This window comes from Xenorhabdus bakwenae (assembly GCF_030272115.1).
GTDB lineage: Bacteria > Pseudomonadota > Gammaproteobacteria > Enterobacterales > Enterobacteriaceae > Xenorhabdus > Xenorhabdus bakwenae.
Map to the genome: position 1 here is coordinate 1 of NZ_CP119194.1, position 115,343 is coordinate 115,343.

Here is a 115,343-nt window from a genome sequence, read left to right on the forward strand (position 1 = left end):
GTAGGGCGTACCATCCTTTCATATCTTAACGTCTTCCGAAGTCTATAAAACCCCAGTAAATCCGCAGTATTGGCCTTTTCCCCTTCTCCTGTAGTCTAGTAAGGTATGTTGAAATCTACGATCTTATAGGGGTATATTTAGGGGTACGTTCAGGTTCAATGAAATGAGATACCCCCATGAAGCTAACAGCCCGACAGGTGGACACTGCCAAGCCGAAAGAGAAACCCTACAAACTTGCCGATGGCGGCGGACTCTATCTATTGGTTAACCCGAATGGCTCTCGCTATTGGCGGTTAAAGTATCGGATCGCAGGCAAAGAAAAATTGCTCGCGTTGGGGGTATATCCTGAAATCTCCCTCGCAGAAGCAAGAGCCAAGAGAAATGATGCACGACGAAAGCTATCAGATGGCAATGACCCGATAGAGGAAAAAAGAGCTGAAAAGGCTGCTAAGGTGTTTGCGGTCAGCAATAGTTTTGAATCCGTCGCTATTGAGTGGCACGAATATAAACGCCCTAACTGGTCAAAAGGCTATGCCGAAGACATTCTGGAATATCTGAAAAAAGATATCTTCCCGTATATTGGTAAACGTGCCGTTACCGAGATTAAACCTGCTGAAATGCTGGCTGTGCTGCGAAAAATGGAGCAACGCGGTGTTTTGGATAAATTGAAAAAAACCAGGCAGGCGTGTCGGCAAATTTTCACCTACGCCGTTATTACCGGACGGGCAGAGTTCAATCCCGTTACTGATCTTGCCAGTGCACTCAAAGCGCCCAAACAAAAACACTTTCCACATCTTTTAGCTGACCAGATACCTGATTTTCTCATTGCATTAAGTGGTTATAGCGGCAGTCTGATGACGCAATCAGCGGCACGTATGCTGATGCTGACCGGAGTGCGCACCATCGAACTGAGAGAATCGGAATGGAGTGAATTCGATTTCGGTAATGATCTCTGGCAAATCCCTGCTGAACGAATGAAAATGCGCCGTCCCCACTGTGTTCCTCTATCACATCAGGTTAAAGCCCTTTTAATTAAGCTGCACGAAATCACAGGGCGTGGAAAATACGTTTTCCCCGGTCGTAGCGATGCAGGGAAGCCGATGAGTGAAGCTGCCATCAATCAGGTGATTAAGCGCATTGGTTATGATGGCAAGGCTACAGGCCACGGCTTCCACCATACCATGAGTACAATCCTGCATGAACAGGGCTATAACACAGCTTGGATCGAAACTCAGCTTGCTCATGTTGACAAGAACAGCATCCGGGGTACTTACAACCACGCGCAATATCTGGATGGTCGACGGGAAATGCTGCAATGGTATGCGGATCATATGGAGATGCTGGAACGAGGCAAAAATGTGCTGATCGGAAAATTTGGCAAAAGGGCGCAAAGAAGCGGTGATTTTTCATACTTTGTTGGCAGTGCCAGCAAAGTACGCTTTTTATACAGAATACCGATAAAAAGGTAGAAGTTCCTAAAAAAATAAATTCAACAAATTGGAAAAACAATTAACGCTGTTCATTTAATCTTGCTTTTTAAATAATCCGCCTGTCATCAAACAACGTCCACGATGAGCGCTCAAGGACTCGGTAACAGGAGAAAAAATATGACAATGACAGCGTCGAAGGAAAACCTTATTCGTTTGCCGGAAGTTCAACGCCGGACGGGTTATAGCAAAGCGTGGATCTACAAACTGATTAGAAATGGAGAATTCCCGAAACAAGTCAAACTCGGCTCTCGCTCAATTGCTTTTATTGAATCAGAAATTGATAACTGGATTGCGAAACGTATCGAGGAGTCACGAGCGGCATAACACATAAAAGAAAATGACATAAAAAACAACGCCCCAGTGTGCTGTCACACATCTGAGGCGTCTGACCAACAACCGTTATACGGAGTAACGATGATGGCTGATATACAGCATACCCAAACTCACCCTAAATTTACATCTTCAGATATCACTGATAGCCAAAAACCGCTCGACCTGATCCAGACGGTGAAAAGATCCGCCATGTGCCATTGGGAAAATCTGTTGCCTGCTTGTGGCATTGAAATTCCAGCAAAGGGTAAACATGGTGCCTGCCCTGTCTGCGGTGGCACTGACCGTTTCCACTTTATTGATCATCACCATCACGGCAATTGGCATTGCCGTGATGGTGATGATCCAAACTATGGTGATGGGCTGGATTTAGTGGCAAGAACTAAAGGGATTTCGATTACTGAGGCGGCAAAAATCGTTGCGGGTGCGCTGGCATTGCCTTTACCAAACCCCAAGCCAGCCAGAGAAACCATTCAAACCACGCAGTCAATTGCCGAAAAAGTAGTAGCACTGATGGCTCAAACTGTTGCTGGGCAATCTCCCTATCTAGCTGCAAAAGGGTTGGATTTTCCTAATCAGCGGTTATTGCTCAATAATTCGACTTTGTTGCCCATGGCAACACTGGATAAAAAAGTAACAGGTGCGCAGATTATCAAACCGGATGGAACGAAAAAGTTACTGTCTGGCAGCCAGAAAAAAGGTGCGTTTATTCCCGTTTCAGAGCTGGAAGATTATCCCAACACGGTGATCATTACCGAAGGTTATGCCACAGCTTTGACCGTTAGCCAGTTACATCAAGGATCGGCTCTGGCAGCGCTGGATGCAGGCAATTTGCTCTCTGTTGCTCAATCTGTTCGGGATCGCTGGCCTAACACGAAAATCATTATTGCAGCCGATAATGACTGGCACTCACTCGGTGAATTGGATAAGAACGGTAAACCCATAACAAATATTGGCAAGATCTCAGCAGAAAAAGCTGCACTTGCGGTTAATGGCTGGATTACGTTACCACCAACAGAACACAAGGCTGATTGGGATGATTATCGCCAGCGCCATGGCGTTGAGGTAGCAAAGCAGGCATTTGGTAAGGGGCTTTATCAACCGATATCAACCAAGAAAAAAGCAGCCATTCAGACCAATGATAGTGAATCTTCCAAGCTGACATTATGCCAGATGGGAGCCAGCCAGCGCGGAGAAGTCTTGCTGGCACGTTATGATGGTAATTTGGCACTGGATGGCGATTCGGAAGCTGTTCATCATTATGATGGTATTGTCTGGCGCCCGGTCAGTGACCGAGATTTAAAACGGGAAATGGTCTCCGCCTTTATGGAAGAGAAACTGCCGTACTCACCACACGGTATTAGTTCTGCTGTGGATGCGCTGAAATTACAGCTTCCCATGATGCAACCGCCAGAACGTCACTTAATTGGGTTCAGTAATGGGGTGTTTGACCTGAAAGCCTGCCAGTTCCGACCTCACCGTAAAGATGACTGGCTACTGCTGGCTAACAATGTTTCATTCAATTCCCCCGTTTCGGGGGAAACCTTGCAAGATAATGCACCACAGTTCTGGCGCTGGCTCAATCGGGCAACGGCCAACTGTGAGGACAAGTTTGATCGCGTACTGGCAGCCCTGTTTATGGTGTTAGCTAATCGCTACGACTGGCAGTTTTTTCTGGAAGTCACTGGTGCCGGAGGCAGTGGCAAAAGCATCTTTGCTGAAACCTGTTCAATGCTGGCAGGGAAAGGCAATACCGTTTCCGCCAGTATGGCGGCACTGGAAAACCCACGGGAACGGGCGCTGATTGTCGGTTATTCTCTGATTATCCTGCCAGACCAAACGCGCTATGTGGGCGATGGCTCTGGTATCAAGGCCATTACAGGCGGTGATGAAGTTGCCATTGACCCAAAGCATAAACAGCCCTACTCAACCCGAATTCCTGCTGTCGTGTTGGCGGTGAACAATAACGCCATGAGTTTCAGTGATCGCAGTGGTGGTGTGTCACGGCGTCGGGTGATTTTCAACTTTTCCGAAGTCGTGCCAGAAAATGAACGTGACCCACTTCTACGGGAGAAGATTGCAACAGAATTGCCTGTGATTATCCGGCATTTGCTGTATCGATTCGCTGTCCCACAAGCCGCAAGATGTTTACTGGCAGAGCAACAAAAATCAGAAGAAGCGCTGGATATCAAACGTGGCACCGATCCACTGGTTGATTTCTGCGGTTATCTGGTGGCTTCTCATGAAACTGACGGTTTGTTAATCGGTAATGCGGAGATTGTGCCGTTCAATCCCCGTAAGTATCTTTATCACGCCTACCTTGCTTATATGAAAGGCAATAACCTGAACAAACCCATTTCTGTAACCCGTTTTGGCATGGATATGCCGGGCGCACTGGCTGAGTACAGACAGCAATACCTGCGCAAGAAAAGCAAACACGGTATTCGTAGCAACCTGAGTTTGAATATCGACACAGCCATCGAGTGGCTGCCAAAACTGACAAGGGATAACCTGCCAGAAGAATAATTTTTTTCTTTATTGATGATAATTTTCAAAGAAATATAAAAAAGTGTTCACCACTATTCAATTTGTAATTTAAATCAGATATATCAATGTATTATAAGGTGAATAGTTATTTTTAAACTGTTCACAACTCTTCATCACTATTCACCTTTTTCTGATTTGAAGGTGAACGGTTGGTGAAGAGTCTGATTTCAAGTCGTCATCATTTAACAATATGAATTTAAATGAAAATATATAAAGGTGAACAGGGTGAACAGTTTTATGACTAATTCTTTAATAGGGTAGGCTGTGAAAATGTTTTTTCTGGCTGGCATCGTGTTTTTCAAAGTCTCTGGTTTGTCTGGTTAATGTATTAGCCGGACAAGCCAGAGAAGACAAGCGCAGCGCGTCAGTGTGATTTTAATTGGTTGTACTACGTGAAATTTAAACAAGGTAATTATCTGATTTAATTTAAGAAGAGAGATTTATCACAATTTCCCTCATGAGCTTTTATTCACGCTGGAATACATCAGCGATGCCGTTATATTCTGCTGCATTAATGTGCTAATAACATCTCCCTATCATTAATGAGGCAAGGAAAATGGATACACGCCCACGCTGCCAGTTCACTGAAGGCAGCATCACCCTACCGGAAGGTTATCAGGAACAGACGGTCAATATTATTATCGCGCCCAATGTTCCCGCATTGAATATCAGCCGCGACCAGTTAAATGAAGGAGAAGATTTATCTGGTTATATCATCCGCCAGAAAACGTTGTTGAAAAACGGTCTGCGAGACTGGCAACTCCTTGAAGAGCAGGAGACTGTATTAGGTGACAATCTACTGCATGGCTGCTTACTGCTTTCCCGTTATCGCCCTAAAAAAGGACAACAAGTTTATCAATATCAGGCCGTATTTCTGCGGGATGAAAAAAAGGTGCTGATTTTCACCCTATCATCACAGCAGGCTTTTACTGAATCACAACGGCAGTGGCTGGATGATTGTTTAAAAAGCTTTCAGTTTTAAGGAGAGAACATTATGCCAGAAGCGGCAAGGCTTGGGGATACGATAGGCCATTCCAGTGCAATGGCCGGATTGGTTGCAGGTACGATCATTGGTTCATTGATTTCAGCCGCAGGTGGAATTGCCGCCGGCTTTCTTTTTGTGGCCGGAGTAGCGGCTTCTTGTGTTGGGGTCGGTGTGTTGTTGATTGGTGCTTCTATTGCCGTGGGGATGGCGGCGGGAGCTTTAGGCGATATGGCGCGTGATGCCTGTGTGTCTGCGGGCGCTTCGTCACGAAGTCCCAGTGGAACCATTACCAGTGGTTCCACGAATGTGCTAATCAATAATAAACCGGCGGCCATCGCAACACGAAGTATCGTGGCTTGTAGCAAAGAAATCGGCCCCCGCCAGATGGCAGAAGGCTCTGATTCCGTCTTCATTAATGGATTACCTGCCTCACGGGTGGGTGATAAGACGACCTGTGATGCCGCAGTAATGACAGGTTCACCGAATGTGATTATTGGTGGAGGAACAGCCGCGACGGAAAATATCACACCGGAAGTGCCTAAATGGGCGTATACCGTTTCTGATTTAACCATGTTTGCGGCGGGGTTGACCAGCTTTGGGGGCGCGGCATTGAAAGGTCCCGGCGCATTGCAACAACTGTTCAGCAAAATACCCGGTGCCAGTAAAATCGGCAGAGTTGCCTGCCGTCTGGGTTGGCTTGGGGTAGCGTTGCCCGCGGTGGGTATTTTGACAAATCCGATTGAAGTGGTTGCCGGTCAAAAATTCCTGAACGATGACGATGAACTGGACTTCATTTTTGAAGCCGAATTCCCACTATACTGGCAACGTAGCTACCTGAGCCGTTATCAATACGAAAGCGTCTTGGGTCAGGGCTGGCATTTATTCTGGGAAAGCCAATTAACCCGTGTGGAAGAAGGTATGCTCTGGCGCAATTTGTCTGGTGATATCGTACCTTTCCCAGAAGTGCCGGAAGGTCATCGCTGTTTCTGTCCTGATGCCCAAAGCTGGTTGATACACACTGAAAACGGCGAATGGGAAATCCATGATGCAGGGGAATTGGTCTATCACTATGCTGCTTTCGATAATGCGGGTATCAGTCGGTTAAGTCACATTCGCGATAATGTCGGTAATGAACAGCGTTTCCATTACAACGACCAGCAACAGATGGTCAATATCACAGGTTGTGGCGGCATGAATCTGCACTGTGATTATGACGTTATAGAAATTAGTGACAAGGTTGTTTCCCGATTAACCACAGTCTGGCGGGCGCTGTATAACGGTCAGCGAGTTCGCCTCTGCCATTATCATTATGATGAGAATGCGCGTCTTGTTGGCATCAACCACCGCAGTGACCATTTTCAGCGCCAATTTGGTTGGACTGATCATGGCATCATGGCGTGGCATGTGGATAAACGCGGCCTGCGCTGTGATTATGAATGGGAACTGACCGAAGACGGGCTGTGGCGGGTCATCAGCCAAAAAACCAGTGAGGGTGCAGGTTATCGGCTGGATTATGATGATAAAAACCTGACCCGTACCGCGCACTGGCATGATGGCTCCCGCACTGTCTGGACGCTTAACGATGAATATCAAATTATTCACTGTGTTGACCGTAACGGTACTGAACACCATATTTTATGGGATGAATTCGGCCTGCCAACCGGGTACAAAGACGCCGAAGGCCATACCCGTCTGAGTGAATGGGATAAGCTGGGGCGTCTCCTGAGCCTGACTGATGGCAACGGTAATAAGACCCAATGGCAATACCAGAATGACACTGACAGACTGACCTTTATTTTCTGGCCGGATGGCACCGAAACCACACTGGATTATGATGAATTTGGGCGTTTGGTCAGTGAAACCTCACCGCTTAAGCAAACCTCCCGTTATCACTACAGTGGCAATACACTGCGGCCTTATCAGCGTATTGATGCCAAAGGTGGGGAAAGCCGTTTTATGTGGAACGGTCAGGGGCAGTTGATCCGCTATACCGATTGTTCCGGCCAAAGCAGTGACTGGCAGTATGACAATGAGAATCGACTGAGCCACTTTACCAATGCGCTGATGGAAACCGTCCGTTATAGCTATGATGACAACGGCCAGTTAGTGCGCGTGACCTATCCCGATGGTTCGACAGAGCAGATGGGGTGGGATAGTGCTAATCAGCTTACTTATCATCAACGTAATGAAAATGCCTCTCGTGCCTGGGAATATAACGCATTAGGGCAAATTGTCTGCACAACAGACCGCCTGCAACGGCAGGTTCGTTACCAATACAGTCCCGAAGGGCATCTGGTGCAGATTGAGAATGCCAATGGTGGCCGTTATCGGTTAAACCGTGATGCAGAAGGGCGCCTGATTGAGGAAATTCGCCCTGACGATACGTTAATCCATTATGAATACAATAACGTTGGCTTGTTGAGTGCTGAAAAGCGGATGGGGGATCGGGTATTCAGGCAACCTGTGCGTCCGGTTTATCTGCATTACGATGCGGCGGGTAACCTTATCAAAAGGGAAACTGATACCGACAGTTACCAGTATCAGTGGGATAACATGGGGCGATTGCTGGAAGCTGCCCGTATTCCTAATGCGGCAGGCAATCAACTGGGATTGCAGCCGAATACGATTGGTTTTGAATATGATGCGCTGGGGCGGGTGATTAGAGAGCAGAACGGCGAGGACGAGACCCGGTTCAGTTATGATGAAATGGATAACCTGACCGAACTGACGCTTCCACAGGGGGATACTCTGCGCTGGCTCTACTATGGTTCCGGTCACCTTAGCGCTATTCGCCATAATCAACAGATGATTACCGAGTTCGAGCGTGACAACCTGCATCGTGAAACCAGCCGGACACAAGGTAAACTATTCCAGTTCCGTGAATATGATCCGTTAGGCCGTCGCATCAGCCAATACAGTGTCAGAGATAAATCCGCATCCATCGGACAGGGCAAACCGTGGCGGGCATGGCATTATGACCGGCAGGATGATTTGTGCCTGATGGAAGATCATTACCGTGGTTGGGTGGAATACCTGTATGACTCTGAAAGTCGGCTGAAAAAAGTCACCAGCGTAGACAGCTTTGAAGAAATGCTGTGGTACGACCGTGCAGATAACCTGCTTGAACGTCCACAATCTATGATGGAAAAAGAGGCGGAAGAGAATAAACACCTGACTCCGCAGGGCGACAGGCTGACGCAGTGGAACCAATGGCATTATGAACATGATGCGCATGGCAATGTGATTTCTCGTGGAACAAGCACCAATAACAAGCAAAGCTATCGTTATGATGGTGATAATCGCCTGATTATCGCCGAAGGTAACGGTATGAAGGCCAACTATCATTATGATGCGCTGGGTCGGCGGATTCGCAAGGTAGTCACTACATGGCCGACAGGCACACTTCAGCAGGAACAAACGGATTTTGTCTGGCATGGCCTGAAATTGTTGCAGGAGCGTAACGTCAGTACGGGTAAAACCCAGACTTATTGCTATGAATCCCATGACAGCTACACGCCGCTAGCCTGCATTGTGACTAAAGGTTCGGTGTGTGATTATTTCTGGTATCACACTGATATCAACGGGGCGCCACTGGAAGTGACGGATAAAGCGGGCAAGATTGCGTGGTCAGGCAAATATGATGCTTTTGGTGCGGTCAACAGTATCACTGCCGCATTCTTTAGCGAACCAGAGCGCTCACCGAAAAATTTTGACCAAAACCTGCGTTTTGCTGGGCAATATTTTGACAAAGAGACCGGGCTGCACTTTAATACTTATCGGTATTATGCGCCGGAAATTGGGCGGTTTATAATGCCCGATCCTTTGGGGCTAAATGGGGGTCTGAATCCGTATGCATACGTCCATAATCCGGCGAACTGGATTGATCCGCTCGGATTAACGGGATGTCCTAATAGTATTAAATATGGCGAATTAGATCATTTAGGACGCCCTACAGGAGTTCATGCCACTTTAGATAAAGGTCATATTAATATGGGTACGCACGCTAGCCCCGATATACAGCCGCCAGGATTTATTACAGGAAAAGGTTCTAACAGAGCTAGGGGCCATTTGCTCGGACGACAATTAGGTGGTTCTGGTGATGATGTTAGGAACCTGGTTACTCTTCAACAAAGACCTGCTAATACTCCTGTCATGAGTGGAGTCGAAGGTAGAATAAGAAAAGCCTTAGAGCAAGGAGAAGTTGTTGAAATGAGTTCTATTCCTATTTATAAGGGACCATCCAGAATACCAGCAGGTATTACAATGAAAGCTGAAGGTTCAGGGGGCTTCTTTGAATATGTCACCGTTCTTAACCCTCCAGGAATATAAATAATGAGTATAGAGAGCTTAAAGAATCTATTGCCCTTACCCGTTCATCCTAATGAAAATGGTGAAGGTAAAACGTGGCCGTTAATAGATGAACAGTATTCTTTTCCTAAGGACTATATTGATTTTATAACCCAATATGGAACAGGTAGGATTGCTGATTTTATCACTATATTTAACCCATTTAGCGAAGATGATGATTTAAATTTTTTTAGGCAAAAAGTATGGATTATTGAAGATTTTCAGTCCCTTGTTGAATCTGATCCAGATTATTATCCGTTTATTCTTTATCCCGATATTAATGGATTGCTTCCTATGGGAGTTACAGATAACGGCGATTATATATTTTGGGTTGTATCGTCAGATAATAGTGACTTATGGAATGTCGCTATTATTGCGGCAAGGGCACCAGAAGTTGAATATAGGCAAGAAAATTTCATTGATTTTTTAGAAGGTGTTTTATCAAGAAACGTCAAATGCATGTCATTCCCTGATGGTTTTCCTTCTAAAAATATAGAATTTAGTAGCATTTAAAAATAAGCCGGAAAGATCCCCGTGATCTTTCCGGCTTTATTATTTTTATACTTAAAATAAATATTTTACAGAGTTGATCTTATATATTAAATATATAAATTAAAATCACAAAAATATAAAATAAATAAGAAGGTAAACAAAGGAATAATATAGAAAAATATAAAATTAATGGTAAATATATACATAGGCTATATTTTGGATATTTTATTCTGTTTTTTCTCTGAAACAGCAAAAAGCCGGAATCGCTTCCGGCCTGCTTCTTTCTTACCGTGGCGAATACCCATGATACGCCAGTGCCGACTGGAGCCGCCCTATCGCGGCCTTGATAACCCAGGCTTCTGTGTCATCAACCGCACAGGCCCGTATCTCTGCCCAGCTCAACCGTTTAACCAGTTGCGCCAGTGCCATTGCTTCGTCATGGCTCAGGTGCACTTCCTTTAGCTGCTCAATCCCTGCTCTCATGCTACTCCCCTCCCTTAAATGGTTTTGTAATCGCCAATGAGTTCGCGCATGCGGAGCTTGATATCACTGAGTTGCTCCTGCTGACGCAGGTACTGTTGCCTGATGGTGTGGGTGTTGTCACTGTCCGGTATCAGCACCAGACAACCATTCATCACTTTCACCGTTAAAGTACCGCCAATATCAAAGCCTGCGGCCTTAAGCCATTGACCTTTCAGGTGTATCGCAGGTGGTGCTTTAGCCTTGTCGTTTTGCGGCACGTATCCCACGGTGTAATAACGTTCTGTTTTCGCTGCTTTATTTACAGCGACTTCTGCCTTAGAATGCGTCTTAGCCATAATTAACTACCTCGCATAGTTGCTTGTGGTTAGCGGCTATATCGTGTTGCAACCACGGTAGAGCCGCATTAAATCAGGTCAGCCCAATAACCGTTTTGCCTGATGTTTTAAAATCATTGCATCCAGAACCGAGGTCACAGAGCGTCGTTCTTCCTCATCCATCTGTTTAACCGCTTCAAACTTGAGCTTAAGTTCGTCCTGCGGCTCCCGCTCACCCTCCTCAAATATCAGCCAGTCAGCCGAAACATTAAACGTAACAGCAATACGTTTAAGAATGTCTAAAGAGGGTTGAGCCTCACCAGATTCATAGCGGCGAACTTGTGTCAGATGTATCCCCACCTTGTCAGCCATCTGTGGCTGAGTTAGTCCTTGTTGCTTACGCAGTTGCAGAAAACGGGCAGAAAAGCTCATCCAGAATGTTCCTTTATCAGTCGTGATGGCTTCCATTATCTCCCCCTGTTCTGAATAGACTTGACTAAACAACCTTTATGGGACATATAATAGTATCTATATAGAGCATTGACAAGGATTTAAAAGGAACATTTTTATGGCCCGCATTCCCGAAGCCGAATTACAGCACCTGAAAGCCGCCGTCTCCTTAGTCGCCGTGGTGGAGCAACAGGGGCGACAGCTCTTTAAACGCGGCAAAGATTACGTACTGCTGTGCCCGTTCCATCAGGAGAAAACCCCGTCAATGGTTATCTCACCGGCAAAAAATCTCTATCACTGTTTTGGCTGTGACGCCGGCGGCTCAGTGCTGGACTGGGTGATGAAAACCGAAGGCTTAAGCCTGCGCCATGCCGTGGAACGCCTGCGCGGGGAACTGGGCGAGAATCCGGCAATGGCCCCGCTGGTCCAGCCGGATGAACCCGCCGTGCTGGCCGAAGATGAAGCCGGACGGCAGGCGCTGCTCAACCGGGTGGTTGAGTTCTACCACCACACGTTGCTGAACGCCCCCGAAGCCCTGGCTTATCTGGAAAAACGCCGGTTAAATCACCCGGAATTAGTCGCCTGTTTTAAACCGGGCTTTGCCAACCGCACCCTCGGCTACCGGCTGCCCGCCAGTAAATACAAGGCCGGTTCCGCTATCCGGGCCCGGTTAATGGCGGCGGGTATCCTGCGGGACAACGGGCATGAACACTTCAGAGGGTCATTAGTGATACCGGTTATCGACCGGCACGGCCAGATACGCGAAATCTATGGCCGTAAAATCGGTGAAGACCTGCGCAAAAGCACACCGTGGCATCTGTATCTGCCCGGGGCGCATAGCGGTGTCTGGAATGAACCGGCCATAGCCGCGTCAGCCTCGCTTATCCTGTGTGAATCATTAATCGATGCGATGTCATTCTGGGTAGCGGGTTACCGTAATGTCACCGCCGCCTACGGGGTGAACGGGTTTACTCCCGACCACTGGCAGGCACTGAAACAGCATCAGGTCAGACAGGTGCTGATTGCCTTCGATAATGACCCCGCCGGGAATGATGCCGCGGTAAAACTGGCCGCCGAACTGACTGCCGCCGGTATCACCGTGTTCCGGGTGGTGTTCCCCGAGGGCATGGATGCCAACGGCTATCTGTGTCAGGTCGCCGAGCCGGAACGGGCCTTCGGGTTGCTGCTGGACAGTGCCGTGCCGATGCAGGACGCGGCAGAGATACAGGCCACCACCGCAACAGAGCGGGCCGCACTGGCTAAACATCAGCCGGTTCCGGTGCCGGAAACAGTCAGCACATTAGCCGCCGGTATAGCGTCGTTGCCGTCAGTGCCGAATGTGGTCTGGGAAACCGGCGCTAACGGCGAGATATCCCTGACGCTGGGCACACAACAGTGGGGTATCCGGGGCCTGTCACAGGTGAAAGCCGGAGCGGCAGTGATGAAAGTGAATGTTCAGGTCGTTGATACTGACAGCGGCGTGATGTTCGCCGACAGCGTGGACATGATGAGCGCCCGCAGCCGGGGCGGGTATGCGCGGCTGGCCGCCACCGAACTCGGGCTGGCCGAAGGTGACCTGCGCCGGGCACTGGGGCAGGTGTTGCTGGTACTGGAACAGTGTCAACAGGCCGGCGTCAGTGAACAAACCGAAACCCCGCCGGTTCCCGAACTGAGTGAGGACCAGCGGGCTGCGGCGCTGGCGCTGCTGCAAGACCCGCAACTGAGTGAACGCATCACCGCTGACTTAGCCGCCTGTGGCGTGGTGGGCGAATCCACTAACCTGCTGGCCGGTTACTTAGCCGCCGTCAGTCGCAAGCTGGACCGTCCGCTGGCCGTGCTGATACAGAGCAGTTCGGCGGCAGGGAAAAGCAGCTTAATGGATGCGGTCCTCAATCTGATACCGGAAGAAGAACGGCTGCAATACAGCGCCATGACCGGCCAGAGTCTGTTCTATCTGGGGGAAACCAATCTCCAGCATAAAATCTTAGCCATTGCCGAAGAGGAAGGGGTGCGGCAGGCCGCCTATGCGCTTAAGCTGTTGCAAAGCGACGGCGAACTGACCATTGCCAGCACCGGTAAAGACGATGCCAGCGGTAATCTGGTCACCAAACAGTACACAGTGAAAGGACCGGTGATGCTGATGCTCACCACCACCGCAATAGATGTCGATGAAGAGCTGTTAAACCGCTGTCTGGTGCTGACGGTGAACGAATCGCGGGAACAGACCGAAGCTATCCACGCCTTGCAGCGCCATAAACAAACCCTCGAAGGCTTACTGGCAGAGAATGAAAAGGCGTATATCACCGAACTGCATCAAAACGCCCAGCGGCTGTTGCGCCCGCTCAATGTGGTTAACCCTCATGCCTCACAGTTAACGTTCATGAGCGATAAAACCCGCACCCGACGCGACCACATGAAATATCTCACCCTGATACAAAGTATCGCCCTGCTGCATCAGCACCAGCGGACGGTGAAGACCGCGGAACACCGGGGCAAACGGCTTGAATATATCGAAGTCACCAAAGAAGATATCCGCCTGGCGAACCGGCTGGCCCACGAGATATTAGGCCGTACGCTGGATGAGATGCCGCCCCAGACCCGAAAACTGTTGCTGCTGATACAGCAAATGGTGAAAGACACGGCGGCAGCGCAACAACGCCCGGTGAAAGATATCCGCTTTACCCGCCGGGATATCCGCAGTTATACCCACTGGAGTGACAGCCAGCTTAAACTCCACTGTCAGCGCCTGAGTGACATGGAATACCTGCTGACACACGGCGGCAGTCGCGGCCATCTGTTGCAATATGAACTGCTCTGGAATGGCGATAAAGCGGAAGAAGCCCACCTGTGCGGTCTGATTGAACCGGAAAATCAGGCTGCCAATAGTGTATATGACTCGTGCAAGTCTGGCCCGGATGAAGGCAAGTCGGGGTCAAGTCTGCCCCAAGTCAGGGCCAAGTCTGGTTCGCCAAAACCGGCGGCAAGCCGCAGTGACAAAGGGCTGAACGGTTCGCAAGTCGGGACAGCCTGAAAAGGACTGTTCCGGCCCCCTAAAAATCAGGCCGTCGTACCGTACTGCCCCTTCATCAACGAACCCGAAAGCCAGAAAGGAAAGTGTGAATATGACGGGTGCAAGTCTGGCTCAAATGAAGGCAAGTCAGGGTCAAGTCTGCCCCAAGTCGGGGTCAAGTCGGGTTCGCCAAAACCGGCTGCAAGCCGCAGTAGCAAAGGGCTGAATGACTCGCAAGTCTGGGCAGACAGAAAAGGACTGTTCCGGCCACCTAAGAATCAAGCCATCGTACCGTAGTGACGTATCACACACCGATAACACTAACCGCTGTTCCCTACAGGAAATCCATCATGTCATCACCCGTTAAACATCAATCCAACTCCCGCCCGCTGACCCTGCGCCAGCATCTGGACGCGTATCTGGATAACCTGCTGTTGCAGGGGGCGAGTCAAAAGAGCCAGTCCGCCCGTCATGAACGGCTGTCACCGTTCGTCAACTGGTGTGAGGAACAGGGCGTAATATCCGCGGCTCAGGTCACCGAACCGTTACTGGAAAACTGGCAGCAGCATCTGGCCCGGTACCGCAAAGCCAACGGTCAGCCCTACCCGCCGGACAGTCAGCGCCGACGCCTGCGCGCCTTACGCCTGTGGTTCGACTGGTTGCAGCAACAGCACGCTATCCCGGCCAGCCCGGCGGCAACACTGGCCTCGCCAGACAGAAAAAAAACGTCCCTCGGTGACGGAGACCCACGGTCAACCCGACGCCATCCCGGCCCGCTTCGCCACCTTACGCCAGCATCTGGCCGCCTGGCTGGAAGCCGTGCGGGGACAGGGCTTAAGCGAACGGACTCAGGAGTCCTATGAAGAGCGGCTGTTGCCGTTCATCAGCTGGTGTGAAGCCCGTGGAGTCATGACCGCACCGCAGGTCAGCCTGCCGTTGCTGGAAAGTTACCAGCGCTGGCTGAGAAGCCACCGCAAAGCGGACGGCCAGCCCTACACGCCGGGCAGTCAGCGGGACCGCCTGAGTGTCTTACGTCAGTGGTTCCGCTGGCTGCTGCAACGTCACCATATCCTGTATAACCCGGTGGACAGTCTGGTGTTACCGAAAGAAGAAAAACGGCTGCCGGCACAGGTAATGAATGAAGACGAAACCCACACGGTATTAGCCGCAACGGATATCAACACCCCAACCGGGCTGAGAAATCGCGCTATCCTTGAAGTACTGTGGAGTACCGGTATCCGGCGGATGGAAATAGCCAACCTGCTGTTAAGCGAGGTGGACTTCGGGCGCGGCGTGGTGCTGGTCAGACAGGGCAAAGGCCGTAAAGATAGGGTGGTGCCCATCGGCGAACAGGCGCTGCACTGGTTAAGCCGCTGGCTCAGCGTCCGGCCCGAGTTAACGCGGCGGGGTGACAGTGGACACCTGTTTATCACCAGGAAAGGCCGGGGACTGGCAAAGGGCACATTAACCTGGATAGCCGCCGACAGCATCCGTAAACAGGCGCAACTGACTAAACCGGGGGCCTGTCATCTGTTCCGCCACTCAATGGCAACCCAGATGCTGGAGAACGGCGCGGACACCCGGCACATCCAGGCGATACTGGGGCATGAGAAGCTGGAAACCACCCAAATCTATACCCGGGTGGCTATCGGTCACTTAAAGGAAGTGCATGAGCAGACCCACCCGGCAGAACGGCAGTCAAAGCAGGCAACGCCAGACGATAAGCAGGCGGAGAGTAACAAGCCGGACAGCCCGAAGCCGGTCTGAACGCGCTGTGTTGCCGGACAATCTTAATGTTAGCCGGTTCCCTGTGAGCGCGTGGGGTGCAGTGAAAGGCAGACCGCGCGCGTCCCTGCGCACGGACTGCCTCCCTACCATCGGCGTGCCCGGCGGTAAATGCCGGCCGCCCGGCGCTGAACTTCGGCGTTCTCTATAACAATCGTTGCCGGTCAGCCGCCATTCAACATAATGTGACATTAAGCGAAATGGGCCTGAACGGCCCACCACGCTTAACAAAACATTATGTCGGCGCCGCCCACCCACGGGCGCTGCGCGGTCACCTCAACCCCGGTGAGCGGCTGGCCGCCGGGTGGAGCCTCTTAGCCCCAGAGGCGCGCAAGGCTGACGCCTTCCGCTGTCAGCCGCAGTGCTAAAACCGGCCGCCGCAGTCGCCGCCGTCCCTGGCGGCTCCGGTGCTAACATCCGCCTTAAACCGTTGCCGGTCAGTCCGTCAGGGTCAACGGCCCTGAAGGCAGGCCAGCAAGCTGGCCGCGGTTTATTGCCCCCGCCCAACCCCGCTGCACTGGCTGCGTCCGGCTCGCAGTCGCAGGCTCCTTGCTCGTTCCCGTACTCGCCATCTCCGCCCCGTCCGCCCCCGCGGGCGGGGGCTCCCCGCTGAAAAGCTTCACCTGCGGGCCTCGCCGGCCCGCACCCGGCCAACCCGCGTCAGCGGCGCAGACAAGCTGCCCCGCCGCCACGGGTTATCGAGAAAACCCGGTTCTGGCAGGCAAAGCGGGCCGAAACCCGGCACTGACATCGGGGAAAAAGTGAGCTAAAATCGGCAAAGTGCCCGTCGGGGCGAGTTGATATGTTCTTTAACAGGGTGGGAAAAAGCGGTGAAGAAAAAGGCTGCTAAATCAGGGGGAAAGGTCCGCTCAATCGTATGATGGCGTCGGGATAGTGCCTAAGATCCTTTGGGGCTAAATGGGGGTCTGAATCCGTATGCATACGTCCATAATCCGGCGAACTGGATTGATCCGCTCGGATTAACGGGATGTCCTAATAGTATTAAATATGGCGAATTAGATCATTTAGGACGCCCTACAGGAGTTCATGCCACTTTAGATAAAGGTCATATTAATATGGGTACGCACGCTAGCCCCGATATACAGCCGCCAGGATTTATTACAGGAAAAGGTTCTAACAGAGCTAGGGGCCATTTGCTCGGACGACAATTAGGTGGTTCTGGTGATGATGTTAGGAACCTGGTTACTCTTCAACAAAGACCTGCTAATACTCCTGTCATGAGTGGAGTCGAAGGTAGAATAAGAAAAGCCTTAGAGCAAGGAGAAGTTGTTGAAATGAGTTCTATTCCTATTTATAAGGGACCATCCAGAATACCAGCAGGTATTACAATGAAAGCTGAAGGTTCAGGGGGCTTCTTTGAATATGTCACCGTTCTTAACCCTCCAGGAATATAAATAATGAGTATAGAGAGCTTAAAGAATCTATTGCCCTTACCCGTTCATCCTAATGAAAATGGTGAAGGTAAAACGTGGCCGTTAATAGATGAACAGTATTCTTTTCCTAAGGACTATATTGATTTTATAACCCAATATGGAACAGGTAGGATTGCTGATTTTATCACTATATTTAACCCATTTAGCGAAGATGATGATTTAAATTTTTTTAGGCAAAAAGTATGGATTATTGAAGATTTTCAGTCCCTTGTTGAATCTGATCCAGATTATTATCCGTTTATTCTTTATCCCGATATTAATGGATTGCTTCCTATGGGAGTTACAGATAACGGCGATTATATATTTTGGGTTGTATCGTCAGATAATAGTGACTTATGGAATGTCGCTATTATTGCGGCAAGGGCACCAGAAGTTGAATATAGGCAAGAAAATTTCATTGATTTTTTAGAAGGTGTTTTATCAAGAAACGTCAAATGCATGTCATTCCCTGATGGTTTTCCTTCTAAAAATATAGAATTTAGTAGCATTTAAAAATAAGCCGGAAAGATCCCCGTGATCTTTCCGGCTTTATTATTTTTATACTTAAAATAAATATTTTACAGAGTTGATCTTATATATTAAATATATAAATTAAAATCACAAAAATATAAAATAAATAAGAAGGTAAACAAAGGAATAATATAGAAAAATATAAAATTAATGGTAAATATATACATAGGCTATATTTTGGATATTTTATTCTGTTTTTTCTCTGAAACAGCAAAAAGCCGGAATCGCTTCCGGCCTGCTTCTTTCTTACCGTGGCGAATACCCATGATACGCCAGTGCCGACTGGAGCCGCCCTATCGCGGCCTTGATAACCCAGGCTTCTGTGTCATCAACCGCACAGGCCCGTATCTCTGCCCAGCTCAACCGTTTAACCAGTTGCGCCAGTGCCATTGCTTCGTCATGGCTCAGGTGCACTTCCTTTAGCTGCTCAATCCCTGCTCTCATGCTACTCCCCTCCCTTAAATGGTTTTGTAATCGCCAATGAGTTCGCGCATGCGGAGCTTGATATCACTGAGTTGCTCCTGCTGACGCAGGTACTGTTGCCTGATGGTGTGGGTGTTGTCACTGTCCGGTATCAGCACCAGACAACCATTCATCACTTTCACCGTTAAAGTACCGCCAATATCAAAGCCTGCGGCCTTAAGCCATTGACCTTTCAGGTGTATCGCAGGTGGTGCTTTAGCCTTGTCGTTTTGCGGCACGTATCCCACGGTGTAATAACGTTCTGTTTTCGCTGCTTTATTTACAGCGACTTCTGCCTTAGAATGCGTCTTAGCCATAATTAACTACCTCGCATAGTTGCTTGTGGTTAGCGGCTATATCGTGTTGCAACCACGGTAGAGCCGCATTAAATCAGGTCAGCCCAATAACCGTTTTGCCTGATGTTTTAAAATCATTGCATCCAGAACCGAGGTCACAGAGCGTCGTTCTTCCTCATCCATCTGTTTAACCGCTTCAAACTTGAGCTTAAGTTCGTCCTGCGGCTCCCGCTCACCCTCCTCAAATATCAGCCAGTCAGCCGAAACATTAAACGTAACAGCAATACGTTTAAGAATGTCTAAAGAGGGTTGAGCCTCACCAGATTCATAGCGGCGAACTTGTGTCAGATGTATCCCCACCTTGTCAGCCATCTGTGGCTGAGTTAGTCCTTGTTGCTTACGCAGTTGCAGAAAACGGGCAGAAAAGCTCATCCAGAATGTTCCTTTATCAGTCGTGATGGCTTCCATTATCTCCCCCTGTTCTGAATAGACTTGACTAAACAACCTTTATGGGACATATAATAGTATCTATATAGAGCATTGACAAGGATTTAAAAGGAACATTTTTATGGCCCGCATTCCCGAAGCCGAATTACAGCACCTGAAAGCCGCCGTCTCCTTAGTCGCCGTGGTGGAGCAACAGGGGCGACAGCTCTTTAAACGCGGCAAAGATTACGTACTGCTGTGCCCGTTCCATCAGGAGAAAACCCCGTCAATGGTTATCTCACCGGCAAAAAATCTCTATCACTGTTTTGGCTGTGACGCCGGCGGCTCAGTGCTGGACTGGGTGATGAAAACCGAAGGCTTAAGCCTGCGCCATGCCGTGGAACGCCTGCGCGGGGAACTGGGCGAGAATCCGGCAATGGCCCCGCTGGTCCAGCCGGATGAACCCGCCGTGCTGGCCGAAGATGAAGCCGGACGGCAGGCGCTGCTCAACCGGGTGGTTGAGTTCTACCACCACACGTTGCTGAACGCCCCCGAAGCCCTGGCTTATCTGGAAAAACGCCGGTTAAATCACCCGGAATTAGTCGCCTGTTTTAAACCGGGCTTTGCCAACCGCACCCTCGGCTACCGGCTGCCCGCCAGTAAATACAAGGCCGGTTCCGCTATCCGGGCCCGGTTAATGGCGGCGGGTATCCTGCGGGACAACGGGCATGAACACTTCAGAGGGTCATTAGTGATACCGGTTATCGACCGGCACGGCCAGATACGCGAAATCTATGGCCGTAAAATCGGTGAAGACCTGCGCAAAAGCACACCGTGGCATCTGTATCTGCCCGGGGCGCATAGCGGTGTCTGGAATGAACCGGCCATAGCCGCGTCAGCCTCGCTTATCCTGTGTGAATCATTAATCGATGCGATGTCATTCTGGGTAGCGGGTTACCGTAATGTCACCGCCGCCTACGGGGTGAACGGGTTTACTCCCGACCACTGGCAGGCACTGAAACAGCATCAGGTCAGACAGGTGCTGATTGCCTTCGATAATGACCCCGCCGGGAATGATGCCGCGGTAAAACTGGCCGCCGAACTGACTGCCGCCGGTATCACCGTGTTCCGGGTGGTGTTCCCCGAGGGCATGGATGCCAACGGCTATCTGTGTCAGGTCGCCGAGCCGGAACGGGCCTTCGGGTTGCTGCTGGACAGTGCCGTGCCGATGCAGGACGCGGCAGAGATACAGGCCACCACCGCAACAGAGCGGGCCGCACTGGCTAAACATCAGCCGGTTCCGGTGCCGGAAACAGTCAGCACATTAGCCGCCGGTATAGCGTCGTTGCCGTCAGTGCCGAATGTGGTCTGGGAAACCGGCGCTAACGGCGAGATATCCCTGACGCTGGGCACACAACAGTGGGGTATCCGGGGCCTGTCACAGGTGAAAGCCGGAGCGGCAGTGATGAAAGTGAATGTTCAGGTCGTTGATACTGACAGCGGCGTGATGTTCGCCGACAGCGTGGACATGATGAGCGCCCGCAGCCGGGGCGGGTATGCGCGGCTGGCCGCCACCGAACTCGGGCTGGCCGAAGGTGACCTGCGCCGGGCACTGGGGCAGGTGTTGCTGGTACTGGAACAGTGTCAACAGGCCGGCGTCAGTGAACAAACCGAAACCCCGCCGGTTCCCGAACTGAGTGAGGACCAGCGGGCTGCGGCGCTGGCGCTGCTGCAAGACCCGCAACTGAGTGAACGCATCACCGCTGACTTAGCCGCCTGTGGCGTGGTGGGCGAATCCACTAACCTGCTGGCCGGTTACTTAGCCGCCGTCAGTCGCAAGCTGGACCGTCCGCTGGCCGTGCTGATACAGAGCAGTTCGGCGGCAGGGAAAAGCAGCTTAATGGATGCGGTCCTCAATCTGATACCGGAAGAAGAACGGCTGCAATACAGCGCCATGACCGGCCAGAGTCTGTTCTATCTGGGGGAAACCAATCTCCAGCATAAAATCTTAGCCATTGCCGAAGAGGAAGGGGTGCGGCAGGCCGCCTATGCGCTTAAGCTGTTGCAAAGCGACGGCGAACTGACCATTGCCAGCACCGGTAAAGACGATGCCAGCGGTAATCTGGTCACCAAACAGTACACAGTGAAAGGACCGGTGATGCTGATGCTCACCACCACCGCAATAGATGTCGATGAAGAGCTGTTAAACCGCTGTCTGGTGCTGACGGTGAACGAATCGCGGGAACAGACCGAAGCTATCCACGCCTTGCAGCGCCATAAACAAACCCTCGAAGGCTTACTGGCAGAGAATGAAAAGGCGTATATCACCGAACTGCATCAAAACGCCCAGCGGCTGTTGCGCCCGCTCAATGTGGTTAACCCTCATGCCTCACAGTTAACGTTCATGAGCGATAAAACCCGCACCCGACGCGACCACATGAAATATCTCACCCTGATACAAAGTATCGCCCTGCTGCATCAGCACCAGCGGACGGTGAAGACCGCGGAACACCGGGGCAAACGGCTTGAATATATCGAAGTCACCAAAGAAGATATCCGCCTGGCGAACCGGCTGGCCCACGAGATATTAGGCCGTACGCTGGATGAGATGCCGCCCCAGACCCGAAAACTGTTGCTGCTGATACAGCAAATGGTGAAAGACACGGCGGCAGCGCAACAACGCCCGGTGAAAGATATCCGCTTTACCCGCCGGGATATCCGCAGTTATACCCACTGGAGTGACAGCCAGCTTAAACTCCACTGTCAGCGCCTGAGTGACATGGAATACCTGCTGACACACGGCGGCAGTCGCGGCCATCTGTTGCAATATGAACTGCTCTGGAATGGCGATAAAGCGGAAGAAGCCCACCTGTGCGGTCTGATTGAACCGGAAAATCAGGCTGCCAATAGTGTATATGACTCGTGCAAGTCTGGCCCGGATGAAGGCAAGTCGGGGTCAAGTCTGCCCCAAGTCAGGGCCAAGTCTGGTTCGCCAAAACCGGCGGCAAGCCGCAGTGACAAAGGGCTGAACGGTTCGCAAGTCGGGACAGCCTGAAAAGGACTGTTCCGGCCCCCTAAAAATCAGGCCGTCGTACCGTACTGCCCCTTCATCAACGAACCCGAAAGCCAGAAAGGAAAGTGTGAATATGACGGGTGCAAGTCTGGCTCAAATGAAGGCAAGTCAGGGTCAAGTCTGCCCCAAGTCGGGGTCAAGTCGGGTTCGCCAAAACCGGCTGCAAGCCGCAGTAGCAAAGGGCTGAATGACTCGCAAGTCTGGGCAGACAGAAAAGGACTGTTCCGGCCACCTAAGAATCAAGCCATCGTACCGTAGTGACGTATCACACACCGATAACACTAACCGCTGTTCCCTACAGGAAATCCATCATGTCATCACCCGTTAAACATCAATCCAACTCCCGCCCGCTGACCCTGCGCCAGCATCTGGACGCGTATCTGGATAACCTGCTGTTGCAGGGGGCGAGTCAAAAGAGCCAGTCCGCCCGTCATGAACGGCTGTCACCGTTCGTCAACTGGTGTGAGGAACAGGGCGTAATATCCGCGGCTCAGGTCACCGAACCGTTACTGGAAAACTGGCAGCAGCATCTGGCCCGGTACCGCAAAGCCAACGGTCAGCCCTACCCGCCGGACAGTCAGCGCCGACGCCTGCGCGCCTTACGCCTGTGGTTCGACTGGTTGCAGCAACAGCACGCTATCCCGGCCAGCCCGGCGGCAACACTGGCCTCGCCAGACAGAAAAAAACGTCCCTCGGTGACGGAGACCCACGGTCAACCCGACGCCATCCCGGCCCGCTTCGCCACCTTACGCCAGCATCTGGCCGCCTGGCTGGAAGCCGTGCGGGGACAGGGCTTAAGCGAACGGACTCAGGAGTCCTATGAAGAGCGGCTGTTGCCGTTCATCAGCTGGTGTGAAGCCCGTGGAGTCATGACCGCACCGCAGGTCAGCCTGCCGTTGCTGGAAAGTTACCAGCGCTGGCTGAGAAGCCACCGCAAAGCGGACGGCCAGCCCTACACGCCGGGCAGTCAGCGGGACCGCCTGAGTGTCTTACGTCAGTGGTTCCGCTGGCTGCTGCAACGTCACCATATCCTGTATAACCCGGTGGACAGTCTGGTGTTACCGAAAGAAGAAAAACGGCTGCCGGCACAGGTAATGAATGAAGACGAAACCCACACGGTATTAGCCGCAACGGATATCAACACCCCAACCGGGCTGAGAAATCGCGCTATCCTTGAAGTACTGTGGAGTACCGGTATCCGGCGGATGGAAATAGCCAACCTGCTGTTAAGCGAGGTGGACTTCGGGCGCGGCGTGGTGCTGGTCAGACAGGGCAAAGGCCGTAAAGATAGGGTGGTGCCCATCGGCGAACAGGCGCTGCACTGGTTAAGCCGCTGGCTCAGCGTCCGGCCCGAGTTAACGCGGCGGGGTGACAGTGGACACCTGTTTATCACCAGGAAAGGCCGGGGACTGGCAAAGGGCACATTAACCTGGATAGCCGCCGACAGCATCCGTAAACAGGCGCAACTGACTAAACCGGGGGCCTGTCATCTGTTCCGCCACTCAATGGCAACCCAGATGCTGGAGAACGGCGCGGACACCCGGCACATCCAGGCGATACTGGGGCATGAGAAGCTGGAAACCACCCAAATCTATACCCGGGTGGCTATCGGTCACTTAAAGGAAGTGCATGAGCAGACCCACCCGGCAGAACGGCAGTCAAAGCAGGCAACGCCAGACGATAAGCAGGCGGAGAGTAACAAGCCGGACAGCCCGAAGCCGGTCTGAACGCGCTGTGTTGCCGGACAATCTTAATGTTAGCCGGTTCCCTGTGAGCGCGTGGGGTGCAGTGAAAGGCAGACCGCGCGCGTCCCTGCGCACGGACTGCCTCCCTACCATCGGCGTGCCCGGCGGTAAATGCCGGCCGCCCGGCGCTGAACTTCGGCGTTCTCTATAACAATCGTTGCCGGTCAGCCGCCATTCAACATAATGTGACATTAAGCGAAATGGGCCTGAACGGCCCACCACGCTTAACAAAACATTATGTCGGCGCCGCCCACCCACGGGCGCTGCGCGGTCACCTCAACCCCGGTGAGCGGCTGGCCGCCGGGTGGAGCCTCTTAGCCCCAGAGGCGCGCAAGGCTGACGCCTTCCGCTGTCAGCCGCAGTGCTAAAACCGGCCGCCGCAGTCGCCGCCGTCCCTGGCGGCTCCGGTGCTAACATCCGCCTTAAACCGTTGCCGGTCAGTCCGTCAGGGTCAACGGCCCTGAAGGCAGGCCAGCAAGCTGGCCGCGGTTTATTGCCCCCGCCCAACCCCGCTGCACTGGCTGCGTCCGGCTCGCAGTCGCAGGCTCCTTGCTCGTTCCCGTACTCGCCATCTCCGCCCCGTCCGCCCCCGCGGGCGGGGGCTCCCCGCTGAAAAGCTTCACCTGCGGGCCTCGCCGGCCCGCACCCGGCCAACCCGCGTCAGCGGCGCAGACAAGCTGCCCCGCCGCCACGGGTTATCGAGAAAACCCGGTTCTGGCAGGCAAAGCGGGCCGAAACCCGGCACTGACATCGGGGAAAAAGTGAGCTAAAATCGGCAAAGTGCCCGTCGGGGCGAGTTGATATGTTCTTTAACAGGGTGGGAAAAAGCGGTGAAGAAAAAGGCTGCTAAATCAGGGGGAAAGGTCCGCTCAATCGTATGATGGCGTCGGGATAGTGCCTAAGACCCCATTGGGCTGGCGGGGGGCTTTAACCCGTATTCTTATGTGCATAATCCAGCGAATTTTGTTGACCCGTTCGGGCTGGAAAAATGTCCTAAATTTGGTTCAAGGAATGCGGCTTTTAGAGCAGCAAAAAGAGATGCGGGAATACCGATGAATCAACAGCCTGATAAAATATTTGATCCAAAAACTGGTTTTGAAAGTCAATATAGGCACGTTCGTATGACTGATTCAAATAATGAAACAATAATTGGAAATAATGGTAAACCAATATGGACAAAGGAATATCAATTCACAAAAGCTGATGGAACTAAGGTGATTATCCAAGATCATTCTGCGGGGCACTATTACCCCGATGGTGTAGGTAATCAAGGGCCTCATTTAAATGTAAGACCTATTGATAACATTCGAACTGGGAGTGTCCCAGGAACATTAGATCACTATAGTTTCTAGGAGATATCATATGTTTTGGAATGATCTTGATGGCACGATATTGCTTAATAAAGTATTTTCTAAACCTGTAGAAATATCAGACATAGATCTCTTTGATATAAAAATAGATCGTGAAGGGCCAACAGTAATAATAAGTTTTGACTTAATCGGAAAATTACCAGACAACCCACCTGCAAAATGGGTAAAAGGATATAACAAATGTAGGTGTGGTATAAACTGTGGTGGCGTTACATCTATTAATATTGAAGGCATTGCCGTTAACATGTTAGCAAAAATCGAGATAAAAAAAGAAAATGGTCATAATAAAGTAATAATTAATGGCTCTAATTTTCGGTTAAATCTGGAATGTATGCATATACAGTTTACGGGGCCTTCTGTATATATCAGTAAATAAACAAAAAAGCCGGAAAGATCCCGTGATCTTCCGGCTTTGTTCTTTTTTAGAACCGCTCAGTCCCTGCCCTTAGCGGCTTGTGTAGTCGCCAAGCAGTTCCCGCATCTTGAGCTTAATTTCACTGAGCTGATCTTGCTGGCGCTGGTACTGTTGCTTAATGGTGCGGGTCTCGTCACTGTCAGGGATCAACACCAGACAGCCATCCATAATCTTCACGGTCAGGGTACAGCCCTTATCAAACCCAGCCGCCTTAAGCCATTGGCCTTTAAGATGGATGGCAGGCGGGGCGTTGGCCTTGTCATTTTGCGGCACGTATCCCACGGTGTAATAACGTTCTGTTTTTGTCGCTTTATTTACTGCACGGTTTTGCCTAGAATGCGCCTTAGCCATGTTCAACTCCTATTAGTTGCTTGTGGTTAGCAGCGTGTTCGGGTGCCCGCCCGAATACGTTGCGTTAATCGTTTTTACTTCATCCTGGAAGACCAGCGTTCAGCTTCATATTTAATGATCATCCCTTCCAGCACTTCCTTTATCACCTGCCGCTGTTCCGGCTGCATGTTGCTGATAGCCTGAAACTGTAGAGCTAAATCGCTATCAGGTTGTAGCTCATCATCTTCAAATATCAGTGAATCTGTCGTCACTCGCAGTGTCTGCGCTATCTTCTTAACGGCCTCTAAAGACGGTAACGAAATCCCGCCCTCATAACGTTTTACCTGTGTGACATGAATGCCGATAGCATCCGCTAATGCCTGTTGTGATAAGCCTTTTTGCTTGCGCAGGGCGATGAGTCTGTTAGCAATACTCATTGAATTAAACCAGTCAGAGAAATTTGCCTTCATTCTATCCCCCAAAAAGTGCTTGCTTTATATTGGTATCCTATCGGATACTAAATAAAAGAGCAATGGAATCTTGACGCAATTTTAGGAAGGTCACTTTATGGCTCGCATTCCCGAAGCAGAATTACAGCACCTGAAAACCGCCGTCTCTTTAGTGGCTATTATTGAGCAGCAAGGACGGCAGTTGTTTAAGCGCGGCAAAGATATGACGGTGTTGTGCCCGTTCCATGAGGAGAAAACGCCCTCGATGGTGATTACACCGGCGAAAAATCTCTATCACTGCTTTGGCTGCGAGGCGGGCGGTTCAGTGCTGGACTGGGTCATGCAAACGGAAAATCTGAGCCTGCGTCATGCCGCCGAACGCTTAAAAGCCGTGCTGGGGCACAATCCGGCGGTTGAGCCGCTGGTGCAGCCGGAAGAGCTGGCCAATGATACGATCGGCCAACAGGGGTTGCTGTCACGGGTGGTTGAGTTTTATCACCATACCTTGCTGACTGCGCCGGAGGCTCAGGCGTATCTGTCCAGACGGCGGCTGAATCATCCTGAGCTGGTCAGTCAGTTTAAGCTGGGCTTTGCCAACCGCACGCTTGCTTACCGCCTGCCGCCCAGTAAATACAAGGCCGGAGCAGAGATCCGCCGCCGTCTGCAAGCAGTCGGTGTGCTGCGGGAGAACGGGCGGGAGCATCTGCGCGGTTCGCTGGTTGTGCCGGTGATGGGTACACAGGGGCAAATCCACGAACTGTACGGGCGCATGATCAGTGATGATCTGCGGGCATCAGTTGTTCGCCATCTGTACCTGCCGGGCGCACATCAAGGCGTCTGGAATGAAGCGGCGCTGGGTGCGTCCAAAACGCTTATCCTGTGTGAATCACTCATTGATGCGATGTCGTTCTGGGTGACGGGGCAGCGCAATGTCACGGCGGCCTATGGGGTGCATGGTGTGACCGCTGATCACTGGCAGGTCTTTGAACAGCACAACATTAAGCAGGTGCTGATCGCCTTTGATAATGATACCGCAGGCAATGATGCCGCGGTGAAACTGGCGTCAGCACTGGTTGCCAAGGGGATCACACCGCTGCGCGTGGTATTCCCGCCGGGCAGGGATGCCAATGAATATCTGTGTCAGATGGCCGAACCCGAAACCGCCTTTGCTCTGCTGATTGAGAGTGCTGTACCGATGCAGGAGGCGGCGGATATGGTGGCTCTAGAGCGCCAGACACCTGAGCCGGACACAGCACCCGAACCCGCTTCCCCTTTCGCCGCCGAACCGGCGCCCCGCGTGACGCCGAATGTGGTCTGTGAGTCGGGTGAGCATGGCGAGCTGCTCGTGTCAGTCGGCACACTGCAATGGTGTCTGCGCGGCATGGGATCAGTAAAGGCAGGTTCCGCTGCGATGAAACTCAATGCGCAGGTGCTGGACAGGCAAAGCGGTGTGTTGTTCGCGGATGGCGTTGATCTGATGAGCGGCCGTTCACGTCAGAGTTATGCACGACTGGCCGCCACTGAGCTGGGACTGGGCGAAGCGGATCTGCGGCGGGCGCTGGGGCAGGTGTTGCTGGCTGCTGAACAATGGCAACAGCAAGGCGGCAAGGTATCAGTGGTCAATGTGCCGACAATGAGTGACGCCGAACAAAAGGCAGCGCTGGCCTTGCTGCAAGATCCCTATCTGACTGCCCGTATTACCGCTGACTTAGCCGCCTGTGGTGTGGTTGGTGAGTCCACTAACTTACTGGCCGGCTTTTTGGCTGCCGTGAGCCGTAAACTGCCCAACCCCTTAGCCGTCCTGATCCAAAGCAGCAGCGCGGCCGGAAAATCCTCATTGATGGAGGCCGTACTGAACCTGATGCCGGAAGAAGATCGCACCCAGTACAGCGCCATGACCGGGCAAAGTCTGTTCTATCTGGGCGAAACCCATCTCCAGCACAAGATTTTAGCCATCGCGGAAGAAGAAGGCGTGCGGCAGGCGGCTTACGCACTCAAGCTGTTGCAGTCAGATGGCGAGCTGACAATGGCAAGTACAGGCAAGGATGAAGCCACGGGCAATCTGGTCACCAAAAGCTACACGGTGAAAGGCCCGGTGATGCTGATGTTAACGACGACCGCTATCGATGTGGACGAAGAACTGCTCAATCGCTGTCTGGTGCTGACGGTCAATGAATCCCGCGAACAGACCGAAGCCATCCATGCTTTACAGCGCCAGAAACAGACACTGGCAGGCTTATTGGCTGAAAACGAGCGCGACTATCTGACTCAGCTTCACCAGAACGCCCAGCGGCTGCTGAAACCCTTGAATGTGGTCAATCCGTATGCGTCGCAACTGACCTTTATGTCAGACAAAACCCGCACCCGCCGTGACCATATGAAATACCTGACGCTCATTCAGAGCATCGCGCTGCTGCATCAGTACCAGCGGGACATCAAAACGGCAGCGCACCGGGGGAAGACGTTGGAATATATCGAAGTGACGAAAGATGATATCCGGCTGGCGAATCAGCTCGCCCATGAAATCTTAGGCCGGACATTGGACGAGATGCCACCGCAGACACGCAAGCTGTTATTACTGATCCAGCAGATGGCGCACGGGATGGCATCGGACAGGCAGCAAACGCTGCGAGAGGTGCGTTTTACCCGGCGGGATATCCGCGACTTCACCCAATGGAGTGACAATCAGCTTAAGGTGCATTGTCAGCGACTGGCTGAGATGGAATACCTGCTGATCCACGGTGGCAGTCGCGGGCATCTGTTGCAATACGAACTGCTGTGGGATGGCGAGGGCGACAGCGCCCACTTAAGCGGTTTGATCGTGCCCGTATGATCACCGCAAGTTGGACTGAAAACAACGCAAGTTGCCCACAAGTTGGGTTCAAGTTGGTATCAAGTTGGGGCAGACAAAACCGCTATCAGACCGCAGCCAGACAGGGCAGACAGCGCGCAAGTTGGACAAACTCAAAAATCACTGTTCCGGCAACACATTAACATCGTCCCGTCATACCGTACTGCCGGATAGCTTCCATCACAAAAAGGACAATCCGCATGATAACTTCACACGACAACACCCTGATCACACTGCGCCAACAGCTTGAAGCGTGGTTCGACACGCTGCTGGCACAAGGCCGGGCTGACCGTACGCGGGAAACATACCGTAGTTACCTGCTGCCCTTTATCGACTGGTGCGAACAGCGTACGGTTCGTTACCCCGCACAGGTCACCCTGGTGTTACTGGAAAGCTGGCAGCGGTATCTGCGGGCTTACCGTAAAGCCGATGGTCAGCCTTACGGCAATAACGGTCAGCGGGAACGGCTGATCGCCCTGCGGCTGTGGTTCCGCTGGTTACTGCAACGCCATCACATCCTCTACAACCCGGCCGAGCAGATGGTGTTGCCGAAAGAAGAAAAGCGGCTGCCGGCGCAGATCCTGAGTGAACGGGAAACCACACAGGTGCTGGAGAGCCTTGACGATCAGGGTGTGCTGGGGTTCCGCAACCGGGTGATGCTGGAAATCCTCTGGAGCAGCGGCATCCGGCGTATGGAGCTGCGCCAGCTTCAGCGGGGCGACATCGACTTCGAACGTGGTGCGGTCGTGGTAAATCAGGGCAAAGGGAATAAAGATCGGGTTGTGCCTGTCGGTGAGCGGGCGCTGGGCTGGCTGAAACGCTATCTGGTCAACGTCAGGCCACAACTGGCCGCGCACTATGACAGCGGTTATCTGTTTATCTCGCAAAAGGGCAGGCCGCTGAGTCTGGGACACCTGACGCAAATCGCAGGCAAAGCCATCCGGCAGCAGGCACATCTGGACAAGCCGGGGGCGTGTCACCTGTTCCGGCACTCAATGGCCACGCAGATGCTGGATAACGGTGCCGATATCCGCCATATCCAGGCGATGCTGGGGCATGAAAAGCTGAATACAACACAAATCTATACCAAAGTGGCGATCAAACAGCTCAAGCAGGTACACAGCCGAACCCATCCGGCAGAGCGAGACTCTCAGGCCTTGCCGGATGCAGACAGCCAGACCGGACGCTCAGAGAACGGTTCAGACTGTGCCAGCGGAGAGCCAGACGCCAAACGGATACCGCAGCGCACCGGACAGCCTGAGCGTCCCCGTTAAGTTCGCTGGGTTCAGTGCAGGGGCAGACCGTGGCCGGACTGCCCGTTGGCCTCCGTGTTCGCGGGGGTACGTGGGCAATGGTCGGCCTGACCCCTGCCGCCCCCGTTCAGTCAGTGCAGGCCGCCCAAAGCCCACTCAACATAATGTTGGGGAATTATGCGAAACTCGCCGTTCAGCCACGTAGTCCCCCCCTGCGCCGGAGAGCGGCTCGCATCGCATAATACACATTATGTCTGGCGCCCCCGCTTATCGGCATCGCAAGGTGCACCGCACAAGGCTGCGCCTTCTGCTGTCAGCTTCTGAGCCGATCCCGGCCAAAGACCTGCGCCGACCCTGAGCACTGTGCCACGTTCCGGCAAAATCACGTCTTCTTTAGCTGCCTTGCGTTGTTCCGGCAAACTTCCCTGTAGGCAGGTCGGCCTGCGGCCTCCGCAAATTTACCTCCCCCGCCCCGACCCCGCAGCGACTTACTGCGCCCGGCTCGCAGTCGCTTCTCTCCTTGCTCGTTCCCGTGCTCGCCATCTCCGCCCCGTGCAGCCCCCGCAGGGGGCTTCCCTTGAGCAAGGCGCCTCCCACGAAACGGTGTCAAACCTGAGCCTCAGTGCCTGAGAGCGTCGCAATGCGCCGCTTGCGGGTTCTTTGCCACCCGCCCCCGCAGAACGGCCGCCCGCCGCCCGGCAAGCCGGGCCGCGTTCGCCCGTTGCCGAAAGTGAAAAACTGCACAAAATCAGGTTGATTACCCCATCAATCAGAAAAAGGGGCGCTATACTGCATAACGGCTTGCGGCGGTAGTCTGGCAAAAGTGCACCGGGGCAACATGGCAAAACAGCGCAAAAGTGCGTATCGGCGTTTTAAGTTCGTGGATGTGGGCTAAACGGGTAAAAAAGGTTCTTTAATAAGCTGATATTCAAAGAAAAAATCACGTAAAAAAGTACGACCGCACCGGAATCACTCCTAAGACCCCATTGGGCTGGCGGGGGGCTTTAACCCGTATTCTTATGTGCATAATCCAGCGAATTTTGTTGACCCGTTCGGGCTGGAAAAATGTCCTAAATTTGGTTCAAGGAATGCGGCTTTTAGAGCAGCAAAAAGAGATGCGGGAATACCGATGAATCAACAGCCTGATAAAATATTTGATCCAAAAACTGGTTTTGAAAGTCAATATAGGCACGTTCGTATGACTGATTCAAATAATGAAACAATAATTGGAAATAATGGTAAACCAATATGGACAAAGGAATATCAATTCACAAAAGCTGATGGAACTAAGGTGATTATCCAAGATCATTCTGCGGGGCACTATTACCCCGATGGTGTAGGTAATCAAGGGCCTCATTTAAATGTAAGACCTATTGATAACATTCGAACTGGGAGTGTCCCAGGAACATTAGATCACTATAGTTTCTAGGAGATATCATATGTTTTGGAATGATCTTGATGGCACGATATTGCTTAATAAAGTATTTTCTAAACCTGTAGAAATATCAGACATAGATCTCTTTGATATAAAAATAGATCGTGAAGGGCCAACAGTAATAATAAGTTTTGACTTAATCGGAAAATTACCAGACAACCCACCTGCAAAATGGGTAAAAGGATATAACAAATGTAGGTGTGGTATAAACTGTGGTGGCGTTACATCTATTAATATTGAAGGCATTGCCGTTAACATGTTAGCAAAAATCGAGATAAAAAAAGAAAATGGTCATAATAAAGTAATAATTAATGGCTCTAATTTTCGGTTAAATCTGGAATGTATGCATATACAGTTTACGGGGCCTTCTGTATATATCAGTAAATAAACAAAAAAGCCGGAAAGATCCCGTGATCTTCCGGCTTTGTTCTTTTTTAGAACCGCTCAGTCCCTGCCCTTAGCGGCTTGTGTAGTCGCCAAGCAGTTCCCGCATCTTGAGCTTAATTTCACTGAGCTGATCTTGCTGGCGCTGGTACTGTTGCTTAATGGTGCGGGTCTCGTCACTGTCAGGGATCAACACCAGACAGCCATCCATAATCTTCACGGTCAGGGTACAGCCCTTATCAAACCCAGCCGCCTTAAGCCATTGGCCTTTAAGATGGATGGCAGGCGGGGCGTTGGCCTTGTCATTTTGCGGCACGTATCCCACGGTGTAATAACGTTCTGTTTTTGTCGCTTTATTTACTGCACGGTTTTGCCTAGAATGCGCCTTAGCCATGTTCAACTCCTATTAGTTGCTTGTGGTTAGCAGCGTGTTCGGGTGCCCGCCCGAATACGTTGCGTTAATCGTTTTTACTTCATCCTGGAAGACCAGCGTTCAGCTTCATATTTAATGATCATCCCTTCCAGCACTTCCTTTATCACCTGCCGCTGTTCCGGCTGCATGTTGCTGATAGCCTGAAACTGTAGAGCTAAATCGCTATCAGGTTGTAGCTCATCATCTTCAAATATCAGTGAATCTGTCGTCACTCGCAGTGTCTGCGCTATCTTCTTAACGGCCTCTAAAGACGGTAACGAAATCCCGCCCTCATAACGTTTTACCTGTGTGACATGAATGCCGATAGCATCCGCTAATGCCTGTTGTGATAAGCCTTTTTGCTTGCGCAGGGCGATGAGTCTGTTAGCAATACTCATTGAATTAAACCAGTCAGAGAAATTTGCCTTCATTCTATCCCCCAAAAAGTGCTTGCTTTATATTGGTATCCTATCGGATACTAAATAAAAGAGCAATGGAATCTTGACGCAATTTTAGGAAGGTCACTTTATGGCTCGCATTCCCGAAGCAGAATTACAGCACCTGAAAACCGCCGTCTCTTTAGTGGCTATTATTGAGCAGCAAGGACGGCAGTTGTTTAAGCGCGGCAAAGATATGACGGTGTTGTGCCCGTTCCATGAGGAGAAAACGCCCTCGATGGTGATTACACCGGCGAAAAATCTCTATCACTGCTTTGGCTGCGAGGCGGGCGGTTCAGTGCTGGACTGGGTCATGCAAACGGAAAATCTGAGCCTGCGTCATGCCGCCGAACGCTTAAAAGCCGTGCTGGGGCACAATCCGGCGGTTGAGCCGCTGGTGCAGCCGGAAGAGCTGGCCAATGATACGATCGGCCAACAGGGGTTGCTGTCACGGGTGGTTGAGTTTTATCACCATACCTTGCTGACTGCGCCGGAGGCTCAGGCGTATCTGTCCAGACGGCGGCTGAATCATCCTGAGCTGGTCAGTCAGTTTAAGCTGGGCTTTGCCAACCGCACGCTTGCTTACCGCCTGCCGCCCAGTAAATACAAGGCCGGAGCAGAGATCCGCCGCCGTCTGCAAGCAGTCGGTGTGCTGCGGGAGAACGGGCGGGAGCATCTGCGCGGTTCGCTGGTTGTGCCGGTGATGGGTACACAGGGGCAAATCCACGAACTGTACGGGCGCATGATCAGTGATGATCTGCGGGCGTCGGTTATCCGTCATCTGTACCTGCCGGGCGCACATCACGGCGTCTGGAATGAAGCCGCACTGGGTGCGTCCAGGACGCTTATCCTGTGTGAATCGCTCATTGATGCGATGTCGTTCTGGGTGACGGGGCAGCGCAATGTCACGGCGGCCTATGGGGTGCATGGTGTGACCGCTGACCACTGGCAGGTCTTTGAGCAGCACGGCACTAAGCAGGTGCTGATCGCCTTTGATAATGATACCGCAGGCAATGAGGCGGCGGTGAAACTGGCGGCAGCGCTGGTTGCCAAAGGGATTACGCCCTTGCGCCTGGTGTTCCCACCGGGCAGGGATGCCAATGAATATCTGTGTCAGATGGCCGAACCCGAAACCGCCTTTGCCCTGCTGATTGAGAGTGCTGTACCGATGCAGGAGGCGGCGGATATGGTGGCTCTAGAGCGCCAGACACCTGAGCCGGACACGGTGCCAGAACCCGCTTCCCCTTTCGCCGCCGAACCGGCGCCCCGCGTGACGCCGAATGTGGTCTGTGAGTCGGGTGAGCATGGCGAGCTGCTCGTGTCAGTCGGCACACTGCAATGGTGTCTGCGCGGCATGGGATCAGTTAAGGCAGGTTCCGCTGCGATGAAACTCAATGCGCAGGTGCTGGACAGGCAAAGCGGGGTGTTGTTCGCCGACGGGGTTGATCTGATGAGCGGCCGTTCACGTAACAGTTACTCCCGCATGGCCGCCACTGAGCTGGGACTGGGCGAAGCGGATCTGCGGCGGGCGCTGGGGCAGGTGTTGCTGGCTGCTGAACAATGGCAACAGCAAGGCGGCAAGGTATCAGTGGTCAATGTGCCGACAATGAGTGACACCGAACAAAAGGCAGCGCTGGCCTTGCTGCAAGATCCCTATCTGACTGCCCGTATTACCGCTGACTTAGCCGCCTGTGGCGTGGTCGGTGAATCCACTAACTTACTGGCCGGCTTTTTGGCTGCCGTGAGCCGTAAACTGCCCAACCCCTTAGCCGTCCTGATCCAAAGCAGCAGCGCGGCCGGAAAATCCTCCCTGATGGAGGCCGTACTGAACCTGATGCCGGAAGAAGAGCGCACCCAGTACAGCGCCATGACCGGGCAAAGTCTGTTCTATCTGGGCGAAACCCATCTCCAGCACAAGATTTTAGCGATAGCGGAAGAAGAAGGGGTACGGCAGGCGGCTTACGCACTCAAGCTGTTGCAGTCAGATGGCGAGTTAACAATGGCAAGCACGGGCAAGGATGAAGCGACCGGAAACCTCGTTACCAAAAGCTACACCGTCAAAGGCCCGGTGATGCTGATGTTAACGACGACCGCTATCGATGTGGACGAAGAACTGCTCAATCGCTGTCTGGTGCTGACGGTCAATGAATCCCGCGAACAGACCGAAGCCATCCATGCTTTACAGCGCCAGAAACAGACACTGGCAGGCTTATTGGCTGAAAACGAGCGCGACTATCTGACTCAGCTTCACCAGAACGCCCAGCGGCTGCTGAAACCCTTGAATGTGGTCAATCCGTATGCGTCGCAACTGACCTTTATGTCAGACAAAACCCGCACCCGCCGTGACCATATGAAATACCTGACGCTCATTCAGAGCATCGCGCTGCTGCATCAGTACCAGCGGGACATCAAAACGGCAGCGCACCGGGGGAAGACGTTGGAATATATCGAAGTGACGAAAGATGATATCCGGCTGGCGAATCAGCTCGCCCATGAAATCTTAGGCCGGACATTGGACGAGATGCCACCGCAGACACGCAAGCTGTTATTACTGATCCAGCAGATGGCGCACGGGATGGCATCGGACAGGCAGCAAACGCTGCGAGAGGTGCGTTTTACCCGGCGGGATATCCGCGACTTCACCCAATGGAGTGACAATCAGCTTAAGGTGCATTGTCAGCGACTGGCTGAGATGGAATACCTGCTGATCCACGGTGGCAGTCGCGGGCATCTGTTGCAATACGAACTGCTGTGGGATGGCGAGGGCGACAGCGCCCACTTAAGCGGTTTGATCGTGCCCGTATGATCACCGCAAGTTGGACTGAAAACAACGCAAGTTGCCCACAAGTTGGGTTCAAGTTGGTATCAAGTTGGGGCAGACAAAACCGCTATCAGACCGCAGCCAGACAGGGCAGACAGCGCGCAAGTTGGACAAACTCAAAAATCACTGTTCCGGCAACACATTAACATCGTCCCGTCATACCGTACTGCCGGATAGCTTCCATCACAAAAAGGACAATCCGCATGATAACTTCACACGACAACACCCTGATCACACTGCGCCAACAGCTTGAAGCGTGGTTCGACACGCTGCTGGCACAAGGCCGGGCTGACCGTACGCGGGAAACATACCGTAGTTACCTGCTGCCCTTTATCGACTGGTGCGAACAGCGTACGGTTCGTTACCCCGCACAGGTCACCCTGGTGTTACTGGAAAGCTGGCAGCGGTATCTGCGGGCTTACCGTAAAGCCGATGGTCAGCCTTACGGCAATAACGGTCAGCGGGAACGGCTGATCGCCCTGCGGCTGTGGTTCCGCTGGTTACTGCAACGCCATCACATCCTCTACAACCCGGCCGAGCAGATGGTGTTGCCGAAAGAAGAAAAGCGGCTGCCGGCGCAGATCCTGAGTGAACGGGAAACCACACAGGTGCTGGAGAGCCTTGACGATCAGGGTGTGCTGGGGTTCCGCAACCGGGTGATGCTGGAAATCCTCTGGAGCAGCGGCATCCGGCGTATGGAGCTGCGCCAGCTTCAGCGGGGCGACATCGACTTCGAACGTGGTGCGGTCGTGGTAAATCAGGGCAAAGGGAATAAAGATCGGGTTGTGCCTGTCGGTGAGCGGGCGCTGGGCTGGCTGAAACGCTATCTGGTCAACGTCAGGCCACAACTGGCCGCGCACTATGACAGCGGTTATCTGTTTATCTCGCAAAAGGGCAGGCCGCTGAGTCTGGGACACCTGACGCAAATCGCAGGCAAAGCCATCCGGCAGCAGGCACATCTGGACAAGCCGGGGGCGTGTCACCTGTTCCGGCACTCAATGGCCACGCAGATGCTGGATAACGGTGCCGATATCCGCCATATCCAGGCGATGCTGGGGCATGAAAAGCTGAATACAACACAAATCTATACCAAAGTGGCGATCAAACAGCTCAAGCAGGTACACAGCCGAACCCATCCGGCAGAGCGAGACTCTCAGGCCTTGCCGGATGCAGACAGCCAGACCGGACGCTCAGAGAACGGTTCAGACTGTGCCAGCGGAGAGCCAGACGCCAAACGGATACCGCAGCGCACCGGACAGCCTGAGCGTCCCCGTTAAGTTCGCTGGGTTCAGTGCAGGGGCAGACCGTGGCCGGACTGCCCGTTGGCCTCCGTGTTCGCGGGGGTACGTGGGCAATGGTCGGCCTGACCCCTGCCGCCCCCGTTCAGTCAGTGCAGGCCGCCCAAAGCCCACTCAACATAATGTTGGGGAATTATGCGAAACTCGCCGTTCAGCCACGTAGTCCCCCCCTGCGCCGGAGAGCGGCTCGCATCGCATAATACACATTATGTCTGGCGCCCCCGCTTATCGGCATCGCAAGGTGCACCGCACAAGGCTGCGCCTTCTGCTGTCAGCTTCTGAGCCGATCCCGGCCAAAGACCTGCGCCGACCCTGAGCACTGTGCCACGTTCCGGCAAAATCACGTCTTCTTTAGCTGCCTTGCGTTGTTCCGGCAAACTTCCCTGTAGGCAGGTCGGCCTGCGGCCTCCGCAAATTTACCTCCCCCGCCCCGACCCCGCAGCGACTTACTGCGCCCGGCTCGCAGTCGCTTCTCTCCTTGCTCGTTCCCGTGCTCGCCATCTCCGCCCCGTGCAGCCCCCGCAGGGGGCTTCCCTTGAGCAAGGCGCCTCCCACGAAACGGTGTCAAACCTGAGCCTCAGTGCCTGAGAGCGTCGCAATGCGCCGCTTGCGGGTTCTTTGCCACCCGCCCCCGCAGAACGGCCGCCCGCCGCCCGGCAAGCCGGGCCGCGTTCGCCCGTTGCCGAAAGTGAAAAACTGCACAAAATCAGGTTGATTACCCCATCAATCAGAAAAAGGGGCGCTATACTGCATAACGGCTTGCGGCGGTAGTCTGGCAAAAGTGCACCGGGGCAACATGGCAAAACAGCGCAAAAGTGCGTATCGGCGTTTTAAGTTCGTGGATGTGGGCTAAACGGGTAAAAAAGGTTCTTTAATAAGCTGATATTCAAAGAAAAAATCACGTAAAAAAGTACGACCGCACCGGAATCACTCCTAAGACCCCATCGGGCTGCTGGGTGGATATAATCCTTACGGATATGTCCATAATCCGTCGAAGTGGGTTGACCCTTACGGTCTGGCAGGTGGCGTTGGGAATAAAGGTGATCTGGGAGCAAAGGCATTTTCAAGTAAATCATATCGTGAAGTTGAAAAAGACTCATTACCAGATTGGATGGTTAAATCATTTAAAGATGATGAATATAAAACAGTGATCACCACAGAAGATGTTGTTCTTTACCGTACTTTTGGTGGTAATGCCAAAATTGATGGAGGTTTTGTAACTACTTCGCCTGCAAAAGACAGAATTCAAGCCAAAATAGATACCGCTCTTTTACCTGAATGGAAAAATACAAAGCAACTGTCTTGAACGCGATTTTATGGCGTTATCTGATGATACGAATTATTCCATTCTTCATTTTTTCTAATCATCGCATTCAAGATGGTCAGCAGCTTGCGCATACAAGCCACAAGAGCCACTTTTTTGGCCTTACCCGCCGCCAGCAGGCGGTTGTAAAACGTCTTGATTACCGGGTTAAAACGGGTTGCCACGAGTGTGGCCATATACAACGCTGTCCGAACCCCAGCGCGCCCGCCAAAGATGGTTCGTCGACCCCGCATAGTTCCCGAGTCACGGTTAACAGGAGCAACGCCAACAAGTGCACTGATTTCCCGACGCGAGAGCTTGCCCAGTTCAGGGACTTCTGCCAGCAGGGCTGCTGTTGTCATTGCCCCAATGCCCTTGATGGCGCTGAGCCGGTCAGCCAGTTCCTTAAAATGAATCTGGATATGTTTATTCATATCTTCATCGATCCGCGCCAGCTCAGCTTCCAGTGCTTTAATGACAGTGTTGATGCTCTTTCTGCTCTGAGGATGCGCAGGATGTAGGCGATTACGCTCAGCAACCAGCATCGTAATCAACTGCCGTCTGCGCACCACCATGGCAGAAAGAATCTGACGTTCCGCATCTGGCAGCGCCCGAATAAACCGTTCTCGTTCGGGATGACGGTTTATCACTTCTGCCATCTGAGTCAGGACCTTGGCGTCAATGCGGTCAGTCTTTGCCAGATATCCCATGGCCCGGGCAAAATCTCGCGCTTGCCTGGGATTAATAACAACGACATCAAACCCTTCGGCCTGAAGCGAGCAGGCAACAGCAGATTCCAGTCCACCGGTGGCTTCCATCAGAATCAGGGACACGAGATGTTGCTTCAGTACGGACACAATGGCATCAAAACCATCAGGATCATTACTGGCGGTGAATGCCTCTACGCCAGTACTCACGGCGATATCTAATGAGGCTTTGGAAACATCGATGCCCACACAAAGTGGATTTGGCTGACTCATATTACCCTGCCTTGCAAATACGTTATGGATGACGGACAACTGTTCGGGTTTCAGATGAGTGGCTCAGTGTATGCGTCAATAGCTTTAAAACGGGCTTAAAACCCCAGGGCAACTCAGACTGCGTACACTGTGCCAAATCTAATCGTATTTATTTTAACCTACTTTTAAGATACAAGGGCATGGAAAAGGGCGCACTGGGCATCCGCGTTATCACTGTTATGCTTGCCGTAAAACCTTTCAACTGACTTATACTTATCAAGCCTGTCAGCCCGGCATGAAAGACCAGATTATTGATATGGCCATGAATAACGCCGGTGTCAGGGATACCGCTCGCGTCCTGAATGTCGGCATTAACACGGTCATTCGCACACTAAAAAACTCTCTCCCAGAAACATAACTAACCCGAATTCTGGATAAGAAATTGACGAGAAGCCTGTTCCGGGAGCAAAGTTTTGGTGCACACCAAAAACCGCTCCGAGGTGGAACAGGCTATGGACAAGTTAGTTGAAGTTTTCTGTGATGTCGATGATTTTTGCCGTTTTTTCATCCCTCAATGGGAACAATTTTGTCTCGATAGCGGGCATCGTTTACGCCGCCGACAAGGTCATATGTATCCCAGTGAAATCATGACCCTTTTGATCCTTTTTCATCTGTCGCATTACCGTGATTTTAAACATTTTTATCTAGAGCATATTTGGAAATATCACCATAAGGATTTTCCAACCTTGCTCAGCTATCCTCGCTTTGTCAGTGTGGCTTCTTCCGTTCTGGTGCCACTATGCAGCTATCTGACTAAATTAAAAGGGAAACCCACAGGCATTGCTTTTATTGATTCCACCAGTTTGAGTGTCTGCCATAACATTCGCATCCCTCGACATAAGGTCTTTGCGGGAATAGCAAAGCGCGGAAAAAATTCAATGGGTTGGTTTTACGGTTTCAAATTACACTTGGTTGTCAATCATCAGGGGGAAATTCTAGCGCTTAAAGTGACTGCGGGAAATGTGGATGATCGGGAACCTGTTCGTGAATTATCAAAAGAATTAATAGGTTCTCTTTACGGTGACAAAGGTTATCTCAGCCAGGAATTGGCGGACGATTTAGCCAAAACCGATGTCACTTTCATCACGAAAAAACGGCGCAACATGAAAGCGTGCATGCAAGCTGAGTGGGATAAAGTAATGTTAAAAAAGCGTTTTATTATTGAAACGATTAATGGGCAATTAAAATTGATTTCTCAGATAGAGCATTCGCGTCACCGAAGTCTAAGAGGATTTATGTTGACCGTTTTAGGTGGACTGATTGCTTACTGCCTTAAATTGAAGAAACCATCACTGAAAGTTTTCTACTTAGAAGAAGATGTTCCAATGATGGCTTAAGCAGAATTCGGGTTACTTACCTAAAATCGCTTTTAACAATCTAAGGGAGTTAATTGATAACAAAGAACATTCAATTAGTAATGAGTTAGTTGATAAGATAGGATATTCATTGTCAAAGTATGGTGAGATGCCTGTAAGTAGAGCCAATAGATATATAATTAAAAATGATACTGAACATTATTTTTTCTATCGTAAAGAACATGAACATGTTCCAGGTTTAATGCTAATTGAAATGTCTCGCCAAGCAATGTACCACTATGTCTACAGCTACTCAGGATATTCAAGAGGCGATGTTAGTATTACCATATCGTCTCTTGAAGTTGATTTTTGTGCTTTTACAGAGTCATCCTATGAGCTGGAAGTTATTGTTTCCACAACCTCTGACATTGCTCATACGTGCCCACGGCATATAGATTTGATATCATCTTTTTATCAAAACGGGAATTTAGTTGCACGTGTACGTTTAAAAGGTGGAGTATTGAAATTAAATGTTTTCAAACGGATGAGAACTCTTAATTTTCCAAAGGACCATTGGTTTAAGTTATTCTCCAGAACTAATAGACTAGTTATGCTAATGGGAGATACTGAAAAAATTAACATTGTAGATATTGATGCAATTTCGACTTCTGGTATCCGATTAATCACTAACAGCCCTATTACTAGTGATATAAAATGGGTAATTATTCAAGCAAATAAAAAAAACATTTTAAAATTACCGATAGAAGAAATAACATTTGACAAATTAAATAATGTTATGCTTGCTAATTTTTCTATATTAGATCGTTATCATGAACAAAAACTAAGTGAGTTTATAAAGTTAAATTGTTATTTTTTCCAAAAAAAATACACAAAAGATCAACTTCTAAGTAATAAATTATTCTCACACATCTAATGTGAGTGTTTATATTAAATATTAGAGGCTGTGATGGAACATAACTTTAAAAAAAGTCTATCACCATTCTACTTGAATGAAAGAATAGCTCTTAAGAATAGACTATATTTCTCAGCTATGGGAATAGATGTTTCTCATAATGATGGTAGGGCATCTGCTGAGTTTACACAATTCTATGAAAATATTATTAATGGTGGGTGCGGAATGGTTGTGCTAGGCAATGCGTCAATACATCCATCGACACGGTTACATAAACATGGATTATGCTTACATAATGATGAGCATGCTGAAGCATTATATCCAATAATAAACTATGGAAATAAAAATGGTTGCGAAGTAGTCGTTCAGTTACAACATTATGGTGCTCAAGGTAGTAATACATTTGCTGGATCTAAGTTATTATCTCCTAGCGGTTTAATTTGTTCGAAAACGAAAGAAAAAGAGGATGACCACAAAGTTAGAGTAATGACTCTAGATGATATCATAGAAATACGTTATCAATTTGTTGAAGCAGCAAAAAGAGCCCAGCTAGCTGGAGCTCGGATAGTTCAGCTACAAGCCTCGAATGGATATCTACTTAGCAGTTTCTTATCGCCATATACAAACCATCGATTAGATGAATATGGAGGAGACCCTTTCCGTAGAATGAAATTATTGACCGACATTATTAGTGATATTAAACAAGCTTTACCAAATTTGGACGTTTCCATTCGTTTGGGGATTGATGATTGCCTTGGGGAAAAAGGCCAAAGACCGGAAGTGCTTGCTCCTTGTTTAGGTGTATTAAAATCACTAGGAGTCGTATTTATAGAGTGTTCTATGTCAATAAGGGAAACTTTTAATTGGATGCTAAATTCAACAAGTGAATCTAAAGACCTTTTCCACAGTGGCATTAAAAAAATTCGTTCTGCAACACGTTTACCTCTGGGATTTGCTGGATTTGTTGCGAACCTTAAAGATGCAGAGCAACTCATACATGAATTAAATGTTGAGTTGGTTGGTATGACCCGTGCAATTTTTGCAGATAATGAATTGATTTTAAAATCAATCGCAGGAAGAGAAAATGAAATTTATAAATGTCACTTTGATGGAAATTGTTTCCGTGATAAGAGTAATCCAAATCTAGATCGAGTGTATTGCTGTGTTAATCCTAAATACCAGCGCCCAAGTAGTATAACTTATCAGGGATAGATACAAATGTTTACTAATAAAAAATGTCTGATTATCGGTGCCTCAAGTGGTTTAGGTGCGGAATGTGCTAATCTTATGGCAGAATTTAATGCAGAGCTAATATTGACAGGGAGAGATCTAGATCGAGGAAATGAAGTAGTGAAAAACATTGGTAAGTCAGCAAAGTTTTACCAATGTGATATAACCATACCTCAACAGATCGATGCATTATTCAAACACATTAAAGATAATTATGGATATTTAAATTATGCAATTAATAATGCAGGAATAACAGCCCCTCGGGCTTCTATAATGAATATCGATTTTTTATCGTGGTCACAAATAATAAACACCAATCTAAATGGTGTTCTTCAATGCCTTAAGCATGAACTTCACTTAATGCGAACAATACCAGATGGAGCTATAGTGAACGTATCATCATGTGCTGGTGTTTTAGCAATTCCTGACCAAGCGGCTTACTGTGTTAGTAAAGCCGCTCTTAATATGCTGACAAAGGTTGCAGCCATCGAAAATGCTCAAGATAATGGCAATGGTCATGCAGTACGTATAAATGCTGTTGCTCCTGGCCCAATATTAGATGGGATGAATAGCATAGAAAATCTAAAATCTAATCCTGAAAGTACCAAGAAAAAAATAGAAGTCACGGCCATGAAACGTATGGCTAAACCAGAGGAAGTAGCAAAAGCGATCATTTTCTTGTTGGGACCAGGAGCTAGTTATATGACAGGGAGTATTGTAGATGTAGATGGAGGATATAGTAGTGGAAAGTATTCATAAAAATAAATATGCTCTCATTACTGGTGTTAGCAGTAGTATAGGAGAAGCATTAGCAAAAATGTTTCTTTCAAATGGATTTATAGTTTGTGGCATAGCGAGAAGGATACCTGGCTCTTGGATTAAACACACTAACATGCATTTTTTTCAACTAGATATTACAGATTTTGATGAAATCAAAAAAATTTTCCTGAAATTTAAAAATATTATTCATGGAATGGAGTTTAAATATTTATTTTTAAATGCTGGTATGTTTGGCCCTTCTCCAAAAGGATGTACAGACATCTCAGTATTAGAACTTATGGATGTATATAAACTCAATGTAGTATCAGTAAAAGCTACAATAGATACATGTATTAAGTTAGGTATGATTCCAGAATATACTGTGGCATCTGCGTCTATATCTGGTCTACGACCTCGAGCAGGAATGTTAGCATATGCTTCTTCGAAGGCGGCCCTCAATAGTTTGATAAAAATATATCAACTTGAGAATAATAACATGAAATTTATAGCACTAGGTCTATGTAATGTTTTTACTAGTATTAAAGATGCTATAGACAAATATCATGATGAACCTTATAGGTTTCCTGAATTACACTCTCTTTCACAAAGAGCAAAAAAACCAGGGTATGTTGTTTCACCGGAACAACGTGCAATAGATATAAAGAAAATTTTAGATAATATTGAATTATTAAATCTAAATTTCGGTGAATTCTACGATATTAGAGACCTAATGTTAGCATTGAAAGAAAAAATAAATCAGAGGTAAATATACAATTTTTGTAAATTAAGTCTTAGACACAACTTAAAAAATTATTTTTTGATTTGTCTTTTGATATATGTTCATCTATCATAGGTTATTTTAATAGTTAACGAATTTTAAAAGTTATATTAATCATCTTAAAAACAAAAATATATTTTTTGTTGTGAAACTTATGTTTTTCATTTCTTATAAAATATCTATAAATATTAAATTGAGGTATCATTTATGATTAATTTTAGTACTGAATACAAAGTTCCGGGTGATGGTCTTTGGTTACTCGATAATTCACATTTTTATAGACCAGCATCTCCTTATGTGGAAAAGCTTTTTACTGAAAGTGTAGTTAAAGGATTAAAGGAAAGCTCGTCGAAATATGGGCTAATTCTCAGCCATCTTGATTATGCATATGTTAATGGTTTTTTTATAAAAAAGTAGTTCTTTGCACTGCAAAAGATTGTAATTCAGAAAGTGATGAAGTCATATCTGAGCGTATAAACAGAGGTATTGAAGCTATCGAGAAAAAATTATGGCGAGAGGATTTAGATATTTGGGATCGCATAGTAAAGCCATCGGCAATAAAACAAAATGATAAAATCCAGGCAATTGACATTACCGCCCTATCAGATAGTGAATTAATAGAACATTTAAATGAATGCTATGAAAATTCATTATATATGATGTATTTGCACCACATATACACAATCCCTAGTGTACTACCTCTTGGATTATATTTGTCTTTCTGTCAAGAAAAAGGTGGAATCGCTTCCCCTGAAGCTCTATCATTGTTAGCAGGAACGACATCAATATCTTTAGGCATAGCAGAAGATACTCTTAGACGCCTAGCTTCAAGTATACGAGAAGATAATATTGACCCCAATTTTTTTATTAATATGAAGAAAGAGGATATATTATCTGAAATAATCCGCATTTCAAATTCGAATACAAAGAAAGAACTCAATAATTACTTTAATCTTGTTGGTAATAGATTAATCACGGGTTATGATGTTACGGACAAAGTTGGTAATGATATGCCGGATGTTTTAGTTGACAATATATTATTACATCTAAATGGAAATATTAACACCAGTAATAATGAATTTGATATAGAGAATGAAAAAAGACATAATAGACTTCTATCCAAAATACCAAGTGAACATCATATTGAATTTAATGAATTATTAAATGAAGCACGTTTATTAAATCGTCTTAGAGATGAAAGAAGTCTTTATACAGATGTTTTAGCTACTGGGTTAGCACGTCGCGCTCTCAAACATGCTGGAGAACGATTATATAAGATAGGAAAAATAGAGAATCCAAGTCTTGCATTATATGCAACTAATGAAGAAGTATGCGATCTATTAGCTGGTAGAAACACAATATTGTCTAGTACATTAATAGAAAGACGAGATTGGTGTACATCACAATGTATTGAGAATGCGCCAATAATGCTTGGTGAGGAAGATAATATATATTATGGTCAGGGAAGAATTGAAAATCTACCTAAAGCAGCTAGATTAAGTTTGTCAGCAATCTCTATTGTTCTAAAAGAAGTATATGAAGAGTCAACTTTTGTTGAAGATGGTTCGAAATTAACAGGCTCACCAGTAAGCCCTGGCATTTATGAGGGAATAGCGCGTATTATTAATTCAGTGGAAGACTTCGGTAAAATCCAAAAGGGAGATGTACTAGTTACTCGGAGTACGACGGCTTCATATAATGTTATTCTTCCTCTACTTGGCGCAATAGTTACAGACCGCGGAGGACAATTGTCTCATGCTGCAATTGTCGCTCGGGAATTTGGAATACCAAGCGTAGTTGGTACAAGAGATGCTACACAAGTGATAGAGGATGGTTGCAGAATCCGAGTTGATGGTAGTAATGGCACAGTGGAGAAAATAATATGAAAATAATACCTCTAATAGATGCCACAATTTTAAATGGTTATGGAGGAAAAGCATATAATTTATCTAAGGCTCTTCGGGCAAGCTTACCTGTGCCTTCTGGATATGTTTTGTCTCCAAAACTAGTTAACCTTGTTGCTTTAAATGACCCTAGGGCTATTGAATATTTAAAATGTACTTTTGATAAAATTGAATACCCAGTTGCTGTACGCTCATCGGCTTCTGATGAAGATAATGATATAGCCAGTTTTGCTGGACAGCACAAAAGTATTCTCAATGTAAATAATTTTGAACAGCTATTAAGTAGCATTATTGATGTCAAATTATCAGGGCAGACTCAGTCTGCACTTGATTATCGTTCTAAGCTTGGTATGAGTTCCATCTCTGTGATGGCTGTTATCATTCAGAAAATGATTGAACCCAGAATGGCTGGTGTCATGTTTACCAGAGATCCGGTCACAAAGAGAAAAGAGTTCGTGATTGAGTCAGCATGGGGTGTAGGAGAAGTTGTTGTTTCTGGTCTGGTTGTACCTGATAGTTATCGGGTGAGTGAGGATGGCATACTAATATCATCAAGCTTAGGATATAAAGATACACAATTACGCTTACGTGATAATGGTTATCTCCAGGAGGTAAACGTAGACGAGGCTTACATTGAAGCTTCATCACTATCACCAAAAAACATTGATGATTTATATCAATTAGGGTGTCAATGTGAAAAACTTTATGGTGATGGATTAGATATAGAGTGGTGTATCTCAAATGATTATCTATATCTGCTACAATGTCGTACTATAACAGTCTGAGTATACTTAATGAATAATATTAATTTTTACTTTTATATTGTATGCTTAGGATTCATCCCTCTAAATTCGACAATGGTAGCTGCTGCATTACCGACTATCAGTAATGAGTTATCAGTTGACGCATCGGTCGCAATGACATACCTGATAGCATCTTACTTGATAATTAACTTATTATTTCAAATTCCTTCAGGTTATATTAGCGATCGCTATGGAAGTAAAAATGTTATTGTTTTAGGTGGGGTAGGAGTTATAACTTCATCATTTCTTCCTTTTTTTAGTGATAACAAAGACATTATTTTTATTTCTAGAAATATTTTAGGATTAGGTGGGGTATTATTAACTCCTGCACTAATAACATATTTGCTTTCGTTAAAAGAGAATAAAAGTACAGATAGTGTCATGTCTACAATTAGTAGCGTTCTAGGTTTTTCTGTTGCAATTGGTCCTATTTTGGGTGGATTTATAACAAGCATTGCTGGATGGGAATATATTTTCTATATCAATATTCCTGTTTATGTTTTTATGATTATATCTATATCATGTTTCAATAAAGATGATTCATGTAAAATTAAAAGCATAAAAACAGAAAAAACCTTTGATATAATGTTAAGTGCTAATAATATAAGTAAGTTTTTTTATCTCCACGATTCCTCATTGGTCTTATTATAACATTTGTATATAGCATAATTCTTTATGGAATGGTTTCCATAATTCCATTCTATATTAGTTATCGGATAGGTAACAATCCTACATATGTAGGGTCTGTTTTATTTTTCATGACTATTAGCATGGCAGTTATGTCTATTTTTCAGAAAAAAAATCAAGAACTCCAAACTCAACAATGCCAAGGTGATTGCTTCATTTCCGATCATCATTTTATCAATCATAGTATTACTCTCCTCAGATTTTATTGATTTAGTTACTATTATATGTTGTATGCTTATTGGTTTATCTATTGGTGCTGTTTATGGAGTGTCTCAATCATGGATAATTAGAGGTGCTGGAGGCTCAGTACAAGGCATCTTAGCCGGAGTTGCTTCTACTGCTCGTTACTTAGGAGGAAGTGTAGGCGTATCGATTATTGTTATTTTTGATAAAATAAGCAATGAAAAAGACAGTATTTCATTTATTTATAATTCATTGTATGTATATGTAGCTATAGTTTTTATATCATTCATTTTTGTATTTCTTCTTTTTTAGAAAAATTGCTTTCACTGACAATTGCAATCCCTTAGGTAATTAATATTGCTATTAGTGTATCCCATAGTCTCTGGCTAATATGAATGACTGTGAAGAATTTCCAAGTTAATTATGAGGAGACATATTATGCATTGAAAAGGGTGAGGATATTGTATCACCCTTTTCAATGCCTCCTTTTGCCCGTAAAAAGCGGTTTTTGTCGCGTAAGCAGGGCGCGAGCATACTTTTTTAACACCCCTTGAATGAACCGTAATTACATGATCTAATTATCCTTATTTTTCTTTTTAATACCCGCCCATGAATCCGAACCAGACCCTGATTGAACATTTAACCGTTGTGAAAGAAACCCGTTCTGATATCAATCGTCAGTACGAGCTGATTGATGTTATTTTTCTTGTCATCAGCGCCATTCTGGCTGGAGCCGAAGGTTGGCAAGATATTGAAACTTATGGTCGAGCCAAAATTAAGTGGCTGAAAAAATATCGCCCCTTTCTCAGTGGAATACCCCGCCGACACACGGTTGCCAGAATCGTGCGCGCTATTGAACTTGATTCGCTGTTGGAGGCTTTACTCAACTGGATCAATGAACAACGTGAACAGGGAGGGAAACCGGTCATTGCCTTCGATGGAAAAGTGCTGCGACACGCCTACCGTAATGAAAAGAAAAACGCCGTCCAACTGGTCACTGCATATGACACGGAGCAAGGATTAGTCCTGAGCCAGAAAGCCACCGCCACGAAAAACGGTGAAATCAGTATGGTGCGGCAGATGTTGGATATCCTTGACCTGAAAGGCAGCATCGTCACGCTGGATGCCTTGCATTGTCAGCGCCAAACGCTGGAAAAAAATCAGCGAAAAGAAAGCCCATGTCGTTGTTCAGGCGAAGAAAAATCAGCCTCATCTGTGGAAAGCCGTCCAATCGCAATTTCAGGCGGTGTTTGATGCCGGTAAAGAAAAAATTATCACGGAAGTCAAGCAAGAAGCCCATGGTCGGCGTGAAGAGCGTTATGTGTTTCAGTTAAAGCCCCAATTCACGCCAGAATTAATAGAAAAATGGCCGACCATTCGTAGCATTATCGCAGTAGAACGTCACCGGACACAAAATGGCAAAGGAACGGTGGACACGTCTTATTATGTGAGTTCCCTTTCGCCCAAGCATAAATCATTGGGATATTACATTCGTCAGCATTGGCGGATTGAAAATAGCCAGCACTATATTCTTGATGTGGTCTTTAAAGAAGACGATTCACGAATTGTTCTGGATGGTGCCGTTGAGAATCTGGCATTGTTCCGTCGTATCGTCCTGAACCTAGTCAAACAATGCGATTGCGGGGCACCGAGTCAAAGGAACAAGCTTAAAAAAGCGAGTTGGTGTGATGATTATCGGGCAAGAGTTTTCTTTGGTTGAATATTCATTAAAAAAGCATGCTCGCGCCCTGGCGTATTCAACCCGTTGAACTGCCTTAATGTAGTATTTGAAGTGGTCAATAAAAATTGGTCACTGACTTAGAGGCTTCCCAAAATAATCTTTCTGATTCATTGGGGGTTAATCCGTTGTTATACCAGTGAGGGCGAAGCTGACTGTAATAACCTGTTATATACTGGGTGATTGAATATCTGGCTGCCATAAAATTTGCATATCCCTCTAAAGGCACCCATTCGCTTTTCAAGCTCCTGAAAAACCGCTCCATTGGGCTGTTATCCCAACAGTTTCCCCGTCGGCTCAGGCTTTGTTTGATACCATATTGCTGTAATAATCGCCTAAATGCTTTGCTGGTATACTGGCATCCCTGATCGCTGTGAAACATCACACCTTGTGGCTTTCCTCTTGATTCAAATGCCATTGTTAAGGCTTTCTTCGTTAACTCAGCGTCGGGCGAAAATGACATCGCACAACTGACGGGTTTACGCGCAAATAAGTCGAGAACCACCGCTAAATACGCCCAACGTTGACCTGTCCAGATGTAAGTGATGTCACCACACCAAACCTGATTAGGTTCCGTAACAGCAAATTGGCGGTCAAGATGGTTTGGAATATCAACATGTTCCTGCTCCTTTCGTGAATACCGATGTTTGGGTTGTTGACGACTGACCAGCCCGAGTTCAGTCATAAGTTTTCCGGCCCGCCATCGGCCTAATGGGATCCCCTCACGGGTAACTATCGAGGCAATCGTTCGTGCTCCGGCAGAACCGTGACTTTTGTTAAAGGCTTCACGAACCCGGCTTTTTAGCGTTACGCGAGCAGAGTCTGGCCGCTTGATTCGCTTGTGCCAGGCCTGATAACTACTGCGATGAACCCCGAACAGTTGGCAAAGAGAAGCCACCGGATAATGCACTCTGAATTGCTCGATTAACGAGAACTGTTCATGTAGTCCGACATCAAGAATGCTGAGGCTTTTTTTAATACATCGTTTTCCATTTCAAGGCGTTGCAGTTTCTTCTTCAGTTCGCGTATTTCAATTTGCTCCGGCGTGATGGGTGAGGCTTTGGGTGATTGGCCTTGTCGCTCCTGTTTTAACTGGCGAACCCAAGATTCCATTGCCGATTTACTCACATTCATCGCCTTCGCCGCTTCTCTTATGCTGTAATGCTGGTCAAGGACTAGCGGGGCAGATTCCAGTTTAAATTCGGGGCTGAAACGTCTTTTCATCATGTCACCTATTTTGCGTGTTGAAGTGAGAATATCACCTCTATAACGGTGACCAAAATCATTGGACCACATCAGAAGTGACCGCAGACGATAACTGCTGGGCGACCATTGTTTTTGCCGCTTCGTTAGGGGATTGCGACTGAGTCAGTTGCCCCCATTGGGTGGTGATTTCGGCCAGGGTGTGCTCATGCTGATCCGGGTTTGGCACTTCCGGCATGGCCTGACCGGGAACACTGAGTGACAGGCTTAACAAACCAATAATCGAATATTTTACCCTGCTGAACCGACGGGACTGGATTTTTTGCATGTTACCCTTGTATCTTAAAAGTAGGTTAAAATAAATACGATTAGATTTGGCACAGTGTACGCAGTCTGAGTTGCCCTGGGGTTTTAAGCCCGTTTTAAAGCTATTGACGCATACACTGAGCCACTCATCTGAAACCCGAACAGTTGTCCGTCATCCATAACGTATTTGCAAGGCAGGGTAATATGAGTCAGCCAAATCCACTTTGTGTGGGCATCGATGTTTCCAAAGCCTCATTAGATATCGCCGTGAGTACTGGCGTAGAGGCATTCACTGCCAGTAATGATCCTGATGGTTTTGATGCCATTGTGTCCGTACTGAAGCAACATCTCGTGTCCCTGATTCTGATGGAAGCCACCGGTGGACTGGAATCTGCTGTTGCCTGCTCGCTTCAGGCCGAAGGGTTTGATGTCGTTGTTATTAATCCCAGGCAAGCGCGAGATTTTGCCCGGGCCATGGGATATCTGGCAAAGACTGACCGCATTGACGCCAAGGTCCTGACTCAGATGGCAGAAGTGATAAACCGTCATCCCGAACGAGAACGGTTTATTCGGGCGCTGCCAGATGCGGAACGTCAGATTCTTTCTGCCATGGTGGTGCGCAGACGGCAGTTGATTACGATGCTGGTTGCTGAGCGTAATCGCCTACATCCTGCGCATCCTCAGAGCAGAAAGAGCATCAACACTGTCATTAAAGCACTGGAAGCTGAGCTGGCGCGGATCGATGAAGATATGAATAAACATATCCAGATTCATTTTAAGGAACTGGCTGACCGGCTCAGCGCCATCAAGGGCATTGGGGCAATGACAACAGCAGCCCTGCTGGCAGAAGTCCCTGAACTGGGCAAGCTCTCGCGTCGGGAAATCAGTGCACTTGTTGGCGTTGCTCCTGTTAACCGTGACTCGGGAACTATGCGGGGTCGACGAACCATCTTTGGCGGGCGCGCTGGGGTTCGGACAGCGTTGTATATGGCCACACTCGTGGCAACCCGTTTTAACCCGGTAATCAAGACGTTTTACAACCGCCTGCTGGCGGCGGGTAAGGCCAAAAAAGTGGCTCTTGTGGCTTGTATGCGCAAGCTGCTGACCATCTTGAATGCGATGATTAGAAAAAATGAAGAATGGAATAATTCGTATCATCAGATAACGCCATAAAATCGCGTTCAAGACAGTTGCTTTGTATGAATCCTACCTCTATCCCTGAACGAATAAAGCTATAGTTTGTCGTTGGTCCCTCTGGATCGTTATATTCGAGAGGATCTTGCGACACTTGAGCTTGTATGAATCCTACCTCTATCCCTGAACGAATAAAGCTATAGTTTGTCGTTGGTCCCTCTGGATCGTTATATTCGAGAGGATCTTGCGACACTTGAGCTTGCTCTTCTATCGCTAAACAAAGTTCACTAAACTCCTTAGACGATTCAGCAGCTCCAAGTGCGTTGATAAATAAATTCCAGTCAATCATTTCTTAATCGTTCCTATTTCACGATTACGTTGCTTAAGTAATTCGAGGGCATCATCAACCAATTTAGGAAATGTAATGAACGCGCCCCACCCATTAAATCCGGAGCACGACGATGAATAAAGAGAGAGGTGTGGGGCCTCACAGATTTCCGGCATCATAGTGCCCAATACGGGATGCATAAAGCTCCCTCAGACTGGAGACTCCACACATGAAATATATACCGGTTGGCGTTGATATCGCAAAACATCTGATTCAGGTTCACTTCATCAATGAGCACACTGGCGAAGTGGTTGATAAGCAGGTACGTAGCCAGGATTTTCTGACTTTCTTCAGTAACCGGGAACCCTGTCTGATAGGTATGGAAGCCTGTGGAGGCTCTCAGCACTGGGCGCGTGAACTGAAAAAACAGGGGCATAAAGTCCGGCTTATGCAAGCTCGTTTTGTTAAGGCATTCGTCATGGGTAACAAAAATGATGTGATGGATGCCCGTGCTATCTGGATGGCGGTACAGCAACCGGGCAAAGAAATCGCGGTTAAAACGGAAGAACAACAGTCTGTACTGGTTCTGCACCGGACTCGCAGGCAACTGGTGAAGTTTCGGACGGCACAGATTAATGCCCTGTACGGGATATTCCTTGAGTTCGGAGAAACCCTCCACAAAGGCCGGGCGGCACTGGCCAAAGAGCTACCGGAAGCCCTGGAGCGGCTGAAGATGCGTCTCCCTCCGTATCTTATCGCCGTGCTGGAGGACCAGTACAACAGGCTGGGTGAGTTGGATTCACAGATAAATAACATCGAAAAACAGCTTGTCAGCGTGGCCAGGCAGAATGAAACCTGTCAGCGGCTGCTGAAAATACCCGGCGTGGGGCCGCTAATCGCCACGGCTGCGGTGGCCACAATGGGAGAAGCCTTCGCGTTTAAATCGGGACGAGAGTTTTCTGCTTATATCGGACTTGTTCCGAAACAGACAGGTTCAGGCGGAAAAATCCGCCTGCTGGGGATAAGTAAACGCGGAGATACCTATATGAGGACCCTGTTTATCCATGGTGCTCGTGCGGCTGCATTACTGACAAAAGAACCTTTGCCTTGGATCACGGAACTCAAAAAACGACGCCCGACCAGTGTGGTCATCGTGGCGATGGCGAACAAACTGGCCCGGACAGTTTGGGCGATAACGGCTCACCAGTGTGAATACGACTGAAGTGGTCAATAAAAATTGGTCACTGACTTAGAGGCTTCCCAAAATAATCTTTCTGATTCATTGGGGGTTAATCCGTTGTTATACCAGTGAGGGCGAAGCTGACTGTAATAACCTGTTATATACTGGGTGATTGAATATCTGGCTGCCATAAAATTTGCATATCCCTCTAAAGGCACCCATTCGCTTTTCAAGCTCCTGAAAAACCGCTCCATTGGGCTGTTATCCCAACAGTTTCCCCGTCGGCTCAGGCTTTGTTTGATACCATATTGCTGTAATAATCGCCTAAATGCTTTGCTGGTATACTGGCATCCCTGATCGCTGTGAAACATCACACCTTGTGGCTTTCCTCTTGATTCAAATGCCATTGTTAAGGCTTTCTTCGTTAACTCAGCGTCGGGCGAAAATGACATCGCACAACCGACGGGTTTACGCGCAAATAAGTCGAGAACCACCGCTAAATACGCCCAACGTTGACCTGTCCAGATGTAAGTGATGTCACCACACCAAACCTGATTAGGTTCCGTAACAGCAAATTGGCGGTCAAGATGGTTTGGAATATCAACATGTTCCTGCTCCTTTCGTGAATACCGATGTTTGGGTTGTTGACGACTGACCAGCCCGAGTTCAGCCATGAGTTTTCCGGCCCGCCATCGGCCTAATGGGATCCCCTCACGGGTAACTATCGAGGCAATCGTTCGTGCTCCGGCAGAACCGTGACTTTTGTTAAAGGCTTCACGAACCCGGCTTTTTAGCGTTACGCGAGCAGAGTCTGGCCGCTTGATTCGCTTGTGCCAGGCCTGATAACTACTGCGATGAACCCCGAACAGTTGGCAAAGAGAAGCCACCGGATAATGCACTCTGAATTGCTCGATTAACGAGAACTGTTCATGTAGTCCGACATCAAGAATGCTGAGGCTTTTTTTAATACATCGTTTTCCATTTCAAGGCGTTGCAGTTTCTTCTTCAGTTCGCGTATTTCAATTTGCTCCGGCGTGATGGGTGAGGCTTTGGGTGATTGGCCTTGTCGCTCCTGTTTTAACTGGCGAACCCAAGATTCCATTGCCGATTTACTCACATTCATCGCCTTCGCCGCTTCTCTTATGCTGTAATGCTGGTCAAGGACTAGCGGGGCAGATTCCAGTTTAAATTCGGGGCTGAAACGTCTTTTCATCATGTCACCTATTTTGCGTGTTGAAGTGAGAATATCACCTCTATAACGGTGACCAAAATCATTGGACCACATCATTCTGACTGAGAATTTATCCCATGACTAAAAAGCAGCAAGACTTATCGGTCGGCATCATTGGCGGTGTTGACACACACAAAGACCTGCACGTTGCAGCAGTGGTTGATCACAATAACCGTGTCTTGGGGAGTGAATTTTTCCCGGCAACCCGGCAGGGATATCGCCAGATGTTATCCTGGATGAAATCATTTGGGCTTCTCATCAGGGTGGGGATTGAATGCATCGGTTCGTATGGTGCAGGTTTGCTGCGATACCTTCAATCGCAGGTATTGAAGTTCTTGAGGTCACCGCTCCCGACAGAATGGAGCGCAGGAAACGGGGTAAAAGCGATACGATTGATGCTGAATGTGCAGCCCATGCGGCATTTTCACTCATTCGTACAGTCACTCCCAAAACACGAAGCGGAATGATTGAATCACTTCGGGTACTGAAAGCTTGCCGAAAAACGGCAGTCTCGGCACGACGTATTGCGCTACAAATGCGCCAGATGACCATCGTCTCCGCGCCCGAAGAATTACGTGATCAAATCAGAAAACTCACCCGAATGCAGTTGATACGGACACTCGCCACATCGAAGCCGGATATGACCCGGTATCGTCATGTCGAGGATGCCTACCGTATTACGTTGAAATCACTGGCCCGGCGTTATCTGGAATTACATGATGAGATTGGCGAGCTGGACATCATGATAGCGGCGATTATTGACGAGCTCGCTCCAGAACTTATCAAACGCAAGGCAGTGGGATACGAATGTGCCTCCCAACTCCTCATTACGGCCGGGGACAATCCAGAACGCTTGCACTCAGAATCAGGCTTTGCTGCATTATGTGGTGTCAATCCAGTTCCCGCGTCTTCGGGGAAAAATCTGCGCCTCGAGGAGGTGATCGTGCAGCGAACAGCGCGCTTCATATCATCGCCATTGGCAGATTACGTACAGATGCCAAAACACAGGAATATGTCGCCAGGCGAATTAGAGAAGGCCATTCAAAACGGGAAGCCATACGTTGCCTGAAACGCTATATATCCAGAGAGATATTTACCTTACTGCGTAACCAGAATCGGCAGATCAACAGCATACAAATAATGACTTGACACTCAGAAGGGCATCCAGGGAAGCCAATACAGCAGCAATAAGTTCCGTCGTTTATTATGGAGAAACAAAATCATCCAGAGTATGAGCCGACGGGGAAATTGCTGGGATAATTCCCCAATGGAAAGAGTCTTTCGCAGTCTGAAGAGTGAATGGGTTCCCCCGGAAGGGTATCTGGATATCCATGATGCCATACGGGATATCACGCCATATTTGGGCGGCTATTACAACCACGATCGTCCACATAGTTTTAATGGCGGACTTTCACCGGTTGAATATGAAAAGCAGTGGGAAGAGGCTAAAAATGTGTCCGGTATTTATTGACCGCTACACTTCATCAGATGGCTAACGTTAGTATACTCAAGAGCTAATTCAATATTATCAATCTGCCATTGACATCAACCTCCACCATTAAGAGGTATTTTTTCTTTAAAATAACCTGTTACAGGATCTACTAAAATATTAAATCTGTTCCAGTGATATTTAGGTAGGTGATAGAGTGTTCCACCTGCGGTATTATGAGTAGCAAGACACCTATTTGAAGCATAAATACTGTCTAAATTAGGTTTCGTATTTGGAGGAGCAATACCTTCGACTGTAATCCATTGATTTTTTTCAGGTGGTGAAAATGGTTCAGACTTATCTTTATAAGTCTGCCAGTAACTTGAAATAGTATTAGACATGAATTCACATCCTGTTAAGCACAGGATAAGTGATAATATTGTTAAGTCCTCAAGAGAAATTAACTGCAAATTGGCGACCATAACTTTCAAATAAAGTATTTAGCTCATGATCCATTGTATCCTGAGTCCAAGTGATAAAACGTCGCCAGTGATATTTAGCCTGTCTCCAGACGATTTCAATCAGATTCAGCTCTGGGCTGTAGGCGGGAAGGTAAAGTAAAAACAGGTTGTGTTCTCGTAACCCGCGACTTTTGATTTTTTCATCTATCCTATGATGGATACGCGCATTATCTAATACGACAAATGTCAGGCGATGATCCCCTTGCTTTGCAACCTGCTCTAAAAAATCAATGACATCAGTCCGCGTAACACTGTCTGACATTATCTGATAAAACAGTGTGTTATCGGTGTAATTTAGCGCCCCTAACACTGAACGTCTGACATGATTTTGCGGCTCTGTTTCATGGGGCTTACCCCGCGGGCTCCATCCGTGTTGCACCGGCGGAGAGGCGGTAAAACCCGCCTCATCAAGATAGACCAGCCGGTAATGACCCGACCGCGCACCCGCCTTAATTTTATTCAGCAAGGCGGCTTTTTCAGCAAACTCCGCTTCATTGCATTTTTTTTAAAGACAGGCGGGCTCGTTTATAGGTTAACCCCTGTTTTTTCAGGGTATTCGCCAGCGTCTCCAGCGTACAGGGCAGCGGGCCATGCTTGTCCTCGACTTTCTGTGCGATTCGGGCTAACGTCAGAGATTCTGCACTGGCGGCTTCGACCGCGGTGGTAATCATGTCAGGGGTCATGGCGGGATATCGGCCTCCGACATGCCCACCTAATAATCCCGCTATCCCTGAATCGTGCCAGAAGTGAACCCAGTCATAGATAACTCTGAGACTGCATCCCATCTCAGCGGCTATCTGACGGGGTTTGATGCCTCTGGCAAGCATGAGCAAACCCGTTCCTCGCGTACGGATGTCTCGGTGTCTGTGATTCAGGGCAAGTTGTTGTAATGTAATACGTTCAGCTTCAGACAGTGTGATATTCGATTTCAATTTCATAAGAACAGGCGGTAAGTCATCGGATGACCGATTATAACATCAATGCAGGTCATTTATCCGATCAACTTAATATATAGATTTGGCGAGGATGTGATAAATGAAGAAAATATTAATATAAATGAAGAGGAAATTTATTTGCCAGGCTACGAATTAGCTATTGTTTTGTCAAATAATAACCCTTTTAAAGATATGTGTTAATAAATGATATTTTAACTATGTTTTTATAATGTTATTTTATTTTAATTATATCATGTAAATTGACTGCTTGATATATCTAGGTATCTTTTAACAAAATTATTAGGCCAATAATGTTTCAGATTTTGATTAGTTTTATAGAGTTTTTTTCTAAATCACTGACTATAAGTATTGTACTTTCTTTGATTCATAGGCCAAAAGAGGCCAAACTATACCGTAATGAAGAGAGTATAATGTCAAAGTCAAAGCGAAGTTCGTTGATTGTTAATTCTAAAAAGGTCAAATGTTATAGCTGGGGTAGCGGGAAAAAGAATATAATGATTGTTCATGGTTGGAGTTCCCGAGCCTCTAGATTTTATAAAGTAATAGAAAAACTTGTCGATGCGAACTATCGAGTTATTGCATTTGATATGCCGGGACATGGTGAGTCTGAAGGTAATGGGGCGACTATCTTAGACGTAAACTTTATTCTAAAAGAGCTACAGAATAAGTTTGGCCCATTTGAAGCAATTGTTTGCCATTCATTGGGGGCTCTTTTCAGTTTCTATGCACTTAAAAATGGGCTTTTTGCTAAAAAAATAATCTCAATCTCTAGTGTATGTGAGTTCAAGTATGCTACTTATAGAGCAGCATCATTTGTTAATTTAAAATATAAAACTATCAATGCATTATATAGTAAGCTCGAGAAAATTTTCAGGTCAAAGACTATATGGACTGATTTTTCAGCTGATAATAAAATCGATGATGTAGGTTCAAAAATTATAATTATTCATGATAGATTTGATGATTATGTAGACTATTCTCAATCTAAAAAAATAAACGATGCTGTTAAAGATTCAAAGATGATATCTACAGAAGGCTTAGGTCATTTTAAGATTTTATCAGAAGACAGTGTTGTAAAACATATATTAATAGAAATTAATGATTCAGATATAAAAGATAGATTGTCACTAATGTTTTCAGGAAATTAAATATCAATCATAGGTTACAAAATTCTCATATGTTGGTAAACACTTTTATACTGAGGACTCCCTTCATGAATTTAATAGCTGATTTATGTAACAGGAATTAGTGTAAGATTCGGGCCAATGTTTTCATTACACAGGACAAACGGGTCTAAACTAACCAATGGCTTTTTTAAGACACGTTTGCTCATTTCAGTACGTTATTAACCCGAATTATGTATAAGAAATTGACGAGAAGCCTGTTCCGGGAGCAAAGTTTTGGTGCACACCAAAAACCGCTCCGAGGTGGAACAGGCTATGGATAAGTTAGTTGAAGTTTTCTGTGATGTCGATGATTTTTGCCGTTTTTTCATCCCTCAATGGGAACAATTTTGTCTCGATAGCGGGCATCGTTTACGCCGCCGACAAGGTCATATGTATCCCAGTGAAATCATGACCCTTTTGATCCTTTTTCATCTGTCGCATTACCGTGATTTTAAAAACTTTTATCTGGAGCATATTTGGCAATACCACCACAACTTCCCCACTTTGCTCAGTTATGTGGCAAAACAGGCAATGCCTGCTTTACCTTTGACGGATATCTGTGCGCCAGAGTGAACGCAAGTTGAGGTATTGCGGGGTATCGGTTGAGTACGCGGTACTGCCGCCTGCATGAGCAGGTCATCCCCACCGGCAAAAAGCCAGCCTCGATATCGTCAAGTTCTCCTTTTTCAATCTATAAAATGCAGTGTCAGATTCACTATGTGGTGAAGCAGGCGTGAGCCTGTCAGGGTTACGTGGTTCTTTGGCTGCGGCGTCACTTTCAGCGGTAAACCGGCAAAAAGTGACGCCTTAAGATCCGTAATCGATCAGCCGAAGTGGTACAGCGTTGAAATGCCTACAGGCACAGCAAAACGCCGCAAGGTTAAATGTCAAACGGTAGTCATATTAATGATTAGCTGTAGAAAATTGTCTGTTGAATAATTCAAACAGGGATAGATAAAAGTATGAATGGATACGCAAAAGCCATCCCGTTGTTCATTGAAGATAAAAGAAAATAGGATTTATGTTGATTTGAAAAGTCAGTGTATGAATCCACGGTCAATACACTTCGGTGGCAATATAAAAACACCTTTTGGGCGTACTTTTAGTTTAAGAGACCTTCATTGCCAGACGAGGGGTTAGGTGTCCTGACAATATCTGCTTCCAAAGGTGGGCAGATGTACCGCAATGTTTGCTCTCCCTTGCAGGCTACGGGAGTTTAGGTTCGCCACCCGAAGGTGATCCTGACAGGCGATGGATCGTTTTGTAGAAAAAGATATTAACGGTTAGTCAGGGAGGAGTCAAACTGCTGCTGTTCCTGTCATCCTGATTTTTGCCTGAATTTCCGCGCAACTTCCGCAAATCCCCCTATATTCCGCCAAAATCAGACAAAAATTGGATTTAATTGGTTAATTAATTTCACTGATGAATGTGTACAATAAACAACCTTAACTCACCGGGTGCCATTTTAATTCAGCACAATGCCGATCCCTGATTGATAAAACGTAAGTGAAATTCAATGAAAAACAACAAGGAATTGCTGTACCTGCAAGAACGCGCTTAACATCCTATAACGTTGGCTTGTTGAAGCCAGTCGCGTTGACTTTTACCTTGTTTAAAATTGGCAAAAATACCCAATGTGTGAGAAAGCAGTTTTCTGGCAATTCGATTACTCAAATGCCACAAATCCCGTGCCCAGCACTTCTCGATAGCAAATTGCCCGGCAAGTTGACCAATGACGGTTTCAATTAAACGGCGTTTGGCGTTAATGACCCTTCTCGTTTTTCTGGGGATGGGATCATCCCTATTGGCACGCACTGGGGTAATCATTTCAATACCCTCTGCCTTCATTTCCTGTTTAAATTCAACGCTTAAATACCCTTTATCACCCAGCAAATAGCCTTTTATCGAACCGATCACATCCCAGGTTGCTTCACGCTCACCGACATTGGCGGGCGTCAGCGTAAACCCGGTTACCACGCCGATTTCGTCTATCATGAGATGTCCTTTGAAGCCGTAGTAAGTTTCGTTTTTGGCGGCACAGTACCCATAATCGGCTTGTCTTTTGAAGTTGGCACTGCCTTTTGCTCTTTTGAATCCACAGACGGGCAGCGGAAGTCCGTCGATAATATGTACCGGCCTGTCGGGCGCGCCCAATAACCTCGCCAGCTTTTCTTGCAGTTGTTGTTTAACAACCCAAAGATTCGAAATCTGTTTAGCGAAATTGGCGCGTGAACCCAGTCCCGGAAACCACTCGCGCCAGTGGTCACGAAAGTACGTCCAAATGCCTTTATCCGTTGAAAAGCCTAAAAATTCGCCCACCACTTCCATCGTGATGGCTTCCGCATCGCTCAGCTTAGGTGGATATCCCCGGCTTCTGAATCGCATACCTTGCTGTAACTGCGTTAAATTGTTATCTACCCAACAAAACACCCAAATGATAAAATCTTGCTGTGACATAGCCTTTTGTTCCTTTATTTCTCTATTTTTGACGACTTAAAGTTATAAAGGAGCGGCTATGTCATTTCAACTCATCATAAAAGTCGAGCATCGCGTTATTATTATGTTTTTTAGAGAGAGCCTCATGACCGTCACGATAGAAGTTTCTTGCTGATACTGCGATCAAACAGAACCGGTATGTAAACACGGAACAGGTAAAGCGAATTTTCCGCGCAATTATTGCAAAAACTGCCAGAAAACCTTTTAACTTAACTATCGTTACAATGGTCATAAGCCCGACATAAAAGAAAAAGTGATTGATATGGTGATGAATGATTCTGGTGTCAGGGATACAGGTCGTGTTTTGGGTATCGGCATCAACACGGTTATACGGACTTTAAAAAACTCTCCCCAAAGCAGGTAACATCAAGGCAATAGGTTTACAATGATGTCATGCTCATTTGCGAGTTAGATGAACAATGGTCTTTCGTCGGTAACAAAAAACAACACCATTGGCTTTGGTATACTTTTAATACAAAAAGAAAACAAGTTATCGCCCATGTATTTGGTCCCCGAAACGATAAAACTTGTCGAAAACTCCTTTATTTATTAGCCCCTTTTAACGTTCGTTTTATGACGACCGATAACAGGGAAAGTTATATTCGGGAAATTGAACCCGAAAAACATTTGGTGGAAAAATTTTTACCCAGTGTATAGAGCGACATAATCTGACTCTCCGCATTCATATCAAACGGCAGGCAAGAAAAACTCTTTGTTATTCACGTTCGATAGAAATTCATGAAAAACTTATTGGTATAAGATCGATGATATTGCTTTATAGGCGGGTTTGTTGATTTGCCATTGTATCTAAACTTAAAGTCTGTTAGAGAGTGAGATTAATTCTGTGCATCTCTGGAGCTACCCAATGAAATCAAGCTGTTTAACGGAAGTTATATTACCCAATAATTATCACACTAGCAATTTTTTGGCCTTTCATCAGAGGGATGAAATGGGTATTTCTGAGATCGTACAACATAATCAAATTAAAAAAGGGATTATTTGGTATGAAAATCCGGCCCTTTTGACCATCACAATGGAAAAGAATAGGGCAAAAATACAGCTTGATATTGATGGTGATAAAGATTGTCCTTCACAACGTGAAGCGTTATCGACGCTAGCCTCCCATATGCTTGGTTTGAAACAACCGGTTGATATATTTGAATCCATCTATCATGATCATCCCGTTATTGGCGAATTGGTTAACAGACAAACAGGCTTGCGCATTTATCAATCCGCGACACCTTTTGAAGCGCTGAGTTGGGCGATTATCGGTCAACAAATTAGTTTAAGCGCAGCAATTTCCATCAGGCGGTGTTTTATTCAGGCGGTGGGGCGTCAGCACTCTTCTGGGTTACTGTGTTTCCCGAATTATAAGCAGGTGATGCAATATTCGCAGCATGATCTCCGTCAGTGTGGTTTTTCTGTGGGTAAAGCCAATGCGTTATTGCATGTTTGTCAACTTATTGACTCTGGGTTATTGGAACTCAATATTCCAGAAGGAGAAAATGGCGTGAAACGGTTGGCGGATAGCTTACTTGCTATCAAGGGCATTGGCATGTGGACAGTGAATTATGCATTATTACGAGGATTCAGTTACCTGGATGGTTCACTACATGGCGATGTTGCCGTCAGGCGTAATCTCCAATATTTGCTCAACCAGGAAAACAAAGTGAGTGCGGAACAGGCAGAAAAATGGCTGGCAGATTTTTCTCCCTGGAAGGCGTTGGTGGGCGCGCACTTATGGCAACAGCAATCCAGTAGTGGATACTAATACCACTCCAACTGAGATTCAGATTGAACCGGCAGATTGAGGTGATTGGGTATAATAGGCGGAATTTTCATAAGTAAGAGAATGGGCAGTGACAAAAAATTTTAATGATGAATATTGGATGCGTCGGGCGATAGGTTTAGCCATGCAAGCACAGGCAAAGGGGGAAATTCCGGTCGGTGCTGTATTGGTGGCCGATAATAAAGTGATTGCTGAGGGATTTAACCATCCAATCACTGACCATGATCCTACCGCTCATGCAGAAATTATTGCGTTACGGCGGGGCGGGAGGCAATTGCAGAATTATCGTCTGTTGAATACGACACTGTATGTCACTTTAGAGCCTTGTATCATGTGCGCAGGTGCGATGGTACACAGCCGGATACAACGGTTAGTTTATGGTGCCAGCGATATGAAAACCGGAGCAGCGGGTTCACTGATTGATATCTTGCGCCACCCGGGCATGAATCACCAAATTGACATTACCGGCGGGGTGCTGGCGGAAGAGTGTGCCACTATGTTGAGTGCTTTTTTTAAACAACGCAGGGAACAGCATAAGGCATTGAAAAAATTGAAAACTCAGCAACAGGACATGCCATAGTCAGTTATGATTTAGCGGTCGTTTCAGATGGCGTCGGTGTTTTATTCTCCGACGCTTTTTCGTGAGATCCAGCGTTATTGCTTGTTATTTTGTCATTCTCAGCTTGAGGAGTATTGATGGTCGTGGTATCCGTTGCCACTTCACTCTCTTCCGTTTTCTCGCGGTTGGCTTTCGCTCTAAGGTATCCCTCCAGGCTCAAATAGTAACGCCGAATATTTTCAACGTAACGATAAGCTTCATAGCCACGGGCATAGCCATAGGTTGTATTGGCGTAATATCTTTTCTTGCTGAGCAGGGGCAGGCGCGTTTTAACATCCAGCCAGCTGTCTGGATTCCCTTTTTGTGCCGCGGTTAATTTACGGGCATCAAGAAGGTGCCCATACCCCATGTTGTAAGCGGCAAGGGCAAACCAAATGCGCTCATCCTCAGGAATGGTTTCTGGCAAACGCGCCATCAGGTAGTGCAGATAAGCCATTCCGCCTTTTACACTCTCCTCCGGATCCAGCCGATCGTGAATTCCAGCCCATTTTGCTGTCGGGCGTGTGAGCATCATCAATCCACGAACACCAGTAGGTGAAGTGGCTTGTGGGTCCCAATGTGATTCTTGCCATGCAATGGCAGCCACCAATTGCCAATCAAGCGATCCCGCGTATTGTTGAAAAATGGGTTGATAGGTTGGTAAGAGCGTATTGATGGCACGAATAAATGAAAGGGTATCGAAATAATCGAATGAGCCGACATGACTGAAATATTTTTCTTGTAGCCGCGACATGATGCCGTTTTCAGTCAACATACTGAAGAAATCGAGCATAGCGGAGTAGAGGCTATAATCGGCATTACGTTTTAAATACCAGGTTAAAGGGCTTTCTTCACTGACATCAAAAGCAACTGCCAGATTGGGATGAATGCGCTGTTGCAAGGCCAAACTGAGGGAGTCACTGATGGTATAGTCGATTTTTCCCTCGGAGAGTTGTTCGAGCAATTGTTGCGTATTCTCGTGTGGTGTTTCTTCCCAGGTTAACTCAGGATAAGACTTTTCTTTCCACTTTTTCAGTTCACTTACATGAGCTGAGCCTGCCGTGACGATGAGTTTACCTTTTAAATCACCAAACGAATGTGGACGTGTCGCCCCCTTGCGATACACCAGTTGTTGTATGACTGAAACATAGGCTGGGCCAGTGCGTGTCTGGTTCAGCCTGTCTTTATTGTAGATAAGCCCGGCAGCCAGGAAATCGGCTTTATCGTTTTCCAAGTCGTCAAAAAGTTGCTTAATGTTGGGACGAAACTTAATCACCAGTTTAACGCCCAGATAATTGGCAAACCGCTTGATTAACTCATAGTCGAATCCTGCTGGCTCATTTTTGTTGTTAAGAGAGATCAGAGGAGAGCTGATGGTACTAACCCGTAGCTCTCCTCGTGCCAGAATTTTGTTTATCTGCTCCTGCTGTTTATTGGGCCAATTGATATTCAGGCCGATGATGGCAGCAGAAAGGAGCGTGATAATTACGATAACAAAATAATTTATCTTTATGTTATTCAAATAGTTATCTCTTTTCAGAACGATTTGTAACCGTATGAAGTACAAGATAATAGCATGGTTAAATTTCCAGTAATCGAGAATTTTGCGTAACAAAAGGGAGATGTGCAACCCTATTAAACTCATTTTGGTATTTTATTGAGTGTATTGCTGGGTGAATAAATCACCACGCAAACGGTTTCGTCAGAGGAAACATTCCTCTATAATGCTTGCTGTTTCCTGAGGCATCAGTCAGGCTTTGCTTCTAAGATGAGAGAACCTATTATTATGGAAATTCTGCGTGGCTCACCCGCTTTATCGGCATTTCGCATCACTAAGCTCCTTTCCCAGTGTCAAGATCAACATCTCCCAGTTACTGACATTTATGCAGAATATGTGCATTTTGCCGAAGTTAATGACCCCATCACGGAAGATGAGCGAGAGAAATTAAATAAACTATTAAAGTATGGTCCCTCTTTGGCCGAACTTGAGCCTAAAGGACAACTTATATTAGTCACGCCTCGCCCTGGCACGATATCCCCTTGGTCATCGAAAGCGACAGATATTGCCCACAATTGTGGACTGAAGCAGGTTGTCCGTTTAGAAAGAGGGATTGCCTATTATATTCAGAGTGTTGGCCTGGATGACGGGCAATGGCAAACGTTGTCGGCATTACTGCACGATCGCATGATGGAACGTGTGTTCACTCAGTGTGAACAAGCCGAAGTCCTGTTTTCTCACCAGCCCCCTGCGCCGTTAAAACAGATTGATATCTTGCAATCGGGACGGGCCGCACTGGAATCAGCAAATATTGAATTAGGGCTGGCTCTGGCTATCGATGAAATTGATTATCTGATGAGCGCTTTTCAGGCGTTAGGACGCAATCCAACGGATGTTGAGCTGTATATGTTTGCCCAGGCAAATTCTGAGCATTGTCGCCACAAAATTTTCAATGCAGATTGGATTATTGATGGCCAGACTCAACCCAAATCTTTGTTCAAAATGATCAAAAACACGTTTGAACAGACGCCAGATTACGTGCTTTCTGCTTATAAAGATAACGCAGCGGTTATGGAAGGTTCTGATGTTGGCCGCTTCTTCCCTGATCCTGCAACCGGGGTTTATGACTATCATCAAGAGCCAGCCCACATCTTGATGAAAGTGGAAACTCATAACCATCCGACCGCCATTTCGCCCTGGCCCGGTGCAGCGACGGGTTCCGGTGGTGAAATTCGTGATGAAGGTGCAACCGGACGAGGTGCCAAACCGAAAGCCGGGCTGGTCGGTTTTTCAGTTTCAAACCTGAGAATTCCTGGGTTTGAGCAACCGTGGGAAGAGGATTTTGGTAAACCTGATCGCATTGTCAGTGCATTGGACATCATGCTGGAAGGCCCATTAGGCGGCGCAGCGTTTAATAATGAATTTGGGCGTCCGGCATTGCTCGGGTATTTCAGAACCTATGAAGAAAAAATTTGTTCCCATAACAGTTCAGAATTGCGTGGTTATCACAAGCCCATCATGCTGGCAGGCGGGATCGGCAATATCCGTGAAGAACATGTCCAGAAAGGGGAGATTTCGGACGGTGCAAAATTGATTGTGTTGGGTGGACCAAGCATGAATATCGGTTTAGGGGGCGGGGCGGCATCTTCAATGACATCCGGTCAGTCTGATGCTGACCTGGATTTTGCCTCTGTACAGCGTGACAATGCGGAGATGGAGCGTCGTTGTCAGGAAGTGATCGACAGTTGCTGGCAATTGGGGGATAAAAATCCGATTTTATTTATTCATGATGTAGGCGCTGGCGGTTTGTCAAATGCTATGCCCGAATTGGTCAGTGATGGCGGTCGAGGCGGGCGTTTTGAGTTACGTAATATTCTTAACGATGAACCCGGCATGAGTCCATTGCAGTTATGGTGCAATGAATCCCAGGAACGTTATGTTTTGGCGGTAGCACCAGAGCAATTAGCTCTGTTTGAAGAAATATGCCGCCGTGAACGTGCGCCTTACGCGGTGATTGGGGAAGCAACGGAAGAGCGACATTTGCAGTTGAATGACAACCATTTTAATAATCAGCCAATCGATATGCCGCTGGATGTGTTGCTCGGTAAGACGCCGAAGATGCTGAAAAATGTACAGGTTTTGCAAGCTCAAGGGCAAGGTTTGGATCGCAAGGGGATTGATCTCGCAGAAGCGGTAAAACGTGTCTTGCATTTGCCTGCCGTGGCGGAAAAAACATTCCTGATTACGATAGGGGATCGTTCCATAACCGGTATGGTTGCCCGTGACCAGATGGTTGGCCCCTGGCAAATTCCAGTCGCAGATTGTGCTGTGACTACCGCCAGTTTGGACAGCTATTATGGCGAAGCCATGTCAATGGGCGAGCGAGCGCCGATTGCATTATTGGATTTTGCAGCATCAGCGCGTATGGCGGTGGGTGAAGCACTGACCAATATTGCCTCCGCTTATATCCAGGATCTGAAACGCGTGAAGTTATCCGCTAACTGGATGTCGGCATCAGGCCATGCTGGTGAAGATGCGGGGTTGTATGCCGCCGTCAAAGCTGTGGGTGAGGAGCTGTGCCCAGCCTTGGGATTGACCATTCCGGTTGGTAAGGATTCGATGTCAATGAAAACCCGCTGGCGTCAAAATGGGGAAGAGCGTGAAATGACGTCACCACTTTCATTGGTTATCAGTGCGTTTGCGCGAGTAGAAGATGTGCGCTGTACCGTGACGCCAGAGTTATCTACTGAAGATGACAATGCGTTGCTGCTAATCGATCTGGGTAAAGGGCAGAATGCGCTGGGTGGGACAGCATTGGCGCAGGTTTATCGCCAACTGGGGGATAAAACCGCAGATGTTCGCAGCGTCGAACAATTAGCGGGTTTCTTTAATGCGATCCAACAGTTGATTTCAGAACAAAAATTGCTGGCTTACCATGACCGTTCGGATGGTGGATTATTGGTGACATTGGCTGAAATGGCTTTTGCCGGCCATTGCGGATTGCATGCCGATATCAGTGCATTTGATGAAGATATTCTGGCCGCATTATTTAATGAAGAATTGGGGGCGGTGATCCAAATTCGTGAGACTGACAGAGAGCAGATTGAGAACCTGTTGGCAGATTATGGATTAAATGAATGTGTGCATTATCTGGGTAAAGCCCGGGCGGGCGATGATTTTGTGATTTCCAGTGGCAATATGGAAGTTTATCATCAGAAGCGCAGCACATTGCGCTTATGGTGGGCAGAAACAACGTGGCAAATGCAGCGCCTGCGTGATAACCCTGAGTGCGCAGATCAAGAGCATCAGGCAAAACAGGATGTGAATGATCCGGGCTTGAATGTGGAATTAACCTTCAATCCTGCGCAAGATATTGCTGCTTGTTATATTGCAAAACAAGTGCGTCCGCGCGTTGCGGTATTGCGTGAACAGGGCGTTAATTCCCATGTTGAGATGGCGGCGGCATTCCACCGGGCAGGCTTTGAGGCGGTGGATGTTCATATGAGTGACTTATTGGCGGGGCGGATCACATTAGATCAATGCCAAACATTGGTTGCCTGTGGTGGCTTCTCATATGGGGATGTGCTTGGTGCAGGTGAAGGCTGGGCGAAATCCATTCTGTTTAATCCACGGGTACGTGATGATTTTGCGAGTTTCTTCGCAAGGCCGGATACCTTAGCACTTGGTGTATGTAACGGGTGTCAGATGATATCTAACCTGCATGAATTGATCCCTGGCACAGAACACTGGCCGCGCTTTGTCCGTAACCGTTCAGAACGCTATGAAGCCCGCTTTAGCTTAGTGGAAGTGGTAAACAGCCCTTCATTGTTCCTGAAAGATATGGCCGGTTCTCGTTTGCCGATCGCAGTGGCTCATGGTGAAGGGCAGGTGGAGTTTAGAAACGACCTGAGTTTGATGGAACTTGAAAAGCATCAGCAAGTCGCATTGCGTTTTGTGGATAACTACGGTTCAGTGACAGAAAGCTATCCGGCAAATCCGAATGGTTCTGTGAACGGCATTACTTCTGTGACCAGCCTTGACGGCCGAGTCACAGTGATGATGCCTCATCCTGAAAGGGTATACCGTACTGTTAGCAATTCCTGGCATCCTAAAGAATGGGGAGAAGATAGTCCGTGGATGCGCATTTTCCGTAATGCCCGCAAACAGTTAGGTTAATAGCAAAGGCCCTGAAAATGCATCAGGGCCTTTATTTTTTTACCGTGTCTCTATATCACGACAATGATGCTTTTGGGTGTCTCAAAAAAGAGACACTTAATGCATTGATATAGTTTGTGAATTTTTTTTCTGGGGTGAAGTGTCATAAATAGGCGACACTAATGTTTATTAAAAATGAATAAATACCGATAAGAAAATGCAATAAGTCTGTATTTTTATTTATTTCTTACAATATCAATTGGTTAAAAATTTCTTTTCAAATTGGCATGTAATATGCATAATACAAGGCAGTTGCTCATTCAACATTGTTATGTCGGCCCGCAATTGGGTGGAAACATGCCACATAAGCCTCAGAATGACGCCAAAGTAAGGTGCCTACCGTCCAACTTAATGATATTCGCCTTTGGGCCTTATCAAACACAGGGCGACACGTGGAGTGAGGCACCGCCTACATGTTCACATGCAGGATCCTCACTGGCGGGATGGTAAAAAAAAGTTACTGTCCCGCCGTCATTATGGCAGCCCACCCTGTTTATGTATGCATTCGCATCGCTTTCAATGACTGATTGTTTCAATTATCCGCCGTTTTCAACTATTATTCTGACCATTTTCAATAAAAGAAAAGTCACTGTAGCATCAATGTCATTACAGGTTATGAGATGATTTCTTTGAAAAAATGGCGTTTATTTCCACGCTCATTGCGCCAGTTGGTTGTTATGGCTTTCTGGTTAGTGTTATTGCCACTCTTAGTTTTGGCTTATCAGGCTTATCAAAGTCTTGATCAGCTTAGTACTCAGGCTGCTGAGATTAATCGTTCAACGCTGGTGGATGCCCGCCGTAGCGAGGCGATGGTTGGCGTCGCCCTTGAGATGGAACGCAGTTACCGCCAATACTGTGTATTAGGCGATAGTCGGCTAGAAAAGCTTTATCAACGCCAATATCGGCAGTATATGAATATGCTTGGTAATCAGATGGCGATGTTAGCTAATGCCGAGTATACAAAGAAATTCAATGAATTACTGTCGGGCTTGAGCAAAATCTCTTGTAGTAATGGGGCACCAGAAGCAACTTCGTCTAAATTACTTGAAGAATTCTCCAGAGCCAATAATCTTTTGGTACAGGAAACCCGTAATATTATTTTTAGCCGTGGTGAACAGCTGCAAAAAGACATTGCCGATAAAGGACAATTTTTCGGTTGGCAGAGCCTTATTTTATTCTTGTTAAGTGCCTTCTTGATAACCTTGTTTACGCGTATGATCATTGGGCCAGTAAAAGGCATTGAGCGGATGATCAATCGGCTTGGAGAAGGGCAATCATTGGAAAATCAGATTGATTCCTTTAAAGGACCACGGGAGTTACGATCACTGGCCCAACGCATTATTTGGCTGAGTGAGCGTTTATCCTGGCTTGAGTCTCAGCGTCATGAGTTTTTACGCCATATTTCCCATGAACTGAAAACCCCTCTGGCAAGTATGCGTGAAGGAACGGAGTTATTGGCTGACGAAATTGCAGGGCCTCTGACGGCAGACCAGAGAGAAGTTGTCAGTATCCTGGATAGCAGTAGCAGGCATTTACAGCAGCTCATTGAGCAATTACTGGAATATAACCGCAAATTAGCCGATGGCGCAGCCGAACATCAGATTATTTCCCTAAAAGAAATTGTGGATAGTGTCGTACTTTCACATCAATTGCCGGCACGGGCAAAAAATATTTATACAGAAATTCAATTGGATATGGATTATTGTTGGGCGGAGCCTGGCTTATTAACACGGGTGATTGATAATCTCTATTCCAATGCAGTGCACTATGGCGCTGAATCCGGTAACATTTGGATTTCGAGTCGGCAAGTGGGGAAAAACCTTCAAATTGACATTGCCAATACAGGAACGCCCATCCCAGAGTTAGAAAAAAGTATGATCTTTGAGCCATTTTACCAAGGAAAACTTCAACGAAAAGGTGCCGTTAAAGGAAGTGGTCTAGGCTTGAGCATCGCGCAAGATTGCATTAAACAAATGCAGGGGGAGCTTTGCCTGGCAGAATCCGAATTTGCTGATGTATGTTTTCGAATTGAACTGCCATTAACCGCAGAGAATGACTAAATAATATGTATAACAGGTTTACTTACCGCTTTATGACGGGGACGGAACAGCAAAATATTGTGGCTAACCCAATGAAAAAAACGGCTGTCAGGCCATCTATCTTGGCACGTACCTCAACCCTGCGCTTACGGGCTATATTGCTATTGTTCGTTCCCTATTTGCTGGCAGGATGCGTTAAAACGAGTGGCGCAGACAATTTGACAACCCTGGCGCAGTCTATCTTGCCAGAGCAGAGTGTCACGGATTATCGTCTTAAGGATTGTGATTCAATCTGGGACATTGCGAAGCCAGCGGCGATGGAAAACGGGCTTTATTGGCTGAGGTTTATTGATTGCACGGATCGATTGTCTTCGGCAGAAGCGCGTGAGACGGCGAAACGTTTTACCTCAGAGACGCCGACGGATTGGCAGCAAGTGCTTAAGCAAAGTATTTTAATGGGCAGGGCGACTGCTGTATTAGCTGAACGCCGGAAAACGGTGGAAAACTTTAATCGGTATAGTACACAATTTCCTATCGCTTTGCGGCCATTACTCCAATTGTGGCGTGAGCAGCAATATCTGAAAATTAATCTTGCCGAAGAAAGAGCCAAATTTCAGCGCTTCCAGTTTGACAGTGATAACAAAATTGATCGTCTGAAAGAAACACGAGCACGTTTAGAATATGAGCTTCATTTAATGTCCCGCAAACTAGAAAATCTGACCGATATTGAACGCCAACTTTCCTCCCGTAAACAAGAACAAAGTGGTGTTGTGACTCCTAACACAAACACTTCATCGGATAATAAAGCAGAACCGAAAGACAACCCCGCAACAAACGCGGAAGCCAATCCTTCAGAAGAAAAAGCAGAAGAAAAAGGAGCCGAATAATCATGACAGTTCGCAATTCCGCTCATCTTCTTTTAGTTGATGATGATCCTGGCTTGCTCAAACTCTTGGGAATGCGTTTGACCAGTGAAGGCTTTCGTGTCACGACCGCAGAGAGTGGTCATGAAGCGTTACGCATACTGGTGAGAGAAAAAGTAGATTTAGTGATCAGTGATTTACGCATGGATGAAATGGATGGTATGGCACTGTTTGCCGAGATTCAGAAACAGCATCCCGGTATGCCTGTCATTATTCTGACTGCCCATGGCTCTATTCCTGATGCAGTGGCAGCAACGCAGCAAGGTGTATTTAGTTTTCTGACCAAGCCTGTTGATCGTGACGCACTTTATAAAGCCATTGATAATGCGCTGGAACTGTCAACGCCAGCCATCGATGGACAATGGAGCGAGAAAATCGTCACCCGAAGCCCTTTAATGTTGCGTTTATTGGAACAGGCAAAGATGGTGGCTCAATCCGATGTGAGTGTTCTGATTAACGGGCAAAGTGGAACCGGTAAAGAGGTATTGGCTCAGGCTATTCATCGGGCAAGTCCCAGAGTGAAGAAGCCTTTTATTGCTATTAACTGTGGTGCCTTACCTGAGCAATTACTTGAATCTGAATTATTTGGTCATGCCAAAGGCGCATTTACGGGTGCCGTCAGTAGTCGGGAAGGGCTATTTTTAGCGGCGCAAGGAGGAACATTGTTCCTTGATGAGATTGGCGATATGCCGATGGCATTGCAAGTTAAGCTTTTGCGGGTGCTACAGGAGCGTAAGATTCGCCCATTAGGGAGTAACCGGGATATCGACATTGATGTCAGAATTATTTCTGCCACTCACCGTGACCTGCCTAAGGCCATGCAGCGTAATGAGTTTCGGGAAGATCTCTACTATCGGTTGAACGTTGTTAATTTGAAAATTCCTGCTTTGAACGAACGCGCAGAAGATATTCCTCTATTGGCTAATCATCTGCTACGTGACGCTGTCAAACGCCATAAACCTTTTGTTCGCAGTTTTTCCACCACGGCTATGAAATGCCTGATGGCGGCAAGTTGGCCGGGCAATGTTCGTCAGTTAGTTAATGTCATCGAACAGTGTGTGGCATTGACGATGGCACCGGTCATTAGTGATGCTCTGGTCACTCAGGCATTGGAAGGGGAAAATACGGCATTGCCGACATTCGTGGAAGCCCGTGGGCAATTTGAACTGAATTACCTGCGTAAATTGTTGCAGATAACCAAAGGTAATGTGACCCATGCCGCCCGTATAGCAGGGCGTAATCGGACAGAATTTTATAAATTGCTGGCACGCCACGAGCTGGATGCTAACGATTTTAAGGAATAACTTTTCTGCCACCGCAGAAATTTTTACACTGAATAGAAATGAATTGCTTTGCTGTTGAAACCCAGTAAGGCAGATAGATGATTTATGGCCCAGGAGAGCCGCATTCTATGAGTCGTACTCTTAAAATTGCTCTTGCCCAGTTAAATTGGTTGGTAGGAGACATTGAAGGCAACAGCGAACGTATGTTGCAGACAGTTCAGGAGCAGCAGGCAAAAGGCGCTGATCTGGTCATGTTTTCTGAGCTGTCGCTGTCTGGCTATTTTCCTGAAGATTTGTTATTCCGATCTGATTTACATCAGCGTTGTTGTGAACAATTGGTACGTTTGCAACAAGCAAGCGCTCAGGTTGGTATTTTGGTGGGGCATCCGTGGCAACAGGATGGCAAACTTTACAACGCGCTTTCCCTGTTTTGGCGAGGGGAAATTGTGGCTCGTTACTTCAAACAATTACTGCCAAACTATGGCGTTTTTGATGAAGAGCGTTATTTCAAAGCGGGGGATCAACACTGTGTTATACCATTCAAAGGTTATAACCTCGGTTTATTGATTTGTGAAGATTTGTGGTTTGACGCACCAATTGATGCCTTGAAACAGGCGGGTGCAGAAATCATCTTGTCGATTAACGCCTCTCCTTTTAATCGTGAAAAACCGAATATCCGCAGTACATTAATTAAGTCCCACTGCCGGCGTACTCATTTGCCCATTATCTATCTTAATCAGGTGGGGGGGCAAGATCAGCTTATCTTTGATGGCTGTTCTAAAGTCTTTGATGCCCATGGTGAAATAACCCATCGCATGGCGGCATTTGAGGAACAGGTTGAACAATGTTGTTTCAATGAAATGGACATTGAACCAATGGCAAATCCGATCCCTCACTTGCCACCTCTGGCGCAAATTTATAAGGCGCTGGTGCTGTCTGTACGTGATTATGTGCAAAAAAACGGTTTTAACGGCGCTTTGCTTGGTTTGTCCGGCGGGATTGATTCAGGGTTGACATTGGCGATTGCTGTGGATGCTTTGGGCAAAGATCACGTGCAGGCGATCATGATGCCATTCCGCTATACCTCAGAAATGAGTATCCACGATGCCAGAGAACAAGCAGAATTGCTGGGGGTTGAATTTGACGTTGTCTCCATCGAACCCATGTTTGATGCATTTATGGCACAGCTTGAACCGATGTTTGCGGGGACAGAAAAAGATACGACAGAAGAGAATTTGCAGGCACGTTGCCGCGCAGTCATTTTGATGGCAATGTCTAATAAACGCCGCCGTTTGGTATTGACCACCAGCAATAAAAGTGAATCGGCAGTGGGGTATTCAACCCTGTACGGCGATATGGCGGGCGGCTTTAATGCTTTGAAAGATGTCCCTAAAACGATGGTATTTGCATTGGCTAAATATCGTAATACCGTATCCCCAGTGATTCCTCAGCGTGTGATTGATCGTCCACCGTCAGCGGAGTTGTCACCCAATCAACTGGATCAGGACAGCCTTCCTCCCTATGACATTTTGGATGCGATTCTCGAAGGGTATGTTGAAAAAGATAAATCAGTGGCTGATCTGGTATCTGAAGGTTTTGAGGAAGTCATTGTGCGTAAGGTGATCCGGCTGGTTGACATCAATGAATATAAACGTCGTCAGGCACCTATTGGCCCACGCATTACGCAGCGTGATTTTGGTAAAGATCGGCGCTACCCGATTACTTCTGGTTTCGGACGTAAAAACTGGTAATGACAGGAAAACTTCATGAAAAAGATTGATGCAATTATCAAACCTTTCAAGCTGGATGATGTGCGTGAAGCTCTGGCTGAGGTGGGTATCACTGGTATGACCGTGACAGAAGTGAAAGGGTTTGGCCGTCAGAAAGGGCATACTGAACTGTATCGCGGCGCAGAATATATGGTGGATTTTCTGCCAAAGGTAAAAATAGAAATTGTCGTACCGGATGATATTGTTGATACCTGCGTCGAAACAATCATGCAGGTTGCACAAACAGGCAAAATTGGTGATGGCAAAATTTTTGTTTTCGATGTTGCCCGTGTTGTGCGTATCCGTACTGGTGAGCAGGATGAAGAGGCGATTTAATCAAGTCACTAAAGTCATCTGAAAAAGTGATAACGGAAATATTATCGGTTAGCTCACACTCTAATGGAAGATGACGTGCGGGGTGTCCGGTTTTCAATCCGTTATTACTTATCTTATATATACTCAATAAACTTCAAGTTGCAATCCGCAAGACGACGCGAGTCCTCATATTTCCCCGCTGAGCGGGGGAATATAACACGCATCCTGACGTTGGATTGGTAGAGAACTTATTATTTCTTATCTGCTGCGATACGATCACGAACGTGTTGAGCACGCTCCTGTGAAGGTGGGTGTGAATCAAACATGCTGGTTTCACCACTGCCCAGTTTAGCCAGTTTCTCGAAGCTGGTTGCTAAACCTTCAGTTTTGATATTGCGTTTTTTCATCAGATCATAAGAGAAGTCATCAGCCTGACTTTCCTGATGCTGCGAGAACTGTGAGTTGATCAGTTTTTCACCCAGTGCTGCAAGCTGAGAATCGCTCAGTTGTGCGGCGACACCACCGGCTGATGCAGCTGCGGTACGTGCAGCCACTGTAGCATAAGCAACCTGCATTGCTTTACGGGTGTGACCCAGTGCAACGTGCCCCATTTCATGACCCAGAACGCCTTCGACTTCATTGTCGTTCATTATGTCCATCAGGCCGCTGTATACACGCACACAACCGTTAGCCATTGCCCATGCATTCACATCCTTAGTCAGATAAACTTTATAGTTAACCGATGTACCGTTAACGTCGCGGCCTAATGCTTTGGCGATTTTGTTCAGACGCTTAGTGTATTGGCTGGATGCAGGTGCAATTTTATTCTGTGCATCCATATCCTTACATGCTTGGCCAGATAACTGTTTGACATCAGAATCGCTTAGTGTTGCCGCCTGGAATAATTGCATTCCAGAATGAGCCAGCATTCCCTGATCAATATTCTTACAACCTGTCAGAATTGCAGCAGAAACAGCGACTGCAACAAGAGCTTTAATTTTCATAAAATTGTTTTTCCTTTGTAATACATGCAACTATAGTTTTTTAAAAGCGTTAAAAGACTATGACTTTTGCTAAAAATAACAATAGGAATAAACTCTAATATTTATGATTATGTGAGTGCAGTAACATTTTTAAAAAATAATCAAATCATAAGTAGAATAATTTAGTTTAAATTATTTTAACAAAATGGCTTTTCGTTTATCTAAATGAGTTCTCAAAATGCCCGCTCACACTCTTACCGACGACACTTGTTGTCGAGACAAAATTGCTCCCCTATTTTGTCCATCGCCTGTTCCTTTTTAGATCAGTATGTTATTGGTCTAAGATACTGCTCTTGGAACAGGCTTTTAGTTCAATTTCTTATCCAGCATTCGGGGGTATCAGGGAAACCGTACTAAATGACTTTATGTGGGCCAAAACATTCATAATGGATATGTTGTTCATCAATGCCCATTGCCAGCAACTGTTTGGCGATATGTTGCATGAAAGCCACAGGTCCACAGAAATAGAAGTGCATCCCTGCTACCGTTATTGCGTCTCGCACGAGAGACAAATCCATAAGCCCGGTATGTTGATAATTTACGCCTTTCTGATCGAAGTCTCTGGGTTCACGATACCAAACTTGTGCATACAGATCAGGCATGGACTGGGAAATTTCATTCACCTTATCCGCGAAAGCGTGGTGGCCGCCATGCTCTGCGGCGTGGAACCAATTGACTGAACCCGCATGGTGTTGGTTATGCAGGGATTGCAGCATACTCATCATCGGTGTCAAACCAACTCCGGCAGAAATCAGCGTCACTGGCGTATCAGATTGCACATCAAGGAAGAAATCACCGTGTGGTGCAGCCAGCATCACAATATCCCCTTCCTGTACCTTATCGTGCAGATGGTTTGAAATTTTGCCTTGAGGTTCACGCTTGACGGCAATTTGATAACTGGTGCCATTTGGCGCGGCGGTCAGTGAATATTGGCGAATTTCACGGTTTTCAAGAGTTGGATCTTCCACATAGATCGCCAAATATTGCCCCGGCTTATAATCCATGACCTTGCCACCATCAACAGGCACAAACTCAAAGCTAGTAATGACATCACTTTGTGGTTGTTTTCGGCTGACACGGAACTGACGCAGATCACGCCAACCACCCTCCAGAGACTCACCGCCCTGATAGATTTCCTCTTCCCGATTGATAAAGACATTAGCCAATACGTTGTAGGCTTTTCCCCAGGCGGAGAGTACTTCATCACCGGGATGAAACAGTTCATCAATGGTTGCCAGCAGGTGCGTACCTACAATTTGATAATGCTCAGGTTGAATACTGAGGCTGGCATGTTTATGGGCGATTTTTTCTACGGCAGGTAAGAGTGCCGACAGGTTATCGATATTGGCAGCATAAGCACAAAGGGCACTGAAAAGGGCTTCACGCTGATCACCATTGATCTGGTGACTCATATTAAAAATATCCTTTAATTCAGGATGGTGTTTGAACATACGTTCGTAAAAATGCGCAGTGAGCTTAGGGCCTGTAGAGACAATGAGTGGAATGGTCGATTTTATGGTTGCGATAACCTGATTATCTAGCATGGGGATCTCCTGAATTTTTCTCACATAATGCTGAAATTTATAAATTGTATTTTAAATGCAACTTATAGGGTTTGGGAATATATCAGCCCAAGAAAAGAGGATTATCTTTCTTTAAATCAAAAAAATAGGGGTATTGTCATTGCTGTTCCCGATCAGGATCACAAATATCAGTAATAAATCCGTAATCATTAGCAAAACAATCCGTTATTTAACGGCTAGTCGACCACTAACCCATGAAGCAAACGTTTGCGTAATTTGTTTTGTCAAGACTATCTCATTCGATAAAAAGAGTTTACACTGTGTGACATTCTGGCCCTCAGGGGTATTTTTTAAGAGATGTAGCTGAGTCAGGAGAACCCAATGTTAAAGCGTGAAATGAATATTGTGAATTACGATCCCGAACTGTGGCAAGCGATGGAACAGGAGGTTTGTCGTCAAGAAGAACACATTGAATTGATTGCTTCTGAAAACTACACCAGCCCAAGAGTCATGCAGGCACAAGGCTCTCAGCTTACTAACAAGTATGCGGAAGGTTATCCGGGTAAACGTTACTACGGTGGCTGTGAGTATGTCGATGTAGTTGAACAGCTTGCGATTGACCGCGCAAAAGCACTGTTTGGTGCAGATTATGCTAATGTCCAGCCTCACTCTGGTTCTCAGGCAAATGCGGCGGTGTATATGACACTGCTAAAACCCGGCGATACCGTTTTAGGGATGAACCTGGCGCACGGTGGCCATCTGACTCACGGTTCCCCGGTTAACTTCTCTGGTAAACTTTATAACATCGTGCCTTATGGTATTGATGAAAATGGCAAAATCGATTACGACGATATTCGTCATCAAGCGCAAAAACATCAGCCTAAAATGATCATCGGTGGCTTCTCTGCGTATTCTGGCGTTGTCGATTGGGCGAAGATGCGTGAAATTGCGGATGAAATCGGTGCTTATCTGTTCGTTGACATGGCCCACGTAGCGGGTCTGGTTGCCGCTGGGGTTTATCCAAACCCAGTACCTCATGCACACGTTGTGACAACCACAACGCACAAAACATTGGCTGGCCCACGTGGTGGCTTGATTTTGGCGAAGGGTGGCGATGAAGCGTTTTACAAAAAACTGAATTCCTCTGTCTTCCCGGGTTCCCAGGGTGGCCCGTTGATGCATGTGATTGCCGGTAAGGCAGTTGCATTGAAAGAAGCGATGGAACCTGAATTCAAAACTTACCAACAACAAGTCGCCAAGAACGCGAAAGAGATGGTAGACGTATTCCAGCAACGTGGTTACAAAGTGGTTTCTGGGGAAACCGAAAACCATCTGTTCTTGCTGGATCTGGTGGACAAAGACATTACGGGTAAAGATGCTGATGCGGCCTTGGGACGTGCGAATATCACGGTGAACAAAAATAGTGTGCCTAACGATCCGCGTAGCCCATTCGTCACCTCTGGTATCCGTATCGGGACACCGGCAATTACCCGTCGTGGTTTCAAAGAAACCGAATCTCGCGAGCTGGCGGGCTGGATGTGTGATGTGCTGGATAACATCAATAATGAAGCAACCATTGAACGTGTTAAGCAAAAAGTATTGGACATCTGCGCAAAATATCCTGTTTATGCCTAATTTAAATAAAATGTAGTTTAATGTAGTTTAGTAATAAGCCCGACTCATAACGTTAGTTTTGAGCGGGTTTTTTGTATCAAAAACGGGGGCATTCGGATGGTTGTTCCATCGACATTTTGGTTGGGCCTGGGCTATTTCACCTATTTTTTCTCCTACGGTATATTTTTGCCTTTTTGGTCTGTCTGGTTAAAAGGTGAAGGCATTGATGCCTCAATGATAGGTGTTTTGCTAGGTGTTGGCATGGTAGCTCGTTTTGTCGGTAGCCTGGTTATCTCACCTACGGTAAAAAACCCCGCTAAATTAATTAATGCATTGCGTCTCCTCTCATTACTGGCATTACTTTTCGCTGTTGGTTTTGCATTCGGTAGTTATTGGGTATGGCTTTTCTTTATTATGGTTGGTTTCAACTTATTCTTCTCACCACTAGTTCCCTTATCAGATGCGTTGGCGGGAACATGGCAAAAGCAGTTTACCTTTGATTATGGCAAAGTAAGGGTCTGGGGTTCGATTGCATTTGTGATTAGTTCGTCGTTGACGGGCATATTGATGTCTGCCAATGGTATCAATCTCTCAATCAGCAGTCTGAATTTTGGCTGGAATATATCGTCTGATAGTTTGAATCATTGGGTTGGCCACGAGTTATTTGGCACACACCATATCATTCTGGCTCTTTTGCTATTCAGCGTTACAGCTATGTTACTGGGAATGATGTTGAAACCTTCCATCATGCCGGTAGGTAAGATTAAAGCCGCCAATACCAATGCCGTTTCTTTTAAAGAACTCTTATCTGAAAAATCAGTGTGGCAGTTTTTACTCTGTGTAACTTTATTGCAGGCTGCCCATGCGGGATATTACAGTTTTGGTTCCATTTATTGGGAGCAAGCGGGTTATTCCTCATCAACTATTGGTTATCTCTGGTCGTTGGGAGTGGTGGCTGAAGTTATTATCTTTACTTTTAGCAAGCAATTATTCCGTCGTTGGAGTGCCCGTAATTTGCTGTTATTGTCGGGAATTTGTGGGGTTGTCCGCTGGGGACTCATGGCAACCTCAACGGAATTATCGATGCTGATTATTATTCAAATCCTGCATTGTGGTACTTTTACCGTTTGCCATTTGGCAGCGATGCGTTTTATTGGTGCCAGAAAAGAAAACGAAATCATCCGGTTGCAGGCAACTTACTCTGCTTTAGCTATGGGAGGCGGTATTGCCGTCATGAGTATGATTGCGGGTTTCATGTATGAGCAGATAGGATGTGGCATATTTTGGGTGATGGCGCTGGTTGCGTTGCCCGCCCTGTTCCTGAGACCAAAAGTTGAAGCCCATCCACTTTCGCACTAACAAAAAACGAAAATAAGAAAAAAAGGGCACCCGAGAGGTGCCCTAAAAATAACATTGCTCAAATTATATTTATTCAATAATAACGAATTAACGTTTCAATGCTTCAGTCAATTCTTCACGCATTTCAGACAGAATGTCTTTAACGATACGTGGGCTACCAGCAACGATATTGCCAGAGGTGACATAGTTATGGCCACCAACGAAATCAGTGACAATACAACCTGATTCACGTACCAACAATTCACCGCCGAAGAAATCCCAGGGTTTCAGACCAATTTCGAAGAAACCATCTACCCGTCCGGCAGCAACATACGCCATATCCAACGCCGCAGAACCCGTGCGACGAAAATCGGCACAGCGATCGAATAATTTATTCAGTACATTCATATAAGGAATAGTGTGCTGCTTGGCTTTGAATGGGAAACCGGTCGCAAGGATAGTTCCATTCAGATCACGGGCATTAGTACCACGCAGACGATAACCGTTCAATTGAGCGCCTTGACCACGAGTTGCAGTGAACAGCTCGTTGCGCATTGGATCGTAAACTACGGATACTTCTGTGCGGCCTTTAATGCGCACAGCAATGGAAACAGCAAAATGGGGAAGACGTTTAATAAAGTTGGTGGTGCCATCCAGTGGATCGATAACCCATTGGAAGTCATCCTCTTCTCCTATGTGATCACCACTTTCTTCGGTGATAATCGTATGCTTAGGGTAAGATTTACGGATGATGTCAATGATCAGCTTTTCTGCTTCACGATCAACATTAGTAACGAAATCATTACTGCCTTTTTGGCTTGCTTCAACAGCATCAGGAGTTTCGTAGCTTTTGGCAATGTAGTTGCCGGCCTTACGCGCAGCGCGTATAGCGATGTTTAGCATCGGATGCATGGGTATCTTCTTCCACCAGAATTTTAAAGAACGGGAAATAAATTGGCGCACATTATAGCAGTAGTTCGTCAAAATAACTAATGCTGTGTTAAGATATTCGGCTCTTATACTGAATTTAAAAGCCGTCATGTTAGAGAATATCCGCATTATTCTGGTAGAAACTTCCCATACAGGGAACATGGGATCAACCGCTAGGGCCATGAAAACAATGGGATTGACCAACCTGTATCTGGTGAATCCGCTTGTCCAGCCTGATTCTCACGCTATTGCACTTTCCGCTGGTGCAAGTGATGTTATCGGCAGTGCAACGATTGTGAATTCGTTGGATGAGGCATTGGCTGGGTGTGAGTTAGTCATTGGCACCAGTGCCCGTTCCCGAACCCTATCCTGGCCGATGGTTGAACCACGTGAATGTGGTGAACGCTGTGTCGAAACCGCCAGCCACTCTCCCGTTGCTATTGTCTTTGGCCGTGAGCGTGTTGGCTTGACTAACGAAGAATTACAGAAGTGTAATTATCACCTTTATATCCCAACCAACCCGGAATACGGTTCGTTGAATTTGGCGATGGCGGTTCAGTTGGTTAGCTATGAAATTCGCATGGCATACCTGGCGACCCAAGAGCAATTAGAAGAGGCAACGTCACCAGAGCACGAAGTAGAGTATCCCCCTGTCGAAGATATGGAGCGTTTTTATCAGCACCTTGAACAGGTATTGCAAGAGTCTGGTTTCATTCGCAAAGCGCATCCGGGCCAGATAATGAATAAATTAAGACGTCTTTATACTCGTGCCCGGCCAGAAACCCAAGAGCTGAATATCCTGCGTGGTATACTGACTTCAGTGGAGAAGTGGGATAAAAAATAATTTGATGTAGTTAAAAAATGTATAGTCAGAACTGTGGCAGAAAGTAACAGGAAGCGTCGCCAGAAAATACAATTTAACGGGATAATAGGTCACTGGATAATAGCGGAAAGCAGTTGGGAAAGCCGTGGGATAGGCAAGTGAAAACGTGAAAGATAGGCAAATAATAGTTGAGTAAATTACTCGGTTAAATAGTTGACTAAAATACTCAGGAATGCCACAATTTCATCCATATTTCACCACGGAGTTTTTGTTATGAGACTGACATCAAAAGGACGTTATGCGGTAACAGCCATGTTAGATGTGGCGTTGCATTCACAAGAAGGGCCGGTGCCGTTAGCCGATATTTCTGAACGTCAGGGTATTTCCCTTTCCTATCTTGAGCAGTTGTTTTCCCGCCTGCGTAAAAATGGTCTGGTTTCTAGCGTCCGTGGTCCAGGTGGCGGCTATTTATTGGGCAGAACTGCCGGTAAAATTTTCGTTGCCGAAGTGATTTCAGCCGTTGACGAATCTGTTGATGCCACTCGTTGTCAGGGGCGAGAAGGTTGTCAAGGCGGCGATCGGTGTTTGACTCATGCCTTGTGGCGTGACCTCAGTGATCGTATCACGAGTTTCCTGAGTAGCATCAGTTTAGAAGAATTAGTCAATAACCAAGAAGTATTGGATGTTGCTGATCGTCAAGACGGCGATAAGCGCCGTACCCCTGGCCCTAACGGCAGACTTCAAGAGACGATTAACGTTAATCTGCGTGCGTAACTTGCGGCAAATACTTGTGTGGCAATGAAAGTATTAAAAGTGTCTTACGGAGCATGTGAGCAATGAAATTACCCATTTATTTGGACTATTCAGCAACAACACCGGTCGATCCACGTGTTGCTGAAAAGATGATGAACTATTTGACTATTGACGGCGTCTTCGGTAACCCAGCTTCCCGTTCACACCGTTTTGGTTGGCAGGCTGAAGAAGCGGTTGATATCGCGCGCAATCAAATTGCTGACTTGGTTGGTGCGGACCCACGTGAAATCGTGTTCACTTCAGGTGCAACAGAATCAGATAACCTGGCAATTAAAGGTGCTGCAAAATTTTATCAGAAGAAAGGCAAGCACATTATCACCAGCAAAACTGAACATAAAGCGGTTTTGGATACTTGTCGGCAGCTGGAGCGCGAAGGTTTTGAGATCACTTATCTGGCACCAATGAGCAATGGCCTGATTGATCTGAAAGAACTGGAAGCGACCCTGCGTGAAGACACCATTCTGGTTTCCATCATGCACGTCAATAACGAAATCGGTATTGTTCAGGATATCCTGACCATTGGTGAATTATGCCGCAGCCGTGGCATTATTTTCCATGTGGATGCAACCCAAAGTGTTGGTAAATTGCCAATCGATCTCAGTCAGTTAAAAGTTGATTTGATGTCCTTTTCGGCCCATAAACTTTATGGCCCGATGGGGATTGGTGCGCTGTATGTTCGCCGTAAGCCTCGCGTGCGTATTGAAGCACAACAGCATGGTGGCGGTCATGAGCGCGGTATGCGTTCAGGTACATTGCCTGTTCACCAGATTGCTGGCATGGGTGAAGCTTACCGTATAGCGAAAGAAGAACTGGAGTCAGAGGCAGAGCGTCTGCGTGGTTTGCGTCTGCGTTTGTGGAACGGTATCAAAGATATTGAAGAAGTTTACCTGAACGGTGATTTAGAACAGGGGGCGCCGCACATTCTGAATGTCAGCTTCAACTATGTTGAGGGTGAGTCATTGATGATGTCATTGAAAGATCTGGCCGTTTCTTCTGGCTCAGCGTGTACTTCAGCGAGTCTGGAGCCTTCTTATGTCCTGCGCGCACTAGGTATGAATGATGAACTTGCGCACAGTTCTATTCGTTTCTCTTTGGGGCGTTTTACCACAGAAGAAGAAATAGACTATGCAATCAATTTGATTCACAACGCAATTGGTCACCTGCGTGATCTTTCTCCATTGTGGGAAATGTTCAAACAGGGCGTGGATCTCAGCACCATCGAATGGTCTCATCATTAATCAGACGGTTTCAGGAGTAACGACATGGCTTACAGCGACAAAGTAATTGATCACTATGAAAACCCACGTAATGTTGGTTCATTCGATAGCGAAGATCCGACAGTGGGTAGTGGCATGGTAGGGGCACCGGCTTGTGGTGACGTCATGCGACTGCAAATCAAAGTCAACGATGAAGGCATCATTGAAGACGCTCGTTTCAAAACCTATGGCTGCGGCTCTGCAATTGCATCCAGTTCTTTGGTAACAGAATGGATGAAAGGTAAATCATTGGAACAGGCTGAGTTGATAAAAAACACTCAGATTGCTGAAGAGTTAGAATTACCACCAGTGAAAATCCATTGTTCTATTTTGGCAGAAGATGCTATCAAAGCGGCTATTGCTGATTACAAAAGCAAGCGCCAGGCCAAATAATTTTTTCACAAAAAGAAAATAATTCTGGTGGATATTGTTGCAATATCCACCTTTACTAGTTTTAAAGTGAGGTGTTGTATGTCAATTTCCCTGACAGAAAGTGCAGCCCAACGTATTTTGGTCTTTCTTGCCAATCGAGGAAAAGGTGTCGGGTTGCGCTTGGGAGTGAGAACATCCGGCTGCTCTGGTATGGCATATGTGCTTGAATTTGTTGATGCAGTAAATGAAGAAGATCAGATTTTTGAAGATAAGGGCGTGAAAGTCATCGTTGACGGTAAAAGCATCATTTACCTTGATGGTACTGAGTTGGATTTTGTTAAAGAGGGCCTGAATGAAGGCTTTAAATTCAACAACCCCAATGTTTCCAGCGAATGCGGTTGTGGAGAAAGTTTCCACGTTTAACCCTGTTTTTTGACCCGCATTTTGCGAAACCAAGAGTAACTTATGGACTATTTTACTTTATTTGGGCTGCCTGCACGTTATGCGATTGATCGTGAACAGTTGGTGACCCGTTATCAGGAATTGCAACGCCAGTTTCATCCTGATCGTTTTGCCAATCAGCCAGAACGTGAAAAAACACTGGCACTCCAACAAGCTGCTACCATCAATGATGGTTATCAGACGCTAAAACATCCCCTGAAACGCGCAGAATATATGCTGTCTCAGCACGGGTTCGATCTATCCAGTGAACAGCACACGATGCAGGATACGGCTTTTTTGATGCAGCAATTAGAATTGCGTGAAGAGCTTGATGCCATTGGGCGTAGCGTAGATCCAACAACAGCATTGAGTGATTTTTCATCTCGCTTGAATAAAATGATTAAAACACGTAGTGAGCAGATGGAACAGCAACTCAATGCTGCCGAGTGGTCAGTTGCAGCCGATACCGTCCGTAAATTACGCTTTCTGGATAAATTGCAACAGCAGGTTGAACAACTGGAAGAGCGGTTGTTGGATGATTTTTAGCGGACTTTTGACTGACTTTCAACTGAATCGTATTGTTTAGCATGATTTTTGGCTGAATGGATTTCAGTTGAATAAATTTATGCTGATATAGATTTATAGGGGCACATATGGCTTTATTACAAATCAGCGAACCGGGTTTATCTGCCGCACCGCACCAACGCCGGCTGGCAGCGGGGATTGATCTTGGTACAACCCACTCATTGGTTGCGACTGTCCGTAGCGGTCAGGCAGAAACATTGGCAGACAGTGAGAACCATCACTTGCTTCCATCTGTTGTACAGTATCGCAAAGAAGACATTCTGGTTGGTCGGCAGGCGCGTCAGCAAGCTGCATCTGATCCTGCCAATACTATCAGCTCAGTCAAGCGGCTGCTGGGGCGCTCTTTGGCTGACGTGCAACAACGTTACCCCAACCTGCCATATCAGTTTCAGGCCAGTGAAAACGGTTTGCCGTTGATCAATACCGTGGCGGGGCTAGTAGATCCTATTCAGGTTTCTTCTGAGATATTAAAGTCGTTGGCACAACGGGCAGAAGAAACGTTGGAGGATAAACTGGATGGGGTCGTGATCACAGTTCCTGCTTATTTCGATGATGCCCAACGTCAGGGAACGAAAGATGCAGCTCGTTTAGCGGGCTTGCATGTTCTCCGTCTCTTGAATGAACCCACTGCGGCAGCGGTTGCCTATGGGCTTGATTCCGGTCAGGAAGGCGTGATCGCCGTTTACGATCTTGGTGGCGGGACATTTGATGTCTCCATTCTTCGTCTTAGCCGAGGCGTGTTTGAAGTACTGGCAACGGGGGGAGATACCGCCCTCGGTGGGGACGATTTTGATTTGCTGCTGGCAGATTGGATACGTGAGCGAGCCGGGATCAGCGATAACGGTCACGGATTGCAGCGTCAATTACTGGATATTGCTACCCAAACCAAAATTACCTTGAGTGAAGCTGAGAAGGCGGAAATCAATATTGCTAATTGGCAGGGTAATATTACCCGTGCCGAATTTAACGAATTAATTATCTCTTTGGTCAAACGCACACTACTTTCCTGCCGTCGGGCATTGAAAGATGCAGGTGTGACCGTTGATGAGGTTTTGCAGGTTGTCATGGTGGGGGGATCAACGCGCGTGCCGTTGGTGCGCAGCATGGTGGGAGAATTCTTTGATCGTGAGCCATTAACTTCTATCGACCCGGACAAAGTGGTGGCCGTTGGTGCTGCCATTCAGGCCGATATTCTGGTGGGTAACAAGCCAGACAGCGAAATGTTGTTACTTGATGTTATCCCGTTGTCACTTGGTTTGGAGACAATGGGAGGGTTGGTTGAAAAAAATCATTCCACGTAATACCACCATTCCTGTTGCAAAAGCGCAAGAATTTACCACTTTCAAAGATGGTCAAAGCGCGATGAGCATTCATGTGGTGCAAGGCGAGAGAGAATTAGTCACCGATTGCCGTTCACTGGCGCGTTTCGCGCTGCACGGCATTCCGCCATTACCGGCTGGCGGTGCACATATCCGTGTGACGTTTCAGGTTGATGCGGATGGCCTGTTGAGCGTCAGTGCCTTGGAAAAATCCACGGGAGTTGAAGCCTCCATTCAGGTTAAGCCTTCCTATGGTCTGTCGGATGAAGAAATTGCCCGCATGCTCAGAGACTCCATGACTAATGCACAGGAAGATGTTCAGGCCCGCAAATTAGCTGAACAGAAAGTAGAAGCCGCCCGAATGCTGGAAAGTTTAACCCGTGCATTGGAAAAAGATGCGGATTTACTGAGTCAAGAAGAGCAGGCTGCTATTGATGCTGCCGCACAAGTATTAATCGAAAGTGCTCAGGGAACCTCCCCTGATGCGATTGAAAGTGCAATTAAACAATTGGACAAGCAAACGCAGGAATTTGCAGCACGCCGTATGGACACATCAATCCGCCGGGCTTTGGCGGGTCATTCTGTGGATGAGATTTAATTATGCCTAAAATTGTCTTTTTACCTCATAACGAACTTTGCCCTGAAGGAGCAGTATTGGACGCACAGGAAGGCGAATCCATTCTGGATGTGGCATTACGTAATGGCATTGAAATTGAACATGCTTGCGAGAAATCCTGTGCGTGTACCACGTGTCACTGTATCGTCAGGGAGGGCTTTGACTCACTGGAAGAAAGCTCTGAACTGGAAGATGACATGTTGGATAAGGCATGGGGATTGGAGCCTGAAAGTCGTTTGAGCTGTCAGGCCAAAGTTACCGATGAGGATTTAGTCGTTGAAATCCCGAAATACTCCATTAACCATGCGCGCGAACACTGACAGGAGAACAGAAAATGAAATGGTCTGACAGTCGTGATATTGGCGAAGCGCTGTATGATAAATTTCCTGATTTAGATCCCAAAACAGTGCGTTTCACCGATATGCATGAATGGATTTGTGAGCTGGCGGATTTTGATGATGATCCACAGAAATCCAACGAAAAAATATTGGAAGCAATCTTGCTGGTGTGGCTGGATGAATATGAATAGTGTGCAATTTATCTAAGAAAAAATAGCGCAATTTCACCGATTCCTGCTCAAGAGCTTGGCATAGTCTGTATTTAGTGGAAAACTGGCAATCGCCAGTTTTTTTATAAACCCTTACTGTGGAACAGTGACCGATGTGACACAGTGAACAATAAGATAAGAAGTGAGAAAAAATGACAAAGCAAATCATGCCCATAACACTGTCTTATGAGCCAGCTAACGCTTGCTGGGGTGAAAAAGCACTAATTAGCTCAAGTGAGCAAGGGATCACAATCCATTTAGAAGGCAATGGCAAGCTGGGCGCAATTCAACGTGCTGGGCGTAAAATTGACGGGCAAGGAATTCGCAATATTGCTTTAGTGGGTGAGGGCTGGGATCTGGAAAAAAGTTGGTCATTTTGGCTGGGCTTTCGTTCCCCTAAAGGATTGCGCACCATTGAATGGCCACAACTCCCTGCGGCGGAAAAACAGGAGCTGGAAAGAAGGATCAAATTCATTGATTGGGTGCGTGATACCATCAACCTTCCGGCAGAAGATTTGGGACCAGAACAACTTGCTCAGAGAGCTATTGATTTATTGCGCGGGGTAGCAGGTGATGCCGTGAGTTATCGCATCATCAAAGGGGATGAGTTGCGTGAACAGGGATATGCGGGGGTATATACCGTCGGCCGTGGCTCTTCTCGTGATCCCGTGTTCCTGGCATTAGATTTCAATCCAACAAAAGAGGCAAAAGCACCGGTCTTCGCCTGTTTGGTTGGTAAAGGCATTACCTTCGATTCCGGTGGATACAGCCTCAAGCCTTCTAATTTCATGGAGTCTATGAAATCAGATATGGGGGGTTCTGCAACATTAACAGGGGCACTGGCTTTGGCGATTAGTCGTGGCCTGAAACATCGTGTAAAGCTGTTTCTGAGTATTGCAGATAACATGGTGAGCGGTAACGCTTTCAAATTGGGCGATATCATTCACTACCGCAACGGTAAAACGGTTGAAGTGATGAACACGGATGCAGAAGGGCGTCTGGTTCTGGCTGACGGTTTGATTGAAGCCAGTGCGGAAAAAGCGCAACTTATTATTGATGCTGCCACTTTGACGGGAGCAGCGAAAACCGCAGTAGGAAATGATTACCACTCAGTCTTAAGTTTTGATGATCAACTGGTATCTGACCTAATGGCAGCAGCCGATCATGAACATGAATTATTCTGGCGTTTACCGCTGGCTGAATTCCATCGTAGCCAACTGCCATCCAACTTTGCTGATCTGAACAACATTGCGTCACCGGCACATTCGGCAGGAGCAAGTACCGCAGCAGCATTTTTGTCGCACTTTGTTGAAAATTACAAAAAAGATTGGGTACATATAGATTGTTCAGCAACTTACCGTAAATCCGCTGTGGAACAATGGGCGGCGGGAGCAACGGGATATGGTGTACGTACCATTGCCAATTTATTGCTGACGAAAGCGAAATAAACTGAAACTCTTTTCTTAATAGCTCCTCTTGTGGGGAGCTATTGTTGAATTTTTCGATGACCTTAACTTCAATTAAAACAGTATTGTCGGAGATGCTCATGAGCTTATTAAATGGGACTATTGCTACCGAAATAGAAGTTCCTGACGGAAGCCTTATTACGCTAAGTCAGCCAGAAGAACAGCCGATTCAGCTTATTGAGTCACTCATTGAATTATTTAAACAACATAAACCTGTTCGACAGGCGTTTTTAATTATGGCTCATGATAAAAATGTGGATGAAAAACCCAATGTATTAATTGGCTTGGAATTCAGTGTGACACTGACAGGAAATGAGATTAATTTGTTGATGCAAGAAGCTGGTGAACTGGCTTGCAAATATCTTGATGAAGATGAATCTGTCGATTTTTGCCAGCTTGATGAACAAGAAGGGGGTATCAGCCATTTCTTGCTTCATCATACTCAACCCTTTTATCAGCGAAAATTAGGGCGCTGGCTGCGTAATACCATCCCAGTTATTAATCAATAACGGCTTGATTGTTTTACCATGACACCGTTTTCTTCGTTATGAAATCAGCGCCTACAGCAATAGAATTTATTTTAAACGTAACGCATGACATTGCTGTTTCACCTATTCCGCCTTGTGACTTTCTTGTGATCTACGTTTATGTAACTTGATAACATTTGCTAAACTAATATTGCGAGGAGTATCGAAAATCTACAAAAACATCGGATATAACTATAAGATGACTTTTTCTTTTGTCCGCAAATTAGTTATTTTTTCTGTGCGTTAGTCATGCGAAACAAGAAGTACCATAGTAAATACCCAAAAAATAATATCTCGGTATATCCGGTAAATTGATAAGGATTATGGTTATGTATCAATATCAATGGCAGCAATGGGTGGCATGGAGAAAACAATATCGGGTCGCGCTGTTTGCCATCTTATTTTCGCTTCTTGCATTAGCTGGCTGCGATCAATCTGAAAAAACGAAATCAGAAGCATCAAAAAATAAAGTTGTGCAATCGACAGAGGGCACAGCTTCGAATAATGCACAAACCAAAATATTGGCACAACGCTATGCGGGTAAAGATGTCACTATCTTAGATGCTTCCGAGCTGCAATTGGATGGCGCCAGTGCAATGGTCGTGACGTTTTCTGTTCCTTTGGAACCTGATCAGGATTTTTCTCAAAAGGTACATCTTGTTGATGTTAAATCGGGAAAGCTGGATGGTGCGTGGGAGCTTTCCAATAATCAGATGGAACTCAGGTTACGTCATTTGCCGCCTGCTCGTAAGTTACAGCTGACGGTTGACGCGGGCATAAAAGGTATCAATGAGCGTCAATTGATGAAAGCTTATGAGAAAAAGCTTGATACCGCGTCTATTACACCTACCGTTGGGTTTGCCAGCAGGGGGCTATTGTTACCCGGCAAAGCAGCAGAAGGATTACCTGTTCTGGCTCTTAATGTTGATAGCGTAGATGTCAATTTTTTCCAGATTAAGGAAGGTGCCTTACCTAAATTCATCGCCAATTGGCAATACAGCAGTAATATGAACGATTGGGATTCCGAGGAATTACTGCGAGACACGGAGTTAGTCTACACTGGACGTTTTGACCTCAACCCTACCGCCAATACCCGCGAAAAAATATTACTGCCCTTAAGTAATATCAAAGAACTGCAAAAAAATGGGATTTATTTGGCAGTCATGCAGCAGGCGGGAAAATATACGTCCAGTAATCCGGTTACGCTGTTCACACTGAGCGATATTGGTGTTTCTGTGCACCGTTATCTGAACAGGGTTGATGTATTCACCCAATCTTTGGGGCAAGGCTCTGGCCTGAAAGGTGTTGAGATCCGCATGTTGGACGCGAAAGGACAACTCGTGGCAAAAGCGACGACAGACAGTGATGGGCATGCTTCTCTGGAAAAAAATAACAAAGCTAAACTATTGCTGGCTATCCAGGGTGGACATACCAGCATGGTTGATTTGAACTCACCGGCCTTAGATCTCTCTGAATTTGATATTGGTGGGCCGCAAGGATATAGCAAGCAGTTTTTTGTATTTGGACCTAGGGATCTTTATCGGCCAGGAGAAACGTTGATCGTTAATGGCTTACTGCGTGATGCTGATGGCCACCCGTTAAAATCACAACCCGTTAAGGTGGATGTATTAAAAGCGGATAATCAGGTTGTCCATAGTTTTGTTTGGCAAGCGGAAAACGGATTATACCAATACCATTACCTGATCCCTCGTGAAGCCGAAACCGGAATGTGGTCACTGCGATTTGATTTAGGAGATAAGACACCGCGCTATTACAAATTTAATGTTGAAGATTTCATGCCTGAACGGATGGCGCTGGAGATCAAAGGAAATGTTAATAATCAGCCGATATTGACTAATGAAAATGTTGAATTTGCTATAACGGGTCGTTACCTGTACGGTGCGCCTGCCGCTAATAATCGCTTGCAGGGGCAATTGTTTCTGCGTCCTGCCCGACATGCTGTGGCGAAATTATCGGGATACGAATTTGGTTCTGCAAAAGAAACCGATTTGCGACGGGCACTGGATGAATTTGACCTTACCTTAAACAGTGAAGGGAAGACGAACCTTTCTGTCAGCAAGGATAACTGGAAGTCAATGGCATCTCCGGCAACCGTTGTTGTACAGGCCAGTTTGCTGGAATCGGGTGGACGTCCAGTGACACGCCGTGCTGAACAAGCTATCTGGCCGGCTGAGAAATTGGTTGGCATACGTCCTCTTTTCAACAAAAAGGGCATTTATAATTACCGTACCGATCGTGATGAAGATCGCTATAGTGTGGATGAACACTCACTGGCCGAATTTGAAATAGTGTATGCAGATGCCAGCGGTAAAAAATATGCGGCACCGGACTTAAGAGCGCGTCTGATATATGAACGGCGTGATTACTATTGGCGTTGGTCAGACGATACCGGTTGGAACTCGGATTATGACCAGAAAGATTTGGTTATGGACGATGAACATATCCAGATTGCGGAGAATGGAACAGCTAAAGTCAGTTTCCCTGTGGATTTTGGGTCTTATCGTATTGAAGTTGTTAACCCTCAAAATCAGCTCGTTACCAGCTTGAATTTCTGGGCGGGTTATTCATGGCAGGATAATACCGGAGGGACGGGGGCTGTACGTCCGGATCAGGTTAAATTGTCATTGGATAAACCTGCCTATAAACCAGGCGAAAAAATGCAAGTGCGTTTGGTTGCACCACAACAAGGTAAAGGTTATTTGCTGGTGGAATCTAGTGATGGGCCATTATGGTGGCAAAAGATAGACGTCCCGGAAAAAGGGCTGGATATTGAAATTCCAATGAATCAGGCATGGGCCCGTCATGATCTGTATCTCACTGCCGTTGTTGTGCGTCCCGGTGATAAATCCCGTCAGGCAACACCTAAGCGGGCAATCGGTGTATTGCACATACCTCTGATGGATGAAGGACGTAAATTAAACGTAGCCTTAAATGCACCCGATAAGATGCGTCCAAATCAGGATCTCAAAGTTAAAATCAAAGTAACGCCTCAACAAGGGCAACAACTGCCGCAACAGGTTAATGTTCTGCTTTCAGCCGTAGATACAGGCGTGTTAAGCATTACAGACTTTAAGACCCCCGATCCTTATGAAGCATTCTTTGGTCGTAAACGTTATGGCGTTGATCAATATGATGTTTATGGTCATCTGATTGAAGCCGAGGGACGACAGGCCAATCTACGCTTTGGAGGAGATGGTAGTAATGATGATCTGGAACGAGGGGGTAAAAAGCCGATAACGGTAGTCAAAATTATCGCAGAGCAGGCTAAACCCGTCACCCTGAACGCCAATGGTGAAGGCGAAGTGACCTTGTCTATTCCTGACTTCAACGGAGAACTCAGGTTGATGGCTCAAGCCTGGAATAATGATAAATTCGGTCACAGTGAGCGTAAAATTATTATCGCCGCACCGGTTATTACGCAAATGTCATTGCCTCGTTTTATGGCAGGGGGCGATAAATCCCAATTGTCGTTGGATCTCACTAACTTAACAGAGCAGCCTCAAACCCTGACATTGAGTTTCTCTGCGAAGGGATTAATTAAATTACAGGGCGTGACGAGCAAAAAACTCGTGTTGGAAAAAGGGAAACGTTCAACCATTCAAATTCCGGTTAAAGCAGAGCATGGATTTGGGCAAGGTGAAGTTTTCTTGAAGATTAATGGCTTGGATCTGCCCGATGAAAAACGGACGCAATATAGAAATAGTTGGAAAATCGGTGTTCGTCCTGCTCATCCAGCCAAAACAATCCCGTTTTCTGACGTGATCCATCAAGGGCAAAGCTGGCAATTACCCCCGTCAGCCATTGCAGGTCTGGCACCAGAAACAACAGAAGGGCAGCTATTGCTGACCAGCCGGCCACCATTGCAAATTGCCCGTTATATTCGTGAATTGTACGCTTATCCTTATGGCTGTTTGGAACAAACAGTGAGCGGGCTTTATCCATCACTCTATTCCAATGAAGCTGAGTTGAAAAAGCTGGGTATTAATACACAAAGTGACGAAAAGCGCAGGAAGGCCATTGAGGTGGGAATTACCCATCTGCTCAGTATGCAGCGTTATGATGGCAGCTTTTCATTGTGGAACCGTAATGGTAATGAAGAGTTTTGGCTGACGGCTTATGCGACAGATTTTCTGTTCCGTGCAACCCAGCAGGGTTACAGCGTTCCTGTCGATGCCCTGAAAGCAGCTAATAACCGTTTATTACGTTATCTACAAGACAGAACCATCATCAGTGATCGTTACAGTGGTTCAGGTTTAGCGACACAATTTTCTGTGCAGGCTTATGCTGGTCTGGTTCTGGCCGGTCAGCAAAAAGCACCGTTGAGTGGGTTGAGGCAACTCTATGAACGTCGGAAGCAGGCTGAAAACGGTTTATCTTTGGTTCAATTGGGTATCGCACTGAAAATGATGGGAGATAATACCCGGGGTGATGAAGCTGTTTATCTGGGAATTAATCAACCCCGCAAACCGGGTTATGGGCTGGGGGACTATGGCAGTGTTATCCGTGATAACGCACTGATTGTTGCGCTGTTGACAGAGCACAAGATGTTGCAAAAAGAGCGTGATGAGAAGCTGCTCAACTTATCCAATGAGTTGTCAGGCCGCCGTTATTTCTCAACTCAGGAAAGTAATTCGCTGTATCTGGCCGGACGTTACTTTATCAGTGCGACTGAACAACCGTGGAGAGCGGTAATTAATCAGCAAACGCCACCACTTAACCGTGACAGTGCGTTAACCGAAACGCTAACGGCAAGCCAGCTTTTAAAAGGTGTGGATATCAGCAATCGTGGCGACAGTACCCTGTATTCACGCCTGAATATCGTCGGGTATCCACTGAATACTCCTGCCCCTTACTCAAATGTTCTGAAAATTAAGCGTACTTACCTTGATCTGGAAGGCCGTCCTGCCTCTATCGAGCGTATGAGAAGTGGTGAAATGGTTGCCGTGAGGCTGGAGATCAGCGCAACCCAACCAGTGCCAGATGCATTGGTTGTTGATTTATTACCCGCCGGATTAGAGATAGAGAATCAAAATCTGGCGACCCGCAGTGCCAGTTTGGATGAAAGTGCGACGGGTTTGACCGATTCTGTTGAAGAAATGCAGGATGCGGATATCCGCCATATCGAATACCGCGATGATCGTTTTGTTGCCGCTGTTGCTGTGCCATCTTATACCCCAGTGACATTACTGTATTTGGCTCGTGCGGTTACACCTGGTATTTATCAAGTACCGGCACCACAGGTTGAATCCATGTATGTCCCTGACTGGCGGGCGGTGGGTAAAACCGATTCAAGACTGGAAGTTGTCCGCTAATCATCGTTTGCCCCTATTTCGGAAGATAGGGGCTGTTTCACTTCGGATACGGCTTTAATGAGAAAATCACCTTTCCGCAAGCATCAAATTATTTTGGTGCTGTTTCTGGTCATTTTATTCGTTTTTCCCGCCGCCCTGTGGCTGGCAGATAAAATCTGGCCGTTGCCAATACATAACGTCAAAATGACACGAGTAGTCGTGGGGGCTGATGGTTCACCGTTATGGCGTTTTGCTGACCGCGAAGGAGTCTGGCGTTACCCTGTTACATTAGATCAAGTTTCTCCTGAATACCTTCAGGCATTACTGACTTATGAAGATCGCTGGTTTTATAAGCATCCGGGCATCAACCCAATCTCTCTTTTGCGGGCAGCATGGCAAGACTTTCGTGCAGGAAAAATAGTGTCAGGGGGCAGTACTATTTCCATGCAAGTCGCCCGACTGATTGAGCCACACTCACGAACCCTTACCGGAAAATTCAAACAACTTTGGCGCACATTGCAACTGGAATGGCACTATTCAAAAGATGAAATTTTGGTGATGTACCTGAACCGTGCGCCATTTGGTGGAACATTACAGGGGGTAGGGGCGGCAAGTTGGGCTTATTTGGGGAAATCACCGTCAGAACTTTCAGCCGGAGAAGCGGCATTATTGGCCGTCTTACCACAAGCGCCCAGCCGATTACGGCCTGATCGTTACCCGGAACGGGCACAAGCAGCGCGTGACAAAGTATTGCAGCGATTGGCGCGATATCATATTTGGTCAGAGAAGAAAGTGGCTGATATTAAGGAAGAAAATATCTGGCTGGCTCCACGTCAGGTCCCTCATCTGGCGCCATTATTGGCGAGGCGAATGGCAAATGAAAATCAGGCGGAAGTGATCCAAACGACCATTGATATCGGTTTGCAACGTCAATTAGAAGATATGGTGCTTAACTGGAAATATCAGTTGGCGGGCAAAACTTCAATTGGCGTATTAGTGGTGGATCACACCGATATGTCTGTTAAAGCCTATATTGGTTCCGCCGATTTTCAGGATAACAGTCGCTTTGGGCATGTGGATATGGTCAGTGCATGGCGTTCACCCGGCTCGACACTGAAACCTTTTTTATATGCTATGGCGTTGGATGATGGATTAATTCACGCAGAGTCTTTATTGCAGGATGTTCCCCGCCGTTTTAATGATTATCGACCGGGTAATTTTGACCGTGGATTCAACGGGCCGGTGAGTGCCAGTGAGGCATTGGTAAGATCGCTCAATTTACCCGCTGTACAGCTTCTTGAAGCCTATGGTTCGAAGCGATTCACGGCTAATTTACGCAATGTAGGAATGAAATTACGTTTCCCGTTGGGCAGTGAACCCAACTTATCCCTTATCTTGGGAGGGACAGCTGCTCGAATGGACGAATTGGTCTCGGTTTACAGTGCCTTTGCCCGTCAGGGAAAAGTCTCTCCACTGCGCTTTACACCGCAACAAAAAATACGGGACAGGCAATTGTTCTCTGCCGGGGCAGCCTGGATTGTCAGAAGAATTATGGCCGGTGAGGGACGTCCTCAGCCTGATGATATTCTGCCTGCCCGTGTTCCGCTGGCATGGAAAACAGGCACAAGTTATGGCTATCGGGATGCATGGGCAATTGGCCTGAACGCTCGTTATACCTTCGGGGTTTGGGTCGGCCGACCCGATGGAACGCCGGTTATTGGTCAGTCTGGGTATGCTACGGCGATACCGATCATGAACCAAATCAATAATTTATTAATGGAGAGCTTGCGTTATAGTCCAATGCGCATTCCTGTTGATCCCCGCCCAGCCCGCGTCACTCAGGCAACCATTTGCTGGCCGAGTGGTACTGTCCTGCCCCAGGACAGTAATAACTGCCGGCAACAGCGCTTAAGCTGGATTTTGGATAATACTATTCCTCCGACACTCTCCGCTATAGAGCAGGAAGGTATTTCAGGCATTAACGAGCCGATTTGGTTAGATAAGTATGGCTTGCGTGTTGCTCCTGATTGCCCGGATGCTCATCCTGAAACCATAAGCTTATGGCCAATCTCACTGGAAGCCTGGCTACCGGCTAAAGAGCGCCGGGCAAATCGGCTGCCTCTTATTAATCCACAATGTCCGCCCATAAAAACGGATGTAGCACCATTATTGATTATTGGTGTACGGGAAGGAGAGGTGTTGAAGCGTATTCCAGGGAAAATGAGCCTGGATTTGCGGCTCACAACACAAGGAGGCGGCGGCAAGCAATGGTGGTTTTTGAATGGTGAACAAGTGACCGTGACAGAAAATAATCAACCCTGGAGCGAGACGTTATCACAATCAGGAAAATACCAACTTAGTGTTTTAGATTTGGGGGGGCAGGTTAGCGCAATCAATTTTGTGGTGAAGTAACAGGAAAATTTATAGTCTCTGATGAAAGTAAACAAGATATACCCATCCAACGTCAAGATGCGTGTTACATTTCCCTGCACAGCGGGGAAATATAAGCGAAAATGTGATTTATGCTAAAAAATGATATTTTCGCTAAGAAAGTCTTAATGAAATGTTATGTTTTTTGTAGGCAAGACGAAACTCTCCTCCTATAATCAACGCCTATTTTATCCCTGTCAGATTCAGGGTAGAGTTGCCCCTCTGGGGCATAAAAATTAAAATGAATCATCGCTGAAAGTGCCAAAGAGGTTACTCAATGACAATTGAACGTACTTTTTCCATTATTAAACCCAATGCCGTGAAGAAAGATGTTATCGGTTCTATCTATGCCCGTTTTGAAAGTGCAGGATTTAAAATCATCGCGGCCAAAATGCTACATTTAACTCGCGAACAAGCGGAAGGCTTTTATGCTGAACACGAAAGCCGTCCTTTCTTTGATGGTCTGGTGGAATTCATGACCTCTGGCCCAATAATGGTACAGGTTCTGGAAGGTGAAAATGCCGTTCAACGTCATCGCGATCTGATGGGTGCGACTAATCCTGATAATGCTTTGGCAGGTACTCTGCGTGCAGATTATGCAGACAGCTTTACTGAAAATGCCGTTCACGGTTCAGACTCGATTGAATCTGCAAACCGCGAAATTGCTTATTTTTTCAGTGATGATGAAATTTTCCCTCGCTGCTAACGTTTTTCGCTGCATGTAGCATATAAACAGTAAAGTTTGTACAATGATGCGCCCCACTGATTTGGTTCAGCGGGGCGTTTATTATTTTATTTCAATGTCCATTCAATATGGCTCTGATTAAAAGAGAGAATGATCATTGAATTGGCAGTCACCGCATGAAAACTTAATGCTGAAATCAGATCAGCATAGAGCCGAAAGTGTAACAACGAGGCGATGTAACAATGTCCCAACTTAACGAAACCGTACCACTTGCAACTTCCTCCGTATCTGTCACACCTGAAAAGAAAAACGGTAAAGTCAATTTTCTCGACCTTAACCGTAAACAAATGCGTCAATTTTTTGTCGATATGGGAGAGAAGCCTTTTCGTGCCGATCAGGTCATGAAATGGATTTACCATTATTGCTATGACGATTTTGAGCAGATGACCGATATTAACAAAGTGCTCAGGGCAAAATTGCAACACGTTGCTGAAATCAAAGCACCCGAAGTTGCCGAAGAGCAACGCTCTGCTGATGGCACTATCAAATGGGCGATTACTGTCGGTGATCAACAGGTTGAAACGGTTTATATCCCAGAAGATGATCGCGCGACACTGTGTGTTTCATCTCAGGTGGGATGTGCTTTAGAGTGTAAATTTTGTTCTACGGCTCAACAGGGCTTTAACCGTAATCTGCGAGTTTCCGAGATTATTGGTCAGGTCTGGCGCGCCGCCAAGATTATAGGATCATTGAAATCCAGTGGTCGTCGTCCCATTACCAACGTCGTGATGATGGGAATGGGAGAACCACTGCTTAATTTGAATAATGTCGTGCCAGCAATGGAAATTATGATGGATGACTTCGGCTTCGGTCTGTCGAAACGTCGTGTGACATTGTCAACGTCTGGTGTTGTCCCTGCACTGGATAAACTGGGGGATATGATCGATGTTGCACTGGCCATTTCTTTGCATGCACCCACTGATGATATTCGTGACGAAATTGTGCCAATTAACCGTAAGTACAATATTGAAGAGTTTCTGGCAGGAGTACGTCGTTACCTGACAAGATCCAATGCTAATCAGGGGCGGGTTACGGTGGAGTATGTGATGCTTGATCATGTCAACGACAGCGTTGAGCAGGCCCATCAGTTGGCCGAATGTCTGAAAGATACTCCCAGCAAGATCAACCTGATCCCGTGGAACCCGTTCCCGGGGGCACCTTATGGACGCAGCTCAAACAGCCGCATCGATCGTTTTGCTAAAGTCCTGATGGGATACGGTTTTACAACCATCGTGCGTAAAACGAGGGGAGATGATATTGATGCAGCATGTGGGCAGCTTGCCGGTGATGTCATTGACAGAACCAAGCGAACCATGAAAAAACGTCTTGCAGGTGAACCTATTCAGGTAAAAACAGTCTAATTTTTTGTTTAATATCGATTAATGGCTGAAAATTTGGCAAATTTTAACATATCCTTATAAATGAAGATGGTATGATACGGAAATCAATAATTTGGTCTATAGTTTGTTTTGGCCTGTTAACGGGGTGTGTGGAACAATCAACGCATCGCGTTCATCAGGTTGTTGCCATAGATACACGATTGCAGCTAGGGAAAGCTTATTTGGCGGAACGAAATTTATCGGCCGCTAAATATCATTTTCAAAAAATCCTGCTGGCGGAACCTCATCATTCAGAGGCACATTTAGGCATGGCACTGCATGAACAATATGCAGGTCGCCCGGAAACCGCCAGTCAGCATTATAGAATGGCTATGCAGTATGCGGCTGAAAGTGATACCGTAGTACATCACTACCATATTTTTCTTTGTGAGCAAAAGCAGTATGAAAAGGCTGAACAGTTGATCATGAAAAGTATGAAAAGTAACACAGGCCATTATCGCTGTGATAAATGATTTTCTGTGTCCAACGCAGTATTTAGATGATTTCGCTACACAAATTAAATGATATGTTCTGTTCATTTAATTTGTGTAAATTCTTTAACCCAGAACAGTACCAGTATCCCTTGCTAATGAAGACTGAAACTTATCCAGAAGAAGCCAATCTGACAACAGGTCAGATTTTGCGTCAGGCTCGTGAAAAACATGAGCTTTCTCAGCAAACTGTGGCAGATCGCCTGTGTCTTAAACTGTCCACTGTTCGTGATATTGAAGAAGATAATATCTCGTCAAATATTTCACCAACATTCCTTCGTGGATATATTCGCGCCTATGCAAAATTGGTTCAGGTGCCTGAAACTGAAATCTTGAGTACCCTGGATAAACAGATACCTTCCAGGGACATAAAAACGGCCCCTATGCAAAGTTTTTCAGCGGGGAAAAAGCGCAAGAAACGCGACGGTTGGTTAATGAAAATAACATGGGCTGTTATTGTTGTGTTGTTGGGAATGACATTCCTGTGGTGGTGGCAGAACTATAAAGTACAACAAACAGAACTGTCTTCAATGTCCACACAATCAAATGCCCAGAATAATCAGGTAACAGGTTCTGAAACTAATGCTCAATCTGATGTTTTCCAGGAAAAAACATTGTTGGCAGAGGCAAATGGCACAGAAGTAAACAGCAATGCTCCCATATCTTCCAGCGCACCGGTATCCACAGCAACCAATCAGCCTGCAACCAATGCAATACCAGAAAATACGGCTACTGCTGCCAATGCAGAGATAAATAGTGCTGTTGTGAGTCCCTCATCGACTGATGTAAATAGTATCAGCACGGCGAACAACGGTGAATTAGTGATAGATTTCAGCGGTGAATGTTGGCTAGCAGTCGAAGATGCTAAAGGTAAAGTGTTGTTTAGTGGCATAAAAAAGAAAGGGGATAGCCTAAAATTTTCCGGTAATTTACCTTATTTGGTGAATATTGGCGCCCCCGCTAAGGTTAAGGTTCAGTTTCAGGGAAAACCCGTGGATCTAAGTTCCTTCGTGAAGAAAGGCGTCACGGCTAAACTGACTCTGAAATAAATGCCTTAACTGTTTTGGCCAAATTATTCACCACAGCATAGTTGTCATTCTTATAAACAAAAATACAGGGATGTAGGGGAGTAATGTAAAAATGCATATTGAATCACCGATAAAAAGACGTCAGTCTACACGGATTTATGTCGGTAATGTGCCTATCGGGAATGGCGCACCGATTGCAGTGCAATCAATGACTAACACACGAACAACTGATGTTGAAGCAACAGTCAATCAAATTAACGCGTTAGAGCGTGTAGGTGTTGATATCGTTCGGGTGTCTGTTCCAACAATGGAGGCAGCCGAAGCGTTAAAGTCCATCAAACAGCAAGTCAATGTCCCTCTTGTTGCCGATATTCATTTCGATTACCGCATAGCCCTGAAAGTTGCGGAATATGGTGTTGACTGTCTGCGCATCAATCCTGGCAATATTGGTAATGAAGATCGTATTCGTCAGGTTGTGGATTGCGCCCGCCACAATAATATTCCAATTCGCATTGGGGTTAATGGTGGATCACTGGAAAAAGATCTACAGGAAAAATATGGTGAACCCACACCAGAAGCGTTGGTTGAATCGGCAATGCGTCATGTGGATATTCTTGATCGCCTGAACTTCGACCAATTTAAAGTGAGCGTTAAGGCCTCTGACGTTTTTCTGGCGGTTGGGGCATACCGTTTACTGGCACAAAAAATTGATCAACCGCTGCATTTGGGCATTACGGAAGCAGGTGGAGCCCGTGCGGGTGCGGTGAAATCTTCAATTGGCCTTGGTATTTTGTTGTCAGAAGGAATTGGCGATACACTGCGTATTTCGTTGGCCGCAGATCCCGTGGAAGAAGTTAAAGTCGGTTTTGATATTCTGAAAGCATTGCGTATTCGTTCACGGGGGATTAATTTCATTGCCTGTCCAACGTGTTCGCGCCAGGAATTTGACGTTATCGGTACGGTTAATGCCCTTGAGCAGCGCCTTGAAGACTTAGTCACCCCGATGGATGTTTCTATCATTGGCTGTGTCGTGAATGGTCCGGGAGAAGCAGAAGTTTCAACGCTTGGCGTAACGGGGGCGAAAACAAAAAGCGGCTTTTATGAAGATGGCATTCGTCAAAAAGAGCGTTTTGACAATAACAACTTGATTGATCAACTTGAGGCGAAAATTCGGGCGAAGGCCGCTATCCTCGATGTTAAGAACCGAATCGGCATCAATCAGCTTGATGAGTAGTTTATTGGGGATATAAGCATATAGATTTGCTTGCAGATTGAACCTTGCAAGTATTCGCTTTTATAATCGTTGGCATTGTATAAATATTAATAAGAGATAAAACGTGACAAAAAATATCCCAGCTATTCGTGGCATGAATGACTGCCTTCCTGCTGAAACGGCCATCTGGCAACGAGTTGAATCTACGGTGAAGCGTGTGCTGTCAGGTTACGGTTTCAGCGAAATTCGGACACCGATTGTAGAGCAGACCCCGTTATTCAAACGTGCAATTGGGGAAGTCACTGATGTGGTCGAAAAAGAGATGTATACCTTTGACGATCGCAATGGTGAAAGTTTGACCCTGCGCCCAGAAAATACCGCAGGATGTGTCCGTGCCGGTATTCAGCATGGTCTGCTGTACAATCAGGAACAGCGCTTATGGTATATCGGGCCGATGTTCCGTTATGAGCGCCCCCAAAAAAGGCCGTTACCGTCAATTCCATCAGTTAGGGGCTGAAGTGTTTGGCTTACAGGGACCAGATATTGATGCTGAACTTATTTTAATGACAGCACGTTGGTGGCGCGAGCTTGGCATTGCTGATCACGTTACACTTGAATTGAACTCAATTGGTTCATTAGAAGCCCGTGCCAATTATCGTGAGGCGCTGGTGGCATACCTTGAACAGCATAAAGAGAAACTGGACGAAGATTGTCAACGCCGCATGTATACCAACCCATTGCGTGTATTGGACTCTAAAAACCCTGAAATTCAGCAGCTTCTGAATGATGCACCGGAGCTGTTTGATTATCTTGATAGCGAGTCAAAAGAGCACTTTGATGGACTGTGTCAGCTACTGGATAGTGCAGGGATCAAATACCGCATCAACCAGCGTCTGGTTCGCGGCCTTGATTACTACAACCGTACTGTTTTTGAATGGGTGACATCGGCGTTGGGGGCACAGGGAACCGTCTGTGCGGGTGGTCGTTACGATGGCTTGGTTGAACAATTGGGCGGTAAGGCAACACCCGCAGTTGGTTTTGCCATGGGCCTGGAACGTATGGTCCTGTTGGTGCAGGAAGTCAATCCTGACTTTGTTGCTGATTTGGCTGTTGCCGATGTCTATTTCTCTTCCTTTGGTGAAGGTAGCCAGCAAGCGGCATTAATATTGGCCGAAAAAATCCGTGATCAATTGCCAGAATTACGTCTGATGACCAATCATGGCGGTGGTAACTTTAAGAAACAGCTGACGCGTGCGAGTAAGCACGGTGCCAAAGTTGCCTTGATCCTGGGAGAAGATGAAATTCAGGCAGGCAATATTACAGTGAAAAATTTACGCAACGGTGAACAAGAAACGTTGTCACAACAAGCGGTCGCAGCGCGTTTGAGCGAACTGTTAGGCTAAGGAGAGAAACTCTAGTGCAAGTCTATACCACAGAAACTGAACAAGTTGACGCGATCAAGCGTTTTTTCGCTATTAACGGTAAATACCTTGCTGTTGGTTTGGTGCTAGGTGTTGGTGTTTTGTTGGGTTGGCGTTACTGGCAGTCTCATCAAACCAACCAATTGTATAATACGGCCGCAGTATTTGAAGAGTTGAACAAATCACTGGCGTCGGGGTCGAAAGAAAATGTTATTGCCGTAGAAAAGTTCGCTAATGAGACAGACAATGTCTACGGTGTTATGGCTGATCTGGAACTGGCAAAACAGGCTATTGCTCAGAATGATCTGGCTCAGGCAGAGAAAAATTTGCGAGCGGCATCCGGTAAAGCCAAAGATGGAAACATGCAGGCATTGTCTAACCTTCGTCTGGCTCGGGTTCAATTAGCGGAAGATAAAACAGATGTTGCATTGAAAACGCTGGATTTGGTCAAAGGCAAAGGCTGGCAGGTTATGGTTGAGGATATTCGTGGGGATATTCTGGCTAAAAAAGGGGATATTGCTGGTGCACGTGCAGCCTATTCCACAGGGCTTGGACTTGATGGCCCGCAGGTAATTAAGGATTTTATGAAAATCAAACTTAATAATTTATCCAACTAAGGGAGCCAACTTCATAATGCAGCTGCGAAAAACACTCTTGGTTGGGCTGGTTGCTTCTGTTCTGCTAGCAGGTTGTTCAAGTGAACAGGATACGGTAACAATGTCACCGTTACCGAAGGTTGAAAATCAATTCAAACCTCGTATCGTTTGGGATAAGTCCGTTGGGAGTGGTACGGGGAAGTATTACTCTCATTTATCACCAACCTGGCAGGGTTCAACCGCTTACGTTGCTGACCGTCATGGTGTTGTCAAAGCATTTGATATAGACAGCGGCAAAGAGATATGGGCAACGGATTTGTCAGAAAAAGCAGGTTTATTGTCATCCCGTTTGCCAGCGCTGCTTTCTGGTGGTTTGACTGTATCCGGTGATCGTCTGTATGTCGGAACAGAACAAGCAAAAGTCATCGCGCTGGATACAACGAACGGTAAGGTTGAATGGGAATCGACGGTTGCTGGCGAAGCATTGTCCCGTCCTGTAGTGAGTGATGGTTTTGTCTTGATTCATACCGGCAATGGTATGTTGCAGGCATTAAACGAAACCGATGGTAGTATTGCCTGGTCAGTTAATATGGATACACCTTCGTTGTCCGTTCGTGGTGAATCCGCTCCTGCCGTAGCCTATGGTGCAGCGATTGTCGGTGGTGACAATGGCCGTATTAGTGCGGTGCTGTTGTCTGAGGGGCAACTAATTTGGCAACAGCGTATTTCTCAGGTAACAGGTTCTACCGAAATAGATCGCCTGAATGATGTCGATATGAGTCCGGTCATTTCTGACAATGTTATTTATGCGATTGCTTATAACGGCAATTTGGTGGCAATGGATATGCGTTCAGGCCAGATCATCTGGAAACGTGATCTGGGATCGGTGCATGATATGGTGGTCACTGACAGCAATATTTTCATTGTTGATCAAGATGACCGTATCTTGTCCCTGCGCAAGAGTGATGGTGTGACATTATGGTCGCAAAATGATCTCATGCACCGTAACCTGACGGCACCGGAAATGTACAATGGCTATCTGGTTGTTGGTGATGCTGAAGGTTACTTGCATTGGTTGAATATGGCTGATGGCAAATTTGTAGCGCAGAACAAGGTTGATAGTTCCGGCCTGTTGAGTCGTCCGGTTGTTGCCAGCGATAAACTGATGCTACAAGCGAAGGACGGGACAGTTTATCTGTATACCCGCTAACTTCGCGCGTGTTTAAATAACACGGAATTATACGGCTCCTGGACAATAACAGGGGCCGTTTCGTCTTTTTAGACTCTTTGTATCTTGCTGTGGTGAACAATATTGAGACGTCACTTTCAGCAGGATATCGATTTAAATCTAGTCATGAGGCATCAAGAAAATGATACCTGTCGTTGCGCTGGTTGGGCGCCCCAATGTTGGAAAATCCACCTTATTTAACCGATTAACCCGAACCAGAGATGCGCTGGTAGCGGATTTCCCTGGCTTAACCCGTGATCGTAAATATGGACGGGCAGAGGTTGAAGGGCAAGAATTCATCATCATTGATACGGGCGGTATCGATGGTATGGAAGAGGGGGTAGAAACGCATATGGCTACGCAATCCCTGATGGCCATAGAAGAGGCGGACATTGTTCTATTTATGGTTGATGCCAGATCGGGATTGATGCCTGCTGATCATGCGATTGCCAAGCATTTGCGTAGCCGTGAAAAAGCAACTTTTCTGGTGGCGAATAAAACCGATGGTATCGATATTGATATCTCGGTAGCTGAGTTTTATTCACTCGGTTTAGGGGATGTTTATTCCATCGCGGCTTCTCACGGCCGGGGGGTAACACAACTGATTGAACGTGTGTTGTTGCCGTTTTCTGACAAAGAAGAAACAGAAGAAGACGTTGAATTAACGGAAGAAGAAGCAAACGCAGCTTATTGGGCCGAAATGGAGCAAGCCGAATTGGAGGCTTCTGCTGAACAGGAAAAAGAGGAGGAGGCATTTGATCCCACAACCTTGCCTCTGAAACTTGCGATTGTTGGCCGCCCTAATGTGGGTAAATCCACATTAACCAACCGTATCCTCGGTGAAGAGCGTGTTGTCGTTTATGATTTGCCAGGTACGACCCGTGACAGCATTTATATTCCCATGGAGCGTGATGGCCGTGAATATATTCTGATTGATACAGCGGGCGTTCGTAAGCGTGGAAAAGTCACTGAAACAGTTGAAAAATTCTCTGTGATTAAAACGCTCCAGGCGATTGAAGATGCCAATGTTGTATTACTGGTAGTGGATGCCCGTGAAGGCATTTCTGATCAAGATCTTTCTCTGCTTGGTTTTATTCTTAACAGTGGTCGTTCTCTGGTTATCGCCATCAACAAATGGGATGGTATGAGTCAGGAAGACAAAGATCACGTCAAAGATATGCTTGAGCTGCGTTTGGGTTTTGTTGATTTTGCCCGTCTTCACTTTATTTCCGCGCTACATGGTAGTGGTGTCGGGAATTTATTTGAATCAATTCAGGAAGCCTATGAAAGTGCAACCCGCCGCGTTAGTACTTCCTTATTGACTCGTATAATGCGCATGGCAGAAGATGATCACCAGCCGCCAATGATCCGTGGTCGTAGGGTGAAAATGAAATATGCCCATGCGGGTGGCCATAACCCACCTATCGTGGTTATCCACGGTAATCAAGTAACAAATTTACCTGATTCCTATAAGCGTTATTTGATGAATTATTTCCGTCGTTCTTTGAAAGTGATGGGAACACCTATCCGCATCCAATTTAAAGAAGGGGCTAACCCTTATGCGGATAAGAAAAATACATTAACAGCAACTCAGCTCCGTAAACGTAAACGTTTAATGGAACATATGAAAAAACGGTAATTGTTTAAAAATATTAATATAAATAAAGGGCTATTCCTAGCCCTTTATTATTCCTGTATTTAAAGCATAGTTTAGCCATTATTAAACAGAGCAGATAGAAATAATTTTAAGAATTAAGCTAATTAGCTTTAAAATATTTCAATTTTATCAATGAACCTACTGTATATTTAATTTTATTAATTTCGGTATTTCTTTTTTGTTATATAAAAAATCATGAAAATCAGAGGGTAACGTTAATTTCCTGATAATTAATAGCTATCTTCTGGTTCAGGATTTTTTCTGTTTTTATACAATAAAGGATCATCCTCAGAGTTTAAGGCCTCTTCTTTGGTTGATTGCTTCATGAGTTTATTGACATGATCTAATGTTTTCAAAACATACTCTTTGTCATTAGCATTACAGGTTTTTGCAAGATACTCCAATAAATAAGGGGGGATTATATTTTGTTTTATTGCTTTATTATTACTCATGATAATGCCTTATTTTGTATCTATGTTATGTTATGTTATGGTGTTGGTGTATATTTGGCCGAATATGAATAGTAGCCAAACTAACCATGTTAGTCACTACTAAAAATGTAAATTTTTTTATGATATGGCATGGCGGGATAAGATGATTAGCTTAATTAAATTAAGGATAAATATATAAACGTAATCAAGACCTTCCCTGGTCTTGAATGATGAGAGAGGTATTACAATTTTTAGAGTAAAGTTCCGACTTGTTTCCATGAATGGGTCACAATATCTGAAATTTCCTTGCCAAATAATGTGTCAGCGTTGTCAACGGTTAGCTGTGCAAAATCATTAAAACTGGCTTTATGGGATAATCGTTTATCTAATAATGTGTGATACCAAATTTTTCCAGCTTGCTCCCAAGAATACCCTCCCAACGCTGTTGCCAATAAATAGAATGCCTTATTAGGAATACCAGAATACTTGTGGACACCGCCGTTATCATCTCTGACGGATAAATCCTGATATTGATCCATATGACCAACTTGATTATCTTTCGGATTTGCTGTTCCAGGATTTTTGAATGAGCGCAAGGCAACATTAGGGTCATTGTCCTGATTAAGTGCCGGGCCAAATATTCCCTGACCTATCAACCAATCAGATTCATTAACCTTTTGGTTGTTTGCATACTGTTTTACCATAATACCGAATACATCTGAGATAGATTCATTTAATGCACCCGATTGATAGGCATAATCAAGGTTTGCTTCACTTTCAGTGACTCCGTGAGTGAGTTCATGCGCAGTAATATCAATGCAGGAGGTGAAACAGTTAAAATAAGGGGCATAACCATCACCGAAGACCATTTGATTATTATCCCAAAATGCATTCATATAGTGTTTTTGATAATGCACAGTAGCAACTAATTTAAGACCCTTGTTATCTATAGAATTACGGCCAAAAATTTCCTTGTAAAACTCATATGTTTTACCAAGATAATTATAAGCCTCGGTGGCTACAATATCATCAATTACAGCCATGCCTTCGCATAAAATTAATTTATGTCCTGGATATTTATCATTATATTCAGCATTGTAAATAGTTCTATTTAATTTATTGTCAAAACCTGGCCGATATCCATGAATTAATATATCCATTTCATCAGGGTTATTCATTAGATTGTAAACATGATCTAATGTTTTTAATATATATGCTTTATCTGTTTGGCCACAAATTTTAACAACGTATTCCAATAAATATGGTGGGATGATGCCAGATTTATTTAATTTACCTTGATGATTCCGCATAATGATACCCCCGGCTTTTAGGTGTTGTGCATATTTTATCTCTAGGGACTTTAATTAATTATTAATCTAAATGATAATATTTTCTACTAATGGGAGGTGTTTTTGTTGGGATCTGAAATATTAATTTATAAACATAATAAAGGGTTGTGATTAACCCTTTATTATTTATTTTAGGATTATCTTAATGCTACTGCATAAAATATGAATTGGTATTTTGTTAATGGTAATTTCATTTATCTTCGGAAAGTGGAACACCAACTTCTTTCCAACCATGACTAACAATATCTGACGTTTTCTTACTGAATAACTTTTCAGCATTATCAATCGTCAGTCTGGCAAAATCTTCAAAATCTGCATCTGAAGATAGACGTTTGTCCAGTAACGTTTCATACCAAATTTTTCCTGCTTTTTCCCAGGCATAGCCTCCCAACGCCATCGCCACTAAATAAAATGCCCTGTTAGGAATGCCTGAGTGTATGTGAACGCCGCCATTATCAATGATAAAGGGAAGGTCTTCATATAGATCCATATGACCTACTTGCTTATCGCCGGAAAATGCGCTTCCGGGGTTAATAAAGGTGCGTAAGCCAACCTCGGATTTATTTTCTGGATTAAATTTTGGCCCCAGTAGACCCTGGCCCAATAGCCAATTGGATTCATCGACTTTTTGGTTATTAACATATTGTTTTACCATAATACCAAATACGTCTGAGATAGATTCATTAAGTGCACCAGACTGATAGATATAATCCAGTCCAGCTTCGCTTTCGATAACACCATGGGTTAACTCATGAGCGATAATATCAATGGCAGAGGTAAAACGATTGAAGTATTTTCCATCACCATCACCAAATATCATTTGTTTTCTGGTCCAGAATGCATTCAGATAATTTTTTCCATAATGTACGGTAGCAACTAACTTGATTCCTTTGTTATCAAGAGAATTGCGACCGAAAATTTTTTTATAGAATTCATGAGTCTTACCAATATACTCATAAGCCTCATTAACTGAATCATCTGAACTCTCTGGCATACCTTCTCTGCGAGATAACTCTTCCCCTGGGAATTCCTCTTTATTTTTAGCGTCATAGATAGTGCGATGCGGTTTATCGTTCACCTCTTTTTTAGTTTCTTGTTTATCCTGTTGAGAAATAATTTCTTCAGCAGGCGAACTCATCAATTGATAAACATGATCTAATGTCTTTAATACATATTGATTAGTATATGTATCACAATCATCAGAGATATTTTCCAGAACAAATGGAGGGATTAAGCTGTATATGTTGGTTTGATTATTGCTCATAATAATACCCTATTTTGTTGTTAGATGTTGTATTCGTTTTTTTTTGGGCCCGGATTGAATACTAGCTGTAATTAATAGGCGAGTCATTAGTGTAAGTATTGACTTTTTATGGCAGGGTATTGTTAATGAAAAATAATAAATATTTTTATCAGTATTATGACAAATAACTCATCTGTTTTAGGTTAATTTTTTATAAATAAGGAGTAAAACAGGAATAAAGAAATTGTCTTGTATTCCTGTTTTGAATTGTCATACCCAATCTTTTTTTATCAGAAATGAAGTATATAATTCAGATTCAGGAGAGTTTTTTTCTGGAGAGTAGCCATATTCCCAACGCACTAATGGAGGCATAGACATTAATATGGATTCAGTTCTTCCACCGCTTTGCAGGCCAAAAAGCGTTCCCCTGTCCCAAACAAGATTGAATTCAACATAGCGGCTTCGACGATATAATTGGAATTGTCTTTCATGCTCACCCCAGGTTAAATTTTTTCTTTTTTCTACAATAGGTAAATAGGCAGATAGGAATCCATTTCCGACAGCTTGCGTGAAATTAAAGCAGGTATCAAAATCAGGCGTATTCAGGTCGTCATAAAACAAACCACCAATGCCACGTGGTTCATTACGGTGTTTAATAAAAAAGTAATCATCACACCATTTTTTATATCTGGGATAAATATCATCGCCAAACGGTTGACATAAATTTCTGGCAACGGTGTGCCAATGAATAGCATCTTCTTCGAAACCATAATAAGGCGTGAGATCAAAGCCACCGCCAAACCACCATACAGGAGGCTCACCCTCTTTTTCAGCCATAAAGAAACGGACATTGGCATGGCTGGTTGGGACATAGGGATTAAGTGGATGAATAACAAGAGAAACGCCCATTGCTTGGTAACTGCGCCCTGCTAACTCAGGACGATGAGCCGTAGCAGAAGCGGGCATTGAAGCACCAGAAATATGTGAAAAATTCACCCCGGCTTTTTCAAAAACCTTACCTTCCGTCAACACACGGCTTCTTCCGCCACCACCTGCTTCTCGTTGCCAGCAATCCTCCATGAAGGTTGATTGACCATCAAGTTGCTCTAGCTGCTTGCAGAGGTGATCCTGTAATGAGAGGAAAAAATTCTTAACTTGATATAAATTAGGTGTATTCATTTTTGCTTTCATTTTGGTTAGGTTACGAAGTTCCGCAGTATACCTGCTAGTGTCAGTAAACGCATTTTCAGATTGATTCCAAAATAAAAGCAGTGATAATTAACATTGATTCAACTGCTTATTAAATAGGCTGACTAACTATGGAAATTCGGGTATTTCGGCAAGACGATTTTGAAGCCGTTATCACACTTTGGGAACGTTGTGATTTGATTAACTCTGGTGATGATCCAGAAATAGATATTGAGCGCAAACTCACCCATGACGCTGATTTATTTCTGGTTGCTGAAATTGCGGGAGAAGTGGTTGGTACAGTGATGGGCGGTTATGATGGACACCGTGGTTATGCCTATTATCTGGGAGTCCATCCTGAATTCAGGGGCAGAGGGATCGCCAATGCATTGATCTCCCGCCTGGAAAAAAAATTATTGGCCAGAGGTTGCCCTGGTATTTTGATTGTGGTTCCAGAAGAAAATGATGCAACAATCTGCATGTGTGAAAAAATGGAATATGATTATTTGGGCCAAGAAAATGTCATGTTTAGCAAGCGATTGATTATTGATTAAATGGATCGTGAGATAAATATACACGCTAATGAAATAGCTGAATAGAAGCATACTATTTATACCAATCCAACTTCAAGATACGTGTTATATTTCCCCGCGTAGCGGGGAGGTATAAGGCCTTGTGTTGTTTTGCGGATTGCAACCTGAGGTTTATCGAGAATATATACTCTATTTAGCTATTATCTTTTTCAACCACTACTTTTTTGATGAAGCATGAATAGAGTGTACCCATCTTCTCATATATTTGTTTTTTATAACAAGAATATCTTTTGACATTGCCGGTTTTTCATTGTCAATGTAAAGCATCACTTTAATATTCCCATTTTTATCCTTAGATAGAAAATAATGTTCAGGTATAGAGTACAGAGACTTTCCTTTTAATACGATCCAGCCAGAAGGTTGTTGACAATTAACATGATATTGATAAGGGATGTTCATTATTTCTTTCCTGAGTTATATCATCTGACCAATGAGCCATAGCAGGGGTATATGAAAATAAGCATTGGCAGACAGATAAGGATAAAAGTTTATTATGTTAATTTGATAATACAGTTTACTTTATAAATGGATGTGTAATATTTGATAAATAACATCTTTTAAACATGATTTTGATGTTTCTGTTGATGAATGGTTTGTATATTTGCAATTGAATGTTTTTTTTAGAATGTGGTCTGATAGATATCAAATGACAATTCCATAGAGCCAAAGGTAAGAAAACAACGATGGATAAATTTTTTGCATTTAATTTCTGTTCTAAACAGAAGAGGGTTATGGTAGCCAGCAGTTTAGTCGGATGCTCATTTTTGTTGACGGCTTGTGCCGGAACTTTAAGAATGTCATGGCCTGCTTTATCACCGCTTAATTGGTTTGGCAGTTCCCTAAGCGTTTCTGAGCAGGGTCTAGGAAAAATCAATAAACAGACGGATATGTCTCAATCTGTGATCGAAAACGGGTTGGAGGGAAAATATCGTCTGCGTAGTGGTATGGAGATGCAAGATGGCAAGTTAGTGAGTGTGATTCAGGGTATGGAAGAAGGTCAGGTAAAACTGGAATTTCACGGTCTGGTCAATGGTAAAGTTAATCGTATTGACGTGTTGGATGATGAAGTTAAAACAGTCTGGGGAACGAAAATAGGCACACCTTTCTCCAGTCTCTATAATCAGGCATTTGGAAAATGTCAGCGCTCTCATGATCTCACTGTGCCGCCTACAGTCATTTGT

The 115,343-nt window shown here is 46.3% G+C and carries 103 protein-coding genes and 9 pseudogenes (1 of these 112 running past the window's edge); 78 read left to right on the plus strand and 34 right to left on the minus strand.

The window, feature by feature from the left end; genetic code table 11:
* Window positions 1-176: 176 nt before the first annotated feature.
* The 6 genes and pseudogenes from PXH59_RS00600 to PXH59_RS00625 all read left to right on the plus strand — a co-directional run.
* A pseudogene (locus PXH59_RS00600) lies at window positions 177-1,388 on the plus strand (tyrosine-type recombinase/integrase); the annotation flags it as partial.
* Window positions 1,389-1,607: 219 nt separating this feature from the next.
* Window positions 1,608-1,814, plus strand: coding sequence for a helix-turn-helix transcriptional regulator (locus PXH59_RS00605; RefSeq protein ID WP_285809880.1), 207 nt, complete (start codon window positions 1,608-1,610; stop codon window positions 1,812-1,814).
* 93 nt (window positions 1,815-1,907) lie between these two features.
* Window positions 1,908-4,346 carry a toprim domain-containing protein gene (locus tag PXH59_RS00610; RefSeq protein ID WP_285811838.1) on the plus strand — a complete coding sequence of 813 codons (2,439 nt, stop codon included), beginning with the start codon at window positions 1,908-1,910 and terminating at the stop codon, window positions 4,344-4,346.
* Between the two features lie 577 nt (window positions 4,347-4,923).
* Window positions 4,924-5,349, plus strand: a complete 426-nt coding sequence (locus PXH59_RS00615) for a DcrB-related protein (RefSeq protein ID WP_285809881.1) — start codon at window positions 4,924-4,926, stop codon at window positions 5,347-5,349.
* Window positions 5,350-5,361: 12 nt separating this feature from the next.
* Entirely contained in the window at window positions 5,362-9,681 is a 4,320-nt protein-coding gene (locus PXH59_RS00620) for an RHS repeat-associated core domain-containing protein (protein WP_285809882.1), read from the plus strand.
* 3 nt (window positions 9,682-9,684) lie between these two features.
* Entirely contained in the window at window positions 9,685-10,212 is a 528-nt protein-coding gene (locus PXH59_RS00625; protein WP_285809883.1) for an SMI1/KNR4 family protein, read from the plus strand.
* Window positions 10,213-10,476: 264 nt separating this feature from the next.
* On the opposite strand, the gene PXH59_RS00630 is transcribed toward PXH59_RS00625, so the two are convergent.
* The 3 genes from PXH59_RS00630 to PXH59_RS00640 form a co-directional block, all read right to left on the minus strand.
* Entirely contained in the window at window positions 10,477-10,674 is a 198-nt protein-coding gene (locus PXH59_RS00630) for a DUF7706 family protein (protein ID WP_133813210.1), read from the minus strand.
* A 14-nt stretch (window positions 10,675-10,688) separates the two neighbouring features.
* On the minus strand, window positions 10,689-11,009 hold the full coding sequence (locus PXH59_RS00635) for a SymE family type I addiction module toxin (protein ID WP_046397397.1): 321 nt from the start codon (window positions 11,007-11,009) through the stop codon (window positions 10,689-10,691).
* A gap of 78 nt (window positions 11,010-11,087) precedes the next feature.
* Window positions 11,088-11,420, minus strand: a complete 333-nt coding sequence (locus PXH59_RS00640) for a helix-turn-helix domain-containing protein (RefSeq protein ID WP_046397400.1) — start codon at window positions 11,418-11,420, stop codon at window positions 11,088-11,090.
* A gap of 136 nt (window positions 11,421-11,556) precedes the next feature.
* Here PXH59_RS00640 and PXH59_RS00645 point away from each other — a divergent pair, with 136 nt between their 5' ends.
* The 3 genes from PXH59_RS00645 to xerC (PXH59_RS00655) all read left to right on the plus strand — a co-directional run bounded on the left by PXH59_RS00645 (window position 11,557) and on the right by xerC (PXH59_RS00655) (window position 16,215).
* A complete protein-coding gene (locus tag PXH59_RS00645) occupies window positions 11,557-14,469 on the plus strand; it encodes a CHC2 zinc finger domain-containing protein (RefSeq protein ID WP_285809884.1) in 2,913 nt (970 codons plus the stop codon).
* A gap of 329 nt (window positions 14,470-14,798) precedes the next feature.
* Window positions 14,799-15,311 (plus strand): site-specific integrase, encoded by a 513-nt coding sequence (locus PXH59_RS00650; RefSeq protein WP_285809885.1) that lies wholly within the window; start codon window positions 14,799-14,801, stop codon window positions 15,309-15,311.
* Window positions 15,214-16,215: a site-specific tyrosine recombinase XerC gene (xerC, locus tag PXH59_RS00655; protein WP_285811626.1), complete on the plus strand. Its 1,002-nt coding sequence runs from the start codon at window positions 15,214-15,216 to the stop codon at window positions 16,213-16,215. The genes PXH59_RS00650 and xerC (PXH59_RS00655) overlap by 98 nt, the downstream gene beginning before the upstream one ends.
* A 455-nt stretch (window positions 16,216-16,670) precedes the next feature.
* Here the strand turns inward: xerC (PXH59_RS00655) and PXH59_RS00660 are convergent, their stop codons facing one another.
* Window positions 16,671-16,805, minus strand: coding sequence for a hypothetical protein (locus PXH59_RS00660; RefSeq protein ID WP_285809886.1), 135 nt, complete (start codon window positions 16,803-16,805; stop codon window positions 16,671-16,673).
* A gap of 336 nt (window positions 16,806-17,141) precedes the next feature.
* Between PXH59_RS00660 and PXH59_RS00665 the strand changes: the two genes are divergently transcribed.
* Together PXH59_RS00665 and PXH59_RS00670 are read left to right on the plus strand one after the other, a co-directional pair.
* Window positions 17,142-17,648, plus strand: coding sequence for a DNA/RNA non-specific endonuclease (locus PXH59_RS00665; RefSeq protein WP_285809887.1), 507 nt, complete (start codon window positions 17,142-17,144; stop codon window positions 17,646-17,648).
* A gap of 3 nt (window positions 17,649-17,651) precedes the next feature.
* Window positions 17,652-18,179 (plus strand): SMI1/KNR4 family protein, encoded by a 528-nt coding sequence (locus tag PXH59_RS00670; RefSeq protein ID WP_285809883.1) that lies wholly within the window; start codon window positions 17,652-17,654, stop codon window positions 18,177-18,179.
* 264 nt (window positions 18,180-18,443) lie between these two features.
* On the opposite strand, the gene PXH59_RS00675 is transcribed toward PXH59_RS00670, so the two are convergent.
* The 3 genes from PXH59_RS00675 to PXH59_RS00685 form a co-directional block, all read right to left on the minus strand.
* Window positions 18,444-18,641 carry a DUF7706 family protein gene (locus tag PXH59_RS00675; protein ID WP_133813210.1) on the minus strand — a complete coding sequence of 66 codons (198 nt, stop codon included), beginning with the start codon at window positions 18,639-18,641 and terminating at the stop codon, window positions 18,444-18,446.
* Window positions 18,642-18,655: 14 nt separating this feature from the next.
* Window positions 18,656-18,976 carry a SymE family type I addiction module toxin gene (locus PXH59_RS00680; RefSeq protein WP_046397397.1) on the minus strand — a complete coding sequence of 107 codons (321 nt, stop codon included), beginning with the start codon at window positions 18,974-18,976 and terminating at the stop codon, window positions 18,656-18,658.
* 78 nt (window positions 18,977-19,054) lie between these two features.
* Window positions 19,055-19,387, minus strand: coding sequence for a helix-turn-helix domain-containing protein (locus PXH59_RS00685; protein WP_046397400.1), 333 nt, complete (start codon window positions 19,385-19,387; stop codon window positions 19,055-19,057).
* 136 nt (window positions 19,388-19,523) lie between these two features.
* Between PXH59_RS00685 and PXH59_RS00690 the strand changes: the two genes are divergently transcribed.
* Window positions 19,524-22,436: a CHC2 zinc finger domain-containing protein gene (locus tag PXH59_RS00690; protein ID WP_285809884.1), complete on the plus strand. Its 2,913-nt coding sequence runs from the start codon at window positions 19,524-19,526 to the stop codon at window positions 22,434-22,436.
* 713 nt (window positions 22,437-23,149) lie between these two features.
* Complete coding sequence (gene xerC / locus PXH59_RS00695) at window positions 23,150-24,181, plus strand: site-specific tyrosine recombinase XerC (protein ID WP_434223390.1); 1,032 nt, start codon at window positions 23,150-23,152, stop codon at window positions 24,179-24,181.
* A 455-nt stretch (window positions 24,182-24,636) separates the two neighbouring features.
* Here xerC (PXH59_RS00695) and PXH59_RS00700 read toward each other — a convergent pair whose 3' ends face one another.
* Window positions 24,637-24,771 carry a hypothetical protein gene (locus PXH59_RS00700; RefSeq protein WP_285809886.1) on the minus strand — a complete coding sequence of 45 codons (135 nt, stop codon included), beginning with the start codon at window positions 24,769-24,771 and terminating at the stop codon, window positions 24,637-24,639.
* A gap of 480 nt (window positions 24,772-25,251) precedes the next feature.
* Here PXH59_RS00700 and PXH59_RS00705 point away from each other — a divergent pair, with 480 nt between their 5' ends.
* The gene (locus PXH59_RS00705; protein ID WP_285809888.1) at window positions 25,252-25,551 is read left to right on the plus strand and encodes an HNH/endonuclease VII fold putative polymorphic toxin; all 300 of its coding nucleotides are present in this window, start codon (window positions 25,252-25,254) and stop codon (window positions 25,549-25,551) included.
* Between the two features lie 10 nt (window positions 25,552-25,561).
* Window positions 25,562-25,945 carry an Imm50 family immunity protein gene (locus PXH59_RS00710; RefSeq protein ID WP_285809889.1) on the plus strand — a complete coding sequence of 128 codons (384 nt, stop codon included), beginning with the start codon at window positions 25,562-25,564 and terminating at the stop codon, window positions 25,943-25,945.
* A gap of 69 nt (window positions 25,946-26,014) precedes the next feature.
* Here the strand turns inward: PXH59_RS00710 and PXH59_RS00715 are convergent, their stop codons facing one another.
* Both PXH59_RS00715 and PXH59_RS00720 read right to left on the minus strand, forming a co-directional pair.
* On the minus strand, window positions 26,015-26,335 hold the full coding sequence (locus tag PXH59_RS00715) for a SymE family type I addiction module toxin (RefSeq protein ID WP_285809890.1): 321 nt from the start codon (window positions 26,333-26,335) through the stop codon (window positions 26,015-26,017).
* 74 nt (window positions 26,336-26,409) lie between these two features.
* Complete coding sequence (locus PXH59_RS00720) at window positions 26,410-26,751, minus strand: helix-turn-helix domain-containing protein (RefSeq protein ID WP_352232146.1); 342 nt, start codon at window positions 26,749-26,751, stop codon at window positions 26,410-26,412.
* 130 nt (window positions 26,752-26,881) lie between these two features.
* Here PXH59_RS00720 and PXH59_RS00725 point away from each other — a divergent pair, with 130 nt between their 5' ends.
* The 4 genes from PXH59_RS00725 (at window position 26,882) to PXH59_RS00740 (ending at window position 31,109) form a co-directional block, all read left to right on the plus strand.
* Window positions 26,882-29,596, plus strand: a complete 2,715-nt coding sequence (locus tag PXH59_RS00725) for a CHC2 zinc finger domain-containing protein (RefSeq protein WP_285809892.1) — start codon at window positions 26,882-26,884, stop codon at window positions 29,594-29,596.
* A 64-nt stretch (window positions 29,597-29,660) separates the two neighbouring features.
* Window positions 29,661-29,864: a hypothetical protein gene (locus PXH59_RS00730; protein ID WP_285809893.1), complete on the plus strand. Its 204-nt coding sequence runs from the start codon at window positions 29,661-29,663 to the stop codon at window positions 29,862-29,864.
* Complete coding sequence (gene xerC / locus PXH59_RS00735) at window positions 29,815-30,888, plus strand: site-specific tyrosine recombinase XerC (RefSeq protein ID WP_285809894.1); 1,074 nt, start codon at window positions 29,815-29,817, stop codon at window positions 30,886-30,888. The genes PXH59_RS00730 and xerC (PXH59_RS00735) overlap by 50 nt, the downstream gene beginning before the upstream one ends.
* 29 nt (window positions 30,889-30,917) lie before the next feature.
* Window positions 30,918-31,109: a hypothetical protein gene (locus tag PXH59_RS00740; protein ID WP_285809895.1), complete on the plus strand. Its 192-nt coding sequence runs from the start codon at window positions 30,918-30,920 to the stop codon at window positions 31,107-31,109.
* A 6-nt stretch (window positions 31,110-31,115) separates the two neighbouring features.
* On the opposite strand, the gene PXH59_RS00745 is transcribed toward PXH59_RS00740, so the two are convergent.
* Window positions 31,116-31,286, minus strand: coding sequence for a hypothetical protein (locus tag PXH59_RS00745; protein WP_285809896.1), 171 nt, complete (start codon window positions 31,284-31,286; stop codon window positions 31,116-31,118).
* 69 nt (window positions 31,287-31,355) lie between these two features.
* Complete coding sequence (locus tag PXH59_RS00750) at window positions 31,356-31,688, minus strand: hypothetical protein (protein ID WP_285809897.1); 333 nt, start codon at window positions 31,686-31,688, stop codon at window positions 31,356-31,358.
* Between the two features lie 308 nt (window positions 31,689-31,996).
* Here PXH59_RS00750 and PXH59_RS00755 point away from each other — a divergent pair, with 308 nt between their 5' ends.
* Window positions 31,997-32,296: an HNH/endonuclease VII fold putative polymorphic toxin gene (locus PXH59_RS00755; RefSeq protein ID WP_285809888.1), complete on the plus strand. Its 300-nt coding sequence runs from the start codon at window positions 31,997-31,999 to the stop codon at window positions 32,294-32,296.
* A 10-nt stretch (window positions 32,297-32,306) separates the two neighbouring features.
* Entirely contained in the window at window positions 32,307-32,690 is a 384-nt protein-coding gene (locus tag PXH59_RS00760; protein WP_285809889.1) for an Imm50 family immunity protein, read from the plus strand.
* 69 nt (window positions 32,691-32,759) lie between these two features.
* Here PXH59_RS00760 and PXH59_RS00765 read toward each other — a convergent pair whose 3' ends face one another.
* Entirely contained in the window at window positions 32,760-33,080 is a 321-nt protein-coding gene (locus PXH59_RS00765) for a SymE family type I addiction module toxin (protein ID WP_285809890.1), read from the minus strand.
* A 74-nt stretch (window positions 33,081-33,154) separates the two neighbouring features.
* Window positions 33,155-33,496 carry a helix-turn-helix domain-containing protein gene (locus PXH59_RS00770; protein WP_352232146.1) on the minus strand — a complete coding sequence of 114 codons (342 nt, stop codon included), beginning with the start codon at window positions 33,494-33,496 and terminating at the stop codon, window positions 33,155-33,157.
* 130 nt (window positions 33,497-33,626) lie between these two features.
* Here PXH59_RS00770 and PXH59_RS00775 point away from each other — a divergent pair, with 130 nt between their 5' ends.
* From PXH59_RS00775 to PXH59_RS00790, 4 genes are all read left to right on the plus strand, one after another.
* Window positions 33,627-36,341, plus strand: coding sequence for a CHC2 zinc finger domain-containing protein (locus tag PXH59_RS00775; protein WP_285809898.1), 2,715 nt, complete (start codon window positions 33,627-33,629; stop codon window positions 36,339-36,341).
* Window positions 36,342-36,405: 64 nt separating this feature from the next.
* On the plus strand, window positions 36,406-36,609 hold the full coding sequence (locus tag PXH59_RS00780) for a hypothetical protein (protein ID WP_285809893.1): 204 nt from the start codon (window positions 36,406-36,408) through the stop codon (window positions 36,607-36,609).
* Window positions 36,560-37,633 (plus strand): site-specific tyrosine recombinase XerC, encoded by a 1,074-nt coding sequence (gene xerC / locus PXH59_RS00785; RefSeq protein ID WP_285809894.1) that lies wholly within the window; start codon window positions 36,560-36,562, stop codon window positions 37,631-37,633. Before PXH59_RS00780 ends, xerC (PXH59_RS00785) begins: the two co-directional genes overlap by 50 nt.
* Window positions 37,634-37,662: 29 nt before the next feature.
* The gene (locus PXH59_RS00790) at window positions 37,663-37,854 is read left to right on the plus strand and encodes a hypothetical protein (RefSeq protein WP_285809895.1); all 192 of its coding nucleotides are present in this window, start codon (window positions 37,663-37,665) and stop codon (window positions 37,852-37,854) included.
* A 6-nt stretch (window positions 37,855-37,860) separates the two neighbouring features.
* Here PXH59_RS00790 and PXH59_RS00795 read toward each other — a convergent pair whose 3' ends face one another.
* Both PXH59_RS00795 and PXH59_RS00800 read right to left on the minus strand, forming a co-directional pair.
* Entirely contained in the window at window positions 37,861-38,031 is a 171-nt protein-coding gene (locus PXH59_RS00795) for a hypothetical protein (protein ID WP_285809896.1), read from the minus strand.
* A gap of 69 nt (window positions 38,032-38,100) precedes the next feature.
* On the minus strand, window positions 38,101-38,433 hold the full coding sequence (locus PXH59_RS00800) for a hypothetical protein (protein WP_285809897.1): 333 nt from the start codon (window positions 38,431-38,433) through the stop codon (window positions 38,101-38,103).
* Window positions 38,434-38,765: 332 nt separating this feature from the next.
* Between PXH59_RS00800 and PXH59_RS00805 the strand changes: the two genes are divergently transcribed.
* On the plus strand, window positions 38,766-38,960 hold the full coding sequence (locus PXH59_RS00805; RefSeq protein ID WP_285809899.1) for a hypothetical protein: 195 nt from the start codon (window positions 38,766-38,768) through the stop codon (window positions 38,958-38,960).
* 8 nt (window positions 38,961-38,968) lie between these two features.
* Here PXH59_RS00805 and PXH59_RS00810 read toward each other — a convergent pair whose 3' ends face one another.
* The gene (locus tag PXH59_RS00810; RefSeq protein WP_285808913.1) at window positions 38,969-39,937 is read right to left on the minus strand and encodes an IS110 family RNA-guided transposase; all 969 of its coding nucleotides are present in this window, start codon (window positions 39,935-39,937) and stop codon (window positions 38,969-38,971) included.
* 169 nt (window positions 39,938-40,106) lie between these two features.
* Between PXH59_RS00810 and PXH59_RS00815 the strand changes: the two are divergent.
* From PXH59_RS00815 to PXH59_RS00865, 11 genes and pseudogenes are all read left to right on the plus strand, one after another.
* A pseudogene (locus PXH59_RS00815) lies at window positions 40,107-40,325 on the plus strand (IS1-like element transposase); the annotation flags it as partial.
* Window positions 40,326-40,428: 103 nt separating this feature from the next.
* A complete protein-coding gene (locus PXH59_RS00820; protein WP_285809900.1) occupies window positions 40,429-41,313 on the plus strand; it encodes an IS982 family transposase in 885 nt (294 codons plus the stop codon).
* Between the two features lie 109 nt (window positions 41,314-41,422).
* Window positions 41,423-42,205, plus strand: coding sequence for an AfsA-related hotdog domain-containing protein (locus tag PXH59_RS00825; RefSeq protein WP_285809901.1), 783 nt, complete (start codon window positions 41,423-41,425; stop codon window positions 42,203-42,205).
* Window positions 42,206-42,238: 33 nt separating this feature from the next.
* On the plus strand, window positions 42,239-43,396 hold the full coding sequence (locus PXH59_RS00830; protein WP_285809902.1) for an oxidoreductase: 1,158 nt from the start codon (window positions 42,239-42,241) through the stop codon (window positions 43,394-43,396).
* A 6-nt stretch (window positions 43,397-43,402) separates the two neighbouring features.
* Window positions 43,403-44,173, plus strand: a complete 771-nt coding sequence (locus PXH59_RS00835) for an SDR family NAD(P)-dependent oxidoreductase (RefSeq protein ID WP_285809903.1) — start codon at window positions 43,403-43,405, stop codon at window positions 44,171-44,173.
* Window positions 44,157-44,939 (plus strand): SDR family oxidoreductase, encoded by a 783-nt coding sequence (locus PXH59_RS00840; protein WP_285809904.1) that lies wholly within the window; start codon window positions 44,157-44,159, stop codon window positions 44,937-44,939. The genes PXH59_RS00835 and PXH59_RS00840 overlap by 17 nt, the downstream gene beginning before the upstream one ends.
* A gap of 725 nt (window positions 44,940-45,664) precedes the next feature.
* Complete coding sequence (locus PXH59_RS00845; protein WP_285809905.1) at window positions 45,665-46,837, plus strand: PEP-utilizing enzyme; 1,173 nt, start codon at window positions 45,665-45,667, stop codon at window positions 46,835-46,837.
* Window positions 46,834-47,640, plus strand: coding sequence for a PEP/pyruvate-binding domain-containing protein (locus PXH59_RS00850; RefSeq protein WP_285809906.1), 807 nt, complete (start codon window positions 46,834-46,836; stop codon window positions 47,638-47,640). Before PXH59_RS00845 ends, PXH59_RS00850 begins: the two co-directional genes overlap by 4 nt.
* 9 nt (window positions 47,641-47,649) lie before the next feature.
* Entirely contained in the window at window positions 47,650-48,309 is a 660-nt protein-coding gene (locus PXH59_RS00855) for an MFS transporter (RefSeq protein WP_285809908.1), read from the plus strand.
* Window positions 48,310-48,489: 180 nt separating this feature from the next.
* The gene (locus PXH59_RS00860; RefSeq protein ID WP_285809909.1) at window positions 48,490-48,840 is read left to right on the plus strand and encodes a hypothetical protein; all 351 of its coding nucleotides are present in this window, start codon (window positions 48,490-48,492) and stop codon (window positions 48,838-48,840) included.
* A gap of 297 nt (window positions 48,841-49,137) precedes the next feature.
* Window positions 49,138-50,248: pseudogene (locus PXH59_RS00865) on the plus strand (ISAs1 family transposase).
* Between the two features lie 76 nt (window positions 50,249-50,324).
* Here the strand turns inward: PXH59_RS00865 and PXH59_RS00870 are convergent.
* Together PXH59_RS00870 and PXH59_RS00875 are read right to left on the minus strand one after the other, a co-directional pair.
* Window positions 50,325-51,493 (minus strand): IS3 family transposase gene (locus PXH59_RS00870; protein WP_285811839.1). Its coding sequence is split into 2 segments (ribosomal slippage): window positions 50,325-51,232 and window positions 51,232-51,493, totalling 1,170 coding nucleotides; the frame shifts between segments, so codons are not numbered across the junction.
* 55 nt (window positions 51,494-51,548) lie between these two features.
* On the minus strand, window positions 51,549-51,797 hold the full coding sequence (locus tag PXH59_RS00875; protein WP_285809910.1) for a hypothetical protein: 249 nt from the start codon (window positions 51,795-51,797) through the stop codon (window positions 51,549-51,551).
* Between the two features lie 182 nt (window positions 51,798-51,979).
* On the opposite strand from PXH59_RS00875, the gene PXH59_RS00880 reads away from it, so the two are divergent.
* Window positions 51,980-52,948: an IS110 family RNA-guided transposase gene (locus PXH59_RS00880; protein ID WP_285808913.1), complete on the plus strand. Its 969-nt coding sequence runs from the start codon at window positions 51,980-51,982 to the stop codon at window positions 52,946-52,948.
* Here PXH59_RS00880 and PXH59_RS00885 read toward each other — a convergent pair.
* Window positions 52,899-53,258: a hypothetical protein gene (locus PXH59_RS00885; protein ID WP_285809911.1), complete on the minus strand. Its 360-nt coding sequence runs from the start codon at window positions 53,256-53,258 to the stop codon at window positions 52,899-52,901. The genes PXH59_RS00880 and PXH59_RS00885 overlap by 50 nt on opposite strands.
* Before the next feature lie 208 nt (window positions 53,259-53,466).
* On the opposite strand from PXH59_RS00885, the gene PXH59_RS00890 reads away from it, so the two are divergent.
* On the plus strand, window positions 53,467-54,459 hold the full coding sequence (locus PXH59_RS00890; protein WP_285809912.1) for an IS110 family RNA-guided transposase: 993 nt from the start codon (window positions 53,467-53,469) through the stop codon (window positions 54,457-54,459).
* Between the two features lie 5 nt (window positions 54,460-54,464).
* Here PXH59_RS00890 and PXH59_RS00895 read toward each other — a convergent pair.
* Window positions 54,465-55,633, minus strand: a protein-coding gene (locus tag PXH59_RS00895; protein WP_285811840.1) for an IS3 family transposase whose coding sequence is annotated in 2 segments (ribosomal slippage) — window positions 54,465-55,372 and window positions 55,372-55,633 — 1,170 coding nt in all. Because the reading frame shifts where the segments join, the coding sequence is not laid out codon by codon here.
* Between the two features lie 92 nt (window positions 55,634-55,725).
* Between PXH59_RS00895 and PXH59_RS00900 the strand changes: the two are divergent.
* Both PXH59_RS00900 and PXH59_RS00905 read left to right on the plus strand, forming a co-directional pair.
* A pseudogene (locus PXH59_RS00900) lies at window positions 55,726-56,797 on the plus strand (IS110 family RNA-guided transposase).
* 16 nt (window positions 56,798-56,813) lie between these two features.
* Window positions 56,814-57,119 (plus strand): annotated as a pseudogene (locus PXH59_RS00905) (transposase); the annotation flags it as partial.
* A 74-nt stretch (window positions 57,120-57,193) separates the two neighbouring features.
* On the opposite strand, the gene PXH59_RS00910 reads toward PXH59_RS00905, so the two are convergent.
* From PXH59_RS00910 to PXH59_RS00920, 3 genes are read right to left on the minus strand one after another with little or no spacing between them, the layout of a single operon-like run.
* Complete coding sequence (locus PXH59_RS00910; protein ID WP_047771615.1) at window positions 57,194-57,478, minus strand: hypothetical protein; 285 nt, start codon at window positions 57,476-57,478, stop codon at window positions 57,194-57,196.
* Between the two features lie 49 nt (window positions 57,479-57,527).
* Complete coding sequence (locus tag PXH59_RS00915) at window positions 57,528-58,064, minus strand: IS630 family transposase (protein WP_285809913.1); 537 nt, start codon at window positions 58,062-58,064, stop codon at window positions 57,528-57,530.
* 25 nt (window positions 58,065-58,089) lie between these two features.
* Window positions 58,090-58,536, minus strand: coding sequence for a helix-turn-helix domain-containing protein (locus PXH59_RS00920; protein WP_285809914.1), 447 nt, complete (start codon window positions 58,534-58,536; stop codon window positions 58,090-58,092).
* Window positions 58,537-58,964: 428 nt separating this feature from the next.
* Here PXH59_RS00920 and PXH59_RS00925 point away from each other — a divergent pair, with 428 nt between their 5' ends.
* Together PXH59_RS00925 and PXH59_RS00930 are read left to right on the plus strand one after the other, a co-directional pair.
* Complete coding sequence (locus PXH59_RS00925) at window positions 58,965-59,702, plus strand: alpha/beta fold hydrolase (protein WP_285809915.1); 738 nt, start codon at window positions 58,965-58,967, stop codon at window positions 59,700-59,702.
* 291 nt (window positions 59,703-59,993) lie between these two features.
* Window positions 59,994-60,284, plus strand: a pseudogene (locus PXH59_RS00930) (IS982 family transposase); the annotation flags it as partial.
* Window positions 60,285-61,277: 993 nt separating this feature from the next.
* Here the strand turns inward: PXH59_RS00930 and PXH59_RS00935 are convergent.
* Window positions 61,278-62,177 carry an IS982 family transposase gene (locus PXH59_RS00935; protein ID WP_285809916.1) on the minus strand — a complete coding sequence of 300 codons (900 nt, stop codon included), beginning with the start codon at window positions 62,175-62,177 and terminating at the stop codon, window positions 61,278-61,280.
* Between the two features lie 124 nt (window positions 62,178-62,301).
* Between PXH59_RS00935 and PXH59_RS00940 the strand changes: the two are divergent.
* From PXH59_RS00940 to tadA, 3 genes and pseudogenes are all read left to right on the plus strand, one after another.
* Window positions 62,302-63,010 (plus strand): annotated as a pseudogene (locus tag PXH59_RS00940) (IS1 family transposase).
* 155 nt (window positions 63,011-63,165) lie between these two features.
* A complete protein-coding gene (locus PXH59_RS00945; protein ID WP_285809917.1) occupies window positions 63,166-63,987 on the plus strand; it encodes a DNA-3-methyladenine glycosylase family protein in 822 nt (273 codons plus the stop codon).
* Window positions 63,988-64,075: 88 nt separating this feature from the next.
* A complete protein-coding gene (gene tadA / locus PXH59_RS00950; protein ID WP_072059758.1) occupies window positions 64,076-64,585 on the plus strand; it encodes a tRNA adenosine(34) deaminase TadA in 510 nt (169 codons plus the stop codon).
* A gap of 4 nt (window positions 64,586-64,589) precedes the next feature.
* Here the strand turns inward: tadA and mltF are convergent, their stop codons facing one another.
* Complete coding sequence (gene mltF, locus PXH59_RS00955) at window positions 64,590-66,125, minus strand: membrane-bound lytic murein transglycosylase MltF (RefSeq protein ID WP_285809918.1); 1,536 nt, start codon at window positions 66,123-66,125, stop codon at window positions 64,590-64,592.
* Between the two features lie 264 nt (window positions 66,126-66,389).
* On the opposite strand from mltF, the gene purL reads away from it, so the two are divergent.
* The 6 genes from purL (at window position 66,390) to glnB (ending at window position 76,666) form a co-directional block, all read left to right on the plus strand.
* Window positions 66,390-70,277 carry a phosphoribosylformylglycinamidine synthase gene (gene purL, locus PXH59_RS00960; RefSeq protein ID WP_285811841.1) on the plus strand — a complete coding sequence of 1,296 codons (3,888 nt, stop codon included), beginning with the start codon at window positions 66,390-66,392 and terminating at the stop codon, window positions 70,275-70,277.
* 659 nt (window positions 70,278-70,936) lie between these two features.
* Window positions 70,937-72,376 carry a sensor histidine kinase gene (locus PXH59_RS00965; protein WP_047768484.1) on the plus strand — a complete coding sequence of 480 codons (1,440 nt, stop codon included), beginning with the start codon at window positions 70,937-70,939 and terminating at the stop codon, window positions 72,374-72,376.
* Window positions 72,377-72,381: 5 nt separating this feature from the next.
* The gene (qseG, locus tag PXH59_RS00970) at window positions 72,382-73,242 is read left to right on the plus strand and encodes a two-component system QseEF-associated lipoprotein QseG (protein WP_285809919.1); all 861 of its coding nucleotides are present in this window, start codon (window positions 72,382-72,384) and stop codon (window positions 73,240-73,242) included.
* A 2-nt stretch (window positions 73,243-73,244) separates the two neighbouring features.
* Window positions 73,245-74,582 (plus strand): two-component system response regulator GlrR, encoded by a 1,338-nt coding sequence (gene glrR / locus PXH59_RS00975; RefSeq protein WP_047768480.1) that lies wholly within the window; start codon window positions 73,245-73,247, stop codon window positions 74,580-74,582.
* Between the two features lie 107 nt (window positions 74,583-74,689).
* Window positions 74,690-76,312, plus strand: coding sequence for an NAD+ synthase (locus PXH59_RS00980; protein WP_285809920.1), 1,623 nt, complete (start codon window positions 74,690-74,692; stop codon window positions 76,310-76,312).
* A 15-nt stretch (window positions 76,313-76,327) separates the two neighbouring features.
* Window positions 76,328-76,666: a nitrogen regulatory protein P-II gene (gene glnB, locus PXH59_RS00985; RefSeq protein ID WP_045971762.1), complete on the plus strand. Its 339-nt coding sequence runs from the start codon at window positions 76,328-76,330 to the stop codon at window positions 76,664-76,666.
* 230 nt (window positions 76,667-76,896) lie between these two features.
* Here the strand turns inward: glnB and loiP are convergent, their stop codons facing one another.
* Together loiP and hmpA are read right to left on the minus strand one after the other, a co-directional pair.
* Complete coding sequence (gene loiP / locus PXH59_RS00990; RefSeq protein ID WP_285809922.1) at window positions 76,897-77,649, minus strand: metalloprotease LoiP; 753 nt, start codon at window positions 77,647-77,649, stop codon at window positions 76,897-76,899.
* Between the two features lie 392 nt (window positions 77,650-78,041).
* The gene (gene hmpA, locus PXH59_RS00995; protein WP_285809923.1) at window positions 78,042-79,232 is read right to left on the minus strand and encodes an NO-inducible flavohemoprotein; all 1,191 of its coding nucleotides are present in this window, start codon (window positions 79,230-79,232) and stop codon (window positions 78,042-78,044) included.
* Window positions 79,233-79,592: 360 nt separating this feature from the next.
* Between hmpA and glyA the strand changes: the two genes are divergently transcribed.
* Together glyA and PXH59_RS01005 are read left to right on the plus strand one after the other, a co-directional pair.
* Window positions 79,593-80,846, plus strand: a complete 1,254-nt coding sequence (gene glyA, locus PXH59_RS01000) for a serine hydroxymethyltransferase (RefSeq protein ID WP_285809924.1) — start codon at window positions 79,593-79,595, stop codon at window positions 80,844-80,846.
* A gap of 96 nt (window positions 80,847-80,942) precedes the next feature.
* Window positions 80,943-82,184 carry a 3-phenylpropionate MFS transporter gene (locus PXH59_RS01005; RefSeq protein ID WP_047768474.1) on the plus strand — a complete coding sequence of 414 codons (1,242 nt, stop codon included), beginning with the start codon at window positions 80,943-80,945 and terminating at the stop codon, window positions 82,182-82,184.
* An 87-nt stretch (window positions 82,185-82,271) separates the two neighbouring features.
* On the opposite strand, the gene suhB is transcribed toward PXH59_RS01005, so the two are convergent.
* On the minus strand, window positions 82,272-83,075 hold the full coding sequence (suhB, locus tag PXH59_RS01010) for an inositol-1-monophosphatase (RefSeq protein WP_047768528.1): 804 nt from the start codon (window positions 83,073-83,075) through the stop codon (window positions 82,272-82,274).
* A 127-nt stretch (window positions 83,076-83,202) separates the two neighbouring features.
* Between suhB and trmJ the strand changes: the two genes are divergently transcribed.
* The 22 genes and pseudogenes from trmJ to der all read left to right on the plus strand — a co-directional run bounded on the left by trmJ (window position 83,203) and on the right by der (window position 109,340).
* Complete coding sequence (gene trmJ, locus PXH59_RS01015; protein ID WP_047768472.1) at window positions 83,203-83,937, plus strand: tRNA (cytosine(32)/uridine(32)-2'-O)-methyltransferase TrmJ; 735 nt, start codon at window positions 83,203-83,205, stop codon at window positions 83,935-83,937.
* Window positions 83,938-84,189: 252 nt separating this feature from the next.
* Window positions 84,190-84,690, plus strand: coding sequence for a Fe-S cluster assembly transcriptional regulator IscR (iscR, locus tag PXH59_RS01020; RefSeq protein ID WP_047768470.1), 501 nt, complete (start codon window positions 84,190-84,192; stop codon window positions 84,688-84,690).
* A gap of 62 nt (window positions 84,691-84,752) precedes the next feature.
* Window positions 84,753-85,967, plus strand: a complete 1,215-nt coding sequence (locus tag PXH59_RS01025; RefSeq protein WP_285809925.1) for an IscS subfamily cysteine desulfurase — start codon at window positions 84,753-84,755, stop codon at window positions 85,965-85,967.
* A gap of 24 nt (window positions 85,968-85,991) precedes the next feature.
* Window positions 85,992-86,378, plus strand: coding sequence for a Fe-S cluster assembly scaffold IscU (iscU, locus tag PXH59_RS01030; protein WP_047768467.1), 387 nt, complete (start codon window positions 85,992-85,994; stop codon window positions 86,376-86,378).
* Between the two features lie 78 nt (window positions 86,379-86,456).
* Window positions 86,457-86,780, plus strand: a complete 324-nt coding sequence (gene iscA / locus PXH59_RS01035) for an iron-sulfur cluster assembly protein IscA (protein ID WP_285809926.1) — start codon at window positions 86,457-86,459, stop codon at window positions 86,778-86,780.
* A 42-nt stretch (window positions 86,781-86,822) separates the two neighbouring features.
* Window positions 86,823-87,344, plus strand: coding sequence for a co-chaperone HscB (hscB, locus tag PXH59_RS01040; protein WP_285809927.1), 522 nt, complete (start codon window positions 86,823-86,825; stop codon window positions 87,342-87,344).
* A 107-nt stretch (window positions 87,345-87,451) separates the two neighbouring features.
* A pseudogene (gene hscA / locus PXH59_RS01045) lies at window positions 87,452-89,300 on the plus strand (Fe-S protein assembly chaperone HscA).
* Window positions 89,301-89,302: 2 nt separating this feature from the next.
* The gene (gene fdx, locus PXH59_RS01050; RefSeq protein WP_047768461.1) at window positions 89,303-89,638 is read left to right on the plus strand and encodes an ISC system 2Fe-2S type ferredoxin; all 336 of its coding nucleotides are present in this window, start codon (window positions 89,303-89,305) and stop codon (window positions 89,636-89,638) included.
* Between the two features lie 14 nt (window positions 89,639-89,652).
* Window positions 89,653-89,847 carry a Fe-S cluster assembly protein IscX gene (gene iscX / locus PXH59_RS01055; RefSeq protein WP_047768460.1) on the plus strand — a complete coding sequence of 65 codons (195 nt, stop codon included), beginning with the start codon at window positions 89,653-89,655 and terminating at the stop codon, window positions 89,845-89,847.
* Between the two features lie 170 nt (window positions 89,848-90,017).
* Window positions 90,018-91,313, plus strand: a complete 1,296-nt coding sequence (gene pepB, locus PXH59_RS01060) for an aminopeptidase PepB (RefSeq protein WP_047768458.1) — start codon at window positions 90,018-90,020, stop codon at window positions 91,311-91,313.
* A 98-nt stretch (window positions 91,314-91,411) separates the two neighbouring features.
* A complete protein-coding gene (locus PXH59_RS01065; protein ID WP_285809928.1) occupies window positions 91,412-91,840 on the plus strand; it encodes an enhanced serine sensitivity protein SseB C-terminal domain-containing protein in 429 nt (142 codons plus the stop codon).
* Window positions 91,841-92,187: 347 nt separating this feature from the next.
* On the plus strand, window positions 92,188-97,191 hold the full coding sequence (locus tag PXH59_RS01070; protein ID WP_285809930.1) for an alpha-2-macroglobulin family protein: 5,004 nt from the start codon (window positions 92,188-92,190) through the stop codon (window positions 97,189-97,191).
* A gap of 57 nt (window positions 97,192-97,248) precedes the next feature.
* Complete coding sequence (gene pbpC / locus PXH59_RS01075; RefSeq protein WP_285809931.1) at window positions 97,249-99,582, plus strand: peptidoglycan glycosyltransferase PbpC; 2,334 nt, start codon at window positions 97,249-97,251, stop codon at window positions 99,580-99,582.
* A gap of 295 nt (window positions 99,583-99,877) precedes the next feature.
* A complete protein-coding gene (gene ndk / locus PXH59_RS01080) occupies window positions 99,878-100,306 on the plus strand; it encodes a nucleoside-diphosphate kinase (RefSeq protein WP_285809932.1) in 429 nt (142 codons plus the stop codon).
* A gap of 221 nt (window positions 100,307-100,527) precedes the next feature.
* The gene (gene rlmN / locus PXH59_RS01085; RefSeq protein ID WP_285809933.1) at window positions 100,528-101,706 is read left to right on the plus strand and encodes a dual-specificity RNA methyltransferase RlmN; all 1,179 of its coding nucleotides are present in this window, start codon (window positions 100,528-100,530) and stop codon (window positions 101,704-101,706) included.
* A 128-nt stretch (window positions 101,707-101,834) separates the two neighbouring features.
* A complete protein-coding gene (locus PXH59_RS01090) occupies window positions 101,835-102,197 on the plus strand; it encodes a fimbrial assembly protein (protein ID WP_285809935.1) in 363 nt (120 codons plus the stop codon).
* 116 nt (window positions 102,198-102,313) lie between these two features.
* The gene (gene rodZ, locus PXH59_RS01095) at window positions 102,314-103,264 is read left to right on the plus strand and encodes a cytoskeleton protein RodZ (protein ID WP_285809937.1); all 951 of its coding nucleotides are present in this window, start codon (window positions 102,314-102,316) and stop codon (window positions 103,262-103,264) included.
* A 91-nt stretch (window positions 103,265-103,355) separates the two neighbouring features.
* Complete coding sequence (ispG, locus tag PXH59_RS01100) at window positions 103,356-104,477, plus strand: flavodoxin-dependent (E)-4-hydroxy-3-methylbut-2-enyl-diphosphate synthase (RefSeq protein WP_285809939.1); 1,122 nt, start codon at window positions 103,356-103,358, stop codon at window positions 104,475-104,477.
* Between the two features lie 103 nt (window positions 104,478-104,580).
* Window positions 104,581-105,859, plus strand: a pseudogene (gene hisS, locus PXH59_RS01105) (histidine--tRNA ligase).
* 14 nt (window positions 105,860-105,873) lie between these two features.
* Window positions 105,874-106,494 carry a YfgM family protein gene (locus PXH59_RS01110; RefSeq protein ID WP_047768439.1) on the plus strand — a complete coding sequence of 207 codons (621 nt, stop codon included), beginning with the start codon at window positions 105,874-105,876 and terminating at the stop codon, window positions 106,492-106,494.
* 16 nt (window positions 106,495-106,510) lie between these two features.
* Window positions 106,511-107,683, plus strand: coding sequence for an outer membrane protein assembly factor BamB (bamB, locus tag PXH59_RS01115; RefSeq protein ID WP_285809942.1), 1,173 nt, complete (start codon window positions 106,511-106,513; stop codon window positions 107,681-107,683).
* A gap of 160 nt (window positions 107,684-107,843) precedes the next feature.
* Complete coding sequence (gene der / locus PXH59_RS01120; protein ID WP_047768436.1) at window positions 107,844-109,340, plus strand: ribosome biogenesis GTPase Der; 1,497 nt, start codon at window positions 107,844-107,846, stop codon at window positions 109,338-109,340.
* 248 nt (window positions 109,341-109,588) lie between these two features.
* Here the strand turns inward: der and PXH59_RS01125 are convergent, their stop codons facing one another.
* The 4 genes from PXH59_RS01125 to hemF form a co-directional block, all read right to left on the minus strand.
* Window positions 109,589-109,810: a protealysin propeptide domain-containing protein gene (locus PXH59_RS01125; protein WP_285809944.1), complete on the minus strand. Its 222-nt coding sequence runs from the start codon at window positions 109,808-109,810 to the stop codon at window positions 109,589-109,591.
* Between the two features lie 230 nt (window positions 109,811-110,040).
* Complete coding sequence (locus tag PXH59_RS01130; RefSeq protein ID WP_285809947.1) at window positions 110,041-111,099, minus strand: M4 family metallopeptidase; 1,059 nt, start codon at window positions 111,097-111,099, stop codon at window positions 110,041-110,043.
* A 229-nt stretch (window positions 111,100-111,328) separates the two neighbouring features.
* Window positions 111,329-112,402 (minus strand): M4 family metallopeptidase, encoded by a 1,074-nt coding sequence (locus PXH59_RS01135; RefSeq protein WP_285809950.1) that lies wholly within the window; start codon window positions 112,400-112,402, stop codon window positions 111,329-111,331.
* 249 nt (window positions 112,403-112,651) lie between these two features.
* Window positions 112,652-113,560 (minus strand): oxygen-dependent coproporphyrinogen oxidase, encoded by a 909-nt coding sequence (gene hemF / locus PXH59_RS01140; RefSeq protein WP_285809952.1) that lies wholly within the window; start codon window positions 113,558-113,560, stop codon window positions 112,652-112,654.
* A 140-nt stretch (window positions 113,561-113,700) separates the two neighbouring features.
* Between hemF and PXH59_RS01145 the strand changes: the two genes are divergently transcribed.
* Entirely contained in the window at window positions 113,701-114,123 is a 423-nt protein-coding gene (locus PXH59_RS01145) for a GNAT family acetyltransferase (RefSeq protein WP_285809954.1), read from the plus strand.
* A 195-nt stretch (window positions 114,124-114,318) separates the two neighbouring features.
* Here the strand turns inward: PXH59_RS01145 and PXH59_RS01150 are convergent, their stop codons facing one another.
* Window positions 114,319-114,561, minus strand: a complete 243-nt coding sequence (locus PXH59_RS01150) for a hypothetical protein (protein WP_047767284.1) — start codon at window positions 114,559-114,561, stop codon at window positions 114,319-114,321.
* 332 nt (window positions 114,562-114,893) lie between these two features.
* Here PXH59_RS01150 and PXH59_RS01155 point away from each other — a divergent pair, with 332 nt between their 5' ends.
* Window positions 114,894-115,343 carry the 5' portion of an RpoE-regulated lipoprotein gene (locus PXH59_RS01155; protein WP_285809957.1) on the plus strand. 126 nt of this gene lie beyond the right edge of the window, so the window shows 450 of its 576 coding nt (coding positions 1-450); it begins with the start codon at window positions 114,894-114,896; its stop codon lies beyond the right edge, outside the window.

Coding starts and splice junctions, on each gene's coding strand:
- PXH59_RS00605 (WP_285809880.1), top strand. CDS start 1,608: ATGACAATGACAGCGTCGAAGGAAAACCTTATTCGTTTGCCGGAAGTT.
- PXH59_RS00610 (WP_285811838.1), top strand. CDS start 1,908: ATGGCTGATATACAGCATACCCAAACTCACCCTAAATTTACATCTTCA.
- PXH59_RS00615 (WP_285809881.1), top strand. CDS start 4,924: ATGGATACACGCCCACGCTGCCAGTTCACTGAAGGCAGCATCACCCTA.
- PXH59_RS00620 (WP_285809882.1), top strand. CDS start 5,362: ATGCCAGAAGCGGCAAGGCTTGGGGATACGATAGGCCATTCCAGTGCA.
- PXH59_RS00625 (WP_285809883.1), top strand. CDS start 9,685: ATGAGTATAGAGAGCTTAAAGAATCTATTGCCCTTACCCGTTCATCCT.
- PXH59_RS00630 (WP_133813210.1), bottom strand. CDS start 10,674: ATGAGAGCAGGGATTGAGCAGCTAAAGGAAGTGCACCTGAGCCATGAC.
- PXH59_RS00635 (WP_046397397.1), bottom strand. CDS start 11,009: ATGGCTAAGACGCATTCTAAGGCAGAAGTCGCTGTAAATAAAGCAGCG.
- PXH59_RS00640 (WP_046397400.1), bottom strand. CDS start 11,420: ATGAGCTTTTCTGCCCGTTTTCTGCAACTGCGTAAGCAACAAGGACTA.
- PXH59_RS00645 (WP_285809884.1), top strand. CDS start 11,557: ATGGCCCGCATTCCCGAAGCCGAATTACAGCACCTGAAAGCCGCCGTC.
- PXH59_RS00650 (WP_285809885.1), top strand. CDS start 14,799: ATGTCATCACCCGTTAAACATCAATCCAACTCCCGCCCGCTGACCCTG.
- PXH59_RS00660 (WP_285809886.1), bottom strand. CDS start 16,805: ATGGCGAGTACGGGAACGAGCAAGGAGCCTGCGACTGCGAGCCGGACG.
- PXH59_RS00670 (WP_285809883.1), top strand. CDS start 17,652: ATGAGTATAGAGAGCTTAAAGAATCTATTGCCCTTACCCGTTCATCCT.
- PXH59_RS00675 (WP_133813210.1), bottom strand. CDS start 18,641: ATGAGAGCAGGGATTGAGCAGCTAAAGGAAGTGCACCTGAGCCATGAC.
- PXH59_RS00680 (WP_046397397.1), bottom strand. CDS start 18,976: ATGGCTAAGACGCATTCTAAGGCAGAAGTCGCTGTAAATAAAGCAGCG.
- PXH59_RS00685 (WP_046397400.1), bottom strand. CDS start 19,387: ATGAGCTTTTCTGCCCGTTTTCTGCAACTGCGTAAGCAACAAGGACTA.
- PXH59_RS00690 (WP_285809884.1), top strand. CDS start 19,524: ATGGCCCGCATTCCCGAAGCCGAATTACAGCACCTGAAAGCCGCCGTC.
- PXH59_RS00700 (WP_285809886.1), bottom strand. CDS start 24,771: ATGGCGAGTACGGGAACGAGCAAGGAGCCTGCGACTGCGAGCCGGACG.
- PXH59_RS00705 (WP_285809888.1), top strand. CDS start 25,252: ATGAATCAACAGCCTGATAAAATATTTGATCCAAAAACTGGTTTTGAA.
- PXH59_RS00710 (WP_285809889.1), top strand. CDS start 25,562: ATGTTTTGGAATGATCTTGATGGCACGATATTGCTTAATAAAGTATTT.
- PXH59_RS00715 (WP_285809890.1), bottom strand. CDS start 26,335: ATGGCTAAGGCGCATTCTAGGCAAAACCGTGCAGTAAATAAAGCGACA.
- PXH59_RS00720 (WP_352232146.1), bottom strand. CDS start 26,751: ATGAGTATTGCTAACAGACTCATCGCCCTGCGCAAGCAAAAAGGCTTA.
- PXH59_RS00725 (WP_285809892.1), top strand. CDS start 26,882: ATGGCTCGCATTCCCGAAGCAGAATTACAGCACCTGAAAACCGCCGTC.
- xerC (WP_285809894.1), top strand. CDS start 29,815: ATGATAACTTCACACGACAACACCCTGATCACACTGCGCCAACAGCTT.
- PXH59_RS00755 (WP_285809888.1), top strand. CDS start 31,997: ATGAATCAACAGCCTGATAAAATATTTGATCCAAAAACTGGTTTTGAA.
- PXH59_RS00760 (WP_285809889.1), top strand. CDS start 32,307: ATGTTTTGGAATGATCTTGATGGCACGATATTGCTTAATAAAGTATTT.
- PXH59_RS00765 (WP_285809890.1), bottom strand. CDS start 33,080: ATGGCTAAGGCGCATTCTAGGCAAAACCGTGCAGTAAATAAAGCGACA.
- PXH59_RS00770 (WP_352232146.1), bottom strand. CDS start 33,496: ATGAGTATTGCTAACAGACTCATCGCCCTGCGCAAGCAAAAAGGCTTA.
- PXH59_RS00775 (WP_285809898.1), top strand. CDS start 33,627: ATGGCTCGCATTCCCGAAGCAGAATTACAGCACCTGAAAACCGCCGTC.
- xerC (WP_285809894.1), top strand. CDS start 36,560: ATGATAACTTCACACGACAACACCCTGATCACACTGCGCCAACAGCTT.
- PXH59_RS00805 (WP_285809899.1), top strand. CDS start 38,766: ATGGTTAAATCATTTAAAGATGATGAATATAAAACAGTGATCACCACA.
- PXH59_RS00810 (WP_285808913.1), bottom strand. CDS start 39,937: ATGAGTCAGCCAAATCCACTTTGTGTGGGCATCGATGTTTCCAAAGCC.
- PXH59_RS00820 (WP_285809900.1), top strand. CDS start 40,429: ATGGACAAGTTAGTTGAAGTTTTCTGTGATGTCGATGATTTTTGCCGT.
- PXH59_RS00830 (WP_285809902.1), top strand. CDS start 42,239: ATGGAACATAACTTTAAAAAAAGTCTATCACCATTCTACTTGAATGAA.
- PXH59_RS00835 (WP_285809903.1), top strand. CDS start 43,403: ATGTTTACTAATAAAAAATGTCTGATTATCGGTGCCTCAAGTGGTTTA.
- PXH59_RS00850 (WP_285809906.1), top strand. CDS start 46,834: ATGAAAATAATACCTCTAATAGATGCCACAATTTTAAATGGTTATGGA.
- PXH59_RS00855 (WP_285809908.1), top strand. CDS start 47,650: ATGAATAATATTAATTTTTACTTTTATATTGTATGCTTAGGATTCATC.
- PXH59_RS00875 (WP_285809910.1), bottom strand. CDS start 51,797: ATGCAAAAAATCCAGTCCCGTCGGTTCAGCAGGGTAAAATATTCGATT.
- PXH59_RS00880 (WP_285808913.1), top strand. CDS start 51,980: ATGAGTCAGCCAAATCCACTTTGTGTGGGCATCGATGTTTCCAAAGCC.
- PXH59_RS00885 (WP_285809911.1), bottom strand. CDS start 53,258: ATGATTGACTGGAATTTATTTATCAACGCACTTGGAGCTGCTGAATCG.
- PXH59_RS00890 (WP_285809912.1), top strand. CDS start 53,467: ATGAAATATATACCGGTTGGCGTTGATATCGCAAAACATCTGATTCAG.
- PXH59_RS00910 (WP_047771615.1), bottom strand. CDS start 57,478: ATGTCTAATACTATTTCAAGTTACTGGCAGACTTATAAAGATAAGTCT.
- PXH59_RS00920 (WP_285809914.1), bottom strand. CDS start 58,536: ATGAAATTGAAATCGAATATCACACTGTCTGAAGCTGAACGTATTACA.
- PXH59_RS00925 (WP_285809915.1), top strand. CDS start 58,965: ATGTCAAAGTCAAAGCGAAGTTCGTTGATTGTTAATTCTAAAAAGGTC.
- PXH59_RS00935 (WP_285809916.1), bottom strand. CDS start 62,177: ATGTCACAGCAAGATTTTATCATTTGGGTGTTTTGTTGGGTAGATAAC.
- PXH59_RS00945 (WP_285809917.1), top strand. CDS start 63,166: ATGGGTATTTCTGAGATCGTACAACATAATCAAATTAAAAAAGGGATT.
- purL (WP_285811841.1), top strand. CDS start 66,390: ATGGAAATTCTGCGTGGCTCACCCGCTTTATCGGCATTTCGCATCACT.
- PXH59_RS00965 (WP_047768484.1), top strand. CDS start 70,937: ATGATTTCTTTGAAAAAATGGCGTTTATTTCCACGCTCATTGCGCCAG.
- qseG (WP_285809919.1), top strand. CDS start 72,382: ATGTATAACAGGTTTACTTACCGCTTTATGACGGGGACGGAACAGCAA.
- glrR (WP_047768480.1), top strand. CDS start 73,245: ATGACAGTTCGCAATTCCGCTCATCTTCTTTTAGTTGATGATGATCCT.
- PXH59_RS00980 (WP_285809920.1), top strand. CDS start 74,690: ATGAGTCGTACTCTTAAAATTGCTCTTGCCCAGTTAAATTGGTTGGTA.
- glnB (WP_045971762.1), top strand. CDS start 76,328: ATGAAAAAGATTGATGCAATTATCAAACCTTTCAAGCTGGATGATGTG.
- loiP (WP_285809922.1), bottom strand. CDS start 77,649: ATGAAAATTAAAGCTCTTGTTGCAGTCGCTGTTTCTGCTGCAATTCTG.
- hmpA (WP_285809923.1), bottom strand. CDS start 79,232: ATGCTAGATAATCAGGTTATCGCAACCATAAAATCGACCATTCCACTC.
- glyA (WP_285809924.1), top strand. CDS start 79,593: ATGTTAAAGCGTGAAATGAATATTGTGAATTACGATCCCGAACTGTGG.
- PXH59_RS01005 (WP_047768474.1), top strand. CDS start 80,943: ATGGTTGTTCCATCGACATTTTGGTTGGGCCTGGGCTATTTCACCTAT.
- suhB (WP_047768528.1), bottom strand. CDS start 83,075: ATGCATCCGATGCTAAACATCGCTATACGCGCTGCGCGTAAGGCCGGC.
- trmJ (WP_047768472.1), top strand. CDS start 83,203: ATGTTAGAGAATATCCGCATTATTCTGGTAGAAACTTCCCATACAGGG.
- iscR (WP_047768470.1), top strand. CDS start 84,190: ATGAGACTGACATCAAAAGGACGTTATGCGGTAACAGCCATGTTAGAT.
- PXH59_RS01025 (WP_285809925.1), top strand. CDS start 84,753: ATGAAATTACCCATTTATTTGGACTATTCAGCAACAACACCGGTCGAT.
- iscU (WP_047768467.1), top strand. CDS start 85,992: ATGGCTTACAGCGACAAAGTAATTGATCACTATGAAAACCCACGTAAT.
- iscA (WP_285809926.1), top strand. CDS start 86,457: ATGTCAATTTCCCTGACAGAAAGTGCAGCCCAACGTATTTTGGTCTTT.
- hscB (WP_285809927.1), top strand. CDS start 86,823: ATGGACTATTTTACTTTATTTGGGCTGCCTGCACGTTATGCGATTGAT.
- fdx (WP_047768461.1), top strand. CDS start 89,303: ATGCCTAAAATTGTCTTTTTACCTCATAACGAACTTTGCCCTGAAGGA.
- iscX (WP_047768460.1), top strand. CDS start 89,653: ATGAAATGGTCTGACAGTCGTGATATTGGCGAAGCGCTGTATGATAAA.
- pepB (WP_047768458.1), top strand. CDS start 90,018: ATGACAAAGCAAATCATGCCCATAACACTGTCTTATGAGCCAGCTAAC.
- PXH59_RS01065 (WP_285809928.1), top strand. CDS start 91,412: ATGAGCTTATTAAATGGGACTATTGCTACCGAAATAGAAGTTCCTGAC.
- PXH59_RS01070 (WP_285809930.1), top strand. CDS start 92,188: ATGTATCAATATCAATGGCAGCAATGGGTGGCATGGAGAAAACAATAT.
- pbpC (WP_285809931.1), top strand. CDS start 97,249: ATGAGAAAATCACCTTTCCGCAAGCATCAAATTATTTTGGTGCTGTTT.
- ndk (WP_285809932.1), top strand. CDS start 99,878: ATGACAATTGAACGTACTTTTTCCATTATTAAACCCAATGCCGTGAAG.
- rlmN (WP_285809933.1), top strand. CDS start 100,528: ATGTCCCAACTTAACGAAACCGTACCACTTGCAACTTCCTCCGTATCT.
- rodZ (WP_285809937.1), top strand. CDS start 102,314: ATGAAGACTGAAACTTATCCAGAAGAAGCCAATCTGACAACAGGTCAG.
- ispG (WP_285809939.1), top strand. CDS start 103,356: ATGCATATTGAATCACCGATAAAAAGACGTCAGTCTACACGGATTTAT.
- bamB (WP_285809942.1), top strand. CDS start 106,511: ATGCAGCTGCGAAAAACACTCTTGGTTGGGCTGGTTGCTTCTGTTCTG.
- der (WP_047768436.1), top strand. CDS start 107,844: ATGATACCTGTCGTTGCGCTGGTTGGGCGCCCCAATGTTGGAAAATCC.
- PXH59_RS01125 (WP_285809944.1), bottom strand. CDS start 109,810: ATGAGTAATAATAAAGCAATAAAACAAAATATAATCCCCCCTTATTTA.
- PXH59_RS01130 (WP_285809947.1), bottom strand. CDS start 111,099: ATGCGGAATCATCAAGGTAAATTAAATAAATCTGGCATCATCCCACCA.
- PXH59_RS01135 (WP_285809950.1), bottom strand. CDS start 112,402: ATGAGCAATAATCAAACCAACATATACAGCTTAATCCCTCCATTTGTT.
- hemF (WP_285809952.1), bottom strand. CDS start 113,560: ATGAATACACCTAATTTATATCAAGTTAAGAATTTTTTCCTCTCATTA.
- PXH59_RS01145 (WP_285809954.1), top strand. CDS start 113,701: ATGGAAATTCGGGTATTTCGGCAAGACGATTTTGAAGCCGTTATCACA.
- PXH59_RS01150 (WP_047767284.1), bottom strand. CDS start 114,561: ATGAACATCCCTTATCAATATCATGTTAATTGTCAACAACCTTCTGGC.